General features: G+C 59.5%; 103 protein-coding genes (2 of these 103 running past the window's edge). 71 read left to right on the forward strand and 32 right to left on the reverse strand.

Features of this window, described 5'->3' with window-relative positions; genetic code table 11:
• The 5 genes from HU754_RS06660 to HU754_RS06680 form a co-directional block, all read left to right on the forward strand.
• Positions 1-973 carry the 3' portion of a homoserine dehydrogenase gene (locus HU754_RS06660; RefSeq protein ID WP_186621965.1) on the forward strand. It extends 332 nt beyond the left edge of the window, so the window shows 973 of its 1,305 coding nt (coding positions 333-1,305); the start codon falls outside the window, past its left edge; the stop codon is at positions 971-973.
• 66 nt (positions 974-1,039) lie between these two features.
• A complete protein-coding gene (thrC, locus tag HU754_RS06665; RefSeq protein ID WP_186621967.1) occupies positions 1,040-2,449 on the forward strand; it encodes a threonine synthase in 1,410 nt (469 codons plus the stop codon).
• A gap of 120 nt (positions 2,450-2,569) precedes the next feature.
• On the forward strand, positions 2,570-3,943 hold the full coding sequence (locus tag HU754_RS06670; RefSeq protein ID WP_093436791.1) for a transporter substrate-binding domain-containing protein: 1,374 nt from the start codon (positions 2,570-2,572) through the stop codon (positions 3,941-3,943).
• A 117-nt stretch (positions 3,944-4,060) separates the two neighbouring features.
• On the forward strand, positions 4,061-4,468 hold the full coding sequence (locus HU754_RS06675; RefSeq protein WP_099758086.1) for a response regulator: 408 nt from the start codon (positions 4,061-4,063) through the stop codon (positions 4,466-4,468).
• 164 nt (positions 4,469-4,632) lie between these two features.
• Complete coding sequence (locus HU754_RS06680; protein ID WP_093436783.1) at positions 4,633-4,914, forward strand: DUF3509 domain-containing protein; 282 nt, start codon at positions 4,633-4,635, stop codon at positions 4,912-4,914.
• 176 nt (positions 4,915-5,090) lie between these two features.
• Here the strand turns inward: HU754_RS06680 and HU754_RS06685 are convergent, their stop codons facing one another.
• The gene (locus tag HU754_RS06685) at positions 5,091-6,071 is read right to left on the reverse strand and encodes a TIGR02285 family protein (RefSeq protein ID WP_175559645.1); all 981 of its coding nucleotides are present in this window, start codon (positions 6,069-6,071) and stop codon (positions 5,091-5,093) included.
• Positions 5,998-7,197, reverse strand: a complete 1,200-nt coding sequence (locus tag HU754_RS06690; protein WP_099758087.1) for a CaiB/BaiF CoA transferase family protein — start codon at positions 7,195-7,197, stop codon at positions 5,998-6,000. Before HU754_RS06690 ends, HU754_RS06685 begins: the two co-directional genes overlap by 74 nt.
• Positions 7,198-7,343: 146 nt before the next feature.
• Here HU754_RS06690 and HU754_RS06695 point away from each other — a divergent pair, with 146 nt between their 5' ends.
• The 3 genes from HU754_RS06695 (at position 7,344) to HU754_RS06705 (ending at position 11,026) form a co-directional block, all read left to right on the forward strand.
• Positions 7,344-7,886, forward strand: a complete 543-nt coding sequence (locus tag HU754_RS06695) for a YaeQ family protein (RefSeq protein WP_186621970.1) — start codon at positions 7,344-7,346, stop codon at positions 7,884-7,886.
• 55 nt (positions 7,887-7,941) lie between these two features.
• Complete coding sequence (recJ, locus tag HU754_RS06700; protein WP_186621972.1) at positions 7,942-9,651, forward strand: single-stranded-DNA-specific exonuclease RecJ; 1,710 nt, start codon at positions 7,942-7,944, stop codon at positions 9,649-9,651.
• Positions 9,652-9,919: 268 nt separating this feature from the next.
• Complete coding sequence (locus HU754_RS06705; protein ID WP_093436771.1) at positions 9,920-11,026, forward strand: NADH:flavin oxidoreductase/NADH oxidase; 1,107 nt, start codon at positions 9,920-9,922, stop codon at positions 11,024-11,026.
• A 207-nt stretch (positions 11,027-11,233) separates the two neighbouring features.
• On the opposite strand, the gene HU754_RS06710 is transcribed toward HU754_RS06705, so the two are convergent.
• Positions 11,234-12,862, reverse strand: a complete 1,629-nt coding sequence (locus HU754_RS06710; RefSeq protein ID WP_099758089.1) for a glucan biosynthesis protein D — start codon at positions 12,860-12,862, stop codon at positions 11,234-11,236.
• Between the two features lie 392 nt (positions 12,863-13,254).
• Here HU754_RS06710 and HU754_RS06715 point away from each other — a divergent pair, with 392 nt between their 5' ends.
• Positions 13,255-13,440, forward strand: coding sequence for a hypothetical protein (locus HU754_RS06715; RefSeq protein ID WP_007908956.1), 186 nt, complete (start codon positions 13,255-13,257; stop codon positions 13,438-13,440).
• 50 nt (positions 13,441-13,490) lie between these two features.
• Here HU754_RS06715 and HU754_RS06720 read toward each other — a convergent pair whose 3' ends face one another.
• Complete coding sequence (locus tag HU754_RS06720) at positions 13,491-14,003, reverse strand: BRO-N domain-containing protein (protein ID WP_186621973.1); 513 nt, start codon at positions 14,001-14,003, stop codon at positions 13,491-13,493.
• Between the two features lie 300 nt (positions 14,004-14,303).
• Between HU754_RS06720 and HU754_RS06725 the strand changes: the two genes are divergently transcribed.
• The 4 genes from HU754_RS06725 (at position 14,304) to HU754_RS06740 (ending at position 17,074) form a co-directional block, all read left to right on the forward strand.
• Positions 14,304-15,557 carry an AAA family ATPase gene (locus HU754_RS06725; RefSeq protein ID WP_186622144.1) on the forward strand — a complete coding sequence of 418 codons (1,254 nt, stop codon included), beginning with the start codon at positions 14,304-14,306 and terminating at the stop codon, positions 15,555-15,557.
• Positions 15,554-16,192, forward strand: coding sequence for an RloB family protein (locus HU754_RS06730; RefSeq protein WP_186621975.1), 639 nt, complete (start codon positions 15,554-15,556; stop codon positions 16,190-16,192). Before HU754_RS06725 ends, HU754_RS06730 begins: the two co-directional genes overlap by 4 nt.
• A 124-nt stretch (positions 16,193-16,316) precedes the next feature.
• The gene (locus HU754_RS06735; RefSeq protein ID WP_225919965.1) at positions 16,317-16,511 is read left to right on the forward strand and encodes a phosphoribosyltransferase; all 195 of its coding nucleotides are present in this window, start codon (positions 16,317-16,319) and stop codon (positions 16,509-16,511) included.
• A gap of 5 nt (positions 16,512-16,516) precedes the next feature.
• The gene (locus HU754_RS06740) at positions 16,517-17,074 is read left to right on the forward strand and encodes a hypothetical protein (protein ID WP_186621977.1); all 558 of its coding nucleotides are present in this window, start codon (positions 16,517-16,519) and stop codon (positions 17,072-17,074) included.
• A 58-nt stretch (positions 17,075-17,132) separates the two neighbouring features.
• Here HU754_RS06740 and HU754_RS06745 read toward each other — a convergent pair whose 3' ends face one another.
• The 8 genes from HU754_RS06745 to HU754_RS06780 form a co-directional block, all read right to left on the reverse strand.
• Positions 17,133-18,617, reverse strand: a complete 1,485-nt coding sequence (locus tag HU754_RS06745; protein WP_186621979.1) for an APC family permease — start codon at positions 18,615-18,617, stop codon at positions 17,133-17,135.
• A gap of 223 nt (positions 18,618-18,840) precedes the next feature.
• Entirely contained in the window at positions 18,841-20,265 is a 1,425-nt protein-coding gene (locus HU754_RS06750) for a gamma-aminobutyraldehyde dehydrogenase (protein ID WP_186621981.1), read from the reverse strand.
• Between the two features lie 167 nt (positions 20,266-20,432).
• Positions 20,433-21,257, reverse strand: coding sequence for an ABC transporter permease (locus HU754_RS06755; RefSeq protein ID WP_186621983.1), 825 nt, complete (start codon positions 21,255-21,257; stop codon positions 20,433-20,435).
• Positions 21,247-22,167, reverse strand: a complete 921-nt coding sequence (locus tag HU754_RS06760; RefSeq protein WP_007908947.1) for an ABC transporter permease — start codon at positions 22,165-22,167, stop codon at positions 21,247-21,249. Before HU754_RS06760 ends, HU754_RS06755 begins: the two co-directional genes overlap by 11 nt.
• 16 nt (positions 22,168-22,183) lie before the next feature.
• The gene (locus HU754_RS06765; protein ID WP_186621986.1) at positions 22,184-23,221 is read right to left on the reverse strand and encodes an ABC transporter ATP-binding protein; all 1,038 of its coding nucleotides are present in this window, start codon (positions 23,219-23,221) and stop codon (positions 22,184-22,186) included.
• A 266-nt stretch (positions 23,222-23,487) separates the two neighbouring features.
• Positions 23,488-24,639, reverse strand: coding sequence for a putative ABC transporter substrate-binding protein YdcS (gene ydcS, locus HU754_RS06770; RefSeq protein ID WP_186621988.1), 1,152 nt, complete (start codon positions 24,637-24,639; stop codon positions 23,488-23,490).
• An 83-nt stretch (positions 24,640-24,722) separates the two neighbouring features.
• A complete protein-coding gene (locus HU754_RS06775; protein ID WP_095050362.1) occupies positions 24,723-26,180 on the reverse strand; it encodes a gamma-aminobutyraldehyde dehydrogenase in 1,458 nt (485 codons plus the stop codon).
• A 132-nt stretch (positions 26,181-26,312) separates the two neighbouring features.
• Complete coding sequence (locus tag HU754_RS06780; RefSeq protein WP_093436738.1) at positions 26,313-27,227, reverse strand: LysR family transcriptional regulator; 915 nt, start codon at positions 27,225-27,227, stop codon at positions 26,313-26,315.
• A gap of 177 nt (positions 27,228-27,404) precedes the next feature.
• Here HU754_RS06780 and HU754_RS06785 point away from each other — a divergent pair, with 177 nt between their 5' ends.
• The 15 genes from HU754_RS06785 to HU754_RS06855 all read left to right on the forward strand — a co-directional run bounded on the left by HU754_RS06785 (position 27,405) and on the right by HU754_RS06855 (position 44,322).
• Complete coding sequence (locus HU754_RS06785) at positions 27,405-28,127, forward strand: tellurite resistance TerB family protein (protein ID WP_186621990.1); 723 nt, start codon at positions 27,405-27,407, stop codon at positions 28,125-28,127.
• A gap of 369 nt (positions 28,128-28,496) precedes the next feature.
• Entirely contained in the window at positions 28,497-30,119 is a 1,623-nt protein-coding gene (locus HU754_RS06790; protein ID WP_186621992.1) for a methyl-accepting chemotaxis protein, read from the forward strand.
• Entirely contained in the window at positions 30,119-30,655 is a 537-nt protein-coding gene (locus HU754_RS06795) for a chemotaxis protein CheW (RefSeq protein WP_116254587.1), read from the forward strand. Before HU754_RS06790 ends, HU754_RS06795 begins: the two co-directional genes overlap by 1 nt.
• Complete coding sequence (locus HU754_RS06800; protein ID WP_186621994.1) at positions 30,652-31,923, forward strand: CheR family methyltransferase; 1,272 nt, start codon at positions 30,652-30,654, stop codon at positions 31,921-31,923. Before HU754_RS06795 ends, HU754_RS06800 begins: the two co-directional genes overlap by 4 nt.
• Positions 31,920-32,603: a chemotaxis protein CheW gene (locus HU754_RS06805; protein ID WP_093436721.1), complete on the forward strand. Its 684-nt coding sequence runs from the start codon at positions 31,920-31,922 to the stop codon at positions 32,601-32,603. The genes HU754_RS06800 and HU754_RS06805 overlap by 4 nt, the downstream gene beginning before the upstream one ends.
• Positions 32,600-34,888, forward strand: a complete 2,289-nt coding sequence (locus HU754_RS06810; protein WP_186621996.1) for a hybrid sensor histidine kinase/response regulator — start codon at positions 32,600-32,602, stop codon at positions 34,886-34,888. The genes HU754_RS06805 and HU754_RS06810 overlap by 4 nt, the downstream gene beginning before the upstream one ends.
• Positions 34,885-35,895, forward strand: a complete 1,011-nt coding sequence (locus HU754_RS06815) for a chemotaxis response regulator protein-glutamate methylesterase (protein ID WP_186621998.1) — start codon at positions 34,885-34,887, stop codon at positions 35,893-35,895. The genes HU754_RS06810 and HU754_RS06815 overlap by 4 nt, the downstream gene beginning before the upstream one ends.
• A gap of 48 nt (positions 35,896-35,943) precedes the next feature.
• On the forward strand, positions 35,944-36,945 hold the full coding sequence (locus HU754_RS06820; protein WP_093436712.1) for a response regulator: 1,002 nt from the start codon (positions 35,944-35,946) through the stop codon (positions 36,943-36,945).
• Between the two features lie 442 nt (positions 36,946-37,387).
• A protein-coding gene (gene prfB / locus HU754_RS06825; RefSeq protein WP_099758102.1) for a peptide chain release factor 2 occupies positions 37,388-38,483 on the forward strand; the annotation gives its coding sequence in 2 pieces (ribosomal slippage) (positions 37,388-37,459 and positions 37,461-38,483; 1,095 coding nt in all).
• Between the two features lie 113 nt (positions 38,484-38,596).
• Positions 38,597-40,099, forward strand: a complete 1,503-nt coding sequence (gene lysS, locus HU754_RS06830; RefSeq protein ID WP_007908910.1) for a lysine--tRNA ligase — start codon at positions 38,597-38,599, stop codon at positions 40,097-40,099.
• 104 nt (positions 40,100-40,203) lie between these two features.
• Entirely contained in the window at positions 40,204-40,917 is a 714-nt protein-coding gene (locus tag HU754_RS06835; protein WP_034154855.1) for a TetR/AcrR family transcriptional regulator, read from the forward strand.
• A gap of 155 nt (positions 40,918-41,072) precedes the next feature.
• A complete protein-coding gene (locus tag HU754_RS06840; protein ID WP_186622000.1) occupies positions 41,073-41,627 on the forward strand; it encodes a hypothetical protein in 555 nt (184 codons plus the stop codon).
• Between the two features lie 60 nt (positions 41,628-41,687).
• Positions 41,688-42,938, forward strand: a complete 1,251-nt coding sequence (locus tag HU754_RS06845) for a flavohemoglobin expression-modulating QEGLA motif protein (protein ID WP_186622153.1) — start codon at positions 41,688-41,690, stop codon at positions 42,936-42,938.
• Positions 42,939-43,090: 152 nt separating this feature from the next.
• Positions 43,091-43,996, forward strand: a complete 906-nt coding sequence (locus HU754_RS06850) for an alpha/beta hydrolase (RefSeq protein WP_186622002.1) — start codon at positions 43,091-43,093, stop codon at positions 43,994-43,996.
• Positions 43,993-44,322: a PA3694 family proteiin gene (locus tag HU754_RS06855; protein ID WP_034154859.1), complete on the forward strand. Its 330-nt coding sequence runs from the start codon at positions 43,993-43,995 to the stop codon at positions 44,320-44,322. Before HU754_RS06850 ends, HU754_RS06855 begins: the two co-directional genes overlap by 4 nt.
• Positions 44,323-44,570: 248 nt before the next feature.
• Here the strand turns inward: HU754_RS06855 and lptF are convergent, their stop codons facing one another.
• Together lptF and HU754_RS06865 are read right to left on the reverse strand one after the other, a co-directional pair.
• Complete coding sequence (lptF, locus tag HU754_RS06860) at positions 44,571-45,359, reverse strand: lipotoxin F family OmpA-related lipoprotein LptF (protein WP_007908901.1); 789 nt, start codon at positions 45,357-45,359, stop codon at positions 44,571-44,573.
• A 55-nt stretch (positions 45,360-45,414) separates the two neighbouring features.
• A complete protein-coding gene (locus tag HU754_RS06865) occupies positions 45,415-45,819 on the reverse strand; it encodes a DUF4398 domain-containing protein (protein WP_034154861.1) in 405 nt (134 codons plus the stop codon).
• A gap of 56 nt (positions 45,820-45,875) precedes the next feature.
• On the opposite strand from HU754_RS06865, the gene HU754_RS06870 reads away from it, so the two are divergent.
• The gene (locus tag HU754_RS06870) at positions 45,876-46,184 is read left to right on the forward strand and encodes a hypothetical protein (RefSeq protein ID WP_158561660.1); all 309 of its coding nucleotides are present in this window, start codon (positions 45,876-45,878) and stop codon (positions 46,182-46,184) included.
• Between the two features lie 11 nt (positions 46,185-46,195).
• Here HU754_RS06870 and HU754_RS06875 read toward each other — a convergent pair whose 3' ends face one another.
• On the reverse strand, positions 46,196-46,540 hold the full coding sequence (locus HU754_RS06875; RefSeq protein WP_099758109.1) for a pilin assembly protein: 345 nt from the start codon (positions 46,538-46,540) through the stop codon (positions 46,196-46,198).
• Positions 46,541-46,753: 213 nt separating this feature from the next.
• Here HU754_RS06875 and ppc point away from each other — a divergent pair, with 213 nt between their 5' ends.
• The 7 genes from ppc (at position 46,754) to HU754_RS06910 (ending at position 54,070) form a co-directional block, all read left to right on the forward strand.
• A complete protein-coding gene (gene ppc, locus HU754_RS06880) occupies positions 46,754-49,384 on the forward strand; it encodes a phosphoenolpyruvate carboxylase (RefSeq protein ID WP_186622004.1) in 2,631 nt (876 codons plus the stop codon).
• Positions 49,385-49,683: 299 nt separating this feature from the next.
• Positions 49,684-50,331, forward strand: coding sequence for an adenylate kinase (gene adk / locus HU754_RS06885; protein ID WP_186622006.1), 648 nt, complete (start codon positions 49,684-49,686; stop codon positions 50,329-50,331).
• A gap of 87 nt (positions 50,332-50,418) precedes the next feature.
• Positions 50,419-51,093 carry a tRNA (adenosine(37)-N6)-threonylcarbamoyltransferase complex dimerization subunit type 1 TsaB gene (gene tsaB / locus HU754_RS06890; RefSeq protein ID WP_186622008.1) on the forward strand — a complete coding sequence of 225 codons (675 nt, stop codon included), beginning with the start codon at positions 50,419-50,421 and terminating at the stop codon, positions 51,091-51,093.
• 256 nt (positions 51,094-51,349) lie between these two features.
• Complete coding sequence (locus HU754_RS06895) at positions 51,350-51,661, forward strand: hypothetical protein (protein ID WP_093436677.1); 312 nt, start codon at positions 51,350-51,352, stop codon at positions 51,659-51,661.
• Positions 51,661-52,521 (forward strand): DUF72 domain-containing protein, encoded by an 861-nt coding sequence (locus tag HU754_RS06900; protein WP_093436674.1) that lies wholly within the window; start codon positions 51,661-51,663, stop codon positions 52,519-52,521. Before HU754_RS06895 ends, HU754_RS06900 begins: the two co-directional genes overlap by 1 nt.
• Positions 52,522-52,553: 32 nt before the next feature.
• Positions 52,554-53,375 carry an isocitrate lyase/PEP mutase family protein gene (locus tag HU754_RS06905; RefSeq protein ID WP_186622010.1) on the forward strand — a complete coding sequence of 274 codons (822 nt, stop codon included), beginning with the start codon at positions 52,554-52,556 and terminating at the stop codon, positions 53,373-53,375.
• 2 nt (positions 53,376-53,377) lie between these two features.
• Complete coding sequence (locus tag HU754_RS06910) at positions 53,378-54,070, forward strand: extensin-like domain-containing protein (RefSeq protein ID WP_186622012.1); 693 nt, start codon at positions 53,378-53,380, stop codon at positions 54,068-54,070.
• 3 nt (positions 54,071-54,073) lie between these two features.
• Here the strand turns inward: HU754_RS06910 and HU754_RS06915 are convergent, their stop codons facing one another.
• Positions 54,074-54,694 (reverse strand): energy transducer TonB, encoded by a 621-nt coding sequence (locus HU754_RS06915; protein ID WP_093436665.1) that lies wholly within the window; start codon positions 54,692-54,694, stop codon positions 54,074-54,076.
• A gap of 92 nt (positions 54,695-54,786) precedes the next feature.
• Here HU754_RS06915 and HU754_RS06920 point away from each other — a divergent pair, with 92 nt between their 5' ends.
• Complete coding sequence (locus HU754_RS06920) at positions 54,787-55,569, forward strand: class I SAM-dependent methyltransferase (RefSeq protein WP_189661425.1); 783 nt, start codon at positions 54,787-54,789, stop codon at positions 55,567-55,569.
• A 107-nt stretch (positions 55,570-55,676) separates the two neighbouring features.
• Here the strand turns inward: HU754_RS06920 and HU754_RS06925 are convergent, their stop codons facing one another.
• On the reverse strand, positions 55,677-56,312 hold the full coding sequence (locus HU754_RS06925) for a TetR/AcrR family transcriptional regulator (protein ID WP_034154870.1): 636 nt from the start codon (positions 56,310-56,312) through the stop codon (positions 55,677-55,679).
• Between the two features lie 94 nt (positions 56,313-56,406).
• Here HU754_RS06925 and HU754_RS06930 point away from each other — a divergent pair, with 94 nt between their 5' ends.
• From HU754_RS06930 to HU754_RS06940, 3 genes are all read left to right on the forward strand, one after another.
• A complete protein-coding gene (locus tag HU754_RS06930) occupies positions 56,407-57,507 on the forward strand; it encodes an efflux RND transporter periplasmic adaptor subunit (protein WP_186622014.1) in 1,101 nt (366 codons plus the stop codon).
• A gap of 6 nt (positions 57,508-57,513) precedes the next feature.
• Positions 57,514-60,582 (forward strand): efflux RND transporter permease subunit, encoded by a 3,069-nt coding sequence (locus HU754_RS06935; protein ID WP_186622016.1) that lies wholly within the window; start codon positions 57,514-57,516, stop codon positions 60,580-60,582.
• Positions 60,583-62,129: 1,547 nt separating this feature from the next.
• On the forward strand, positions 62,130-62,387 hold the full coding sequence (locus HU754_RS06940) for a DUF6124 family protein (protein ID WP_116254579.1): 258 nt from the start codon (positions 62,130-62,132) through the stop codon (positions 62,385-62,387).
• Between the two features lie 60 nt (positions 62,388-62,447).
• Here HU754_RS06940 and HU754_RS06945 read toward each other — a convergent pair whose 3' ends face one another.
• From HU754_RS06945 to plsB, 3 genes are all read right to left on the reverse strand, one after another.
• Positions 62,448-63,137, reverse strand: coding sequence for a DUF4197 domain-containing protein (locus HU754_RS06945; protein ID WP_093436645.1), 690 nt, complete (start codon positions 63,135-63,137; stop codon positions 62,448-62,450).
• 27 nt (positions 63,138-63,164) lie between these two features.
• Positions 63,165-63,563: a YbaY family lipoprotein gene (locus HU754_RS06950; RefSeq protein WP_093436640.1), complete on the reverse strand. Its 399-nt coding sequence runs from the start codon at positions 63,561-63,563 to the stop codon at positions 63,165-63,167.
• A gap of 117 nt (positions 63,564-63,680) precedes the next feature.
• Positions 63,681-66,182, reverse strand: a complete 2,502-nt coding sequence (gene plsB, locus HU754_RS06955) for a glycerol-3-phosphate 1-O-acyltransferase PlsB (RefSeq protein WP_093436637.1) — start codon at positions 66,180-66,182, stop codon at positions 63,681-63,683.
• A gap of 237 nt (positions 66,183-66,419) precedes the next feature.
• Here plsB and HU754_RS06960 point away from each other — a divergent pair, with 237 nt between their 5' ends.
• Entirely contained in the window at positions 66,420-66,629 is a 210-nt protein-coding gene (locus tag HU754_RS06960; RefSeq protein WP_007908870.1) for a cold-shock protein, read from the forward strand.
• A gap of 153 nt (positions 66,630-66,782) precedes the next feature.
• Here the strand turns inward: HU754_RS06960 and HU754_RS06965 are convergent, their stop codons facing one another.
• The 4 genes from HU754_RS06965 to HU754_RS06980 form a co-directional block, all read right to left on the reverse strand.
• Complete coding sequence (locus HU754_RS06965; RefSeq protein ID WP_093436628.1) at positions 66,783-67,160, reverse strand: hypothetical protein; 378 nt, start codon at positions 67,158-67,160, stop codon at positions 66,783-66,785.
• A gap of 75 nt (positions 67,161-67,235) precedes the next feature.
• On the reverse strand, positions 67,236-68,045 hold the full coding sequence (locus HU754_RS06970; protein WP_095126481.1) for a putative RNA methyltransferase: 810 nt from the start codon (positions 68,043-68,045) through the stop codon (positions 67,236-67,238).
• Positions 68,045-69,196 carry a succinyl-diaminopimelate desuccinylase gene (dapE, locus tag HU754_RS06975; protein ID WP_095050390.1) on the reverse strand — a complete coding sequence of 384 codons (1,152 nt, stop codon included), beginning with the start codon at positions 69,194-69,196 and terminating at the stop codon, positions 68,045-68,047. Before dapE ends, HU754_RS06970 begins: the two co-directional genes overlap by 1 nt.
• A 236-nt stretch (positions 69,197-69,432) precedes the next feature.
• Positions 69,433-72,024, reverse strand: a complete 2,592-nt coding sequence (locus HU754_RS06980) for a glycosyltransferase (RefSeq protein ID WP_093436619.1) — start codon at positions 72,022-72,024, stop codon at positions 69,433-69,435.
• Between the two features lie 214 nt (positions 72,025-72,238).
• Here HU754_RS06980 and tcdA point away from each other — a divergent pair, with 214 nt between their 5' ends.
• Positions 72,239-73,057, forward strand: coding sequence for a tRNA cyclic N6-threonylcarbamoyladenosine(37) synthase TcdA (gene tcdA, locus HU754_RS06985; protein WP_166496615.1), 819 nt, complete (start codon positions 72,239-72,241; stop codon positions 73,055-73,057).
• 102 nt (positions 73,058-73,159) lie between these two features.
• On the opposite strand, the gene HU754_RS06990 is transcribed toward tcdA, so the two are convergent.
• The 4 genes from HU754_RS06990 to HU754_RS07005 all read right to left on the reverse strand — a co-directional run bounded on the left by HU754_RS06990 (position 73,160) and on the right by HU754_RS07005 (position 76,327).
• On the reverse strand, positions 73,160-73,564 hold the full coding sequence (locus HU754_RS06990; RefSeq protein WP_186622018.1) for a SufE family protein: 405 nt from the start codon (positions 73,562-73,564) through the stop codon (positions 73,160-73,162).
• Entirely contained in the window at positions 73,561-74,766 is a 1,206-nt protein-coding gene (locus HU754_RS06995; protein WP_186622020.1) for an aminotransferase class V-fold PLP-dependent enzyme, read from the reverse strand. The genes HU754_RS06990 and HU754_RS06995 overlap by 4 nt, the downstream gene beginning before the upstream one ends.
• A 131-nt stretch (positions 74,767-74,897) precedes the next feature.
• Complete coding sequence (gene dapD / locus HU754_RS07000; protein ID WP_093436607.1) at positions 74,898-75,932, reverse strand: 2,3,4,5-tetrahydropyridine-2,6-dicarboxylate N-succinyltransferase; 1,035 nt, start codon at positions 75,930-75,932, stop codon at positions 74,898-74,900.
• Between the two features lie 32 nt (positions 75,933-75,964).
• The gene (locus HU754_RS07005) at positions 75,965-76,327 is read right to left on the reverse strand and encodes an ArsC family reductase (RefSeq protein WP_186622022.1); all 363 of its coding nucleotides are present in this window, start codon (positions 76,325-76,327) and stop codon (positions 75,965-75,967) included.
• A 293-nt stretch (positions 76,328-76,620) separates the two neighbouring features.
• Here HU754_RS07005 and HU754_RS07010 point away from each other — a divergent pair, with 293 nt between their 5' ends.
• Positions 76,621-78,252, forward strand: a complete 1,632-nt coding sequence (locus HU754_RS07010) for a Na+/H+ antiporter (RefSeq protein ID WP_116254572.1) — start codon at positions 76,621-76,623, stop codon at positions 78,250-78,252.
• Positions 78,253-78,297: 45 nt separating this feature from the next.
• Here HU754_RS07010 and dapC read toward each other — a convergent pair whose 3' ends face one another.
• Genes dapC through map form a run of 3 tightly spaced genes read right to left on the reverse strand, consistent with a single transcriptional unit; the run spans position 78,298 to position 83,067 of the window.
• Complete coding sequence (dapC, locus tag HU754_RS07015; RefSeq protein ID WP_186622024.1) at positions 78,298-79,497, reverse strand: succinyldiaminopimelate transaminase; 1,200 nt, start codon at positions 79,495-79,497, stop codon at positions 78,298-78,300.
• Between the two features lie 43 nt (positions 79,498-79,540).
• Positions 79,541-82,243 carry a [protein-PII] uridylyltransferase gene (locus HU754_RS07020; RefSeq protein ID WP_186622026.1) on the reverse strand — a complete coding sequence of 901 codons (2,703 nt, stop codon included), beginning with the start codon at positions 82,241-82,243 and terminating at the stop codon, positions 79,541-79,543.
• A 41-nt stretch (positions 82,244-82,284) separates the two neighbouring features.
• Positions 82,285-83,067 (reverse strand): type I methionyl aminopeptidase, encoded by a 783-nt coding sequence (map, locus tag HU754_RS07025; protein WP_007908857.1) that lies wholly within the window; start codon positions 83,065-83,067, stop codon positions 82,285-82,287.
• A gap of 373 nt (positions 83,068-83,440) precedes the next feature.
• Between map and rpsB the strand changes: the two genes are divergently transcribed.
• The 23 genes from rpsB (at position 83,441) to ispD (ending at position 109,564) form a co-directional block, all read left to right on the forward strand.
• On the forward strand, positions 83,441-84,178 hold the full coding sequence (gene rpsB, locus HU754_RS07030) for a 30S ribosomal protein S2 (RefSeq protein WP_003222119.1): 738 nt from the start codon (positions 83,441-83,443) through the stop codon (positions 84,176-84,178).
• A 192-nt stretch (positions 84,179-84,370) separates the two neighbouring features.
• Positions 84,371-85,234 (forward strand): translation elongation factor Ts, encoded by an 864-nt coding sequence (tsf, locus tag HU754_RS07035; RefSeq protein ID WP_093436595.1) that lies wholly within the window; start codon positions 84,371-84,373, stop codon positions 85,232-85,234.
• A gap of 210 nt (positions 85,235-85,444) precedes the next feature.
• Complete coding sequence (gene pyrH, locus HU754_RS07040; protein WP_003222124.1) at positions 85,445-86,188, forward strand: UMP kinase; 744 nt, start codon at positions 85,445-85,447, stop codon at positions 86,186-86,188.
• Positions 86,185-86,742, forward strand: coding sequence for a ribosome recycling factor (frr, locus tag HU754_RS07045; RefSeq protein ID WP_034156333.1), 558 nt, complete (start codon positions 86,185-86,187; stop codon positions 86,740-86,742). Before pyrH ends, frr begins: the two co-directional genes overlap by 4 nt.
• Positions 86,743-86,756: 14 nt before the next feature.
• Positions 86,757-87,512: a polyprenyl diphosphate synthase gene (uppS, locus tag HU754_RS07050; RefSeq protein WP_186622028.1), complete on the forward strand. Its 756-nt coding sequence runs from the start codon at positions 86,757-86,759 to the stop codon at positions 87,510-87,512.
• Positions 87,512-88,318 (forward strand): phosphatidate cytidylyltransferase, encoded by an 807-nt coding sequence (locus HU754_RS07055; protein WP_093436592.1) that lies wholly within the window; start codon positions 87,512-87,514, stop codon positions 88,316-88,318. The genes uppS and HU754_RS07055 overlap by 1 nt, the downstream gene beginning before the upstream one ends.
• Complete coding sequence (ispC, locus tag HU754_RS07060) at positions 88,315-89,505, forward strand: 1-deoxy-D-xylulose-5-phosphate reductoisomerase (RefSeq protein WP_093436589.1); 1,191 nt, start codon at positions 88,315-88,317, stop codon at positions 89,503-89,505. The genes HU754_RS07055 and ispC overlap by 4 nt, the downstream gene beginning before the upstream one ends.
• A gap of 54 nt (positions 89,506-89,559) precedes the next feature.
• Positions 89,560-90,912, forward strand: a complete 1,353-nt coding sequence (gene rseP, locus HU754_RS07065; RefSeq protein WP_186622030.1) for a sigma E protease regulator RseP — start codon at positions 89,560-89,562, stop codon at positions 90,910-90,912.
• Between the two features lie 74 nt (positions 90,913-90,986).
• Positions 90,987-93,362, forward strand: coding sequence for an outer membrane protein assembly factor BamA (gene bamA, locus HU754_RS07070; protein ID WP_093436583.1), 2,376 nt, complete (start codon positions 90,987-90,989; stop codon positions 93,360-93,362).
• Positions 93,363-93,407: 45 nt separating this feature from the next.
• Positions 93,408-93,911: an OmpH/Skp family outer membrane protein gene (locus HU754_RS07075; RefSeq protein WP_007908849.1), complete on the forward strand. Its 504-nt coding sequence runs from the start codon at positions 93,408-93,410 to the stop codon at positions 93,909-93,911.
• 3 nt (positions 93,912-93,914) lie between these two features.
• Entirely contained in the window at positions 93,915-94,970 is a 1,056-nt protein-coding gene (gene lpxD, locus HU754_RS07080; RefSeq protein WP_099758127.1) for a UDP-3-O-(3-hydroxymyristoyl)glucosamine N-acyltransferase, read from the forward strand.
• Positions 94,971-95,076: 106 nt separating this feature from the next.
• Positions 95,077-95,517, forward strand: a complete 441-nt coding sequence (gene fabZ, locus HU754_RS07085; RefSeq protein WP_003222142.1) for a 3-hydroxyacyl-ACP dehydratase FabZ — start codon at positions 95,077-95,079, stop codon at positions 95,515-95,517.
• Positions 95,514-96,290 (forward strand): acyl-ACP--UDP-N-acetylglucosamine O-acyltransferase, encoded by a 777-nt coding sequence (lpxA, locus tag HU754_RS07090; RefSeq protein ID WP_038357910.1) that lies wholly within the window; start codon positions 95,514-95,516, stop codon positions 96,288-96,290. Before fabZ ends, lpxA begins: the two co-directional genes overlap by 4 nt.
• 2 nt (positions 96,291-96,292) lie before the next feature.
• Complete coding sequence (gene lpxB, locus HU754_RS07095; protein ID WP_186622032.1) at positions 96,293-97,423, forward strand: lipid-A-disaccharide synthase; 1,131 nt, start codon at positions 96,293-96,295, stop codon at positions 97,421-97,423.
• A gap of 11 nt (positions 97,424-97,434) precedes the next feature.
• Entirely contained in the window at positions 97,435-98,061 is a 627-nt protein-coding gene (gene rnhB, locus HU754_RS07100; RefSeq protein ID WP_093436573.1) for a ribonuclease HII, read from the forward strand.
• 76 nt (positions 98,062-98,137) lie between these two features.
• Positions 98,138-101,659, forward strand: a complete 3,522-nt coding sequence (gene dnaE, locus HU754_RS07105) for a DNA polymerase III subunit alpha (RefSeq protein ID WP_186622034.1) — start codon at positions 98,138-98,140, stop codon at positions 101,657-101,659.
• 139 nt (positions 101,660-101,798) lie between these two features.
• Positions 101,799-102,746 (forward strand): acetyl-CoA carboxylase carboxyltransferase subunit alpha, encoded by a 948-nt coding sequence (locus tag HU754_RS07110; protein ID WP_038357918.1) that lies wholly within the window; start codon positions 101,799-101,801, stop codon positions 102,744-102,746.
• A 131-nt stretch (positions 102,747-102,877) separates the two neighbouring features.
• Entirely contained in the window at positions 102,878-104,206 is a 1,329-nt protein-coding gene (gene tilS / locus HU754_RS07115; RefSeq protein WP_186622044.1) for a tRNA lysidine(34) synthetase TilS, read from the forward strand.
• A gap of 274 nt (positions 104,207-104,480) precedes the next feature.
• The gene (gene pyrG / locus HU754_RS07120) at positions 104,481-106,112 is read left to right on the forward strand and encodes a CTP synthase (RefSeq protein ID WP_093436570.1); all 1,632 of its coding nucleotides are present in this window, start codon (positions 104,481-104,483) and stop codon (positions 106,110-106,112) included.
• A 5-nt stretch (positions 106,113-106,117) separates the two neighbouring features.
• The gene (kdsA, locus tag HU754_RS07125) at positions 106,118-106,963 is read left to right on the forward strand and encodes a 3-deoxy-8-phosphooctulonate synthase (protein ID WP_016985082.1); all 846 of its coding nucleotides are present in this window, start codon (positions 106,118-106,120) and stop codon (positions 106,961-106,963) included.
• Positions 106,964-107,120: 157 nt separating this feature from the next.
• Entirely contained in the window at positions 107,121-108,410 is a 1,290-nt protein-coding gene (gene eno / locus HU754_RS07130) for a phosphopyruvate hydratase (RefSeq protein WP_093436567.1), read from the forward strand.
• A 171-nt stretch (positions 108,411-108,581) separates the two neighbouring features.
• Positions 108,582-108,860, forward strand: a complete 279-nt coding sequence (gene ftsB / locus HU754_RS07135; RefSeq protein WP_007908838.1) for a cell division protein FtsB — start codon at positions 108,582-108,584, stop codon at positions 108,858-108,860.
• Positions 108,857-109,564 carry a 2-C-methyl-D-erythritol 4-phosphate cytidylyltransferase gene (ispD, locus tag HU754_RS07140; RefSeq protein ID WP_186622046.1) on the forward strand — a complete coding sequence of 236 codons (708 nt, stop codon included), beginning with the start codon at positions 108,857-108,859 and terminating at the stop codon, positions 109,562-109,564. The genes ftsB and ispD overlap by 4 nt, the downstream gene beginning before the upstream one ends.
• 143 nt (positions 109,565-109,707) lie before the next feature.
• Here ispD and HU754_RS07145 read toward each other — a convergent pair whose 3' ends face one another.
• Positions 109,708-110,604, reverse strand: coding sequence for a LysR family transcriptional regulator (locus HU754_RS07145; RefSeq protein ID WP_186622048.1), 897 nt, complete (start codon positions 110,602-110,604; stop codon positions 109,708-109,710).
• A 116-nt stretch (positions 110,605-110,720) separates the two neighbouring features.
• On the opposite strand from HU754_RS07145, the gene HU754_RS07150 reads away from it, so the two are divergent.
• From HU754_RS07150 to surE, 5 genes are all read left to right on the forward strand, one after another.
• Positions 110,721-111,833, forward strand: coding sequence for an S-(hydroxymethyl)glutathione dehydrogenase/class III alcohol dehydrogenase (locus HU754_RS07150; RefSeq protein WP_093436558.1), 1,113 nt, complete (start codon positions 110,721-110,723; stop codon positions 111,831-111,833).
• A 65-nt stretch (positions 111,834-111,898) separates the two neighbouring features.
• Entirely contained in the window at positions 111,899-112,744 is an 846-nt protein-coding gene (fghA, locus tag HU754_RS07155; RefSeq protein WP_186622050.1) for an S-formylglutathione hydrolase, read from the forward strand.
• 43 nt (positions 112,745-112,787) lie between these two features.
• The gene (gene ispF, locus HU754_RS07160; protein WP_034149878.1) at positions 112,788-113,261 is read left to right on the forward strand and encodes a 2-C-methyl-D-erythritol 2,4-cyclodiphosphate synthase; all 474 of its coding nucleotides are present in this window, start codon (positions 112,788-112,790) and stop codon (positions 113,259-113,261) included.
• On the forward strand, positions 113,258-114,316 hold the full coding sequence (gene truD / locus HU754_RS07165) for a tRNA pseudouridine(13) synthase TruD (RefSeq protein WP_186622052.1): 1,059 nt from the start codon (positions 113,258-113,260) through the stop codon (positions 114,314-114,316). Before ispF ends, truD begins: the two co-directional genes overlap by 4 nt.
• Positions 114,304-114,968 carry the 5' portion of a 5'/3'-nucleotidase SurE gene (surE, locus tag HU754_RS07170; RefSeq protein ID WP_007908831.1) on the forward strand. Its footprint extends 85 nt past the window's final position, so the window shows 665 of its 750 coding nt (coding positions 1-665); the start codon lies at positions 114,304-114,306; its stop codon lies off the right edge, out of view. The genes truD and surE overlap by 13 nt, the downstream gene beginning before the upstream one ends.

Genomic DNA, 114,968 nt, shown 5'->3' on the forward strand with positions numbered 1-114,968 from the left:
TGAAATTTTCGCCAAGGCTCGCGAGAAAGGCGTAATCGTCGCATTCGAAGCGGCCGTGGCCGGTGGCATTCCGGTGATCAAGGCGATCCGTGAAGGCTTGTCCGCCAACCGCATCAACTGGGTGGCCGGGATCATCAACGGCACCGGTAACTTCATCCTCACCGAAATGCGCGAGAAGGGCCGTACCTTCGAAGACGTGCTGGCCGAAGCCCAGGCACTGGGTTACGCCGAAGTTGATCCGACCTTCGACGTTGAAGGCATCGACGCCGCGCACAAACTGACGATTCTGGCCTCCATCGCGTTCGGCATTCCGCTGCAATTCGACAAGGCTTACACCGAAGGCATCACCAAGCTGACCACCGCCGACGTCAACTACGCCGAAGCGCTGGGCTACCGCATCAAGCACCTTGGCGTGGCGCGCAGCACTGCCGCCGGCATCGAGTTGCGCGTGCACCCGACGCTGATCCCGGCCGATCGCCTGATCGCTAACGTCAACGGCGTGATGAACGCGGTGATGGTCAACGGTGATGCGGCTGGTTCGACGCTGTTCTACGGCGCTGGCGCCGGCATGGAGCCAACCGCCTCGTCGGTAATTGCCGACCTGATCGACGTGGTTCGCGCCATGACTTCCGACCCGGAAAACCGCGTGCCGCACCTGGCTTTCCAGCCGGATTCGCTGTCGGCCCATCCGATCCTGCCGATCGAAGCCTGCGAAAGCGCCTACTACCTGCGCATCCAGGCCAAGGACCATCCGGGTGTACTGGCTCAGGTGGCGAGCATCCTCTCGGAGCGCGGCATCAACATCGAGTCGATCATGCAGAAGGAAGTTGAAGAGCACGACGGTCTGGTGCCGATGATCCTGCTGACCCACCGCGTGGTCGAGCAACGTATCAACGATGCGATCGCCGCCCTCGAAGCCCTGGCCGGCGTGAATGGTCCGGTTGTCCGGATCCGCGTCGAGCACCTGAACTAAGTCGTTGTCCTGCACTCGTCCCGTGCACGGGGCGGGTGTCGTGAACACTCTCCATTGGAGTCAGTCATGCGTTACATCAGTACCCGCGGCCAGGCACCGGCCCTGAATTTCGAAGACGTCCTGCTGGCCGGTCTCGCCACCGACGGCGGTCTGTACGTTCCGGAAAACCTGCCACGTTTCACTCAGGAAGAAATCGCTTCGTGGGCCGGCCTGCCGTATCACGAGCTGGCCTTCCGGGTGATGCGTCCGTTCGTTACCGGCAGCATTCCGGATGCCGATTTCAAAAAGATCCTTGAAGAAACCTACGGTGTGTTCGCCCACAGCGCCGTGGCACCGCTGCGTCAGCTGAACGGCAACGAATGGGTGCTGGAGTTGTTCCACGGCCCGACTTTGGCGTTCAAGGACTTCGCTCTGCAACTGCTCGGTCGTCTGCTCGACTACGTGCTGGAAAAACGCGGTGAGCGCGTGGTCATCGTCGGCGCCACCTCGGGTGACACCGGCTCGGCGGCCATCGAAGGCTGCAAGCACTGCGAAAACGTCGACATCTTCATTCTGCACCCGCACAACCGTGTGTCCGAAGTGCAGCGTCGCCAGATGACCACGATTTTCGGCGAGAACATCCACAACATCGCCATCGAAGGCAACTTCGATGACTGCCAGGAAATGGTCAAGGCGAGCTTCGCCGACCAGAGCTTCCTCAAAGGCACGCGTCTGGTGGCGGTGAACTCGATCAACTGGGCGCGGATCATGGCCCAGATCGTCTACTACTTCCACGCGGCCCTGCAGTTGGGCGGTCCGGCGCGTTCGGTGTCGTTCTCGGTGCCGACCGGCAACTTTGGCGACATCTTCGCCGGTTACCTGGCGCGCAACATGGGCCTGCCGATCAACCAGTTGATCGTCGCCACCAACCGCAACGACATCCTGCACCGCTTCATGAGCGGCAATCAGTACGTCAAGGAAACCCTGCACGCCACGCTGTCGCCGTCGATGGACATCATGGTCTCGTCGAACTTCGAACGCCTGCTGTTCGACCTGCACGGTCGCAACGGCGCGGCCATCGCCGGTCTGATGGACACGTTCAAGCAGGGTGGTGGTTTCAGCGTCGAGCAAGAACGCTGGACCGAAGCCCGCAAGCTGTTCGACTCGCTGGCCGTGGACGACGCGCAAACCTGCGAAACCATCGCCGAAGTTTACGAGCAGACCGGTGAAGTGCTGGATCCGCATACCGCGATCGGCGTCAAGGCCGCGCGCGAATGCCGTCGTAGCCTCGATATCCCGATGGTGATTCTCGGCACCGCACATCCGGTGAAATTCCCGGATGCGGTAGAGAAAGCCGGTGTAGGAAAAGCGCTCGAGCTACCTGCACATCTTTCTGATTTGTTTGAGCGAAACGAGCGTTGCACCGTTTTGCCAAACGAGCTGAAAGCCGTGCAAGCCTTTGTCAGCCAGCATGGCAACCGCGGCAAGCCGCTTTAAGCCGGTAAAAGCTGTCACATTTTGAAGCCCGTCTCCTGACGGGCTTTTTTGTTTCTGCTGCCACACTGTGCGGGTTTTCACCCACGAAGGACGGGTGAGTCGATCACGAAGGAAGTGGCAATGCTGTTTTATAGAGGTTTGAAACCGGCACTGAGTGGGCTGTTCTTGTTCGGATTACTGGCTTTGATGCGCAGCAGCGAGGCGGCGCAACTGGCGCTGCATGACGATGCCGCGACTTCCAGGGTCCAGCCCATCGAACTGGCTGCGCACGAGCGTCAGTGGATTCGAGACAACCCCGAGGTGAAGGTGACGTCGTTGCAGTACCCGTTGTATCTGTTCCAGGATGAGCACGGGCAGTGGAGCGGCTTGAATAATGATGTACTCAAGCGCGTGACGGCGATGACCGGGTTACGGTTTGTGCATCAGGAGTCGTTTTCCACCGATCACATGCTCGAACGTCTGGAAAGCGGATCGGCGGATATCAGTACGACCCTGGCCATGAGCGAGGAGCGCAAGGCGTTTCTGGATTACAGCCATGCATTTGGTGGGGCGGGCTGGGTGTTTGTCGGCCGCGCTGACGCGCCCCGGCTGGAGGCTTTTGAGCAGTTGAGTCAACGGGTGTTGGTGCTGCCGGCCCGGCATGCGCTGGAAGACATGATCCGGCGTGACTTCCCGTCGATCGAGATTCGCTCGGTCAAGACCTACGCCGAGGCGCGGGCACTGGTCGAGAGCGGTGAAGCTTACGCCACCATCGAGAACGAAATCGGCGCGCAGCTTTATCCTTTGGGGTTGCTCAAGGTAGGCGGTCTGGTCGAAGGCAAATGGGAGGCGGATAACCTGGCCGTGCGCAAAGGCATGCCAGTGCTCTTGAGTATTCTCAACAAGGCCCTTGAGGCTTTTCCTGCGGCGGAATTACGGGCGATCCGCCTGAAATGGCTGGAGGGTGTTGCTCCGGTGCCCGTGCCGTCGGTCTGGCAGCAGATGCTCGAATGGGGTTGCTGGGGCATGGGCGGACTCGGCGTGTTTGGCCTGCTTTTCCTGATATGGAATCGGCGACTGACGGCCGTGATCAAACTGCGTCGCGCGGCCGAAAAGGATCTGGGCGATCAACTGGCGTTTCAGCACGCGTTGATCGACTCCATGCCCGACCCGGTGTTCGTCCGTGATCTGCAAGGGCGGCTGATCATGTGCAATCGCAGCTATGAGGAGGCCTTGTCGATTCGACTGGATCAGGTGCTGGGGAAGTTGCTGATCGAGGTTGACGCGCTGCCGCAGGCTACGGCGCTGATGCTGCACGACGAGTTCCTGGTGCAGTTGCGTACCCGCAAGTCGCGCTTCAGCAAGCGCCGATTGCAATTCAAGAGTGGTCCCCGCGAGGTCTATCAGTGGACAGTGCCGTTCTACAGCGCCGACGGCAAACTGCGTGGACTTTTGGGGGGCTGGACGGACATCACCCTGCGTCGTACAGAGAGCGGGTGTCGATGTCTGCAATGAAGATGGGAAATGTCCTATAAGACGCGACTACTTTTCCGATGGGAGGCTTAGGACGGCTGCCCTAGAGTGACAACAACTGCGGTGAGAGTCCGCGATTGTCGCCTCCAGAGGTCGCTTATGCGCTCGCTTAAAGTCCTGATACTTGAACCCAATCCGTTCCAGCTGATGGCATTGCATCAAATGCTCAATGCCATTGGCATCTATGACGTGCTGACGGCACCGTCGCTGGCCTCTGCGCTGTCGTCGCTGGGCCATCGCGGCGCGGTCGACATCGCCATTTGCGATCCGCAACTCAAGGGTGGCGATGGCCTGGCGCTGATTCATCATCTGGCGACACGGCATGAGGCGCGTGCGTTGATCCTGCTGGGGGCGGTCGCGCCAAGCCTGCTGAACGATCTAGAGCCTTTGCTGTGTGAACACCGCCTGCGGCTACTGGGGCGCCTGCAAACCCCGGTGTCGGCGGTGCTGATGCGCGGTTTGCTCGACAGTTACCTGAGCGCCGCTTCGCCAACTCTCCAGGTTTGACGGGGACGGTTATTTTTCTGTCATCTTCGCCGTGCATGCTCTGACAGACCGGTGACTCCAGGAGCGGAGCGATCGGTATGCAGAACTTTCTTCTCGGGCCGGTGGTCATTTATTGTGAACACGCCCCAGGCACACAGTTTTCGGACTATTGAGTGGAGATCGAGATGGAAAGTATCAGTCTATTGCTCGGTGAGGCTCTGAGCCCGTATCAGGTTTCGTTGTCTCCAAACGGTTCCCATGGCGAATGCCTGGTGACTTTGAAGAACAGTCACGGCGCCATTGTGGTGGAACGCGAATTCAATCAGGCACAACTGACCGACAAGCGCCAGTTGACCGATGTCGTTGACGGCTTGCACCGCGACGTTCTGATTGCGGAGGGAAGGCTGGAACCCTGTGTGATCGCGGCATTGCGCAACGCTGCGCTGGATAAACGTGCGGCGCTGTAAAGATGAAATATTTTTTGTGGGAACCTTCCTGCATCCCTGTCAGTCAGACCCGGTAACAGCAGGATCAAGCATTGTGCTCCGGTGCTTGTCGCTTGCTGCTACGGGTCTTTATGTAGGCCACGTTTAACCCCGAGTCGTCTCCCCACTTCTCGGGGTTTCTTTTGTCTGCGATTTGCTCATGGCGCCGCTTGTTGCTCGAAGAACGATCGGGCCTGTTCGAGGTAGTCGCTTCGCATCGCGGGGTCCAGCCAGTCGGCGTACAACTGGTTCAGTTGATCGTGGGGAAGGGTGCGCAGCAGTTGGTTTATTTCGCTGATTGCCTGACGGCCCTGGTGTGTGTCGGAGCAGCCGATGTAGCCCGACAGGTATTTACCGGTGCCGCGGATCGGATAAAACAGCAACTCGTCTTCGGCGATTTGCGCCAGATGAGCCTGATAACGAATTTCTGGCCAATAGCCCAGCACCACCTGTAATCGTCCCAGGCGCTGCATCAGCAGCAGATTGTTCAGGGCCTCGTTGCCGTAATGAGGCGTCAGGGCGTCCGTGGGGGCCTGGCGCAGCAAGTCATCGACTATTGCACCGTAACTGCGTTCCGCCACGACCCCGATTTTCACTTGGCCATTGGCTAGAAGCGATGCCAGATCGATTTCACCTTCCACGAGAAACGGTGCCAACACTTCGCGATCTTTCTGACGCACCACCAGCCCATTACTGACGGCGCGGAAGGCCGGGATGGAATACGCGATCCATTGCGCGCGCTCCTTGCTCCAGATCAGCGACGGGTCGCAGGTGAAGGAGGCTTCGTGAAGCATCTGGATGCCTCGGGCTCGATTGACTCGCATCAACTTGTGTTCGTATTGCGGCATGCCGGCAATCAGCATCGGCATGAGGTGATCAATGACACCCTGGCCTTTTTTCGGGCCTTCAAAAATGGTCAGTGGCGGCAGGTCGCGCAGTAACCAGGTCAGCGTCGGTTTCGCCTGCGCGCCGTTCGACAACATGAGTAAAAACAACAAGCCGAACAACCGCCACGTCCACCAGTGATGGGCGCGGTTGGTGTGCGATGTCTGCCGGCGTTTCAGCTTAAATGGCTCCGTCTTCGCGCAACTTGGCGATCTGGCGCTCGTCGTAGCCAAGATCGTGAAGTACCTGCGCATTGTGTTCACCCAATTGCGGTCCGACCCATTCCGAACTGCCGGGTGTCTCTGAGAGTTTCGGCACGATGCCCGGCATCTTGAAATCTTTGCCGCCGGGCAGCTTGGCCTGCAGGAACATCTCTCGGGCCAGGTACTGCGGATCGCTGAACATGTCCTCGGCGCTGAAGATCCGGCTGGCCGGTACTTCGGCCTGATTGAGCAGGTCGAGCACGGATTGCAGCGGCAACGAATTGACCCAGCGATCGATCACGCCGTACAACTCGTCGCGACGATTGTCACGCCCGTCGTTGCTGGCCAGCGTAGGGTCATTGGCCAGGTCTTCACGGCCGATGATCAGCATGAAGCGTTTGAAGATCGCGTCACCATTGGCGCCGATCTGCACGTGTTTGCCATCGGCACTGGTGTGGATAGAGGAGGGCGTGATGCCGGGCATGATGTTGCCGGTGCGCTCGCGGATAAAACCGAACACGTCGAACTCCGGCACCATGCTTTCCATCATCGCGAAAATCGCTTCGTACAACGCGACATCGACAACCTGGCCTGTGCCGCCATTGACTTCGCGATGACGCAGCGCCATTAGCGCGCCGATCACGCCCCATAGCGCGGCAATCGAATCGCCGATGGAAATTCCGGTGCGCACCGGTGGGCGGTCCTCGAAACCGGTGATGTAGCGCAAGCCGCCCATGGACTCACCCACCGCACCGAAGCCGGGCTGATCCTTCATCGGACCGGTCTGGCCAAAACCGGACAGGCGCACCATCACCAGTTTCGGGTTCAAGGCGTGCAGGGTTTCCCAACCCAAGCCCAGTTTTTCCAGCACGCCGGGGCGGAAGTTCTCGATGAGGATGTCGGCTTCACTGAGCAGTTTTTTCAGGATCGCCAAGCCGTCAGGGTGTTTGAGGTTCAGCGTCAGCGACTTCTTGTTGCGTGCCTGGACGAACCACCACAGCGACGTGCCTTCATACAGTTTTCGCCACTTGCGCAATGGATCCCCGCCGTCGGGCGATTCGATCTTGATCACTTCGGCACCGAACTCGCCGCAAATGCGCGAGGCAAACGGCCCGGCAATCAATGTACCCAATTCAATGACTTTCACACCGCTGAGCGGTTTGTTGGCGAACGGCATACTGAATCCTGTAGGACAAGGCTAAGCAGATACAGCGTTTTAACATAGCCGGCTGTCAGACGCCGCAGCTTGATCGCCATCAATTCGATGATTGCCTACTGCATCGGTTAGACTTGCCGACTTTCCTCGTATCAAGAAGCCCGTTCATGGCCCAGCCGTCCACTACCTACAAATTTGAACTGAACCTCACCGACCTCGACCGCAGTGTCTACGAGAGCGTCAAGCAGACCATCGCCCGTCACCCTTCGGAAACCGAAGAGCGTATGACCGTGCGACTGCTGGCCTACGCCCTCTGGTACAACGAGCAGTTGTCGTTTGGTCGCGGTCTGTCAGACGTGGATGAACCTGCACTGTGGGAAAAGAGCCTGGACGACCGTGTTCTGCACTGGATCGAAGTTGGCCAGCCTGACGCTGATCGCCTGACCTGGTGCTCGCGTCGCACCGAGCGCACCAGCCTGCTGGCCTATGGCAGCCTGCGCGTCTGGGAAACCAAGGTGATCCCGGCGATCAAGAACCTGAAAAACGTCAACATCGCGGCCGTCCCTCAGGAAGTGCTGGAGACGCTGGCCAAGGACATGCCTCGCGTCATCAAGTGGGACGTGATGATCAGCGAAGGCACGATCTTCGTCACCGACGACCGTGGTCAGCACGAAGTCCAGTTGCACTGGCTGCAAGGTGAGCGCGGCTGAGCCTGCGCCACCACCGCAATAATCCCACGTAATCAAGAGAAGTCTCTGTCACCCCATGCGTATCGAACCTCGTCAACTGCCTGCCACTCTGCCGTTTCTCGGTGATCTGCCACCCTTGCTGACCCGCTTGTACGCGGCGCGGGGCGTGCAGTCCGAGGCGGAGCTGGACAAGAGTCTGGCGCGGTTGATCCCGTTTCAGCAACTCAAGGGCATCGACGCGGCGGTGGACTTGCTGGTGGCGGCGCTGGAGCAACGCCAGCGCATCCTCATCGTCGGCGACTTCGACGCGGACGGGGCGACCGCCAGCACGGTTGGCATGCTTGGTTTGCGTCTGCTCGGTGCGGCGCACGTCGATTATCTGGTGCCGAACCGCTTCGAATATGGCTACGGCCTGACCCCGGAAATCGTCGAGGTCGCACTGACCCGCGAACCGCAATTGCTGATCACCGTCGACAACGGCATCTCCAGCGTCGAAGGCGTGGCCGCTGCCAAAAAGGCAGGCCTCAAAGTACTGATCACCGACCACCACTTGCCTGGCGATGAACTGCCGCTGGCCGATGCGCTGGTCAACCCGAACCAGCCCGGCTGCGAATTCCCGAGCAAGGCACTGGCCGGAGTCGGGGTGATTTTCTATGTGTTGATGGCGTTGCGTGCACGTTTGCGCAGTCTCGGCTGGTACGAGAACAAGCCGCAGCCGAACATCGGCGAACTGCTTGACCTGGTGGCGCTGGGCAGCGTCGCCGACGTGGTGCCGCTGGACGCCAACAACCGGATTCTGGTGCATCAGGGCCTCGAGCGGATTCGCGCCGGGCGCGCACGGCCGGGGATCAAAGCGATCCTTGAAGTGGCCAAGCGAGACGCTGCGCGCATTACCTCCACCGATCTCGGCTTTATCGTCGGCCCGCGCCTGAACGCGGCCGGGCGTCTGGATGATATGAGCCTGGGCATCGAATGCCTGCTCACTGCCGACGCCAACCTGGCCCGGGAAATGGCCGCGCAACTGGACGGCATGAACCAGGATCGCAAATCTATCGAACAAGGCATGCAGCGCGAGGCGCTGGCGCAGCTCAAGGACTTGCCGGTCGAATCGATGCCGTTTGGTCTGTGCCTGTTCGACCCGGAGTGGCACCAGGGTGTAATCGGGATTCTCGCGTCGCGGATGAAAGAGCGCTATTTCCGTCCGACCATTGCTTTCGCCGATGCCGGTGATGGTTTGCTCAAGGGCTCCGGGCGTTCGGTGCAAGGCTTCCACATTCGTGACGCGTTGAGCGTGGTGGCGGCGCAGCATCCGAACCTGATCGCCAAGTATGGTGGCCACGCAATGGCCGCAGGTCTGACCTTGCCGCAGGAGAATTTTCCGCTGTTCGCCGAGGCATTCGACGCTGAAGTGCGTAGGCAACTTCGCGAAGACGACCTGACCGGACGGATGCTGACCGATGGCACGCTGGCGGTCGAAGAATTCCACCTCGAACTGGCCCGCGCCTTGCGCCATGCCGGGCCTTGGGGGCAGCACTTCCCGGAGCCGCTGTTTCATGGCGTGTTTCAGTTGGTCGAACAGCGGGTGGTCGGCGAGCGGCATTTGAAAGTGGTGCTGAAGAGCGAGTGTGGTTCGGTGAAGCTGGATGGCATTGCCTTTGGCGTTGATCGCGATATCTGGCCGAACCCGACGATTCAGTGGGTTGAACTGGCTTATAAGCTCGACGTTAACGAGTTTCGGGGTAATGAGACGGTACAACTGATGATTGCCCATATCGAACCGCGTTGACGCCTTCGCGAGCAGGCTCGCTCCCACAGGTACGGTGTTGTCCTTGTGGGAGCGAGCCTGCTCGCGAAAGCGTCCTTTCACACACTGAATCACTCTGAACCCTCCCTCATCCCCGGTTGTCGACTAGGCTCTAAGCACTGCTTGATTGGCCTTGTGACGTCTTGTCGAATTTTTTGCCCGCGGGGGCGGGTGCTGCATCTTTTTCCTGTCACTCGTCGACTATTCAAACAGAACCCTGGAGCCTGCCCACTGATTTGAGAGGTGCCCCATGAGTCTGCTGCTTGAACCCTTCACTCTGCGCCAACTGACCCTGCCCAACCGCATCGCGGTGTCACCGATGTGCCAATACTCCAGTGTCGACGGCCTCGCTAACGACTGGCATCTGGTACACCTCGGCAGTCGCGCGGTAGGTGGCGCGGGTCTGGTATTTACCGAAGCCACGGCGGTCACGGCCGACGGGCGGATCACCGCCGAAGACCTTGGCCTGTGGAACGACGAACAGATCGAGCCGCTGCAACGCATCACCCGCTTCATCACTGCCCAAGGTGCGGTCGCCGGGATTCAACTGGCCCACGCCGGGCGCAAGGCCAGCACCCATCGGCCGTGGATCGGCAAGCATGGCAGTGTCAAACCCGATGATGGCGGCTGGACTCCGGTCGGTCCGTCGCCGATTGCTTTCGATCCGCAGCACACGCAACCGAAACAGCTGGATGAAGGGCAGATCGCCGATGTTATTCAAGCGTTCGTCGATGCCGCCAAACGTGCGCTGAAGGCGGGTTTCAGCGTGGTCGAGGTACACGCGGCGCATGGTTATCTGCTGCACCAGTTTCTTTCGCCGCTGAGTAATCAGCGGCGCGATCAGTACGGGGGATCGTTCGAGAACCGCATTCGTCTGGTGCTGCAAGTGACCGAAGCGGTGAGGGCGGTCTGGCCGGAGGAGTTACCGGTGTTTGTGCGCGTGTCGGCCACTGACTGGGTAGAGGACGGCTGGAATCCGGATGAAACCGTGGAACTGGCGCGACGGCTGCACACCCTCGGCGCGGATCTTATCGATGTGTCGTCGGGCGGGACGGCGGCCAACGCGGAAATTCCGGTCGGGCCGGGCTATCAGACGCGCTTCGCAGAGCGTGTGCGCAAAGAGTCAGGCATCGCCACCGGCACCGTGGGAATGATTACCGAGCCGGCGCAGGCCGAGCATATTCTGCGCACCTGTCAGGCTGACATCATTTTCCTCGCTCGGGAGCTGCTGCGTGATCCTTACTGGCCGCTGCATGCCGACGATGATCTCGGTGGGCGCAAAGCGGTGTGGCCGGCGCAATATCAACGGGCAACGCATCGTGATCAGCCGATTCATGAGTCTGATTTGCGCGATTGAGTGAGTTGTGAAAAAGCAAAAAGCCCCGGTCAGTGATGGCCGGGGCTTTGTTTCTGTTGGGTGTTTTTGTGCTGACTGGGCGGATGCTATCGCGAGCAGGCTCACTCCTACAGTTGATCTGCGTCGCACACACATCTTGTTAACGACACATAACCCTGTAGGAGTGAGCCTGCTCGCGATGAGGCCCAATCAGACGCCGGAGAACCCTCAAGGGTACTTACGCTTGTCCGGCGCCGGCGGGAAATACTGGTACAACCAGGTCTCGCTCAACGTGCGATCATTGGTGCGAATAAACAACCGCAGCTCCACCGGCTCCACGCTGTCACTGGTCGGGTACCAGTCAAACAGAATCCGATAGCCCTTGATGTCATCCAGCACCAGTACGCTGAAATCCTGCACCTTGCCGTTCGAGCACGTCACCACCGGTTCGATTCCGGTGCCTTGCGGCAGTCGATCCAGACCACCGCCAGTGAAGTCCACGGCAAAACGACGCGCCCACACCGGCGGGTAATGCTCTCCCGGTGCCCAGCCTTCGGTGAATCCGCCCATGCCGGAACGGGTCGCGTGCACCCGTGCCAACGGCGTGCCCACGGGCGGCAATGCGCTCCAGTAAAGCTTGTAGCCGTAGTTCAGCGAATCCCCGGCAGCCACCGGTTTTTTCGGGGTCCAGAACGCGACGATGTTATCGAGAGTCTCGCCGGTGGTAGGGATTTCCAGCAGATCGATAGAGCCTTCGCCCCACGCCGTGGTCGGTTCTACCCACAGGCTCGGGCGCTTGCTGTACCAGTCCACGGTGTCCTGATAGTTGGCGAATTCATGGTCGGTCTGCACCAGACCGAAGCCTTTCGGATCGGTGTCGGCAAACGCATTGAATTGCAGGGTCGCCGGGTTGTTCAGCGGGCGGCAGATCCACTCGCCGTTGCCGCGCCACATCGCCAGACGATCCGAGTCGTGGATCTGCGGGTGGATGGTGTCGCACATGCGGCGCTCGTGGGTGCCACAACTGAACATACTGGTCATCGGCGAGATGCCCAATTGCTCGATCGCCGTGCGCGCATTGATGTGCGCATCGACTTCCATCACCACGCGCTCGGCCTGGCAATCGATGTCGAAGCGATAAGCGCCGGTGGCACTCGGCGAGTCGAGCAGGGCATACACCACAAATCGGGTGGCGTTCTTGTCCGGTGTCTCGAACCAGAACTTGGTGAAGTCAGGGAATTCTTCGCGTTTTTTCGCGTACGTGTCGATCGCCAGGCCGCGCGCCGAGAGGCCATATTGGCCAGTGGCGTCTACCGCACGGAAATAGCTGGCGCCGAGGAACGACAACACATCGTGACGATCCAGCTCCGGCGCTTTGAACAGCTTGAAGCCGGCAAAACCGAGGTCACCCTTGAGCTGCTGGGTGTCGACCGAAGTGTTTTCATAGTTGAACAGCGCCGGGCGGAAATGCACCTCGCGGGCAGTGCGCGTCTTGGCGTCGACGCTGTACATGCGCACCGGCTGACGGAACCCCATGCCGACGTGGAAGAACTGCACGTCCAGCTGACCCTTGTTTTCCTTCCACAGCGAATGCTCGCCGTCGTAGCGGATCGCATTGAAGTTCTGCGGGGTCATGGTCGCCAGGGTTGGCGGCAGCACCTGTTTGGTGTCCTGATAGGCGCTGCCGGCCAGTTGCTTGGCCTGGCGCTTAAGCGCTTCGAAGTCGAAGGCCTGAGCCTCGCCATCGGCGGCGCCGCCATTGGCCGCCCATGCACGGCTGGCCAGCAGGCCAGTGGCCGATAGACCGGTGTAAGCCGCAATGGCCATGGACGCTTTGAGCAAATTCCTGCGGTGCATATATACAACCTGTCGTGTGCAATCCCGCGCCGTTCCTGGCACGTGCTGGATCAGAAATAACGGTTCGGACAAGCCTTCGGCCAAACGCAACGGACTATTAACAGATGCCGGCTAGCTTAAACGGTTCGCTCGCAATGCAAAATTCGTTGATTCACCGCGCCAGTGTGTCAATGAAACAAGACATGTCGGTTAAAAGTCTGACAGGGCGTTCTGATTTACACGGCATATCTGCTTTTTTCGACTAATTACTCTAAAAACCGCTTTTCAGCGCCGATTTAATTTCTATTCTATGGGCATGACCGGTGCTGACCGGTAGGGCACACGGCGCTGCTGTAAGGGGCAGGGCGATGTGGTGGTTTAGCAATTCTTTGAAGTATTGAAGGACATCGTCCATGGCAAAAATACAAGGGATCACCGACATGTTGGGCATCTTTCCTTGCCTGGGCAGCGGCCGCAAAAGGCGCCGGCTCAGCTCTGACGAAGTGAAGCTGGTGGAGCGTTATCGGGAGCTTTCGGAGAATGACCGGATTGCGATGCGGTATCTGGTGGATGCGATGCGGAGTGTTTCGCGGTTTTGAGTGGAAATAAAAAGGGGTGGACTGAAAGGTCCGCCCCTTTTTTATTTGGATCAGCTACACGTTCCCAGAACCGGATACGGCCGCTGGCCGTGCATCAACTCCGGCACATCCCGCCATTTGACCCACGCCTGCTTTTGCCAGTGCAGCAGCGGCACGGTAACGCCTGCCCAATGCACTGAACTCAAGCTCGGGTGGTTTTCCACAGGGCTTGATTGGGTTTCGCGCAGCATCGGGATGACTTCATGGCTCAACCATTGGCGCAGATGCCGGTTTTCCGGGACGAAGTGATGGATGAGCAGGGCGAACAGTCCGGATTCGCTGACCATCGCGCAATCGATGATTTCGCCGTCCCGACGCAGAAGGACATGGCGACGCTGATCGGGATCGAGTTTCAGGGTGAGGCGTTCGTTCAGGGGGTAACCCATCAAGCGACCGAGATCTTGCACGCAGAACCAGGATTCGTGGTCTTGCATGAAGGCGTGGAGGAAGCGGTTGTGGCGGGTGAAGGCGGTGGGGGTGAAGAAAGCGGAGCTTTCAGAAGGAATTTTTACGTGGTTAGGCATTTTTCGACTCCAATATTGAGAATAGAGCCGCCACTCAAATGAGTGCGGTTGCGCCATGTTGATTTTCTTCCGGCTTCGACACCGGGCCGCTGATGTCACAGCCGGAAAGAAGACTATCTGCCGTGTGCTCTACGCACCAAGTCTGTTCTATCGACAATAACTGTAGGAAATGGGGCTTTTTCATGAAGGCTGCATCTGTAGGAAATGCCTGTTTTTGCACTCGCTGCAGTCCGTCTGCATCTGAATCCTGTTTTTTCGTTTATTCATGAAAACCCAAGCAATGAACTGCAGGTTTTCTTCATGTTGATCGAATTCTCGGTATCCAATTACCGCTCATTTCGGGACAGGCAAACCCTGTCCATGGCGGCGAGCCCTCGTCTGAGCAAAACACGCAATACGTTCAAAGCCTCCACGAGCACGGAAAAGCTTCCGGAGCTGTTGAAGGTTGCAGCTATTTACGGTCCGAACGCCTCCGGAAAGTCTTCACTGATCCGCGCAATGGGCATCGTCGGACGCTTGCTAACGACACCACGTGGTTCAAATGACGAAGCGCTGCCTGTTTCACCCTTTCGATTTGATTGCACTCTGAGCGATGCGCCCAGTGTCTTTGAGTACGACTTTATTCAGGGCGGACTGCGCTATCGGTTTGTCCTCGGGCTGACCGCGCAGAGGATTGTTCAGGAACAACTGACTGCTTACCCGAAAGGTAAGGAAACACTGCTTTATGACCGCCGGTTTGATGCTGAAGGTGAGCATTACCTGTTTGGTAAAACCCTTGAGGGCGGCAAGGAAGTGCATTGCGCCTGGCGCCGATTGACCAGTCCGACGATGCTGTTTATTGCACAAGCCGTCACTCATAGCAGCGAAGAGTTGAGTCAACTGCGCACTCCATTCAGTTGGTTTCAAACCGGTCTGCTAGTCATTGAACAAAACAACATGCTTGGCTTATCCACAGCCTCGATTCGCTTTCTGCGAATGGTCAAAAATCATACGAGCAACCTGCGCGATTTTCTCAGTGCGCTGGATATTCCTGTGTCTGCGATACAGCTCGACCCGGATGACGCCTGTGCAGACTTGAGCAACAGAAAACTGACCTTGAAGGAGTTCTTCGCGGCGGCTCAAAGGGACAAACTGACCCTCACGCATTCCAGCATTTCAGGCGATGCGCAGTTCGACTTCTCGGAGGAGTCTTGCGGAACCAAAAACCTGATTGGCTTCTGGTTGCCCTGGTTCATGATGAATCAGGCCGGTGGCAGTGGGATCCTCTGCGTCGACGAACTGAATAGCAGTCTTCATCCCGAAATCGTCGCTGATTTGATCGCAAAGCATCTGGACAGTGGGTTGGATACCCAACTGATTTTCACGACACACGATACCCATCTGATGAATGAAAAGATTCTGCGGCGTGACCAGTTCTGGATTACAGAACGTGATGCTCATGGCGCCACGAGCTTGTTTTCCGTACACGATTTTGAAGGCCGGGAAAGCGAGGATGTCGAGAAGCGTTACTTCGAAGGGCGTTATCGCGGGCTGCCGCTGATAAGGCAGGGGTGAGGGTAGTGAGTTCGTTCAAATCGTTTGATCGCAAGGCTTCCCGCTTCAAACCGCAGCCTAAGGTGCTGGTGTTGTGTGAAGACAGTAAGTCAGGGAAACGTTATCTGGAGGAAGCCGCGTTTTATTTTCGGGCCAAGGCCCAGGTTGAGATCGTTCACTGCGGTGTTACACATCCAAGCGGCATTGTTGAGCGAGCAGTCGTAAGGCAAAAAAGCTTCGATAAGGTGTTCTGTGTTTTGGATCGAGACACCCACATGTGCTTCGAGCGAGCGTTGAATGTGGCGAAGTCTTATCCAAAAATCCAAGTCATCGCATCTTATCCGTGCTTCGAGTTTTGGCTACTACTGCACTTTGGCTACAGTCGAAAACCGTTCAGCACAGCCGGGAAGAACTCTCCGGCTGATTTGGTGACCAAGAGCCTCAGAGCAAAACCCAGCATGGCTGACTATCAGAAAGGCAAAGACGTCAGCTACTTCGCTCAGCTACTCGGAAAGCCATTTCAGCAGGCAAGAGCGCTGGCCCCCAAAGTTCTTGAGGATGTCGCCCTCAGTGGCGAACACAACCCAAGCACTGAAATTCACCTATTGATGGATGAGTTCGAAGCCCTCTCAAAGCACCAGCCGATTGACACATAAGCCCTTTCCGAGCCCCCCAGTAGCTGAGACGAGACGAGACGAGACGAGACGAGACGTTGCTGGCAGGCGCTGGCTGAACCAAGGCCATTCAGTCGCCATCCACTGTAGGAAACAAGATTTTTCCTTGAAGGTCACAAAGTTTGCCGCGATTGGAGACAGTTTCAGCGTCAATGATGAAATCACCACCGATGGAAGCTGGAATGTTTTGGTTGTAGACGATTTGTTTGATAGTGGGGCGTCGATGGACGCGGCATGCGCTGTTCTGCGTAAATATCCGAAAGTAGGGAAAATTTACGTCGCAGCGCTAACTTGGAAGTGAATTCAATGACCACTGTATTTATTGCTGGCTCTATCAACATCAAGAACCTTGATCCGAAGGTTAAAGAGCGCATCAATAATATCGTCGCGTCAGATTTTGAGGTGGTGGTTGGGGATGCAGGTGGCGCCGATACCTCCATTCAGGAGTACCTGCTGAGTCTCGAACGATCCAGAACCACAGTGTTCTGCAGCGGTTCTGCTCCGAGGAACAACCTTGGACAGTGGCCCGCCAGAACAGTCGACTCCAAGCATTCCAAGGGGTCGAGAGCCTTCTTCACCGAGAAAGACGTCGTCATGGCCGAAACTGCTGACTACGGCTTGATGATCTGGGACGCAAAGAGCACCGGCACGCTCAGCAACGTCATTGAATTGTTGTCGAGAAAGAAGAAGTCGCTTGTTTTCGTCAACAAGGAAAAGGAATTCAAAGTAGTCGGAGACGTCAGTCAGCTCGAAGAATTGGTTGCATTCATGTCCGATCACGCCAAGCAAAAAGCCAATGAAAAAATCAAACTGTTCGACCGTATTTCCCTATTGAAGCACGATCAGGCAGAGCTTTCTTTTTGATGATGTTTCACGGCTTGCCTGAACCCCGGCACCTTGTCGGTGCCGGGATCGCAGGCTCTTAGCGACTGACCTTCCACGCATCCCCAGCCGGCGCCTTGCCATGGTCATACGGCTTGCCAATCCACATATAAACCAGCCCCAAGCCAATCACGATCGCAGTACTCAACACCATCGCATAGTTCACATACCACGCTGCATCCGGCGTACGTGGCCAGGCCATGTTGATGATCGCGCCAACGCCATACACCAGCGCGCCAATGTTCACCGGCCAGCCCCACGCGCCGAGGGTGAATTTGCCGCTGGGTTTCCAGCCTTTGCTGCGGGCGTACAGCGCGGCCAGGACGATCATCTGGAACGCGAGGTAGATGCCGATGGCGGCGAAGCTGACGATGGTGGCCACGGCGTCTTGCAGGAAGAAGCCGAGGGCGATGATCAGGGCCGGCAGGACGCCGGACACGAACAGCGCTGCAACCGGTACTTGTGTTGTAGGAGAAATTCTTTTCAGCAGTCGGCTGCCGATGACCATTTCGTCGCGAGCGTAGGAGTACAGCAGACGGCTCGCCGCTGCTTGCAGGCTGATGACGCAGGAGATGAAGGAAATCATCACCACGCCCATCACCACTTTCGAACCGACCGGGCCGAAGGCGTTGTTGAGGATGGTGGTGACCGGGTCTTTGTCGGTGCCGTTGATTACCGCTTGCATGTCCGGCACAGCGAGGATCAGCGCCAGGCAGGCGAACATCGCCGCGATGCCGCCGATGTAGATGGTCATGCGCATGGCCACCGGGATTTTTGCGCTCGGGTTCGGGGTTTCTTCGGCGACGTCGCCGCAGGCCTCGAAGCCGTAGTAGAGGAACATCCCGGCCAGTGAGGCAGTGAGAAACGCCGGCAGGTACGAGCCGTCGACGCTGATGTCGAAGGTGTTGAACAGCACGCTCAGCGGTTGATGGCGTTCGAATACCAGCAAGTAAACACCGACGATCACTGCGCCAACCAGTTCGCAGAGGAAGCCGAACATAGCGATACGCGCCAGCACTTTGGTGCCGCTGAGGTTGACCAGTGTGGCGAACAGGGTCAGCACCAGGGCGATGACGATGTTGGTGTTGTTGCTTGGCTCAAAACCGAGCATGGCGGCCAGGTACGGGCCGGCGCCGACCGCAACGGCTGCGATGGTGACGCAGAGGGCGATGGAGTAGATCCAGCCGACCATCCACGCCCATTTTTTACCGACCAATCGGCGTGCCCAAGGGTAAACCCCGCCGGAAATCGGGAATTGCGAAACCACTTCGCCGAAGATCAGGCACACCAGCAACTGGCCGCAACCGACCAGCAAATAAGCCCAGAACATCGGTGGCCCGCCAGCGGCAAGGCACAGGCCAAAGAGGGTATAAACCCCTACGACCGGTGACAGATAAGTGAAGCCCAAGGCGAAGTTTTCCCACAGACTCATGCTGCGGTTGAAGTTCGAGGTGTAGCCCAGTTTGCGCAGTTGTTCGGCATCGCTGTCGGCGACGGCTGTGGCGAGATCGGGTGAGGAACTCATGTGTGTTTTGCTCCGTGAAATCGGCAGATTTCGGATGGCCGAGGCCGTGGCGGGGCCATGCAGGCGCCGCCCGGTTCGGTAGTTATTGTTTTGGGATCCTGGTGGTGCGTAGTGCCGGTTTCCTTCCTGAAACCGGGGTGACGCCTTCGCGAGCAGGCTCGCTCCCACATTTGGAATACTTACTCCTGTGGGAGCGAGCCTGCTCGCGAAGCTTTTAAAAGGCTTAGTGCTTGAACATCACATGCCGAACCGTGGTGTAGTCCTCCAGCCCATACATCGACATGTCTTTCCCGTAACCAGACAATTTCTGACCGCCATGGGGCATTTCGCTGACAAGCATGAAGTGCGTGTTCACCCACGTGCAGCCGTACTGCAAGCGCGCCGACATGCGATGGGCGCGTCCTACATCCGCCGTCCACACGGAGGAGGCGAGGCCGTAGTCCGAATCGTTGGCCCATTCCAGCGCCTGCGCTTCATCGGTGAACTTGGTCACCGAAACCACCGGCCCAAACACTTCGCGACGGACAATTTCGTCGTCCTGCTGGGCATCTGCCAACACGGTCGGCTCAAAGAAGAAGCCGTTGCCTTCAACAGCCTTGCCACCGGTGATCAAGCGAATGTGCGATTGCGCCACAGCACGTTCGACAAACCCGGCCACACGGTCGCGATGTTGTGCGGTGATCAACGGCCCCAGTTCGGTCGACGGATCATCCTGCAAGCCATACTTGATGCTGCTGACCGCCACGCCGAGCTTCTCGACGAATTTGTCGTAAATGCCTTGCTGCGCGTAGATCCGACAGGCCGCCGTGCAATCCTGCCCGGCGTTGTAGAAACCGAAGGTGCGAATGCCTTCCACCGCCGCATCGATATCGGCGTCATCGAAGATGATTACCGGCGCTTTACCGCCCAGTTCCATGTGCATGCGTTTAACACTGTCGGCGGTGCTGGAAATGATGTTGGCGCCCGTGGCGATCGAACCGGTCAGCGAAACCATGCGCACTTTCGGGTGCGTAACCAATGGGCTGCCAACGGTAGGACCGCGACCAAACACCAGATTGAGTACACCGGCCGGGAAGATTTCCGACGCCAGTTCAGCCAGACGCAACGCGGTCAGAGGAGTTTGCTCTGACGGCTTGAGCACTACGGTATTACCGGCCGCCAGTGCCGGGGCGATTTTCCAGGCGACCATCATCAGCGGGTAGTTCCACGGCGCGATGGAGGCAATCACGCCGACCGGGTCGCGACGGATCATCGAGGTATGGCCGGGCAGGTATTCGCCAGCGGCCGAGCCGCTCATGCAACGGCTGGCGCCGGCGAAGAAACGGAACACGTCGGCAATCGCCGGGATCTCGTCGTTGAGCGCGGCGCTGTAGGGTTTGCCGCAGTTGTCGGATTCGAGTCTGGCCAGTTCTTCGCCGTGGGCTTCGATGGCGTCGGCGAGTTTGAGCAGCAGTAGCGAACGGTCTTTCGGCGCGGTTTGCGACCAGTCGGCGAACGCGTTGTCGGCAGCGCGCACGGCGGCATCGACCTGGGCTTCAGTGGCTTCGTTGATCTCCACCAGGACTTCGCCGCGCGAGGGGTTGAGCACCGGTTGTGCCGGGCCTTCGCCGTTGACCAGTTGGCCGTTGATCAAGAGTTTGGTTTGCATCGTTCTGTCCTCTTCGAATCTATTATTTTTCTGCCGAAACCGGATTAAAAACTGTGGGAGCGAGCCTGCTCGCGAAAGCGGTGTATCAGTCGACATCAATGTTGGATGTGACGGCCTCTTCGCGAGCAGGCTCGCTCCCACAGGGAGTTGTGGTGTCTGTTATGAGTTTATTTACCGCCGCTACCGGCAACGCTTTCGCCACCACGCGTCAGGTAATACGCGCCCAAAATCGGCAACATCGTCACCATCATCACCAGCATCGCGACGACGTTGGTCACCGGTACATCCCGTGGGCGGCTAAGTTGATTGAGCAGCCACAACGGCAAGGTGCGTTCATGCCCGGCGGTAAACGTGGTGACGATGATTTCGTCGAACGACAGCGCAAACGCCAACATGCCGCCGGCCAGCAACGCCGAGCCAAGGTTCGGCAGGATGATGTAGCGAAACGTCTGCCAGCCATCGGCGCCGAGGTCCATCGAGGCCTCGATCAAACTGTGCGAAGTACGGCGCAGGCGGGCGATGACGTTGTTGTAGACGATCACCACGCAGAAGGTCGCGTGGCCGACGATGATGGTGAACATCCCCGGTTCGATCCCCAGCGTCTTGAAGGTGGCCAGCAGCGCGATCCCGGTGATGATCCCCGGTAACGCGATCGGCAGGATCAGCATCAGCGAGATGCCCTGCTTGCCGAAGAAATCCCGGCGATAAAGCGCGGCTGACGCGAGCGTACCGAGCAGCATGGCAATCAACGTGGCGATGGCTGCGATCTGCAATGAAAGCTTGATCGCCTCCAGAACATCCGGCCGCGAAAACGCCACGCTGAACCAGTGCAGCGTGAAGCCCTTCGGCGGAAAGCTGAACGCGGCTTCTTCAGTGTTGAAGGCGTAAAGGAAGATGATCAGGATCGGGAAGTGCAAAAATACCAACCCGCCCCAGGCTGCGATTTTTAAGCCCAGTGAGGCCTGCCCTTGTGATGAAGAGTCAGAGCGCATCGAAAGCCCCCAATCGTTTGACAATGGACAGGTAAACCGCGATCAACACAATCGGCACCAACGTAAACGCCGCCGCCATAGGCATATTGCCAATCGCCCCTTGCTGCGCGTAGACCATGCTGCCGACAAAGTAGCCCGGTGGCCCGACCAGTTGCGGCACGATGAAATCGCCCAAGGTCAGCGAAAACGTGAAGATCGAACCGGCCGCAATGCCCGGAATCGACAGCGGCAAAATCACCTGCATAAAAGTCTGACGCGGCTTCGCACCAAGGTCAGCGGAGGCCTGTAACAGCGACGGTGGCAGACGTTCCAGCGACGCCTGAATCGGCAGAATCATGAACGGCAGCCAGATGTACACAAACACCATGAACCGCCCCAGATGCGAGGTCGACAAGGTGCTGCCACCGACGCCGGGAATCCCCAGAATGAACTGCAACACCGGCTCCAATCCAAGGTGTTGCACAAACCACTGCGCCACGCCTCCCTTGGCCAACAGCAACGTCCACGCATACGCCTTGACGATATAACTGGCCCACATCGGCATCATCACCGCGATGTAGAAAAACGCCTTGGTCTTGCCGGTGGTGTAGCGCGCCATGTAGTAGGCAATCGGGAACGCGACGATGGCGCTGGCGATCGACACAACGATGGCCATGCTTAGCGTGCGCAGGATGATGTCGAAGTTTGACGGCTGAAACAGCGCGGCGAAATTCGCCAGGGTCAGGTCAGGGGTGACCGCCATGGTGAAGTCGTCGAAGGTGTAGAAACCTTGCCACAGCAGCACCAGCAACGAGCCGAGATAAATCGCGCCAAACCACAGCAGCGGCGGCACCAGCAGCATCGACAGATACAGGTTCGGCTTGCGATAGAGCAGGTTGGAAAACCTGCGCAACGGCGGCGATGCAGTCATCGCGAGCGTGCTCATGTCACACCCCGCTCGCCACGGTGTCGTGCAGTGCAATCATCGCTTCCCGCGCCCAACGCGCGCTCAGGCGCTGGCCGGTCTGGTGCTGCGCGCTGCTGTCGACCCACTGAGTGTTGGCGTGGCTGATGCTCAGGGTCTGGCCGTTTTCCAGTTTCAATTCATAGCGCGTGGCGCTGCCCTGATATTGGATGTCGTGGAGTAGCCCGCTGACTTCGATTTCGTGGCTGGCCAATGGGCCTTCGGCAAACCGCACGTGTTCCGGGCGGATCGAAAACGGCTGCGGATGGCCGCTGATCTGGCGCGCCAGATCGCCACGAATCACATTCGAGGTGCCGACGAATTCGGCGACGAAAGTGGTGGTCGGTTTCATGTACAGATTGCGCGGCGTGTCGACCTGCTCGATGCGGCCCTTGTTGAACACGGCGACGCGATCGGACATCGACAGCGCTTCGGTTTGATCGTGGGTGACGAAGATGAAGGTGATGCCGAGCTGGCGTTGCAGCTTTTTCAGTTCGCTTTGCATTTGTTCGCGCAGTTTCAGGTCGAGCGCGCCAAGCGGCTCGTCGAGCAGCAGCACGCGCGGACGATTGACCAAGGCGCGGGCGAGGGCGACACGTTGGCGCTGACCGCCGGACAACTGCACCGGTTTGCGTGCGCCGTAACCGCCGAGGGCGACCATGTCCAAAGCTTCTTCGGCGCGTTTATGCCGTTCGGTTTTGCCGACGCCTTTGACCTTCAAACCGTAGGCGACATTGTCGAGAACGTTCATGTGCGGGAACAGCGCGTAGTCCTGAAACACCGTGTTGACGTCACGTTGATACGGCGGCAAACCGGCCGCCTCAGCGCCATGAATGCGGATCGAACCGGCGCTCGGTTGTTCGAACCCGGCGATCAGCCGCAGGCAGGTGGTTTTGCCCGAGCCGGATGGGCCGAGCATGGAAAAGAACTCGCCGTCCTCGATATCGATGGAAACCCGGTCAACGGCCTTGACCTCGCCGAACTGCCGGGAAACGTTGGTGAACTGGACTGCAAGCGTCATGGTGCGGTGCTCCGGTAAAACGGGCTTTCAAAAAGGTCGTGTGTGCGTCGAAAAGATCGCAGCCTGCGGCAGCTCCAACAGTAGGTGTGCAGGGCGCTGAGATTGCTTTTAGCTCCCTCTCCCTCCGGGAGAGGGCGGGGGGTGAGGGTGGCGGTTTCGGCCATTGCTCTGAGATCAAGAGCAAAGGCAAAAGCTACCCCCTCACCCCAACCCTCTCCCCCAGGGGGGCGAGGGGGAAAGGGAGCAGACCGCGTCGTTATTGAGAGCTAGCGGCCGCCCATGATCGCGATGTAGTCCTGGGTCCAGCGGCTGTACGGCACAAATTTGCCACCCTCGGCCTGCGGGGTTTTCCAGAAGGCGATCTTGTCGAACTGGTCGAAACCGTTGGTCTTGCAACCTTCCGCGCCAAGCAACTCACTTTCTTTGCACGCCGCAGGAACGGCCGGCAACGAACCAAACCACGCCGCCACATCACCCTGGACTTTCGGTTTCAGCGACCAGTCCATCCACTTGTACGCGCAGTTCGGGTGCTTGGCCTCGGCGTGCAACATGGTGGTGTCGGCCCAGCCCGTAGCGCCTTCTTTCGGAATGGTCGAAGCAATCGGCTGTTTCTCGTTCATCAGGCCGTTGACCTGATACGGCCAGGCGCTGGAGGCGACCACGCCTTCGTTTTTGAAGTCGCTCATCTGCACCGTGGTGTCGTGCCAGTAGCGGTGGATCAGCGGCTGCTGTGCGCGCAACAGATCAAGCACGGCTTTGTACTGATCTTCGGTCAGTTGATACGGATCCTTGATACCCAGTTCAGGCTTGGTCGACTTCAGATACAGCGCCGCATCGGCGATGTAGATCGGGCCGTCATACGCCTGCACGCGGCCCTTGTTCGGCTTGCCGTCGGGCAGATCCTGAGCGGTGAACACCACGTTCCAACTGCTCGGCGCGGTCTTGAACACGTTGGTGTTGTACATCAGCACGTTCGGTCCCCACTGGTACGGGGTGCCGTAAGTCTGCTGGTTGACCACGTACCACGGCGCATCTTTGAGGCGTGGGTCGAGGGTGTTCCAGTTCGGGATCAACGCGGTGTTGATCGGTTGCACACGCTTGCCGACGATCAACCGCAGTGAGGCATCGCCTGACGCGGTGACCAGGTCGTAACCGCCCTTGGCCATCAGGCTGACCATTTCGTCCGAGGTAGCGGCGGTTTTCACATTGACCTTGCAGCCGGTTTCTTTCTCGAAACCGGTCACCCAGTCATAGGCCTTGTCGCTCTCACCACGTTCGATGTAACCCGGCCACGCAACGATATCCAGCTGACCTTCGCCAGCACCGACAGCCTTTAACGGCTCGGCCGCTTGCAGGCTGGCGCTGGCCAGCAGGGCCGTGGTGATTGCACTGAGCAGTGCGGTCTTGTGCACGAACATGGTTGAACCCTCTTCTTTAAATTATGGTCGGGGCAGTTGTGAACGCGGTGAAGCATGCCGTTGGCGGCTTGTTATTAGCGTAGTCAGAGATGCTGGCCGTGGCGGGCCATGATGTGCCGCACCACGCTGTAGTCCTGCAGCGAATCACTGGATAAGTCTTTGCCGTAACCGGAGCGTTTCAGCCCACCGTGGGGCATTTCGCTGACCAGCATGAAATGGCTGTTGATCCAGGTGCAGCCGTACTGCAAGCGCGCGGCAACCTGCATGGCCTTGTCGAGATTCTGCGTCCACACCGACGAGGCGAGGCCGTATTCGGAGTCGTTGGCCCAGTCGACGGCTTGCGCGAGCTCGTCGAAACGGGTCACCGTGACCACCGGGCCGAACACTTCGCGCTGGACGATTTCGTCGCTCTGTTTGCAACCGGCGAGCAACGTCGGTTGATAGTAGAAACCGGCACCGGAGTGCACCGCCGCGCCGGTCACGCGCTCGATGTGCGGCTGGCCGAGGGCGCGCTCGACGAAACTGGCGACGCGGTCGCGCTGACGGGTGCTGATCAGCGGGCCGATCTCATTATCGGCATCACGTTTGCCGGCGAAGCGCAGGCTGCTGACGGCGGCGCCGAGTTCGGCGACCAATTTGTCGTGAATCCCGGCCTGCGCGTAGATCCGGCAGGCAGCGGTGCAGTCCTGCCCGGCGTTGTAGTAACCGTAAGTGCGCACGCCGTCGACCACGGCCTGAATGTCAGCGTCGTTGCAGACGATCACCGGGGCTTTGCCGCCGAGTTCGAGGTGCGTGCGTTTCAGGGTTTTCGCGGCGGCCTGGAGGATTTTCTGCCCGGTAACGATATCGCCGGTCAGCGACACCATGCGCACTTTAGCGTGGCCGACCAAATGGCTGCCAACGCCTTCGCCGCCACCGCAGATGATGTTGATGACCCCGCGCGGGAGGATTTCGGCCAGCGCTGGCGCCAGAGCGAGGATCGACAGCGGCGTGTGTTCGGACGGTTTGAACACCAGCGTGTTACCGGCGGCGAGGGCCGGGGCGATTTTCCACGCGGCCATCATGATCGGGTAATTCCACGGCGCAATCGAGGCGACCACGCCAATCGGGTCGCGACGGACCATGCTGGTGTAGCCCGGCAGGTATTCGCCGCTGAGCTGCCCGGTCTGGCAACGCACGGCGCCAGCGAAGAAGCGGAACACATCGACGGTCGCGGTCAAATCGTCCTGACGCGCCAGGTGCAACGGCTTGCCGCAGTTCAGCGATTCGAGGCGGGCGAGGTGGTCGGCGTGTTTTTCCACGGCGTTGGCGATCTCGAGCAACAGGTTCGAACGTTGCTGCGGCGTGGTGCGCGACCACTCGGCAAAGGCGCGGTGGGCGGCGAGGATGGCGGCTTCGACTTGCTCGGTGCTGGCCTCGGCGATGTGCGTGAGGATTTCGCCGGTGGCCGGATTGAGAATCGGCTCGACAAAACCTTCCCCGGCGACCAGTTCGCCATCGATCAACAACGCGGTACACATCGGGGTCTGCGCGCCAGCCATTTTCCGCGATCTCTTTTCTTGTGTGGCCATTGTTGCTCCCTGAAACCCGGGAGCCGGCCGTCTTATAGATGCAGCAAGACTAGTGCGCGGCTCCGAGGTCGACAAATACTAAATACTGAAGGCAGCATTCGATTAAATAGATGGCTTGCGCCCGCCGTGGGGTTGCTCGCGTGCGACAGTCAGGAATGGGTCGACCAATGTGGGACGCGCGGTGCCACGGCGCCAGGCCAGGCCGACGTCCAAGGTCTGATTGAGGTCGGCGATCGGACGCGCTTCGATGATGTCGCCCTCCAGCGACCATGGGCGATAAGTCATGTCCGGCTGGATCGACACGCCCAATCCGGCGGCGACCAGACTTCGCACGGCCTCGGTGGACGCGGTTCTCAGAGTGATTTTCGGTTGCAGCCCGGAACCGCGCCAAAAACGCTGGGCGTTGCGATCCATTTCATCGACGTTAAGTTGAATCAACGGTTCGCGGGCGACGTCGGCGAGGTTGATGCTGTCGTGCTCCAGCAGTGGATGCTGGGCCGGAAGCCACAAACGGTGCGGTGAGTGAGTCAGTACTTCAGTCTGCAAAGCGTGGCGATCTTCGAGGTTGGAGAGGATCAATACGCCGACATCGATCTCGCCACTGACCAGCAAATGCTCGATGTAGGGCCGTTCGTCTTCCATCACGCGGATTTCGACGTTGGGGTAGGCGCGCTGAAAACGGGTGAGCAGATCCGCCAGGTAATAACCGGCGACCAGACTGGTTACGCCGACGATCAACTGCCCGGCAACCTGATCGGTACTCTGTTGCAGGCTGCGTTTGGCGTTGTCCACGGTCGCCAGAATCAGGTGCGCCTGGCGTAGGAATTGATGACCTTGGTGTGTCAGCGTCATGCCCTTGGCGTGGCGGCTGAACAGGCTGACGCCGATTTCCTCCTCCAGTTGCTGGATCGCCAAGGTCAGGGTCGATTGGGATATGAACGCGGTTTGCGCGGCGGCGGAGATCGAGCCGGTCTCGGCCACGGCGATGAAGTGACGAATCTGACGCAGGGTCATCATGACAAGGGCTACCCAGTGGGCGGTTTTTATAGATTGGCCTGAGTGTATATCTATTTTCACGAAGGGCTCCTGCAGGGCGAGCAACATCTGGAAGCACACTCGCAGGTCGGACAGGGGCACTTTCGAACTAGGCTGAGGGCCTTATAGATCCGGATAACCCCTGTTTGGAGGCGGAACATGAACACCCGTGGATTGCTCGATCAACTGCTCAAGTCCGGCCAGGATCTATTGCAGAACAAGGCTGGCGGAACGCAGAACAAACCGGCTGCCGGTGGCTTGGGCGGTTTGCTCGGCGGCGCATCAGGCTCTGGTGGACTCGGCAGTCTGCTGTCAGGTGCAGGTGGCGGTGCATTGGCCGCAGGTGCGATGGGCCTGCTGCTCGGTAACAAGAAAGTGCGCAAGGTAGGCGGCAAAGTTGCGATCTACGGCGGCCTCGCGGCGCTGGGTGTGTTGGCCTACAAGGCTTACGGCAACTACAACGCCCAGAAAGGCACCGCTCCACAAAGCGAACCGCAGACCCTCGATCGCTTGCCACCTGCGCAAGCCGAGCAACACAGTCAGGCCATTCTCAAAGCACTGGTGGCCGCCGCCAAGGCTGACGGCCATATCGATGACCGTGAACGCCAACTGATCGAAGGCGAATTCACCAAACTCGACAACGATCAGGAACTGCAACACTGGCTACACGCCGAGCTCAACAAACCCCTCGACCCGACCGACGTCGCCCGGGCCGCGAGCACGCCGGAGATGGCGGCAGAAATGTACATCGCCAGTGTGATGCTGGTGGATGAGGAAAGCTTTATGGAGAAGAGCTATCTGGATGAACTGGCGCGACAGTTGAAGCTGGAGCCGGGGTTGAAGGTGGAGCTGGAGAAGCAGGTGCGACTGGCCTCTGTGTAGAGACGGCGTGCTTTAACAATCGCAACCCCCTGTGGGAGCGAGCCTGCTCGCGAAAGCACCGGGTCAGACGACATCGATGTTGACCGTTCCGGCCTCTTCGCGAGCAGGCTCGCTCCCACAGGTTATTCCGGCGTGCACGGAGCTTGCTCGCGAAGGCATTTTCCGCCGCACAGCGGCGGCAATGGCCGATCTATCGCCCCTTTTTGCCATTACCCCACTGGTACGGCCACTCGCAATTGTCGGACAGTCCCACCCCAGAGCCTTCCCGCTAACCCCGCCGGACAGGCCCGAGGGTTACAAAGCGTCTTATAAATGAAACACCGCCCTCGGCTATACTCCCCGCATTTCGACTAGGCACGAGGAATCACTGTGAAGAACTGGACGTTGCGCCAACGCATTTTGGCGAGCTTTGCGGTGATTATCGCCATCATGTTGCTGATGGTCGTCGTTTCGTATTCGCGACTGTTGAAGATCGAGGCCAGTGAAAACAGCGTGCGTGATGACGCGATTCCCGGCGTCTATTACAGCTCGATGATCCGTGGCGCGTGGGTCGACAGTTACATGCAGACGCAAGAACTGCTCGGACTCAAGGAAGGTCAGGGGATTTCCAGCGAGGACGCAGCGGACTACAAGGCGTTCGAGGCGCGTTTGCAGGAGCAGATGGGGAACTATCGCAAGACCATGGCAACCGAGGAGGATCGTGTCGAGTTTACCGCGTTCGAGAAGTACCACGACGCCTACCTCCAGATTCAGGATGCCGTGCTGGACCTGCACAAGCGCAACCTGGAAGCGGACGCGGTCAGGATGTTCCACGAAAAGCTCACACCAGCCTGGTACTCCGGGCGCATGAAGCTCAACGACATCATCGGCGAGAACAAGAGAGTCGCCGATCAGGCCATGAACAACATCGACGAGGCGGTGGCCGCGGCCAAGGTCAGCATGTTCGTCTCGCTGCTGGTGGCTGTGCTGGCGGCCGGTGCCTGCGGCTTGCTGTTGATGCGCGCGATCATGGCGCCGATGAACCGCATTGTGCAGATTCTCGAAACCATGCGCACCGGCGACCTCAGTTCGCGGCTCAACCTCGACCGCAAGGACGAGTTCGGCGCCGTCGAAACCGGCTTCAACGACATGATGACCGAACTGACCTCGCTGGTGTCGCAGGCCCAGCGCTCTTCGGTGCAGGTCACCACTTCGGTGACCGAAATCGCTGCCACCTCCAAGCAACAACAAGCCACCGCCACCGAAACCGCCGCGACCACCACCGAAATCGGCGCGACGTCCCGCGAGATTGCCGCTACCTCGCGCGATCTGGTACGCACCATGACCGAAGTGTCCACCGCCGCCGATCAGGCCTCGGTGCTGGCCGGCTCCGGCCAGCAAGGCCTGGCGCGCATGGAAGACACCATGCACTCGGTGATGGGGGCGGCCGATCTGGTCAACGCCAAACTGGCGATCCTCAATGAGAAGGCCGGCAACATCAATCAGGTGGTGGTGACTATCGTCAAGGTTGCCGACCAGACCAACCTGTTGTCGCTCAACGCAGCGATTGAAGCCGAAAAGGCCGGTGAATACGGTCGCGGTTTTGCCGTGGTTGCCACCGAAGTGCGGCGTCTGGCGGATCAGACCGCTGTCGCCACTTACGACATCGAGCAAATGGTCCGTGAGATCCAGTCGGCGGTATCGGCGGGTGTCATGGGCATGGACAAATTCTCCGAAGAAGTGCGCCGTGGCATGTCCGAAGTGCAGCAGGTCGGCGAGCAGTTGTCGCAGATCATCCATCAAGTGCAGGCGCTGGCGCCGCGGGTGTTGATGGTCAACGAAGGCATGCAGGCCCAGGCCACCGGCGCCGAGCAGATCAACCATGCGCTGGTGCAGTTGGGCGACGCCAGCAGCCAGACCGTCGAGTCGTTGCGTCAGGCCAGTTTCGCCATCGACGAACTGAGCCAGGTAGCCGTCGGGCTGCGCAGCGGCGTTTCGCGATTCAAAGTCTGATGAGCGAAATCCTCGCCAAACGCAGCGCCGCGCAGGTGGCGAAGCCGGCGTTATTCCTGCTGTTTCGCATCGGCAGCGAGCGCTACGCCTTGCGCGCCACTGAAGTGGCGGAAGTGCTGCCGCGCCTGCCGCTCAAGCCAATTGCCCGGGCGCCGCAGTGGGTCGCCGGGGTGTTTGCCTATCGCGGTGCGGTGGTGCCGGTGATCGACCTCAGTGCGCTGACCTTCGGCCATCCCGCCGAGGCGCGCACCAGCACCCGTCTGGTATTGGTCAATTATCGGCCGGATGAAGCGCAACCCGCGCAATGGCTCGGGCTGATTCTCGAACAGGCCACCGACACCTTGCGTTGCCATCCGCAAGAGTTTCAGCCTTACGGCCTCGACAACCGCGCGGCGCCGTACCTCGGCCCGGTGCGTGAAGATGCCCAGGGATTGGTGCAATGGGTACGGGTCAATGACTTGCTCGATGACGCCGTGCGTACTTTGCTGTTCCCCGATCCGCCGCTGAGTCCGGCGCAGCTTGAGGCGCAGTCATGAGCAGTGATCAGCGCTTTTTCGACTTTCTCAAGGAGCGCATCGGCCTCGATGTGACCTCGGTTGGCCCGGCGATCATCGAGCGCGCTGTGCGCCAGCGCACGACACTCTCGCAAGCGGCGCATGCCGATGAGTATTGGCAATTGCTGCAAGGCTCGCGAGACGAGCAACAGGCGCTGATCGAAGCGGTGATCGTCCCCGAGACGTGGTTTTTCCGTTATCCAGAGTCCTTTGCCACGCTGGGCAAACTGGCGCGCAATCGCCTCGCTGAACTGAACAACATGCGCGCACTGCGCATCCTCAGCCTGCCGTGTTCCACCGGCGAAGAGCCTTATTCGATTGCCATGGCCTTGATCGATGCCGGGCTCAAACCGCATCAGTTCAAGGTCGATGGCATGGACGTGAGCCCGCTGTCGGTGGAGAAGGCGCGGCGTGCGCTATACGGCAAGAATTCGTTTCGCGGCCAGGATCTGGACTTTCGCGAACGGCACTTCACGCCTGAGCAGGACGGCCATCGGGTCAATGACTATGTGCGTGAGCAAGTGCGTTTGCAGGTCGGCAATGTGCTCGATCCGACGCTGCTGACCAGCGAGCCAGCGTTCGATTTCGTGTTCTGCCGCAACCTGCTGATCTATTTCGACCAGCCGACGCAGAAGCAGGTGTTCGAGGTGCTCAAGCGCCTGACCCATTTCGATGGCGTGCTGTTTATCGGCCCGGCCGAGGGCAGTTTGCTTGGGCGCTTGGGCATGCGTTCGATCGGTATCCCGCAATCCTTCGCGTTCAGCCGCCACAACGATCCGCACCCCGAGCCGTTGCCAACGCCCAAGCCCATCGTGGTGCCGGTCAGCCAACCGCCTCGCAGCACGCAGCCAGCACCCGTGCGCACTCGACCGTTTGCCGCCGTAACGCCACTGCCGACCGCCAGCAAAAGTGCCAACCCGGATGCGGCGACCCTGCTGGCCAATATCGCCGCGCTGGCCAACGAAGGCAAAAGCGCTGAAGCCCGGGCGGCCTGCGAACAGTATCTGCGCAGCCATGAACCGGTGGCTCAGGTGTTTTACTGGCTCGGTCTGCTCAGCGACGTCGCCGGCCTGACCCTCGAAGCTCAGGGCTTCTACCGCAAGGCGTTGTACCTCGAACCGCAACACCCTGAAGCGTTGATGCACCTGGCCGCGTTGTTGCAGGCTCAGGGCGATACAGCGGGTGCCAGACGATTGCAGGAGCGTGCTGCCCGCAGCGGCCGCACCGCCGACAGTGAGCGTAAACGATGATCCCGTCCGACACCTTGAACGTCACCCACGAAGACGCCCGGGCCATCGACGATTGCTGGAACCGCATCGGCATTCATGGCGACAAGTCCTGTCCGCTGCTCGAAGACCACATTCATTGCCGCAATTGTTCGGTGTATTCCGCCGCCGCCACGCGCCTGCTCGACCGTTATGCGTTGCAACAGGACGAACGCGACCCGGTGGCGATCGCTGTCGAAAGCGATGTGAAAACCCGCTCGCTACTGATGTTCCGGCTCGGTGAAGAATGGCTGGGGCTGGCGACGCGCAGTCTCGTCGAAGTCGCGCCACTGCAGGCGATTCATTCATTGCCGCACCAGCGCTCACGGGCATTGCTCGGTGTGGCCAATGTGCGTGGTGCGCTGGTGGCCTGCCTGTCGCTGGTTGAATTGCTCGATCTGGATGGCAACGCCGCGCCAGCCACCGGCGCGCGCATCATGCCGCGCATGCTGATCATCGCCGCCCGTGGCGGGCCGGTGGTGGTGCCGGTGGATGAGGTCGACGGTATTCATGCCATCGACGAGCGCATTCTTGATGCTGCCTCGCAATCCGGCGCGCAAGCCAGTGCCAAATACACCCGTGGTGTTCTGCAGTATCGCGGTCGCAGCCTGCGTTGGCTGGATGAAGAACAGCTGCTGTCCGCCGTGACCCGGAGCCTCACATGACCCCCGAGCAAATGCGCGACGCCTCGCTGCTTGAGCTGTTCAGCCTCGAAGCCGAAGCCCAGACCCAAGTGCTCAGCGCCGGATTGCTGGCCCTGGAGCGCAACCCGACCCAGGCCGATCAACTGGAATCGTGCATGCGCGCGGCGCATTCGCTCAAAGGCGCGGCGCGAATTGTTGGCATCGACAGCGGCGTCAGCGTCGCCCATGTCATGGAAGATTGCCTGGTCAGCGCCCAGGAGGGGCGCTTGTTGCTGCGGCCCGAACACATCGATGCGCTGTTGCAGGGCACCGATTTGCTGATGCGCATCGCCACACCGACCAATGCGCCGCAGCCGAGCGATATTGAAACTTATGTGGCGTTGATGGCGGGTTTGCTCGATCCGTCGACGCCGCCGACAGCGTTCGTTGCGCCGCCGATGGCCGAGTTGCAACTTCAAGCGCCGCCCGTATTTGAACTGACGCCAGCGCCGATCATCGAAGCCCCAGTCGAAACCTCTGAGCCGGCGCCACGCAAAAGCAAACGCACCACCGAAGGTGGCGAACGGGTGCTGCGGGTCACCGCTGAACGCCTGAACAGTTTGCTCGATCTGTCGAGCAAGTCGCTGGTGGAAACCCAGCGCCTCAAACCGCATCTGGCGACCATGCAGCGCCTCAAACGCATGCAGAACAACGGCTTGCGTGCGCTGGAAAATCTCAACGTGCACCTCAAGGAACACGCGCTGAGCCTTGAAGCGCTGGAAGCCTTGGAGGACGCGCGCCGTTTGCTCGCCGAATCCCAGCAATTGCTGAGCGAGAAAAACGCCGAACTCGACGAGTTCGCCTGGCAGGCCAGCCAGCGCGCACAAGTGCTCTACGACACGGCGTTGGCCTGCCGCATGCGACCCTTTGCGGACGTGCTGACCGGTCAGGTGCGCATGGTCCGCGATCTGGGCCGCAGCCTCGGCAAGCAGGTACGGCTGGAGATCGAAGGCGAGAAAACCCAGGTCGATCGCGATGTGCTGGAAAAACTCGAAGCACCGCTGACGCATTTGCTGCGCAATGCGGTCGATCACGGCATCGAAACCCCGGAACAACGGCTGCTCAAGGGCAAACCGGAAGAAGGCTTGATCCGCCTGCGCGCCTCGCATCAGGCCGGTCTGCTAGTGCTGGAGTTGAGCGATGACGGCAATGGCGTCGACCTGGAGAAGGTCCGCAGCAGTATTGTCGAGCGGCAGTTATCTCCAGCCGAAACCGCTGCGCAACTGAGCGAAGAAGAACTGCTGACGTTCCTGTTCCTGCCCGGTTTCAGCTTGCGCGACACGGTCACCGAAGTGTCTGGACGGGGTGTTGGCCTCGATGCCGTTCAGCACATGGTTCGCCAGTTGCGCGGGGCCGTGGTGCTGGAGCAAACGGCGGGAGAGGGCAGTCGCTTTCATCTGGAAGTACCGCTGACCTTGTCGGTGGTGCGCAGTCTGGTGGTGGAAGTTGGCGAAGAGGCCTACGCCTTCCCGCTGGCGCACATCGAACGCATGTGCGATCTGGCGCCGGAGGACATCGTGCAGGTCGAAGGCCGTCAGCATTTCTGGCACGAAGGCCAGCACGTCGGGCTGGTTGCGGCCAGCCAGTTGCTCAACCGCCCGGCCAGCCAGAACAGTGGCGAATCCCTTAAAGTTGTGGTGATCCGTGAGCGCGATGCGGTTTACGGGGTTGCCGTGGAGCGCTTTATTGGCGAACGCACGCTGGTGGTCTTGCCGCTCGATGAGCGTCTGGGCAAAGTGCAGGACATCTCCGCCGGCGCCTTGCTTGATGACGGCTCGGTGGTGCTGATCGTCGACGTCGAAGACATGCTGCGCTCGGTGGACAAACTGCTCAATACCGGGCGCCTTGAGCGCATCGCGCGTCACGGCAATCAAGCTGCCGAGGCGGCGCGCAAGCGGGTGCTGGTGGTCGACGACTCGCTGACCGTGCGCGAGCTGCAACGCAAACTGCTGCTCAATCGCGGCTACGATGTCGCCGTGGCGGTGGACGGCATGGACGGCTGGAACGCGTTGCGTTCGGAGGACTTCGATTTGCTGATCACCGACATCGACATGCCGCGCATGGACGGCATCGAGCTGGTCACGCTGCTGCGCCGCGACAACCGTCTGCAATCGCTGCCGGTGATGGTTGTGTCATACAAGGATCGGGAAGAGGACCGCCGCCGTGGCCTCGATGCCGGCGCCGACTATTATTTAGCCAAAGCCAGTTTTCATGACGACGCCCTGCTCGACGCAGTGGTCGAGCTTATTGGAGGAGCGCGGGCATGAAGATCGCCATCGTCAACGACATGCCCATGGCGGTGGAGGCCCTGCGCCGGGCGCTGGCCTTCGAGCCGGCGCATCAGGTGGTCTGGGTCGCCCGCAACGGCGCCGAGGCAGTGCAGCGGTGCGCTGAAAATACTCCGGATCTGATCCTGATGGATCTGATCATGCCGGTGATGGACGGTGTCGAAGCCACGCGCCGGATCATGGCCGAAACCCCGTGCGCGATCGTCATTGTGACGGTCGATCGCCAGCAGAACGTGCACCGGGTCTTCGAAGCCATGGGCCTCGGCGCGCTGGACGTGGTCGATACCCCGGCGCTCGGCGCCGGCAATGCCCAGGAAGCGGCGGCGCCGTTGCTGCGCAAGATCCTCAATATCGGCTGGCTGATCGGCGAGAAACCCACGCGCTCGCGGCCGACGCCGACGGCCCAGCGCAGTTCTGCGTCGTGTCAGCGACTGGTGGCGATCGGCTCATCTGCAGGCGGGCCGGCGGCGCTGGAGGTGCTGCTCAAAGGCTTGCCCAAGGATTTCTCGGCGGCGATTGTGCTAGTGCAGCATGTCGATCAGGTCTTTGCTGCCGGCATGGCCGAATGGCTGGCCAGCGCCAGTGGCCTCGATGTGCGTCTGGCCCGTGAAGGCGAACCGCCGCAGGCCGGCGCCGTGTTGCTGGCCGGCACCAACCACCATATTCGCTTGTTGAAAAACGGCACGCTGGCCTACACCGCCGAGCCGGTCAACGAGATCTACCGCCCCTCGATCGATGTGTTTTTCGAAAGTGTCGCCAGTTATTGGAATGGCGACGCGATCGGGGTTTTATTGACCGGGATGGGACGCGACGGCGCGCAAGGGCTTAAGCTCATGCGCCAGCAGGGTTACCTGACCATCGCGCAGGATCAGCAAAGCAGTGCGGTGTACGGCATGCCCAAAGCCGCCGCGGCGATTGATGCCGCGGTTGAAATCCGTGCGCTGGAAAAGATAGCGCCACGATTGCTGGAGGTTTTTCCCAAATGAACAGGTTTATCCGCAATCCTGGCCCCCGCAGTACTCAGGTGACCGCCCATGAATGACTTACAGATCGACGACATTAAAACCGACGAAAACGCCGCCATGGTGTTGTTGGTGGACGATCAGGCGATGATCGGCGAAGCGGTGCGCCGTGGGCTGTCGAATCAAGAAAACATCGACTTCCACTTCTGCTCCGACCCGCAGCAGGCCATTGCCCAGGCGGTGCGGATCAAACCGACGGTGATTCTCCAGGACCTGGTGATGCCCGGCCTCGATGGCCTGAGCCTGGTGCGCGAATACCGCAATCACCCGGCGACCAAGGACATTCCGATCATCGTCCTGTCGACCAAGGAAGACCCGCTGATCAAGAGCGCGGCGTTCTCCGCCGGCGCCAACGATTATCTGGTGAAACTGCCGGACACCATCGAACTGGTGGCGCGCATCCGCTATCACTCGCGCTCGTACATGACCTTGCTGCAGCGGGATGCCGCGTATCGCGCGCTGCGGGTCAGCCAGCAGCAATTGCTCGACACCAATCTGGTGCTGCAACGGCTGATGAACTCCGACGGCCTGACCGGGCTGTCCAACCGCCGCCACTTCGACGAGTACCTGGAACTGGAGTGGCGCCGCTCGCTGCGGGAACAGAGTCAGTTGTCGTTGTTGATGATCGATGTCGATTACTTCAAGTCCTACAACGACAGCTTTGGCCATGTTGAAGGCGACGAAGCGCTGCGCAAGGTCGCCACGGCGATCCGCGAGGCCAGCGCCCGACCTTCGGATCTGCCGGCGCGTTATGGCGGTGAGGAGTTTGTGCTGGTGCTGCCGAACACCTCGCCGGGCGGCGCGCGGCTGGTCGCGGAGAAACTGCGCCAGACCGTGGCATCCTTGAAAATCCCGCACAACACCCCGGCGGAAGGGGCGAGCCTGACCATCAGTATTGGTCTGGCGACCATGGTGCCGCAGGCGGGTAGTGATTGTCGGTTGCTGATTTCGGCGGCGGATCGTGGCCTTTACCTGGCGAAGAACAATGGGCGTAATCAGGTCGGGATCGAGTAAACGCTGACCCTCACCCCAGCCCTCTCCCAATGGGAGAGGGGGCCGACCGGGGTGTCTGGCGCTGAACATCGACCTGATCGACCGAGTCGATTATGGATCTGTAAGCTTGGCGATTATGGATTCAGCAAAGCCCTTTCACGTCGGCGTATCTCCCGAACACCCCCCAATCAGTCCCCTCTCCCTCCGGGAGAGGGCTAGGGTGAGGGCAGGCCCATACGCCAATTTCCGCCTGAAAGCCTTGGCGATCGTGGATTCGGCAAAGCCCTTTCACGTCGGCGTACCTCCCGAATATCCCCCGATCAGTCCCCTCTACCTCTGGGAGAGGGTTAGGGTGAGGGCAAAGGCTTTAATGATCCCCGCACCCGCCAGACGGGCTGCCGTCACAGCCTGATTACGTTATACTCGCCGGCTTTCAAAAGTTCGCCAACGAGTGCTGCCCGTCATGGAAATCAACCCGATCCTGAACACCATCAAGGACCTGTCCGAGCGCTCCGAAACTATTCGGGGGTATCTTTGACTACGATCAAAAGCATGAGCGTCTGACCGAAGTCAATCGCGAGCTTGAAGATCCGAGCGTCTGGAACAAACCTGAATACGCCCAGGAACTGGGCCGCGAGCGCGCTGCGCTGGCGCAGATCGTCGATACCCTCGATGAACTGAACGGCGGTCTGGCCGATTGCCGCGACCTGCTGGACATGGCCGTCGAAGAAAACGACGAAGGCGCAGTGGGCGATGTCGTCGCCGAGCTGGCCCGTCTCGAGGAAAATCTGGCCAAGCTGGAATTCCGCCGCATGTTCAGCCATGAAATGGACCCGAACAACGCCTACCTGGACATCCAAGCCGGTTCCGGCGGCACCGAAGCCCAGGACTGGGCCAACATCCTCCTGCGCATGTACCTGCGCTGGGCGGATAAACGCGGTTTCGACGCGACCATCATGGAACTGTCGGCCGGTGAAGTCGCCGGTATCAAAGGTGCGACCGTGCACATCAAGGGCGAATACGCCTTTGGCTGGCTGCGTACCGAAATCGGCGTACACCGTCTGGTGCGCAAGAGCCCGTTCGACTCCGGCAACCGTCGTCACACCTCGTTCTCCGCGGTTTTCGTCTCGCCAGAGATCGATGACAAGGTCGAAATCGAAATCAACCCGGCAGACCTGCGGATCGACACCTATCGTTCCTCCGGTGCCGGTGGTCAGCACGTAAACACCACCGACTCGGCCGTACGTATCACTCACGTACCGACCAACACCGTGGTCAGTTGCCAGAACGAACGTTCCCAGCACGCCAACAAAGACACCGCCATGAAAATGCTGCGGGCCAAGTTGTACGAGCAGGAAATGCAGAAACGCAACGCCGCGTCGCAAGCGCTGGAAGACACCAAGTCGGACATCGGCTGGGGTCACCAGATTCGCTCGTACGTGCTCGATGCGTCGCGGATCAAGGATCTGCGCACCAACATCGAACGCAGCGACTGCGACAAGGTACTCGACGGCGATATCGACGAATACCTGGAAGCCAGCCTGAAATCCGGGCTGTAAAAGACGCATTACAGGATCGGCTGATTCAAGCCGATCCCTGTAGGAGCCAGCCTGCTGGCGATCCCCGGGCCGCAAGGCCCGGGGGCAACGAACCTGATGGAATATCTAAAGACATGAGCGACCAACAACTCGACCCGCAAGCCCTGCAACAGGAAGAAAACTCCCTGATCGCGCTGCGCAAGGAAAAGCTGGCTGCCGAGCGCGCCAAGGGCAACGCCTTCCCGAACGACTTCCGCCGCGAAAACTACTGCGAAGATCTGCAGAAGAAATACGCGGACAAGACCAAGGAAGAGCTGGCAGAGGCTGCAATCCCGGTCAAGGTTGCCGGTCGCATCATGCTCAACCGTGGCTCGTTCATGGTGATCCAGGACATGACCGGTCGCATCCAGGTCTACGTCAACCGTAAAACCCTGTCGGAAGACACCCTGGCCGCGGTGAAAACCTGGGACATGGGCGACATCATTGCCGCCGAAGGCACCCTCGCGCGTTCCGGCAAGGGCGACCTGTACGTTGAAATGACCAGCGTGCGTCTGCTGACCAAGTCGCTGCGTCCGCTGCCGGACAAGCACCACGGCCTGACCGACACCGAACAGCGCTACCGTCAGCGCTACGTTGACCTGATCGTCAACGAAGACGTGCGCCAGACCTTCCGCGTGCGTTCGCAAGTGATCGCGCACATCCGCAGCTTCCTGATGAAGCGCGACTTCCTCGAAGTCGAAACGCCGATGCTGCAGACCATTCCGGGCGGCGCTGCGGCCAAGCCGTTCGAAACCCACCACAACGCGCTGGACATGGAAATGTTCCTGCGTATCGCGCCAGAGCTGTATCTGAAGCGTCTGGTGGTCGGTGGTTTTGAAAAGGTCTTCGAGATCAACCGCAACTTCCGTAACGAAGGCGTTTCGACCCGTCACAACCCTGAATTCACCATGTTGGAGTTCTATCAGGCGTACGCCGATTACGAAGACAACATGGACCTGACCGAAGAACTGTTCCGTGAACTGGCGCAGCTGGTACTGGGCAGCACCGACGTGCCGTACGGCGACAAGGTGTTCCACTTCGGCGAGCCGTTCGTGCGCCTGTCGGTGTTCGACTCGATCCTCAAGTACAACCCTGAGCTGACCGCCGATGATCTGAACGACATCGACAAGGCGCGCGCCATCGCCAAGAAGGCCGGCGCCAAGGTGCTGGGCTTCGAAGGTCTGGGCAAACTGCAGGTGATGATTTTCGAAGAGCTGGTCGAGCACAAACTGGAACAGCCGCACTTCATCACTCAGTACCCGTTCGAAGTCTCGCCGCTGGCTCGTCGCAACGATGACAACCCGAACGTCACCGACCGTTTCGAGCTGTTCATCGGTGGCCGTGAAATCGCCAACGCCTACTCCGAGTTGAACGACGCGGAAGACCAGGCCGAGCGCTTCATGGCGCAGGTGGCCGACAAGGACGCCGGCGACGACGAAGCCATGCACTACGACGCCGACTTCGTGCGTGCGCTGGAGTACGGCATGCCGCCAACGGCCGGTGAAGGTATCGGTATCGACCGTCTGGTGATGTTGCTGACCAACTCGCCGTCGATTCGCGATGTGATCCTGTTCCCGCACATGCGACCGCAAGCGTAAACGTTTCAGTTAAAAAGCCGCCTAAAACAGGCGGCTTTTTATTGCCTGTCTGGTACAAATGTATCAATTGGTTACTTTTGAATTGCAGAGGAAGTTCTGTCGTGATGGGTGCAATAGCTCAAGAAGGTGCAGCGGGTATCGCCACTGCGGTCGCTGAAAGCGTTCAGTACCAGGGTCGCAAGGCCAGCCGACAGGGCAGTGAGCAGCGTCGCCAGGACATTCTCGACGCCGCGATGCGCATTGTCGTGCGTGACGGCGTGCGTGCCGTGCGCCACCGGGCGGTGGCGGCCGAGGCCGGAGTGCCGCTGTCGGCGACCACCTATTACTTCAAGGATATCGACGACCTGCTCACCGATACCTTCGCTCAATACGTTGAACGCAGCGCGGCGTACATGGCCAAGCTGTGGGTCAACAACGAAGGTTTGCTGCGCGAAATGGTCGTCAGTGGGGACGGCAGCCCGGAGTCGCGCTCGCAACTGGCTGATGACATCGCGCGGTTGATGGCTGACTACGTGCATCGTCAGTTGGTTAACCGTCGTGAACATTTGATGGCTGAACAGGCGTTCCGCCAGGAAGCATTGCTTAATCCGCGTCTGGCGATTCTGGTGCGTTCGCATCAGCAGATTCTGTTGCAGGGCACTTGCCAGTTGTTCCAGGTGCTGGGCTCGCGTGAACCGCAACAGGATGCCAAGGTGTTGACGGCGATTATCGGTCGGATGGAATATCAGGGCCTGCTCAACGACGCCGAGCCTTTGGCCGAAGAGGACATGCTCGGCATTCTGACGCGCTATATGCATCTGGTGCTCGCGTCGGTGTAATCCGCTGTTGCTTCACCCTGTGGGAGCGAGCCTGCTCGCGAATGCGGTCTGACATTCAACATCTCTGTTGCCTGACACACCGCTTTCGCGAGCAGGCTCGCTCCCACAGGGTAATGTGGCGATGTTCAGGGCCTTGTGTTCATAGGGAGTATTGAATGAAAGCCTGGCGTGGCGTGCTGATCGCCTTGTCGTTCCTGCTACTCAGTGGCTGTCTGGTGACTTTCAAGGAGCCGCTGACCGCCAGCAACCCGGCGCCCAAGGGCCTGCTCGGCAAGTGGTCGAGCACCAACGCCTGGGGCGAGCCGATGAACCTTGAGCTGACGCGCCTGGGCAACGACCGCTATCAGGCTGTCACGTACTTCAAGGCCAAACCCCGCGAACGCGAAGCCTATCCCTTCACTGTGTCGCGCCATGGCAACCGTTGGTATCTGTCGGCGAAAGTCCCGGCGCAGTACGGTGGCCACTTCACCATCGCCGGCTTTGAACTCACCGACAAACATGAACTGGTGGTCTACAACCTCGATCTCGAGCAGATCAACCAGGCGATCAAACAAAAAGCCCTCGACGGTCAGGCCTTCCAGACCGACGATGGCGACGGCGTGCAGGTCGACAGTAACCTCGATAAGGTCTTTGCTTACCTCGACGATCCGGCCAATTCCGACGTCTTCGTTGAAGCCGTGCGCTACCAGCGCCAGGCCCGCGCCCAATAATTCATTACGTCAGGTTTTCTACAGGAGTTTCGGGTGGACGATTACCAGCAGACGATACGCATGTTGTCCGATCGCATTGTGCTGGCGCAGACGCCGATCCGTGTGCTCGACGCCGTCAAGTGGGACGAGAACATTCGCAAGGGGTTCCTCAAGGCCAAAGGCAAGGAAATGCCGGCGGTGGATCGCGACTATTACCTCAATCGGCCGCTGAGTTTTGATTCGAGCAAGGTCAAACTGGAGTTCCAGAACATCGAGCGCGACATCACCCGCCAGCTCGGTCAGTTCAACCCGGTTGGGCAGATCATGCGGCGCATGTGCAAGGAATACCGCATGGTGGTGCGCATGCTCGAAGCGCGCGGTACCGAGGATTTTGGCCTGATATCGCAAGAACTGTATGGCGCTGCGTCTGATGCGTTCCACGCCGGTGACCCGACCCTGGCCGACCTCGGCCTGATGATGTCCGATTATCTGAATAACATCGATGGCCGTGGCGATTTGAAGGATGAACCGAAAATCCTCACCGCCAAAGACGCTGTGCACTTGCTGCAGACCCGTTTGAACAAGGTGTTCGGCGAGGCCGAAGAAACCATCCGCGTGTTCGAGTCCGACGGTATCGTTGCTGACGCGGCAGCCGGTGCGGACTACATCAAGATCCGCACCGATGCGATGTTCAACGACCGCGACGTGCGCGCGCTGGAAGTCCACGAAGGCCTGGTCCACGTCGGCACCACGCTCAACGGTTTGAACCAGCCGATCTGCACCTTCCTGTCCAAAGGCCCACCGTCGTCGACGGTGACCCAGGAAGGCCTGGCGATCCTGATGGAAATCATCACCTTCGCCTCCTACCCGAGCCGCCTGCGCAAACTGACCAACCGCACCCGCGCCATTCATATGGTCGAGGAGGGCGCGGACTTCCTGCAGGTTTTCGAATTCTTCCGTGAGCAGGGCTTCGAGACGGCGGAAAGTTACGGCAACGCCAGTCGCGTTTTCCGTGGATCGACACCGACCGGTCTGCCATTTACCAAAGACTTGTCCTACCTCAAGGGCTTTATCATGGTTTACAACTACATTCAGTTGGCCGTGCGTAAGGGCAAGCTTGAGCAGATTCCGTTGTTGTTCTGCGGCAAGACCACGCTGGAAGACATGCGTACCTTGCGTCAGTTGGTGGATGAAGGGTTGGTGGTACCGCCGAAATACCTGCCGGATCAGTTCCGCGATTTGAATGCGTTGTCGGCGTGGATGTGCTTCTCCAACTTCCTCAATCATTTGAGCCTGGACCGGATCGAAGCGGATTACTCCAATATCCTCTAGCCCACACAATAAACCCCTGTAGGAGTGAGCCTGCTCGCGATAGCGGTGTGTCAACCAACACAAATAGCGACTGACACACCGCTTTCGCGAGCAGGCTCGCTCCCACAGTTTTGATTTGTGTCTGACTCCCTATTTTCGCGAGGTTTCACCGGATGAGAATCCTCGGCATCTTCTGCCTGCTCCTGACCCTCGGCGGTTGCAGTTCGCTGTTGTTCTACCCTGAACCGGGCCAGATCTTCACCCCGGAAAAAGCCAAGCTCGAATACCGCACCGTCACCCTGGTCACGGCGGATGGCTTGAAGCTCAACGCATGGTGGCTGCCGGCCAAACCCGGCGTAGAGGTCAAAGGCACCGTCCTGCACCTGCACGGCAATGGCGGCAATCTGCCTATGCATTTGGGCGGGAGCTGGTGGCTGCCAAAAAACGGCTATCAAGTGCTGCTGGTCGACTATCGCGGTTATGGCTTGTCCGAAGGCAAACCGAGCCTGCCGGCGATCTATCAGGATATCGACGCCGCGTTCGCATGGCTGGACAAGGCGCCGGAAGTCAAAGGCAAGCCGCTGATCCTGCTCGGCCAAAGCCTCGGCGGTTCGATGGCGGTGCATTGGCTGGTGCAGCATCCCGAGCGGCAAGAACAGCTGAAAGCGCTGGTGCTCGACGGCGTGCCCGCGAGCTATCGCAGCGTCGGCCAGTATGCGCTTAGCACCTCGTGGCTGAGCTGGCCATTCCAGGTGCCGCTGTCATGGCTGGTGCCGGACAGCGACAGCGCGATCAACTCGATGCCGCAACTCAACGGCGTGCCGAAACTGATCTTCCACAGCATCGACGATCCACTGGTGCCGCTGTCCAACGGCATCCGTCTGTATCAAGCGGCGCCACCGCCGCGCGTACTGCAACTGACCCGTGGCGGCCATGTGCAGACCTTTGGCGACCCGGTGTGGCGCCAGGTCATGCTGCGCTACCTCGACGATCCCGAGCATTTCAACGGCCTGCGCCGCCTCGGCGAAATCCCCAATTATCCGCAACCCCCGAATTCTGAAGACGAGAGTCCGCAATGACTGAAGAACGTAACGCCATCCCGCTGATCATCACCGGTATCTGCAGCATCCTCGGCACCGTCGGAGCGCTGTGGTACTACGGCTACCTGCACTTCGCCAAACCCGAGGATGCGTTGCTGCTCAATGAATTCACCATGCTCAAGACAGTTCCGGGTGAAGACTACAAGGTCTCGCTGGACCCGGCGCCGCAAGTGGCGCAGTGCATTGATGGGGTGCTGGTGTTGTTCGATACCGAGCAGAAAGGTCTGACCGGTGTGCTGATCAACGCACAGAAAAAAGCCGTGCGTTGCATGGGCGAAGAAACCCCGCAGAAGCTCGAGCAGTGATTCTGCAGGACCAGCCCTCACCCTAACCCTCCCGAAACGTCGGACCGCCCAGAGGGAGAGGGGACTGACCGAGTTGTCTTTCGCTATCCACCGACCTGATCCATCGCGTCGAGTACAAATTCTGAAAGCGCCATAAATCGGCTCCCTCTCCCTCGGGAGAGGGCTGGGGTGAGGGGCCACCATTTCAGCCCGCACGAAAAAGCCCCGCCTGATCACTCAGGCGGGGCTTTCGCGTTACAGCAGTGCGCTTAGTTCGAGCTGACCGCCGAACGTGGCATCACTGGCTGGTTGTCGTTGGAAATGGTCACTTCCACACGACGGTTCATCGCACGGCCGGAAGCGCTGCCGTTCTCGGCAACCGGGTATTCCTTGCCGTAGCCTTGGGTGACGATGCGCGCTGGATCAACGCCCATTTTCACCAGTGCGGTGCGCACGGAGTTGGCGCGACGCTCGGACAGCGACTGGTTGTGGCTCGCGGTCCCGGTGCTGTCGGTGTAACCCTCGACGATCACTTTGCGATCCGGGTTTTCCTGAAGGAACTGCGCCAGTTTGTTGATGTTGACCAGACCGCTGGACTTCAGGTCAGCACGGTCGGTGGCGAACAGCACGTCACCGAAAGTCACCAGCGTACCGCGATCGGTCTGCTTGGCGTTCAGGCTGTCCTGCAGCTGTTTGATCTGCTGATCGCGAGCATCCAGACGCGCCTGGGCACGTTGGGCGGCGGCGTTCTTCAGGTTGTTTTCCGCAGTGCGCAGGGCGATGGTCTGCTTGGCCACTTCCACGCGCTGGTTGGTCAGGTAGGCCAGTTGGTCAACCTTGGCAGCGTCTTGCTTGTCCAGATAAGCCTTGTCGGCCTTGTCCAGGTAGTCGCTGGCGTCTTTGGTTTCCAGTGCCGCGACTTTGCTCGCCTGTGGGTTGGCTTGCAGGCCGGCGTAGTTGGTGCGCGCGTTTTCCAGATTCGGGTTAGGCGGAGTCGAGCAGGCAGCCAAGGCAACGCTTGCGGCGAGGAGAGCGGGGATCATCAGTTGCTTACGCATAATTTGTCGTCCTTTCTATCGGTAAGAGATTCAGCTTTGCGGTCGGGATGCGCGCTTACTGCACGGTGCGCTGACTTTCCTGACGCAGTTCCTGAACACCTTTCTGGGAATCCTTCACAGCCTGTTCGGCTTTAGCGGCCTGAGCCTTGCGTTCGGCGACGCGAGCGTCCCACTCGGCTTGCTCGGACAGGGTGCGAGCTTCGTCATACTTCTTGTCGTGCATGGCGATTTCGGCTTGTTTCAGCTTGTCCTGCGCTTGCTTCATCTCAACCGCAGCGAACTCGGTACCGCCAGCGCTGACGGCGCTGTTCACCGCCGACTGGGTCACGGCGTATTGCTCGGTCGGTGGGTTACCGGCGCAACCGGCCAGTACGAAGCTGGTGCCGATGGCCAGAGCCGCCAGTTTCAGACCGCGCAGGTGGGTAAACGAGGTTTGGTTTTTCATGGTCTTCAACTCCATTAGGCATCTCCTGAAAACAACTGAATCCATCCTGGTCGAGGAGCCGAAAGCGTCGTGTGAAAGGCGTTTTTGAAACGCTCGTTCCAGGCGTGGTTACAGGTTCCGACCGGAGGCGTTTTTCAAAAGTTCAGAAAAGATGGCCTATCGCCAAAATAATTTTTGACCGAATGGACAAGGCTCTAGAGCGGGAACTTTGGCGGGATGAAGCGGTACGCGCGGAGTTTTCGGATCCCGAAAACACACTGATTTTGAACTGGAATACGATCTTTGTAGGAGTGAGCCTGCTCGCGATAGCGGTATATCAGACAACAAAAATGTCGACTGAAAATCCGCCATCGCGAGCAGGCTCGCTCCCACAGTTTTGATCTGTGTGGTGTCAGTGTTTTTGCTTGCCTGCTGCGGCCGAGAGGTCATGCAAATGCCGGCGCGAAAGGGCCAGAAAACGCGGCGTAGGCCCGACGTCTTCATACAGCGGATCACCTTCCTCATCGGTCGCCACCACCGTCGAACCCTTCACATACGGCAGGCTCGCTTCAAACTCTTCAAGCGCCGCGCCGATCAGTTCGCCAAGCAATTCTTCGACATGACGTTTGGGGTACATCTCGGTAATCGCTGCCAGACGCGCCGCAGCTTCAACGTCCAGATGAATCGCGTAGCCAGTGTCGGTCATACGACCTTTGGCGTTTTCTTCCCAATGCTGGGCGAGTTCACGAATTTTCATGATGACCTCATTTCGCACCTGCTCATGGCAGGTCTGGGTGAGTGTCCGCCGGGGCCGGCGGCAAGCCGTTGTGCGGCTTACTGTTGAGACTAGCTTTCGCCCACAAGGTTTAACGTCCCTTCGTCGGCTGCTTGTAAGAAGCGTCGTAGAGCGGCACTCTCTAGGTCATGCACTCGTTTCTAAGCCGTCCGGATTACTGCTGGGGAATTGCTGATGACCGATATTGATGCACGCTTGCGCGAAGACGTTCACCTGCTCGGAGAGCTGCTGGGCAATACCATTCGAGATCAGTACGGCGAGGCTTTCCTCGACAAGATCGAGCAGATTCGTAAGGGCGCCAAGGCCGATCGGCGTGGTTCGATGGACGCCGAACTGAGCGCCAGCCTCAATCAATTGAGCGAAGACGAATTGCTCCCCGTGGCGCGCGCGTTCAACCAGTTTCTCAACCTGGCGAACATCGCCGAGCAGTATCAGTTGATTCATCGTCGCGAGGAATCGCAGCCGGCGCCGTTCGAATCCCGCGTGCTGCCGGAATTGCTCGCGCGTTTGCGCAGTGAAGGCCACAGCGCCGAATCGCTGGCGCGGCAACTGGCGCGGCTGGAAATCGAACTTGTGTTGACCGCGCACCCGACCGAAGTGGCGCGGCGCACGCTGATCCAGAAGTACGACGCGATCGCCGGGCAACTCGCCGCGCAGGACCATCGCGACCTGACCAGCGCCGAACGCGAACAGATTCAAAACACCCTGCAACGGCTGATTGCAGAAGCCTGGCACACCGAAGAAATCCGCCGCACGCGCCCCACGCCAGTCGATGAAGCCAAATGGGGTTTCGCGGTGATCGAACACTCACTGTGGCAGGCGATTCCCAACCATATGCGCAAGGCCGACAAGGCGTTGTATGAAGCGACCGGTCTGCGTCTGCCACTGGAAGCGGCGCCGATTCGCTTCGCGTCGTGGATGGGCGGCGACCGTGACGGCAACCCCAACGTCACCGCTGCGGTGACCCGCGAAGTGTTGCTGCTGGCGCGCTGGATGGCCGCCGATCTGTACCTGCGTGATGTCGATCACCTCGCGGCTGAACTGTCGATGCAACAGGCCAGCGACGCCCTCAAAACCAAGGCCGGCGACAGCGCCGAACCGTATCGTGCGGTGCTCAAACAACTGCGCGAACGCCTGCGCGCCACGCGCAATTGGGCACACGCTGCGCTGACTGCACCGACGCCAGCGCCGGCAGACGTGCTGCACAACAACCGCGATCTGCTCGATCCGCTGGAGCTGTGCTTCAACTCGCTGCACGAGTGCGGCATGGGCGTGATCGCTGATGGTCCGTTGCTCGACTGCCTGCGTCGGGCGGTTACATTCGGCCTGTTCCTTGTGCGTCTGGATGTGCGCCAGGACTCGTCGCGCCACAGCTCGGCGATGACTGAAATCACCGATTACCTCGGCCTCGGTCGCTACGAAGATTGGGACGAAGAGCAGCGCATCAGCTTCCTGACCCGCGAACTGAGCAATCGTCGGCCACTGCTGCCAGCGCATTTCAAACCGTCGGCCGACACCGCCGAAGTGCTCAACACCTGTAAGGAAATTGCCGCGGCGCCGGGCGCTTCGCTCGGCTCCTACGTGATCTCCATGGCCGGCGCCGCGTCCGATGTGCTTGCCGTGCAACTGCTGCTCAAAGAGTCCGGCGTGTTGCGTCCGATGCGTGTGGTGCCGCTGTTCGAAACCCTTGCCGACCTCGACAACGCCGGGCCGGTGATGGAGCGGCTGTTGCTGCTGCCGGGTTACCGTGCACGGCTGCAAGGCCCGCAGGAAGTGATGATCGGTTATTCCGACTCGGCCAAGGACGCTGGCACCACGGCGGCGGCCTGGGCGCAATATCGTGCGCAGGAACGCTTGGTGGAAATCTGCCGCGAGCAACAAGTCGAACTGCTGCTGTTCCACGGTCGCGGCGGCACCGTGGGCCGGGGCGGTGGTCCGGCGCATGCGGCGATTCTGTCGCAACCGCCGGGCTCGGTGGCCGGGCGTTTCCGCACCACCGAGCAGGGGGAAATGATTCGATTCAAATTCGGCCTGCCGGACATCGCCGAGCAAAACCTCAATCTGTATCTGGCGGCGGTGCTTGAAGCAACGTTGCTGCCTCCACCGCCGCCGACACCAGAGTGGCGTCACTTGATGGACGAATTGGCGGCCGATGGCGTCAGCGCTTATCGCCAGGTCGTGCGGGAAAACCCGCAATTCGTCGAGTACTTCCGTCAGTCCACGCCAGAGCAGGAGTTGGGTCGCTTGCCACTGGGCAGTCGTCCGGCCAAACGCCGCGCCGGCGGTATCGAAAGTCTGCGGGCGATTCCGTGGATCTTCGGCTGGACACAAACGCGGCTGATGCTGCCGGCGTGGCTGGGGTGGGAGTCGGCGTTGAGCAAGGCGCTGGAGCGTGGCGAAGGCGAGTTGCTCGGGCAGATGCGCGAGCAGTGGCCGTTCTTCCGTACGCGCATCGACATGCTGGAAATGGTCCTGGCCAAGGCTGATGCGGATATTGCGCTGTCCTACGATCAGCGTCTGGTCGAGCCGGATCTGCTGCCGTTGGGCGCGCAGTTACGCGACCTATTGTCGCAGGCGTGCGCGGTGGTGCTCGGCCTGACTGGCCAGTCGCAGCTGCTGGCACATAGCCCTGACACCCTTGAATTCATCCGTCTGCGCAACACCTACCTCGACCCGCTGCATCTATTGCAGGCCGAACTGCTGGCCCGTTCGCGACAGCAGGATGTCGAGCAGGGCAGCCCGGTGGAACAGGCGTTGCTGGTGTCTGTGGCGGGGATTGCCGCCGGTTTGCGAAATACCGGCTAAGGTTTTTGTCGGGGGCGCGGTAGCCGGACGAAGACTTGGCTGTCGCGTTGCCTGACCGACGAAAGTGCCGCCAGGCGACAGTTAATGATGGGGTTGCGACTTGGGTTACCGCGTCGCGAGGTCGCGGGGGACGTCGGTTTCTCCGACTTTTGGCGTCTTGTGTGGGCGCAGCCTGCTGTGTATCTTGATCAGCCTTTGGCCGTTTATGCGGCCACGACCCGTATTTTCAGGATTCGTCCCAAGAGGCGAATCCTTTGTTTTGTAAAAGCTTTTTATAAAAAAATTGAGGAGCACATCTAATGCGCGTCATTCTGCTGGGAGCTCCCGGGGCCGGTAAAGGTACTCAGGCTAAGTTCATCACCGAAAAATTCGGCATTCCACAAATTTCCACCGGCGACATGCTGCGTGCAGCGGTCAAGGCCGGTACTCCACTGGGCGTTCAAGCCAAGAGCATCATGGATGCCGGCGGCCTGGTGTCGGATGATCTGATCATCGCACTGGTTCAGGACCGCATCGCTCAGCCAGACTGCGCCAAGGGTTTCCTGTTCGACGGCTTCCCGCGCACCATTCCGCAGGCTGAAGCTCTGGTTTCTGCCGGTGTCGAACTGGATCACGTACTGGAAATCGACGTCAAAGACGAAGACATCGTCCAGCGCATCGCCGGTCGTCGTGTTCACGAGGCCAGCGGCCGCGTGTACCACATCGTCTACAACCCGCCGAAAATTGCCGGTAAAGACGACATCACCGGCGACGAGCTGGTGCAGCGCAAAGACGACACCGAAGAAACCGTGCGTCATCGCCTGTCGGTCTACCACGCCCAGACAGAGCCTCTGGTGAAGTTTTACCAGGAGCTGTCCGCCGCTCAAGGCAAACCGAAGTACAGCCACGTTGAAGGTGTTGGCTCGGTTGAAGCGATCACCGGCAAAGTGCTTGAAGCACTGAGCTAAAAAAACGCTTCATCTTCTACGGCCCGCTTGCGGGCCGTAGTTGTTTATACTGACGCCCTTTTTCCCACACCTGTTTTGGAAACATCGATGAGCACCTTGCTGGCCCTGGACACCGCGACTGAAGCTTGCTCCGTTGCCTTGCTGCATGACGGCAAGGTCACGAGCCATTACGAGGTGATCCCGCGCCTGCACGCGCAGAAGCTGCTGCCGATGATCCAGCAACTGCTGGCCGACGCTGGCACCACGCTGCAGGCGGTCGATGCGATTGCCTTCGGTCGTGGGCCGGGCGCATTTACGGGTGTGCGGATTGCCATCGGCGTGGTGCAAGGTCTGGCGTTTGCACTTGATCGGCCGGTGTTGCCGGTGTCCAACCTTGCAGTATTGGCCCAGCGTGCGCTGCGCGAACATGGCGTGAGCCAGGTCGCGGCGGCCATCGATGCGCGGATGGATGAAGTGTATTGGGGCTGCTACCGCGAGACGGCGGGGGAGATGCGTCTGGTCGGCGCCGAGGCGGTGTTGCCGCCGGAAGTCGCGGCGCTGCCGGCCGATGCCAGTGGCGATTGGTTCGGTGCTGGCACCGGTTGGGGTTATGCCGAGCGCATCGCGGTCAATCTGACCGGTTCCGATGCCGCCATGCTGCCCCACGCCGAAGACTTGCTGACCCTGGCGCGCTTCGCCTGGGAGCGCGGCGAGTCGATCCCGGCTGACGATGCGCAACCGATTTACCTGCGCGATAAAGTCGCCACCCCGAAAGCCCGCTAACTCGCCACGAACCCTGTGGGAGCGAGCTTGCTCGCGAAGGCGTCGGGTCAGCCAATATCAATGTTGAATGTGCTGAACTCCTCGCGAGCAAGCTCGCTCCCACAGGGAGTTAAGTCGCCCGCGAATCCGCCAATCGTCAGTTTCTAATCCCTCGCTTTAAACCTTTTGCGCTTTATGTGTTCTAGTTATCACTCGGCAGTTTGCTAAGTCGGTCAAGTGCCGCTAAATTGCCATCATCGATACCGAGCATGAAATTATGCGTATAGACGGCCTTTCCTCTCAGTCCTACCCCATCAAGCGCAAGCCTCGCAAAGGCCATGTGACTGTGGATGAGTCCGTCGATGACATCGACGGTGAGCTGGAATTTCCGACTGAAGAGCAACTGGCTGCCCGTGCCGCCGCCAAAGCCGCCGCGCAACGCCTGAGCAATCTGCCCGCCCGCCAACAAGACATGATTTACCACCGCGCCATGAGCAAAAGCGTAGCGATGGCCCTCGCCAGCTACCTGAGCACCGCCGGTTTTGTCGATTGGGATGCAGACGTGCTGGGCCTCGATCTGTATATCTGATGGGTCTGCCTTACTACCTCGGTTGTCCGTCCTGGAGCGAAAACGCCTGGCGCGAGTATCTGTACCCGGTAGACGCCAAAACCTCCGATTTCCTCGGTCTCTATTCCCAAGTGTTCAACGCCGTTGAAGGCAACACGACTTTCTACGCCAGCCCGTCGCCCGCCACGGTGCAGCGTTGGGCCGAGGTCATGCCCGAGCACTTTCGCTTCACCGCCAAATTCCCCGGCGACATCAGCCACAGCGGTGACCTGCGCGAGCAACTGACCGCCGCCGAAACATTTCTGCAATTACTCAAACCTCTCGGTGAGCGCGTCTCGCCGATGTGGTTGCAACTGTCGAAAAGCTTCACGCCGCAGCGGCTGCCGGAACTGGCGGCGTTCATCGATGCGCTGGATTGCCCGTTGGCGGTGGAAGTGCGCCATGAACAGTTCTTCGCCAAGGGCGAGAGCGAACGTCTGCTCAATCGCCTGCTGCTGGATCGTGGCGTTGAGCGCATCTGCCTCGACCCGCGTGCGCTGTTCAGTTGCCTGTCGACTGAATCTTCGGTAATCCACGCGCAATCGAAAAAGCCACGCGTGCCGACGCGCCCGGCGGCGTTCACCCAGTTCCCGCAAGTGCGTTTTATCGGCCATCCGGAACTGGAAGCCAACGACCCGTTCCTAGTGCCGTGGGTGGCGAAAATCGCCGAGTGGATCGAAGAGGGCCGCACGCCGTACATCTTCTTGCACACCGCCGATAACCTGCTGGCGGCGAAACTGGCGCAACGTTTTCACGCACAACTGATGCAACGTTTGCCTGGCCTGCCAGCGCTGCCTGCGCTATACAGAGAACCCGCCGCGGAGCAACTTGGCCTGCTCTGAAGCGGATTTTTTTCCAGCCCGGGAGCCTGCCGATGGATGCTCAAGCCCGTAAAGCCCACGCCTTCAAAGCCCTGCATGAACAATCGGGGATTTTCGTGATTCCCAATCCATGGGATGCGGGGTCGGCAAAAATGCTCGCCAGTCTCGGCTATCAGGCCTTGGCGACCACCAGTGCCGGTTATGCGTTTTCCCAAGGCAAGGCCGATGGCGCGTTGAGCCTTGATGAGACCTTGGCCAATGTCCGCGCGATTGTCGCTGCCACCGATTTGCCGGTAGCGGTGGATCTGGAAAACGGTTTCGCTGATGACCCGGCTGAGTGCGCCAAGAGTCTGCTGCGTGCTGCCGAGGCCGGCGCTGTTGGTGGTTCGATTGAAGACGCCACGGGCCGCGCGGATGCGCCAATCTATTGCTTCGAACACGCTGTGGCGCGCATCGAAGCCGCTGTCGCTGCGGTGCGCACGCTACCCTTTCCCTTCATCCTCACCGCGCGGGCGGAAAACTACCTGCACGGTAATCCCGATCTCAACGACACCATTCGCCGCCTGCAGGCGTTCGCCGAGGCAGGGGCCGACGTGTTGTATGCGCCAGGTTTGCGCAACGCCGAAGAAGTGCTGGCAGTGGTGCGTGCGGTGGCGCCGAAACCGGTCAATGTGCTGATGTCCGGCGGTTTGAAACTGACCGTGCAGGAGCTGCAAGAAATGGGCGTGCGGCGCATCAGTACTGGTTCGGCACTGGCGTTGGCGGCGTTCGGCGAATTCTTCCGTGCCGCTGAAGAAATCCAGCAATCCGGCACTTTCGGGTTTACCTCGCAGTCGATGCCGTACGCCAAAGCCAATCAATTCTTCAAAGGCTGAGCATGGGGCGGTGGATCGCGCTAACTGTGTTGCTGATCACTGGCGGCGCGTTGATCAGTGTGTGGCGCGGTTGGCTGGACGTGCCGCCGTCATGGAATCCATGGGCGCCACTGGATGTAAAAGCCGCGCCCAACTGGCTGACCGGCTACAAGCTGATGCGTTTGCGCAGTGATCCTGAACTCTGTGCCCAGGCGTTGAACAGCTCTGATCTGCGGGTCACGCGGCAAGCCGACAGTCCCGACGCCAAGTGCCCGCTGATCGGTGCCTTGCGCGTTCAGGGCGGTGAGGTGGCGTTGAGCAGCAGTTTCCTCGCCAGTTGTCCGCTGGCGGTGGCCTACGCGATGTTTGAACAGCACACGCTGCGACCTGCTGCACAATCCGTTTACGGGCAAAAGGTCGCGCGGATTGATCACCTCGGCAGCTTCGCCTGTCGCAATGTCTACAACCGCGAAAGCGGCGCGCTCAGTCGCCACGCCAGTGCCGATGCGCTGGATATTGCCGGTTTTCGTCTGGCCGATGGTCGCAGCATCAGCGTGCTCAAGGACTGGCCGAAGCAAAATCAGGACGCACAATTTCTGCGTCAGGTGCGCGATGGCGCCTGCGAGGCGTTCAGTGTGGTTTTGGGTCCGGATTACAACACCGCCCACCGCAATCACTTTCATGTCGATGTCGGACGCTGGAGCGTGTGTCGCTGAGGCTTAGGCGGCGAGGCGCAGGTTCTGCAGAACGATCGGGCGCGCCCAACCGTTATCAAAGTCCAGTGCTTTCTGTTGCTCGACGATTTCTTCCGGCGGGAACGGCGGGTAAGGCTTCTGCAGCAGATCCAGATCGAACTCGGCAATCGGCAGGTACAGCGGCTTCTTCTGTGGGGCCGGGCCAGGCTCTGGAACGGGCTGACCATTGTTGATCACCACCGGGCGAACCCAACTGCTGTCGAAATCCTGCTGCGCCTGCTGAGCTTGCAGTTCTTCTGGCGGGAATGGCGGGAACGGCTTGTCCAGCAGTTCCATTTCGAATTCGGCGATTGGCAGGAACAGCGGCTCTGGCGGACGCACTTCGGTTTCCACCACATCGCACTCGCGCTGGCTGACGATGTGCGCGTGCAGCTCGCTGCCGATGGTCGGTTCTTCCGGGCTGCTCAGGTCAACCGGCGGAAATGTACCGCAGGCAGGCACCACTTCACTCGTCTGTTCGGCCATCGCTTGGGCAAAGAAATCCTGCCACAGGTGACTGACGCCGCTCAGTGCTTGAGTGTTATGACGGCTAAAGTCGCCATGGGGCGAGATGTAGCCAATCGATGTGGGAAGAATGCCTGACATTTTTTTCGGTTGACGCTCAGCTCTGGCAAAATGCGCGTTGAATGAATTATCGGCGGTTTTTGCCGATCCTTGAATTTTTGAGCGTGTTTTCCATGATCGAGCAACCCGCGGCCTGCCGCATCCATGTCCAGGCCCTCGGCCCGACGTTTGAAGCGCAAGCCGAGCAGTGGGCCGAACGCCTTGGTCTGCCGCGTGACGTGGCGGACGGCGAGTTTGCCTTGCAGGTCGGCGAGCAGGGTTTGCAGCTGCAACAGCTCGGCCCGGACGCACCCGGGCCGGTGCGGGTCGACTTTGTTGAGGGCGGCGCTGCGCATCGTCGGCTATACGGCGGCGGCAGCGGGCAGATGATCGCCAAGGCTGTAGGCATCGCTCAGGGCGTGCGCCCGCGGGTGCTGGATGCCACGGCGGGATTGGGCAAGGATGCGTTCGTGCTGGCGAGCCTCGGTTGCGAGATGAGCCTGATCGAACGCCAGCCGCTGATCGGCGCCTTGCTGGAGGATGGTCTGGCGCGCGCGGCGGAAGATTTCGACGTGGCGCCGATTGTGGCGCGGATGAAATTGCTCAAGGGCAACTCCATCGAGGTCATGCAGAACTGGGAGGGTGAGGCGCCGCAGGTGATCTACCTCGACCCGATGTTTCCGCACCGTGAGAAGACCGCGCTGGTGAAAAAGGAGATGCGTCTGTTCCGGCCGTTGGTGGGCGATGATCCGGACGCGCCGGCGTTGCTCGAAGCCGCGTTGGCACTGGCCACGCACCGGGTGGTGGTCAAGCGACCGCGCAAGGCGCCGTGCATTGCGGGGCCGAAGCCGAGTCATGCGCTGGATGGCAAATCGAGCCGCTATGACATTTATCCGAAGAAAGCGCTAAAACCTTAAAACCGAGTCGCCTCATTCGCGAGCAGGCTCGCTCCCACCTTGGAATGCATTTCAAATGTGGGAGCGAGCCTGCTCGCGAAAGCGCCAGCCCAGACACCGCAAAGCTGTCAGGGCCGATAGGCGCGCATAAACAACCCCACCACTTCCTGCACATGGCTCTCCGAAGCCTCTTCGCTCAACGGCTCCCCACAGCCATACAACAAACGAAAATTCCCCGCGCCCTTGATCAGGCAGAAGAAATGCTCAGCAGCATTGCGCGGCAGATCGATGCTCAGCGCGCCGGTCTCGTGGATGCGCGTCAACAGCCGTTCCATGCCCTGCACCATGCGTTGCGGACCCGCCTCGAAGAAGATCAGCGACAGCTTCGGATCCTGACTGCCGAGCGCCATGATCAAACGGTGCAGATTCACCGATTCATCGCTGTTGATCAGGTGATGAAAGCCTCGCGCAATGTTCAGCAACACATTTTCGACGGCGATGCCTTCGGGCAATTCGAAGAACAGCGGCGGTAATTGCTCCTCGCATTTGGCCACCACGGCAGCGGAGAACAGCGTCTCCTTGTCGTTGAAATGGCTGTAGACCGTCAACTTCGACACGCCGGCCTCGCTGGCGACCGCGTCCATGCTGGTGTTGGCGTAGCCATGACTCAGAAACAGAATTTTCGCCGCGTCGAGGATCGCTTGGCGCTTGGCCAGATCCTTGGGGCGGCCCGGGCCGTTTGGAGCTGAAAGATTGTTCGACATTCTTCGCTTTTAATACTGGACTGGTGAGTTTGCTATTAATAACATACCCGCCAGTATAATTATTCCAAGCACCATTAGCGAAAGGTCCGTCACCATGTTCCGCCATGCGTTGTCCCTCGCGTTGCCAGTGAGTCTGGCGTTCCTTTTGTCAGCATGCGGTCAGGAAGAGGCGACGCAAGTCGCCGTGCGACCAGCCATGGTGGTGCAGCCAGAGCCTTCGGCACAGGCGATGGAAAGTTATCCGGGCGAGGTGCGCGCCCGTTACGAACCGGATCTGGCATTCCGCATTGGCGGCAAAGTCAGCCGACGACTGGTCGATGAAGGTCAGCGCGTGAAGGCTGATCAGGCACTCGCCGAACTCGATCCGCAGGACGTGCGCCTGCAACTGGAAGCCACTCGCGCCCAGGTGGCTGCCGCCGAAGCCAATCTCAATCTGGTCCGCGCCGAACGTGATCGCTACAAGACCCTGATGGATCGGCAGATGGTCAGCCGCTCGGCCTACGACAATGCCGAAAACCTTTACCGCTCCGGTGAAGCCCGCCTTAAACAGATCAAAGCCGAGTTCAACGTGTCGACCAATCAGGCCAGTTACGCGGTGCTGCGTGCGCCGCAGGATGGCGTGGTGGCTAAACGCTCGGTGGAAGTCGGCCAAGTGGTTGCCGCCGGACAGACTGTTTTCACTCTTGCCACTGATGGCGAGCGCGAAGTACTGATCAGCCTGCCGGAGCAGAGCTTCGGGCGCTTCAAGGTTGGCCAGCCTGTGACCGTCGAACTGTGGACGCAACAGAACCAGCGCTTCGCCGGGCAAATCCGCGAACTGTCGCCCGCCGCCGATCCACGCTCGCGCACTTTCGCTGCGCGCATTTCTTTCGTGAGCGGCAAAGTCCCGTCCGAACTGGGCCAGAGCGCCCGGGTGTTTGTGCAATCGGCCGATAGCGTTTCCCTCTCGGTGCCGCTCTCGGCACTCACCGCCGAAAACGGTGCGACCTACGTCTGGGTCGTCAGCGCCAACAACACCTTGAAGAAAACCCCGGTGCGCATCGGCCCGTTCGGCGAGAAAACCGTGCCGGTACTCGAAGGACTGAACGCCAGTGACTGGGTGGTGGCTGCTGGCGTGCATGTGTTGCTCGAAGGGCAGCAGGTGCGTCCGGTGGATCGCTCCAATCGCGTGGTCAATCTGGCGAACAAGGAGTAAGCCCCGATGCGCTTCAACCTTTCCGAATGGGCGCTGCGTAATCGCCAGATCGTACTGTTCCTGATGCTTTTGCTGGCGATCGTCGGTGCGTTGTCCTACACCAAGCTCGGCCAGAGTGAAGACCCGCCGTTCACCTTCAAGGCCATGGTGATTCAAACCCGCTGGCCGGGGGCGACCGCGCAGGAAGTCTCGCGGCAGGTCACCGAACGCATCGAAAAGAAACTGATGGAAACCGGTGAGTACGAACGCATCGTGTCGTTCTCGCGCCCCGGCGAATCGCAGGTCACGTTCATTGCCCGCGATTCGATGCATTCCAAGGAAATCCCCGACCTCTGGTATCAGGTTCGCAAGAAGGTCAGTGATATTCGCCAGACCTTGCCGCCGGATATTCAGGGGCCGTTTTTCAACGATGAGTTCGGCACCACGTTCGGCAATATCTATGCGCTGACCGGGGACGGTTTCGATTACGCGGTGCTCAAGGATTACGCCGACCGCATCCAGATCCAGCTGCAACGGGTCAAGGATGTCGGCAAGGTCGACTTGCTCGGTTTGCAGGACGAGAAAATCTGGGTCGAACTGTCCAACGTCAAACTGGCGACTCTCGGCTTGCCGCTGGCGGCAGTGCAACAGGCGCTGCAAGAACAGAACGCGGTGTCGACCGCCGGGTTCTTTGAAACCGGTAGCGAGCGTTTGCAGCTACGGGTCTCGGGGAATTTTCAGACGGTCGAGGAGATAAAGAACTTCCCGATCCGCGTCGGCGATCGTACGTTCCGCATCTCCGATGTCGCCGATGTGCGTCGCGGTTTCAACGATCCACCGGCGCCGCGCATGCGTTTCATGGGCGAAGATGCGATTGGTCTCGCGGTGGCGATGAAGGATGGCGGCGACATTCTGGTGCTCGGTAAAGCGCTGGAAGGCGAGTTCTCGCGCATCCAGAAAAACCTTCCGGCCGGCATGCAATTGCGCAAGGTTTCTGACCAGCCGGCGGCGGTGAAAACCGGGGTCGGCGAGTTCGTCCAGGTGTTGGTCGAGGCACTGGCGATTGTTTTGCTGGTGAGCTTCTTCTCCCTCGGCGTGCGCACCGGCATGGTCGTGGCACTGACCATTCCATTGGTGCTGGCGATGACCTTCGCCTGCATGTATTACCTCGGCATCGGCCTGCACAAAATCTCCCTTGGTGCGTTGGTGCTGGCGCTGGGCTTGCTGGTGGATGACGCGATCATCGCCGTGGAAATGATGGCGATCAAAATGGAGCAGGGCTTTGATCGCATCCGCGCGGCGAGTTATGCCTGGACCAGCACCGCGTTCCCTATGCTCACCGGTACGTTGATCACCGCCGCCGGGTTTCTGCCGATTGCCACGGCGCAATCCGGCACTGGCGAATACACACGTTCGATCTTCCAGGTGGTGACCATCGCCTTGCTCGCGTCCTGGGTGGCGGCGGTGATGTTCGTGCCGTATCTGGGGGAAAAACTCCTGCCGGATCTGGCGAAAATTCATGCGGCCAAACATGGTACCGCCGATGGTCAGGCTGATCCGTACGGCACGCCGTTTTATCAGCGCGTTCGGCGCTTGGTGGAGTGGTGCGTGGCTCACCGCAAGACCGTGATCGTGCTGACGGTGGGGCTGTTTATCGCCTCGGTGATGTTGTTCCGTTTCGTCCCGCAGCAGTTTTTCCCGGCTTCCAATCGACTGGAGTTGATGGTCGATCTGAAGCTGGCAGAAGGCGCGTCGCTGGCCAATACCACCGGTGAGGTGAAACGTCTGGAGGCGATGCTCAAGGATCACGCCGGTATTGATAATTATGTGGCGTATGTCGGCACCGGATCGCCGCGTTTTTATCTGCCTTTGGATCAACAGTTGCCGGCGGCCAGTTTTGCGCAGTTTGTGGTGTTGGCGAAAACCATCGAGGAGCGTGAAGCGCTGCGCAGCTGGTTGATCGAGACGCTTAACGAGCAATTCCCGGCCCTGCGTTCGCGGGTTACGCGTCTGGAGAACGGTCCTCCGGTTGGCTACCCGGTGCAGTTCCGCGTCACCGGTGAACATATCGAAGAAGTCCGGGCGTTGGCGCGCAAGGTCGCGGCCAAGGTTCGCGAGAATCCGCATGTGGTCAATGTGCATCTGGATTGGGAAGAACCGAGCAAGGTCGTGTACCTGAACATCGATCAGGATCGCGCGCGAGCATTGGGTGTAAGCACGGCCAATCTGGCGAAATTCCTGCAGAGTTCGTTGACCGGGTCGAGTGTCAGTCAGTATCGCGAAGACAACGAATTGATCGAGATTCTGCTGCGCGGCACGGTGCATGAACGCACTGAATTGTCCTTGTTGCCGAGTCTGGCGGTGCCGACGGATAACGGCCGCAGTGTGGCGTTGTCGCAGATCGCCACGCTGGAATATGGCTTTGAGGAAGGGATTATCTGGCATCGCAATCGTCTGCCGAACGTGACCGTGCGTGCGGATATTTATGGCAAGGAGCAGCCGGCGACATTGGTGAAGCAGATCATGCCGACGCTGGATTCGATTCGCGCCGAGTTGCCCGATGGTTATCTGTTGGATGTCGGCGGTACGGTGGAGGATTCCGAGCGTGGGCAGAAGTCGGTGAATGCCGGGGTGCCGATGTTCATCGTGGTGGTGCTGACCTTGCTGATGGTGCAGTTGCGCAGTTTTTCGCGCACGGTGATGGTGTTTTTGACGGCGCCGCTGGGGTTGATCGGGGTGACGCTGTTTTTGATGGTGTTCCGTCAGCCGTTCGGGTTTGTGGCGATGCTGGGGACGATTGCGTTGTCCGGGATGATCATGCGTAATTCGGTGATTCTGGTGGATCAGATCGAGCAGGATATTGCCTCGGGGCTTAAGCCTTGGCAGGCGATTATCGAGGCTACGGTTCGACGCTTCAGGCCGATTGTGTTGACGGCGCTGGCGGCGGTTTTGGCGATGATTCCGTTGTCACGTAGTGTGTTTTTTGGGCCGATGGCGGTGGCGATCATGGGTGGGTTGATTGTTGCGACTGCGCTGACGCTGTTGTTTTTACCGGCGTTGTATGCGGCTTGGTTCCGGGTGCGTAAGGACGCTTGATTCTTTTGTGACGTGGCGGCCTTCGGGCCGACCATGTTCTTGGGGTTTTGGGTGTATATCCGTTTCTGCGGGTGCTGCCGCTGGCGGTTTCGCTCTTACAGCGAGTCCCTTTGGCAAACGCCCCAAAGGAACCAAAGGTCTTTGCCCTGACGTTCGGCCCGCTCGCTGGGGCTCGGGGTTCCTTCGCTCCGGGATCGATCCGGGCGCATCGCCTACGGTTTGCTTCGCTGCACCTCCTCTCGATGTGTTCGACTTCGTCGAACGGTCGCTGCGCTCCCACCCCCGGATCAATCCCTCCACTCAGCCTGCCGACGGGCCTTAAGATCAAGATCAAAAGCTGCAGCCGAGCTAACGCTCATCCTGTTGAGTGGTGAGGAGCAGAAGCGATCTGCTCTCGCTTTTCTGTGGGAGCGAGCCCGCTCGCGATGGCGGCCTGATAGCCGACCTGTTTTTTGCAGATGTACGCAATCCAACTGTGGGAGCGAGCCTGCTCGCGAAGGCGGCCTGATAGCCGACCTGTTTTTTGCAGATGTACGCAATCCAACTGTGGGAGCGAGCTTGCTCGCGAAGGTGGCCTGACAGCCGACCTGTTTTTTGCAGATGTACGCAATCCAACTGTGGGAGCGAGCCTGCTCGCGAAGGCGGCCTGACAGCCGACCTGTTTTTTGCAGATGTACGCAATCCAACTGTGGGAGCGAGCTTGCTCGCGAAGGCGGCCTGACAGCCGACCAGGTTTTTGCAGATGTACGCAATCCAACTGTGGGAGCGAGCTTGCTCGCGAAGGCGGCCTGATAGCCGACCTGTTTTTTGCAGATGTACGCACGCAATTCAACTGTAGGAGTGAGCCTGCTCGCGAAGGCGGCCTGACAGCCGACCAGGTTTTTGCAGATGTACGCAATCCAACTGTGGGAGCGAGCCTGCTCGCGAAGGCGGCCTGACAGCCGACCAGGTTTTTGCAGGTGTACGCAATCCAACTGTGGGAGCGAGCTTGCTCGCGAAGGCGGCCTGACAGCCGACCTGTTTTTTGCAGATGTACTCAATTCAATTGTGGGAGCGAGCTTGCTCGCGAAGGTGTTCTGAGATCCAACTATCCTCTGCCTGAATGCACCCAGTTCAAATTGTGGACTGGCTTGCCAGATGACGCCCCGCCAGCCGACTACTCTCTCTGCATGGACTCCTTCCAACCTGTGGGAGCCAGCCTGCGGGCGATGATGATCGGACAGGCAAAGTTGTTTAACCGTGTTGCGAAAACACAGAACCTTCCCACAAGGTTTTCAGGTTGTCCGTCGGAAGCGCGATCTCTAGGCTAGGTCTGTCGCTGCAAAAATCAGCGACCGGGTTTCGCAGCCCGGTTAAACTTCAGACGCACAGCGTCCACCATCCGAAAGCGGGCGCTTTTTTATGCCTGTGTCATGGCGGTTGTGCGCGGGATACCTTCGGGTATGCCGGGTGCCTGAAGTCCCGGTCTGCGAACCTGCGTACAGCTGCCACCTAACTTTCGTTTCGCAGCGAACGGTGGCGGCTCCAATACTTCAGGAGATTTCGCCATGTTCAAACCCACACCCAATCCCCCCAAACCCGTCAGCCATCCCAGCACAATTTTTACCGTCCTTCCCGAAGTCGATTCCGAAACATTACTCGCTCACGCCTGTGAAACCCTGGCCTCAGCCAACATCATGGCCAGCGAACTGGCTTTCACCCTGAATGGCCCGACGTGTAGTCAACTTCTGGGTATTCAGCAGATGATTTCCCTCGCAGAGCTGTCGGTGAATCGCGTCCTCGATCAAGTCGATCCGCAAAACTGACGCCCACAAAAAAGCCCGCTGAACCGGTGAAGGTCAGCGGGCTTTTTGTCGTTCAGAACATTAGAGCGTCCCGAACACCTTCTTCGCCAAACTGGTCGCCGCAGCAGCCGGGTTCTGGCGGATGGTTTCTTCCTGTTTGCCGATCATCTCGAACAAGCCATTCAGCGCTTGCTCGGTCACGTAGTTTTCAACGTTGGCGCTCTTCGCATCGACAACGCCGAACGCAGCAGCCTGACCAGCGAACGAGTTGTACTTCTGTGCTACGCCAACCTTGTCGGTCGCCTGTTTGACGATCGGCAGGAACTTGGCGCGGATCTGTTCGCGGCTGGATTTGTCGAGGTATTGCGTGGCCGAATCCTTGCCGCCGCTGAGGATGCCTTTGGCGTCTGCCACGCTCATTTTCTTCACGGCGTCGACGAGGATGGGCTGGGCTTGAGTTACAGCGCTTTCCGCCGCTTTGTTCATCGCGGTTTCCAGTTCTTCAACCTGAGCACCCATGCCGAACGCTTTCATTTTGCTCGCGGCCTTGCCGAGTTTGCCCGGCAGTTCGATCTTCACGTCGGGGTTGTTGCTGAAACCGCCGGGGGTGCCCAGTTGCTTGACGGCGATTTGCGCGCCTTGGGTCAGGGCATCCTTGAGGCCGCCGGTGGCGTCTGTTTGCGACAGGTCACTGAGCGACAGGGCCAGCGCGCTGGCGGAGATCATCAGGCCTGCGCACAGGCCGGCGAAGCGAAGGGTAGGGCGGAGCATGGCGGCTTCCTTGTTGAAGAAAGTGAATTAACGAACGGCGTCGACGCGGATTTTCAGCGGCTGCGGGTCGTTGCCGTCGAGTTGCACGGCGTGGTTTTCGGTGGTGATGAACATCAACTCACCGTTGACTTCAATGCGCGCGCTGACCGAGTAACGGTGGCCCGGTTTGATCTGGGCTGGATCGTAGCTCAAGTGGAAGGGCAGCGGCACCTGGCCTTTGACCGGACCTTTCTGCTCGTCCAATACCACGGCTGGCGCATCGGCCAGCGAAACGTCTTGCAGGCTGACGCTGAGGGTCGCGCTCGGAGGCAGGGCGATGCGCTGCAGGTAGAACACTTCACCGTCGAGGCCGACCTTGCCGGCAGGTGTGGTCGACTGGCAGGCGCTGAGCAGTGTTGCGGCGGCGAGCAGGGTGAGTTTTTTCATCGGACGTTCTCCTTTTCAATGTGGGAGCGAGCCTGCTCGCGAAAGCGGTATTTCAGTCACTCAGATGTCGACTGACACTCCGTCTTCGCTAGCAGGCTCGCTCCCACCAGGTTTGCATCAGGTCTCGGGTTGAGTGATGACCTGATCGGCAGCATCTTCACTGCGATGCAGCGCAACCTGGCGGATCGACAGTCGAATTTCCGCCGGCAACACGCGTTTGGCCGCACCTTCGGCAAGCTCGCCAAGCAGTTCGTGATAACTCAGTTTGCCGGCCTCGTCGCGGCGCAGCACGTCGAGGTCGAGCATTGTCTGGATGAAGTGACGGAACAGGCTCTTGTCGAAGAACTCCGGGGCATTCAAGCCATGGAGGATCGACAGGCGCTGGGCCATGACCGTGCAGAGGTCTTCCAGCTCTTCGGCGCTGATGCTGTTCTGGCCGCTGTTGAGCAGCAAGGACACGGTCATGTAGAAGCGCTGCAAGGTCTGCGCGATGCTCTTCGACAGCAGCGTCAGCAGCACGAAATGCCGCGAACTTGGCGCCGGACGCAGATAGACGTCTTTCTCGAAACGCAACAGGCCTTGTTCGACGAACGCTTCCAGCCACTGATCGACCACACCGTCCAGTTCGTCCAGCGTCCAGCGAATGAACAGCTCAGATTGCAGGTACGGATACAGCGCGCGGGTGTAGCGCAGGATCTGTTCGCGGCTCATGCGCGAAGCGCTCTGGAAGAAGCTCGCCAGCAGTGCAGGCAACGCGAAGATGTGCAGCACGTTGTTGCGGTAGTAGGTCATCAGGACGGCATTCTGCTCATCCAGATAGAGAATCTTGCCCAGCGCATCGTTCTGCTCGGCGAGCAGGTCCATGTCTTTCACATGCTCGATCAGCGCACGGCCATCGCCTTCCGGCAGCGTGGTGTGCGGTGAGTACGGGACTTTGCGCAGCAGCGCCAGATACAGATCCAGCACTCGCGCCATGGCGCGATCGTCCAGCGCCAGACGCGTAGTCGACAGCAGCGCCAGCGCCACCAGGTTGACCGGGTTGATCGCAGCGGCTTCGTTCAAATGCTGCGCAACTTTTTCGCCGAGGCGATTGGTGGTCTCGTTGAGCCACGCCGGTTTGTACTGCGGGCCGAGTTCCTGCTGGCGCCAGTCCGGTTGCTCGGCGTCGAGGAATTCTGCGAGTTTGATCGGCTCACCGAAGTTGACGGCGACCTGACCGAAACGCTGCTTGAGCGCGCCGATGACTTTGAAAATGTCGAAGATCGATTCTTTCTTCTTGCTCGCGCCACGCAATTCGCCGAGGTAGGTGCGACCTTCGAGAACGCGCTCGTAACCGATGTACACCGGCACAAACACGATCGGCATCCGCGACGAACGCAGGAAACTGCGCATGGTGATCGCGAGCATGCCGGTTTTTGGTTGCAGCATGCGCCCGGTGCGCGAGCGGCCGCCCTCGACGAAGTATTCGACCGGGAAGCCTTTGGTGAACAGCGTGTGCAGATATTCGTTGAACACCGAGGTGTACAGCGGATTGCCCTTGAACGTGCGGCGCATGAAGAACGCTCCGCCACGGCGCAGCAGGCTGCCGATCACCGGCATGTTCAGGTTGATCCCAGCGGCAATGTGCGGCGGGGTCAGGCCGTTGCGGAACAGCAGATACGAGAGCAGCAGGTAGTCGATGTGGCTGCGATGGCACGGCACGTAGATCACTTCGTGACCCTGGGCGACCTTTTGCACGCCTTCGATGTGGTTGACCTTGATGCCGTCGTAGATCTTGTTCCAGAACCAGCTCAGCACCACTTCGAGGAAGCGGATCGCGGTGTAGGTATAGTCCGAGGCAATCTCGTTGCCGTAGCGCAAAGCCTGAGCCTTGGCCTTCTCCGGCGAGATGTTTTCGCGCTCGGCTTCGTCGAGGATCGCTTGCTTGACCAGCGGCTGGTTGAGCAGGCCTTTGACCAGGTTGCGACGGTGGGAAATGTCCGGGCCGATGACCGCCGCTTTCAGATTACGGAAGTGTACGCGCAGGATCCGCTGGGCCATGCGCACGGTGCGTTCGTGGCCCTTGTTGTGTTCGATCAGCTCGCGCAGGTGAATCGGTGCGGAGAACTGCACACGGGTTTTGCGCCCGAGGACGATGATGCTCAGCAGCCGACGCAAGCGCCCGGTGACCGCCCAGCTGTCGGCGAACAACAATTTCCAAGGACTGTTTTCGCTGTCCGGCGACTGGCCCCAGAACACGCTGACCGGAATGATCTGCGCGTCTTCGGCGGCGTTCTGCGTCAGGGCACTGACCAGTCGTGTCAGGGTCGGCGGTGCGCCGCGCTTGTCCTGGCGACCGAGCCAGTCCGGATCCGGCGTCAGGTAGAAAAACGCCGCCGGTTCGATCAGCGAACCCACCGACACCGGCAGCACCGGACGTGGCAGGCCGGCTTTGGTGCACTCGGTGTCGACCACGGCGAGATCGGTCAGCGAAGGGTTTTGCAGGACGTAGAACACCGGACGACTGCGGTCGAGGTTGAGGGTGAGCGACGACTGGTTGATCGTTTCCGAGCGAACCCAGAGGTACAACAGTCGGCGCAAGGTGCCAAACACTAGACGGCGGAACGGGGAACGGGTCATACGGCTTCTGCGTGAGTGGATAAACCGAGCGGTTGCTCGGGAGGGCGACAGTTTGCCGTATTGGGCGAAAATCGGCAAAAAAGCGGCGAACTAATCTCCTGTTGAGACTTTCCGCACCTGTCATATACTCGGCGGTCTGTCGCCGGGGGCCTTTTATGGACGTCGGACGCAGGCTGATGTTCCGCAAAGGCTTTCCTGCGAAAAGCCTGTCCAATAATAAAAAAGGAGTATGAACAGATGGCAACACGTGAAACCGGCAACGTGAAGTGGTTCAACGACGCCAAGGGCTACGGCTTTATCCAGCGCGAAGACGGGGTGGACGTGTTCGTGCACTACCGCGCGATTCGCGGCGAAGGGCATCGGTCGCTGACTGAAGGCCAGCAGGTTGAATACGCAGTGATTACTGGCGAGAAGGGTTTGCAGGCTGAGGATGTGGTAGGCCTGTAATACAACTCTTCAGAACGCCAAAAACCACTGTGGGAGCGAGCCTGCTCGCGAATGCGGTGTATCAGTCAACATTCATATCGACTGACACTACGCATTCGCGAGCAGGCTCGCTCCCACATGGGATCTCCCACATGGGATCTGCGTTGCCTGTTGTTACGCGGTTTTCCAGGTGATTTCTTCTTCACCGTCTGCGCTGATGCGCATCCAGCGATCCGCCGTCTCTTCACCTTCTTCTTCAACCCACGTCCCCGGCGCGCAACGCACTTCCACGTTTAGCGCAGCAAATGCGGCGCGTGCGCAGGCGATGTCGTCGTCCCACGGCGTCTGGTCGCTTTCCAGGTACAGGCTGTTCCACTTGCCCACGGCTTTCGGCAGCCAGGTCACCGGCACGTTGCCGGCCGTGCATTTGTAAGTCTGGCCTTTCTGTACCCAGTCACTGCACGGGCCCAACGCTTCGCCCAGCCAGGCCGAAATGGCCTTGTGGTCGACGTCGGCGTCTTTCAGGTAAATCTCGATGTCCGGTTGGCGCATGGATGTCCTCACTGCGGGTCTGAAAAATCCATTCGCGGATTTAGCCGGCCCCGGGCACTCGCCCGAGACCAAAAGTTATTGAAGAACGAAATAATCGTAGCGCATCGACACGGTGGTCACGAACGGCTCGGCCTGTTCGATCACCGCCGCACGACGCTCGGCACTGGCGCGCCAGCCGTGAGGTGTCATCGCCAACAGGTTGGCGCGATCCTCAGGCTTGTCCAGCGTCAGCTTGAATTCCAGGGTTTCGCTGTGCGCCAGCGTCATGCCTTCCGGCACCAGGGCCAGATGCTTGTCGTCGGTGTATTCGCGCACTTCGTCATAAAGACGTTCGCGCAACTCCATCAGGTGGCCGCTGGTCGGGCCGACTTTCATCAGACCGCCGCCGACACTGAGCAGACGCTTGGCCTCTTCCCAGTCCAGAGGACTGAAAACGCTGGCGAGGAACTGGCAACTGCCCGACGCCAACGGCACGCGGGCCATGCTGGCGATCAACCAGGTGATCGCCGGATTACGTTTGCAGGCGCGTTTGACCGCTTCGCGGGAAATATCCAGTGCGTAGCCGTCAGCGTTCGGCAAGGCCTCGGCGATCTGCGCGGTGTAGTAACCCTCGCCACAACCGATATCGACCCAGCGATCCGGCGCATAACTCGCCGCCAGCTCAGCCAGACGCTTGGCCACCGGCGCGTAATGCCCGGCGTTCAAGAAATCACGGCGCGCTTCGACCATGGCCTGGTTGTCGCCAGGATCACGGCTGTTCTTGTGCTGCACCGGCAACAGGTTCAGATAACCCTGGCGCGCACGGTCGAAGCGATGGCCGGCGGGGCAGACCACGCCGTTGTCCACCGCATTCAGCGGTTCACTGCAGATGGGGCATGCGAGCATCAGGCGAGCAACTTGATCAGGGTCTGGTAGTAGATCTCGGTCAGCACATCGAGATCGGCGGCCAGAACGCGTTCGTTGACCTGGTGAATGGTCGCGTTGACCGGGCCCAGTTCAACCACTTGCGTGCCCATGGTCGCGATGAAACGGCCGTCGGACGTTCCGCCGCTGGTGGACGCTTTAGTCTCACGACCGGTGATGTCCTTGATGCTCGCCGACACCGCGTCGAGCAGCGCGCCTGGTTCGGTGAGGAACGGCAGGCCGGACAGTGCCCAATCGATGTGCCAGTCCAGATCGTGCTTGTCGAGAATATCGGCCACGCGTTTCTGCAGGCCTTCAACGGTCGATTCGGTGGAGAACCGGAAGTTGAACACCGCCACCAGATCACCCGGAATCACGTTGGTCGCGCCAGTGCCGGAATTGACGTTGGAGATCTGGAAACTGGTCGGCGGGAAGAAATCGTTGCCGTGATCCCAATGCTCGGCGGCCAGTTCGGCCAGCGCTGGAGCGGCGAGGTGGATCGGGTTCTTCGCCAGATGCGGGTAGGCCACGTGACCCTGAATGCCTTTGACGGTGAGCTTGGCACCGAGCGAGCCGCGACGGCCGTTCTTCACCACGTCGCCAACCAAAGTGGTGCTCGATGGTTCGCCTACGATGCACCAGTCCAGACGCTCGTTACGCGCAGCAAGACGCTCGACCACAGCCTTGGTGCCGTGGTGCGCCGGGCCTTCTTCGTCGCTGGTGATCAGGAACGCGACCTTGCCTTTGTGGTTCGGGTAGTCGGCGACGAAACGCTCAGCGGCGACGGTCATCGACGCCAGGCTGCCTTTCATGTCCGCTGCGCCACGGCCGCAGAGCATGCCGTGTTCATCGATCAGCGCGTTGAACGGGTCGATCTGCCACGCCGTGACCGGGCCGGTCGGCACCACGTCGGTGTGGCCGGCGAAGCACAGCACCGGGCCGTCGTTGTTGCCGTGGGTGGCCCAGAAGTTATCCACATCTTCGATGCGCATCGGCTCGAGGCTGAACCCGGCATCGCCCAGGCGCTGCATCATCTGCTTCTGGCAATCGGCGTCGACCGGCGTCACGGACGGACGGCGGATCAGGTCGATGGCGAGTTGGAGGGTCGGCGAAAGGTCGGCGTGGGCCGTCATGGAAAACTCCGGGATCATGAATTTGAGCGCGGACTAACTGTAGGAGTGAGCCTGCTCGCGATAGCGGTGTGTCAGTCAACGTAACTATTGATTGTTACACCGCTATCGCGAGCAGGCTCACTCCTACAGGAATTGGGTTCGGCCAATGAGCCGAACGCCGCCAAGCCTCGCAAAATGGCGGTTATCTTAAAGCAAAACGGCGACCATTGGCCGCCGTTTAGTGCTTCGATGAGGATTTAGACGACCGGCGCCGGTTCCGCTGCAGCCGCCGGTTTCGGCAGCGACGACAGGAACGCCATGATCAGCGCCGCCAGATACGGCAGCGACTGCACCAGCAACATCACCACCCAGAAACGCATGTCGTTGCTCGGCATGCCGTTGACCAGGAAGATCCCCAGCGCCGCGCCCCACAACAGCAGCATGATGAACAGCTCTTCGCGCGCTTCGGAAATCGCCACCCAGAAACCATGGTTGTCGGCGTTTTTCGGCGTGCGGAAGAACGGAATGCTGCTGGTGAAGAAACCGTACAGCACCGCTTTGGCGATGGTGTGCGACAACGCCAGCCCGGCCAGTGCCGCGCAGAAGGCATCTTTCAGGTTCACGCCGACGGCGCGACGGTAGAGGAAGATGATCTTGCCGACCTTGAACACGAACAGCGCCAGTGGCGGGATCGCGAAGATCAGCAGCGGCGGATCGACCCGTTGCGGCACGATGATCATCGCCGCCGACCACAACAGCGCGCCGACGGTGAAGAAGATGTTCATGCCGTCCGCGACCCACGGCAACCAGCCCGCAAGGAAGTGGTAACGCTGGCCACGGGTCAGCTCGGTGTCTTTGCCGCGCAACAGGCTGCCGGTGTGGCGTTTGATGATCTGGATTGCGCCGTAAGCCCAGCGGAAACGCTGCTTTTTGAAGTCGATAAACGTATCCGGCATCAGGCCCTTGCCGTAGCTGTCGTGGTAATACGCCGCCGACAGGCCTTTCTCGAACACGCGCAGACCGAGTTCGGCGTCTTCACAGATGCACCAGTCGGCCCAGCCCAATTCTTCCAGCACCGAGCGGCGGGTCATGGTCATGGTGCCGTGCTGGATGATTGCGTCACGGTCGTTACGAGTGACCATGCCGATATGGAAGAAGCCTTTGTATTCGGCGTAGCAGAGCTTCTTGAAGGTGCTTTCGTTCTGATCGCGATAATCCTGCGGCGACTGCACCACGGCGATTTTCGGGTCAGCGAAGTGCGGCACCATGTGCTTGAGCCAGTTCGGGTGCACGCAGTAATCGGAGTCGATTACCGCGATCACTTCAGCGTCTTTGGCGGTGTGCGGAATCAGGTAGTTCAGCGCGCCACCCTTGAAACCGGCCAGCGGCGAGACGTGGAAGAACTTGAAGCGCGGGCCGAGGGTTTCGCAGTAATCGCGCACCGGCTCCCACACCGCCGGATCCTTGGTGTTGTTGTCGATGATCAGGACTTCGTAGTCCGGATAATCCAGCGCGGCGAGGGCGTCGAGGGTCTGTTTGACCATGTCCGGCGGCTCGTTATAGCACGGCACATGGATCGAGACTTTCGGGCGATAGCTGGAGTCGCCCTCGACCGGCAGGAACTCACGCCGCCGCTTGTGAATCCACACCGCTTCGGCCAGTTCATGCGCTTCGGTGAGCAAAACGATAAACACCCCGAGTGCACCCAGCGCCAAGAGGAAGCCGACGGTCAAACTGAACCACGTGCTGTATTGCAGGCTGTAGTCGTAACCGATCCACACCAGCACCGAACCACAGAGGAAGGCGATAAAGGTCAGGAAGATCCGCCCACGCTGACGCAATGCTGAGCCGTCGATCATCAGCAAGGTCAGCGACAACAGCGCCAGCACCACCGAACCGATCGCCAGCACGCGCCACTGCGGGATCGCGACCACCGGGCCTTCGAAGTTGAATTTCTGCTGACGCGCAGCGTTGAACACGCCCCAGTACGCGCCGACCGAGCCTTCGTCGCTGGCCTTCCACGGCTGGTCAAACGCCTCGATCACGAAGTAGTTGAAGCCTTGGCGGTTGAGCTTGTTGACCAGTGTGCGCAGGTAGATCGCCTGATCCGCCGGCGACGCATCGGCACCGCCACGCATGCGACCGTTGCTCGGCCAGCCGACCTCGGAGAGCAGCAGCGGTTTTTTCGGGAAGAGCTTTTTCAGATCGCGAGCGCGATCAAAAACGAACTGGCCGGCCTTGTCGACCGGAATGAACTCCCAGTACGGCAAAACGTGCGCAGCGATCAGGTCAACGTGTTTGGCCAGTTCCGGGTGTTCTTCCCAGACGTGCCATTGCTCGGAGGTGGTCACCGGCACTTTCACCGCTGCGCGCACGCGATCGAGCAGCACGCTCAGCTCTTGGGCGGTGATTTCCTTGCGGAAGATCGCTTCGTTACCGACCACCACGCGAACCACGCTGCGCGAGGTGTTGGCCAGTTCGATGGCACGGGTGATTTCCCGTTCGTTGCGCTCTTGATCCGGGCTGATCCAGATCCCCAGCGTCACGCGCAGGCCGAATTCTTCAGCCAGTTTCGGGATGTCTTGCAGCGAACCGTCGACCGAGTAGATGCGGATGTTATCCGTCAGCTTGCTCATGATCTCCAGGTCGCGGCGCATTTCGTCGTCAGTCGGGTACTGATCTTTTTGCGGATATTGTCCCTGCTGGAACGGCGAATAGGAGAAACCGGAGATCTGCTCCGGCCAGTTCGGCGCGGAAACCGGGCGATTGATCAGCGCCCAGAAACCGGTGAACAGGGCGGCGATTGCCAGAACCACCACCAGGTTGAGTCCAAATTTACGCGATGACATAGCTATTTCGGGTTCCAAAGGCTGTGGAACGGAGGATCGGTCGGCTATACGCCCGAGGGGCGCGCATCCTACACCGGCAGTTCGCAAGTCGTACATCAGACAGGGAAATGCCCGACATTGGGCAGCCGACTTTGACTTAAGTTCTTACACTTGTAGTTCGAAGCTTAAAACTTGTCGCTGTGTAGCCCTATAATGCGCGCCGGTTTTTGGGGTAATGGTCATGAGTACAGAAGATCCGCGGTTTGCAGGCATCGCCCGTTTGTATGGCATCGAAGGCATGGAGCGCTTGCGCGCGGCCCATGTGGCGATCGTCGGCGTCGGTGGCGTCGGTTCCTGGGCGGCGGAAGCCATGGCCCGTTGTGGCGTCGGCGAGATTTCGCTGTTCGACCTTGATGACGTTTGCGTCAGCAACGCCAACCGCCAGTTGCACGCGCTGGACAGCACCGTCGGCAAGCCCAAGGTCGAAGTGATGGCCGAGCGTCTGCGCGGGATCAACCCGGATTGCACGGTGCACGCCGTGGCGGATTTCGTCACCCGCGACACCATGGCTGAATACATCACGCCGAACATCGACTGCGTGATCGACTGCATCGACGCGGTCAACGCCAAGGCTGCGCTGATTGCCTGGTGCAAGCGCCGCAAGATCCAGATCATCACTACCGGCGGTGCGGGCGGGCAGATCGATCCGACGCTGATTCAGGTGTGCGATCTCAACCGCACGTTCAACGACCCGTTGGCCTCGAAAGTGCGTTCGACGTTGCGTCGTGATTATGGTTTTTCGCGCACCGTGACCCGCCATTACAGCGTGCCGTGTGTGTTCTCCACGGAACAACTGCGTTATCCGAAGCCGGATGGCAGCATTTGCTTGCAGAAGAGTTTTGTCGGTGACGGTGTGAAGCTCGACTGCGCCGGCGGATTTGGTGCGGTGATGATGGTCACGGCAACGTTCGGCATGGTTGCGGCGACCAAGGCTGTGGACAAGATTGTCGCGGGTGTGCGGCGCCCGGCAGACAGAGTCAAGCCTCAGGTTTGATGGTGGGGCTTATGGCCTTATCGCGAGCAGGCTCACTCCTACAGGGGAACGCATTCCAATTGTAGGAGTGAGCCTGCTCGCGATGGCTGCGAAGCAGCCGCTTTAAAGCGCCAACTCATTCATCCGCTTGAGCACGGCGTTGAGGCCATTACTGCGCGATGGCGATAGTTGTCGCGAAAGCCCTAGCTGATTGAACCAGTCCGGTAAATCAACCTGCTGCAATTCAGTGGCCGACAAACCATTTACCCGCAACAACAGCAACGCCACCAACCCACGAATCATCCGCGCATCGCTACTGGCGCTGAATTGCCAGTGACCGTCGTGCAGTTCACCAACCAGCCAGACCTGACTCTCACAGCCATGCACCCGGTTAGCCTCGCACTTTTCGGCTTCACTTAGTGGCGGCAAACGATCACCAAACTGCATCAACAACCGCGCCCGTTGTTCCCAGCCCGCTGCATTCTGAAAAGTCTGCAGCGCCTCGGCGGCCTCAACCGGCAAACTCATCGCAACAACTCCAGCGCCTGATCCAGCGCTTCAAAGAAGCGTTCCAGATCCTCGGAATCGTTGTACAGCGCCAGCGACACCCGAATCGCCCCAGCCAGTTCGAAGCTTTTCAGCAGCGGCATCGCGCAGTGATGCCCGGCGCGCACGGCAATACCTTGCTCAGTCAAAAGATGCGCGAGATCGGCGTTATGCACACCCTCGACAACAAAACTCGCCAGCGCCAATTGCGGCTTGCCGAGCAAACGAATGCCGTTACGGGCGGCAAGGCCACGCAGCAGATAGTCATGCAGCGCAGCCTCGTGGGCGGACACCGCGTCCTGATCCAGACCGGCCAGATAATCCAGCGTCGCGCCAAGGCCGATCACACTGGCAATCGGCGGCGTGCCCGCCTCGAAGCCCAGCGGCGCCGGGCGGAAACGCGCGTCGTGATAGTTGGCTTCCAGCACCATTTCGCCGCCGAACTGCCAGGGCTTCAGCTGTTCAAGCGCAGCGTTGCGTCCGAACAGCACGCCGAGGCCATCGGGGCCATACAGCTTGTGGCTGGAAAACACGTAGAAGTCGCAACCCAGCGCCTGCACATCATGCCGACCATGCACCACGCCTTGCGCGCCATCGACCACGGTCAGCGCGTTCTGCGCCTTGGCCATGCCCAGCAACGCCGGCAATGGCTGCCACGAACCGAGCACGTTGGACAACTGACTGACCGCCAGCAAGCGCGTGCGTGGGCCGATCAGGTGCATAGCGGCAGCAAGGTCGATCAGACCGTCGGCATCCAGCGGCAGGATCACCAGTTTGAGACTTCGCCGTTGGGCCAGTTGCTGCCACGGCAACAGGTTGGCGTGATGCTCCAGGGCGCTGATGACAATTTCATCGCCCGGTTGAAAAAGAGGTTCCAGGCCATACGCCAGGAGGTTCAGCGCACTGGTGGCGCCGTGAGTAAAGATGATTTGCCCACTGTCACCGGCATTCAGCCACTGGGCCACCTTCAGCCGACTGTCCTCGAACGCCTGCGTGGCATGAGCGCCGGGCAGGTGTTGCGCACGATGCACATTGGCTGCGCCGTTGGCGTAGTAATGCGTCAGTGCGTCGAGCAGGGCTTGGGGTTTTTGCGTGGTGGCGGCGTTGTCCAGATAGGTCTGGTCTTGCCGTTGCAGCGCGGCGATGGCCGGGAAATCGGCACGCCAAGGGGAGGGAATCATCATTTGTTCAGCCCTGTGAACTTGGGCGGGATGTACACAAGACACTGTGGGAGCGAGCCTGCTCGCGAAGGCGTTCTTGAATACGCCAAAAGCTTCGCGAGCAGGCTCGCTCCCACAGGTTATCAATGTGCTGCTTAGTTGTGAGCGTGCAGCGCTTCGTTCAGTTCGATCGCCGATTTGTGGGTTTTGCACTCCACAGCACCGGTTTCCGAATTGCGACGGAACAGCAGGTCGGTCTGACCGGCCAGCTCACGCGCTTTCACAACTTTAACCAGATTGTTGTGCTCGTCCAGCAGGGCAACCTTGGTACCGGCCGTCACGTACAGGCCCGACTCAACGGTGTTGCGGTCGCCCAACGGGATACCGATACCGGCGTTGGCGCCGATCAGGCAGCCTTCGCCGACCTTGATCACGATGTTGCCGCCGCCCGACAGGGTGCCCATGGTCGAGCAACCGCCGCCCAGGTCCGAGCCCTTGCCGACGAATACGCCAGCGGAAACGCGGCCTTCGATCATGCCCGGGCCTTCGGTGCCGGCGTTGAAGTTGATGAAGCCTTCGTGCATCACGGTGGTGCCTTCGCCCACGTAAGCACCCAGACGCAGACGCGCGGCGTCAGCGATGCGCACGCCAGCCGGTACCACGTAGTCGGTCATTTTCGGGAACTTGTCCACCGAGAACACTTCCAGCAGCTCGCCACGCAGACGGGCTTCCAGTTGCATTTCCGCCAGTTCGCTCAGGTCGATGGCGCCTTGGCTGGTCCACGCTACGTTCGGCAGCAGCGGGAAGATCCCGGCCAGGCTCACGCCGTGCGGCTTGACCAGACGGTGCGACAGCAGATGCAGCTTGAGGTAAGCCTCAGGTGTCGAGGTCAGTTGCGCGTCTTCGGCCAGCAGGGTGGCGACCAGCGGCTTGTGGCTCTCGGCCAGACGGGTCAGCAGCTTGCCTTGTACGGCGTCGATGCCTTTCACGGCTTCAGCCAGTTGCGCAGCCTGCGCGGTGGTGAAGGTGATGGCCTGATTGCCTGCGGTGTAACCGAGGATCGGCGCAACGGCAGCGACCAGTTCGGCCGACGGATTGAGCAGTGGCTGGGCGTAGAACACTTCCAGCCAGGCGCCTTGACGGTTCTGAGTGCCGACACCAAAGGCGATGCTGAACAGGGAGTTGGACATGTGAATACCTCTAGCAATAAGTGACGGGCTGCTTATTTGAGTGCGGCCGCGTAGATGTCTGGCTTGAAGCCAATCAGGGTTCGGTCACCGAGATCGAGCACCGGGCGCTTGATCATCGAGGGTTGGGCGAGCATCAGTTCGATGGCTTTCGACTGGTCGAGATCGGCTTTGCGTTCGTCGTCGAGTTTGCGAAAGGTCGTGCCTGCGCGGTTCAACACCGTTTGCCAGCCGTGTTCGTCACACCATTGGGTCAGGTGTTCACGGTCGATGCTGGCGGTTTTGTAATCGTGAAAGTCGTAGCTGACAGCGTGTTCATCGAGCCAGGTGCGCGCCTTCTTCATGGTGTCGCAGGCTTTGATGCCGAAAAGGTGCAACGTTTTACTTGAAACGGTCAAGGAATCGCCCCCTTTACAGGTGCTGGAGAAAAATGGTGTCGGATTATGCCATGACCGAACCGGTTCGCGGCGCCTCAGGTCGATTTGGTAATGCAAAACCCTGTGGGAGCGAGCTTGCTCGCGAAGAGGCCCTGTCAGTCAATATCTCTGTTCGATGAACGACCGCATTCGCGAGCAGGCTCGCTCCCACAATGGGCGTTGTTCCAGGCTGCGACATAGGTGCAACGGTCAGACGCATCCTAAGCGGCTAATATGGCAGTTCAACGCTGTCGATTGTCTGAGATTTCCGCTATATGCAAACTGCTTACACCGTCCTGATCCTGCTGATGCTGGTTAGCGTTTCGCGTCTGGTCGGGCGGGTCATTCCGCTGCCTCTGCCACTGGTGCAGATTGCCGCCGGCGCCTTGCTCGCCTGGCCGACCTTGGGTCTGCATGTGGCGCTCGATCCCGAATTGTTCCTGTTTCTGTTCCTGCCACCCTTGTTGTTTTCCGATGGCTGGCGCATGCCCAAGCGTGAGTTCTGGCAACTGCGCGGGCCGATTCTGACACTGGCCGTCGGGCTGGTACTGTTTACCGTGGTCGGCGCCGGCTACTTCATTCATTGGCTGTTGCCGTCAATTCCGCTGCCGGTGGCCTTCGCCCTGGCGGCAGTGTTGTCGCCGACGGACGCTGTGGCGGTGTCGGCCATTTCACAAAACCGCTTGCCGACCCCGTTGATGCATATATTGCAGGGCGAGGCGCTGATGAACGATGCCTCCGGTCTGGTGACGTTCAAGTTCGCCCTGGTGGCGGCCATCACAGGCGTGTTCTCGCTGACCAATGCCAGCCTGACTTTCGTCCTGGTGGCGCTCGGCGGGTTGGCGGTCGGTGTGGCCTTGAGCTGGCTGGTCGGGCGCTTGCGGGCGTGGATGATTGCCCGTGGCTGGGATGATCCGGCGACGCACGTGGTGTTCATGTTGTTGCTGCCGTTCGCGGCTTATGTGTTGGCCGAGCGTCTTGGCGTCTCGGGCATTCTCTCGGCCGTGGCGGCGGGGATGATGCAGAGCTGGCTTGATCTGTTGCCTCGGCAGACCAGCACCCGCTTGCTCAATCGCAGTGTCTGGTCGCTGCTGGAGTTCGCTTTCAACGGTTTGATTTTCCTCCTGCTCGGCCTGCAATTGCCGGACATCATCAAAGCCGTGGTCAGTCACGAGCCGACGTTGTGGCCGACGTTGTTCTATCGCTGCCTCGATGTTGTGGCGATTTTTCTTGCGCTGGTGTTGTTGCGGTTTGTCTGGGTGCAGAGCATCTGGCGTCTATCGGTGCTGTTGCGACGCTTGCGCGGCAAGGGCGAGCTGACGCAAGTCCCGACCGCGCGCTCCTGCTGGCTGCTGACTGTCGGCGGTGTGCGCGGTGCAGTAACGCTGGCCGGCGTGATGTCGGTGCCGATGTTGATGGGGACGGACGCGTTTCCCGAGCGTGATCTGCTGATTTTCATCGCCGCCGGAGTGATTCTGCTGTCGCTGGTTTCGGCGTGTATCGCGCTGCCTCTGCTGTTGCGCGGCATCGAAAAAAGCCCGGACGACAAGCGGCGCCAGGAAGTGCGCGATGCCTGGCGCAAAACCGCGGAAGCGGCGATTCATGCTCTAGAGACAGAGGAAACCACTCCGCAGGACGCTGCTCAGGCCGCTTTGTCTGCCGAGTTGAAGGCGCGGATCATGTCCGAATATCGCCATCAACTGGATGTCTTCAACGATTCCGCCGAAGCGCAGGCCCTCGCGTTTCAGATGGATTTACTCGAGCGGCGCATGCGCCTGAAAGCGCTCAGGGCACAGCGTCTGGAACTCTATAGCCTCAGTCGTCATCACCAGATAGGTGATGACGTCCTCAGAGAAGTGTTGGCCGATCTGGATTTGAGTGAGGCCAATCTGGGGAAGGTCAAATAATCGATCAAGAGTCCGCACCAGATGGCTGGTGCGGACTCTTGATGATTACTGCTGGCGAGTGATGAAGGCGCGAATCCGTTCGGCGGCTTCGACGCATTCGGCCAGGGGTGCAACCAGTGCCATGCGCACACGGCCTGCGCCCGGGTTGACGCCATCGACATCACGGGACAGGTACGAGCCCGGCACCACGGTCACATGTTCCTGCTCAAACAAATCGCGGCAGAACGCCGCGTCATCACCTTGCACGTTCGGCCACAGATAGAAGCTGCCATCCGGACGCTGCACGTCCATCACCGGGCTGAGGATCTCCAGCACCGCATCGAATTTCTCGCGGTACAGCGCACGGTTGGCGCGCACATGCACTTCGTCATTCCACGCCGCCACGCTGGCCAGTTGCGTTTGTACCGGCATCGCGCAGCCGTGGTAGGTGCGATACAGCAGGAAGCCCTTGAGGATGTCGGCATCGCCGGCAACAAAGCCAGAGCGCAGGCCCGGCAGGTTGGAACGCTTGGACAGGCTGTGGAACACCACGCAACGCTTGAAGTCCTTGCGACCCAGTTCGACACAAGCCGTCAGCAGGCCCGGCGGAGGGGTTTGTTCGTCGAAGTACAACTCGCTGTAGCACTCGTCGGCGGCGATCACGAAATCGTATTCATCGGCCAGGGCGATCAGTTTTTTCAGGGTGTCGACTGGGATCAGCGCGCCGGTCGGGTTGCCCGGCGAGCAGAGGAACAGGATCTGGCAACGTTTCCAGATGTCCGGCGAAACGGCATCGAAATCCGGGTTGAAGCCGTTCTCGTCCAGGCACGGCAAGTAATGCGGCTTGGCCCCGGCGAGGAACGCGGCGCCTTCGTAGATCTGGTAGAACGGGTTCGGGCTGACCACCAACGCATCATCGCCACGGTTGACCACGGTCTGGGTGAACGCAAACAACGCTTCACGGGTGCCATTGACCGGCAACACGTTGCGCGCCGGATCGATCCAGCCATTCGGCACGCCGAAACGACGCTCGCACCAGCCGGCGATGGCTTCGCGCAGGGCGGGGATACCGAGGGTGGTCGGGTAGACGGCCATCTGATCCAGACTGTTGGCCAGCGCTTCGGCGACAAAGCTTGGCGAGCGATGTTTCGGCTCGCCGATCGACAGGGCGATCGGGCGTTTGTCCGGGTTCGGGGTCACGGTGCCGAGCAGGGCGCGGAGCTTTTCGAACGGGTACGGCTGGAGCTGGTTCAGAGCGTTGTTCATTGGGGCTGGGTCTCGTGCAAAGCCATTTGAATCCGGGGCGCCATCAAATACTGAGGCGCGACAGTTTGATATCGGGTTCCTGATTGACGCTCAGTTGCTCAACGATCGCATCCTGCAAACGGCTGCACAGCAACGGGTCGGACAACGGCTGGTTGTGGGCGTCGGTGATGAAGAAGACGTCCTCCACGCGCTCGCCGAGGGTCGCAATCTTGGCGTTCTGCAGCGACAGGTCGAACTCGAGGAAAATCCCGCCGATCCGTGCCAGCAGGCCCGGGCGATCAGGGGCGGTCAATTCCAGCACGGTCACCGGACGCTGCGCATCGTTGTGGATGGTGACCTGCGGCGCAAAGGCGAAATGCTTGAGCTGGCGCGGTACGCGGCGCTGGATGATCGTCGGGTAATCGTCCGGGTTGCGCAGGGCTTCGGTCAGGCCTTCGCGGATCTGCTTGACCCGTGCCGGGTTGTCGCCGATGGATTCGCCTTCGTTGTCGAGCACGATGTAGGTGTCGAGGGTGAACTGGCTGCTCGAGGTGATGACCCGGGCGTCGTGAATGTTCAGGTTCAACTGATCCATCGCCGCCACGGTCACGGCGAAAAAGTCGTGCTGGTCCGGTGCATAAATGAAGATCTGCGTGCCACCCTCGAACTCGCGCTGGGTGGTTTCCTTGATCAGTACCAGCGGCCCGCCATCGACCGGTTGCTGCAGAATCGCATCGCTGTGCCAGGCCACGTCGCCGGCGGTGTGGCGCAGGAAATAGTCATCGCCCAATTGCGCCCACAGTTGCTCGACATCGTCCGGGTCGGTGCCACCACGCACCAGAATATCCAGCGCGGCGCTTTGGGTCTGGCGGATCTGCTCTTCGCGGTCCACCGGGTTTTCCAGGCCACGGCGCAAGGCGCGCTTGGTCTCGGTGTAGAGCTGGCGCAACAGGCTGGCGCGCCACGAGTTCCACAGTGTCGGGTTTGTCGCGTTGATGTCGGCCACGGTCAGCACGTAGAGATAGTCGAGGCGGGTTTCATCGCCAACGGCCAGGGCAAAGTCGTGGATCACCTGCGGGTCGGACAAGTCCTTACGCTGCGCGGTGGTCGACATCACCAGATGGTTTTGCACCAGCCAGACAATCAGACGGCTATCCCACACCGGCAACTGATGACGCTGGCAGAACGCCTCGGCATCGACTGCGCCGATCTCCGAGTGATCGCCATGCCGGCCTTTACCGATGTCGTGGTACAGGCCCGCCATGTAGATCAGTTCGGGCTTGGGCAGTTTGGCCATGAGTTTGGCGGCCAGCGGAAATTTCTCCGAGACCTGGGTGTACTGCAATTTGCGCAGGTGCTTGATCAGGTTCAGCGTGTGCGCATCGACCGTATAGATGTGGAACAGGTCGTGCTGCATCTGCCCGACGATAAAACCGAATTCGGGCAGATAACGCCCGAGAATGCCGTAACGGTTCATCCGGCGCAGGTTGCGGTGGATGCCGATCTTGCACTTGAACAGCTCGATGAACAGGCTGGTGTTACGGATATCGTTGCGGAAGTTGTCGTCGATCAGGTGACGGTTTTCCCGCAGCAGACGAATGGTATCGGCGCGCACACCTTTGATTTCCGGCTGCTGGGCCATCAGCACGAAGATCTCGAGCATGGCGAATGGCGTGCGGCGGAACACGTTGTCGTTGCGTGCCTCGATATAACCGTCGTGCAACTGGAAGCGTGAGTTGATCGGCTGCGGCGCAGCTTCGTCTTCCGGCGCGAGAATGACTTCTTCGAAGTGCTGGATGATCAGGTCGCTGAGCTGGGCAATGCTCATCACCACGCGGAAATATTGCTGCATGAAGTTTTCGACGGCCTGTTTGGCGTCGTCGCCTTCAAAGCCGAGCAGCCCGGCGATGGTGCGCTGATGATCGAACAGCAAGCGGTCTTCCGAGCGGCCCGCCAGCATGTGCAGGGCGTAGCGCACTTTCCAGAGGAATTCCTGAGAGGAGGCGAGCAGGGCGTTTTCGCTTTCGACCAGGAAGCCTTCGCCGGCGAGGGCGCGCAGGTTCAGGGTGCCGTACTGACGCCGGGCCACCCACAGAATCGTCTGGATATCCCGCAGTCCGCCGGGCGAGCCTTTGACGTTGGGTTCCAGGTTGTATTCGGTGTCGTTGTATTTGTGGTGACGGGCTTTTTGCTCGGCGCGTTTGGCCAGGAAGAACTCTTTGGCCGGCCACATGTGCGCGGTGCTGGTGACATCGAGCATGCGCTGACGCAGACGCTCGGGACCGCAGATGGTGCGGCTTTCCATCAGGTTGGTGACGATGGTCAGGTCAGCACGGGCCTCTTCGGCGCATTCATCGACCGAGCGTACGCTCTGACCGACTTCCAGGCCGATGTCCCACAGCAGCGTCAGAAAACGCTCGATGGAGTCGCGGAAAACTTCGTGGTCGGCGCTGTCCAGCAGGATCAGCAAGTCGATGTCGGAATACGGGTGCAGCTCACCGCGACCGTAGCCTCCGACCGCGACCAGCGCGATGTCGGCGTCTTCGCTCCAGTTGAATTGCTCCCAAGCCTTTTGCAGGATGTTGTCGACGAACCAGGCGCGGTCTTCGATCAGGCGGCGGATGTCGCGGCCATTGCGAAAACGCGTGTCGAGCACCTCGCGAGCCTGGCGGATCGCCTTCTTGAACGCCGCGATAGGACTCGCTTTCAGGGCCAGTTCAGCCTGGAACTGGCCGCGGTCGAAGAGTTCGGGATCCACCTGCGGCATCGATTGGCTTTCCTTCTATAAGGCTGGGAGCGTTGTGTGGATCAGGCCGAGACGCGCGGGATGGTGTCATCGGCGCGCAGGGTGAAGATCTCGTAGCCGGTGTCGGTGACCAGCAGGGTGTGTTCCCACTGTGCCGAGAGCTTGCGGTCCTTGGTGATCGCGGTCCAGCCGTCGCCGAGTACTTTGGTGTCGGCCTTGCCCTGGTTGATCATCGGTTCGATGGTGAAGGTCATGCCGGCCTTCAGTTCCATGCCGGTGCCCGCGCGGCCGTAGTGGAGGATCTGCGGCTCTTCGTGGAAGACCTTGCCGATGCCATGACCGCAGAACTCGCGAACCACGGAGAAGCCGTTCTTCTCGGCGTGCTTCTGGATCACTTCGCCGATGTCGCCGAGGCGGCAGCCGGGTTTGACGATCTCGATCGCCTTGTACATGCATTCCTGGGTGATCTGCGACAGACGCTCGGCCCAGACCGGCACTTCGCCGACGTGGAACATGCGGCTGGTGTCGCCGTGGTAACCGTCCTTGATCACGGTAACGTCGATGTTCAGGGTGTCACCGTTTTTCAGCGGCTTGTCGTTCGGGATGCCATGGCAGACCACGTGGTTGATCGAGGTGCAGATCGACTTCGGGTAGCCCTTGTAGTTGAGCGGGGCAGGGATGGCTTGCTGCACGTTGACGATGTAGTCGTGGCAGATCTGGTTCAGCTCATCGGTGGTGACGCCCGGCTTGACATGTTCGGCAATCATTTCCAGCACATCGGCGGCCAGTTTGCCGGCGACGCGCATGCCAGCGATGTCCTCGGGAGTTTTGAGGTTGACGGTCATACGGGCTCTCTCTGCGCTCGGCGGCGCTTGCTGATACGAATAGGGTGGCGAGTGTTCGATTGGCGACCCTGAAAAACGCGATTCTAACAGACGCACGGCGCAATTCAGCGCCCGCGTGCATCGCTTCTCTCTATACAATGGTGCGTTCGGGGCCGATTCCAAGGGGGCTGCGCCCATGTCCTTGGTGCGAATACAGATTCCGGGTTCCGTTTCTGCGCACCCTGTGGTATAAAATGCGCCGCTTTCCGGGGATACCCCGAAAAGCTTAAATCCACACACGTGTCGACACGATGACCTGGGTGCTTTTGGCTTTATGCCACTGGTTGGTCATTGGGATACGTGGAGGCCAAACCCGACTTATTAAGGAACTATCATGTCCCAAGTCAACATGCGCGATATGCTGAAGGCCGGTGTGCACTTCGGTCACCAAACCCGTTACTGGAATCCGAAAATGGGTAAGTACATTTTCGGCGCGCGTAACAAGATTCACATCATCAACCTTGAAAAAACCCTGCCAATGTTCAACGAAGCTCTTACTTTCGTAGAGCGTCTGGCCCAGGGCAAAAACAAGATTCTGTTCGTCGGCACCAAGCGTTCCGCTGGCAAGATCGTTGCTGAAGAAGCAGCACGTTGCGGTTCGCCGTACGTCGATCACCGCTGGTTGGGCGGCATGCTGACCAACTTCAAAACCATTCGTGCTTCCATCAAGCGTCTGCGTGACCTTGAAGTTCAAGCCGAAGACGGTACTTTCGCCAAGCTGACCAAGAAAGAAGCGCTGATGCGCTCCCGTGACCTGGAAAAGCTGGATCGTTCGCTGGGCGGCATCAAGGACATGGGCGGTCTGCCAGACGCACTGTTCGTGATCGACGTTGACCACGAGCGCATCGCGATCACCGAAGCCAACAAGCTGGGCATCCCGGTAATCGGCGTTGTCGACACCAACAGCAGCCCGGAAGGCGTTGACTACATCATCCCAGGCAACGATGACGCAATCCGCGCTATCCAGCTGTACATGGGTTCGATGGCTGACGCGGTGATCCGTGGTCGCAACAATGTTGCTGGCGGCACTGTAGAATTCGCAGCTGAAGAAACTCAGGCTGCAGCTGAGTAATTAACGCCCTGGCGTTGACTCAGTAAGCAAAAAGGGGGCTTGGCCCCCTTTTTGCCACCTCGAAAACCATTTGTCGGCGGCGCAGCTACAGCTCCTGTAACGTGCAGCAGCTACAAGGTGGGGCTCGGGACGAATTGAACGCCCGTTCGATCGGGTGGAATGGTTGAAAACCTATCCAAGAGGAATTTGAAAATGGCAGCAATTACTGCAGCGTTGGTTAAAGAACTGCGCGAGCGTACCGGCGAAGGCATGATGGACTGCAAGAAAGCCCTGGAAAAGGCTGACGGCGACATCGAAAAAGCCATTGATGACATGCGTGCTTCGGGCGCGATCAAGGCTGCGAAAAAGGCTGGCAACGTTGCCGCTGAAGGCGCAATCGCAATCAAGGACGACGGTAAAGCTGCCGTTATCCTGGAAGTGAACTCGCAGACCGACTTCCTGGCCCTGCAAGACGACTTCAAAAACTTCGTTGCTGCCAGCGTTGAAAAAGCCTTCGCTGACAAGCTGACCGACGCTGCTCCGCTGATCGCTTCGCAAGAAGCTGCTCGTGAAGCACTGGTTGCCAAAGTAGGCGAGAACGTCAACATCCGTCGTCTGACCCGTATCGAAGGCGACGTTGTAGGTTCGTACCTGCACGGCAACAAGATCGGTGTTGTTGTGGCTCTGAAAGGCGGTGACGTCGAGCTGGCCAAAGACATCGCGATGCACGTTGCTGCCAGCAACCCTGAGTTCCTGCTGCCTTCGCAAGTTTCGGCTGAAGCGATCGAGCGTGAAAAAGCTGTGTTCCTGCAGCTGAACGAAGAGAAGATCAAAGGCAAGCCAGAAAACATTGTTGAGAACATGGTCAAAGGCCGTATCAGCAAGTTCCTGGCAGAAGCAAGCCTGGTTGAGCAGGCGTTCGTCAAGAACCCTGAAATCAAGGTTGGCGAGCTGGCCAAGAAAGGCGGCGCAGAAATCGTTTCCTTCACTTACTACAAAGTAGGCGAAGGCATCGAGAAGCCGGTCGACAACTTCGCTGAAGAAGTTGCTGCCCAGCTGGCTGCCGCCAAGCAATAAGACGGTTTTTCAACTGTCGCCCGAAAGAGGCTGCCCGCTTACGCGCGCAGCCTCTTTTCAGATGGGGTTGCCAATTTTTAATTGGTTTCCACTTGGAACTGACTTACAAAGCCATGTTCCGATGGCGCTGAAGCAGCGCCAAGCTAGAGTGAACGCCAGCTGTAAACAGCTCGCAAAGAATTTTTAAATACGCCGCAGGAGAGATTCGCAATGGCTCAGCAGGGCAGTGGTTATCAGGCTCGCTATAAACGCATTCTACTCAAGCTTAGCGGCGAGGCCCTGATGGGCTCGGAAGAGTTCGGGATCGATCCAAAAGTGCTGGATCGGATGGCGCTGGAAGTCGGCCAACTGGTCGGCATCGGCGTACAGGTCGGTCTGGTGATCGGTGGTGGCAACCTGTTCCGTGGCGAAGCGTTGAGCAAAGCCGGTATGGATCGGGTGACAGGTGACCACATGGGCATGCTGGCCACTGTGATGAACGCCCTGGCCATGCGCGATGCGCTGGAACGTGCCAATATCTCGGCCATCGTGATGTCGGCCATTTCCATGGTGGGCGTGACCGATCACTATGATCGCCGCAAAGCCATGCGTCACCTGAACTCCAAAGACGTCGTGATCTTCGCAGCCGGTACCGGTAATCCGTTCTTCACCACGGATTCCGCCGCCTGCCTGCGCGCAATCGAAATCGATGCCGACGTCGTGCTGAAAGCGACCAAGGTTGATGGCGTCTATACCGCAGACCCGTTCAAAGACCCGCATGCCGAGAAGTTCGATCATCTGACTTATGATGAAGTGCTGGATCGCAAGCTGGGCGTGATGGATCTGACCGCTATTTGCCTGTGCCGCGACCACAAGATGCCGCTGCGCGTATTCAACATGAACAAGCCCGGTGCCCTGCTGAACATCGTCCATGGCGGCGCTGAAGGCACCCTGATCGAGGAAGGTCAACAATGATCAACGAAATCAAAAAAGACGCTCAAGAGCGCATGCAGAAATCCCTGGACTCTCTGACCCACGCCTTTGGTCAGATTCGTACCGGCAAGGCTCACCCAAGCATTCTGGGTAGCGTGATGGTGCCGTACTACGGCGCAGACACCTCCATCACTCAAGTGGCGAACATCACCGTTAAGGACTCGCGTACCCTGCAAGTCGTTGCGTTCGAGCGCAACATGCTCGCCGCAGTCGACAAGGCAATCCAGAGCGCTGGCCTGAACCTCAACCCGACCAACCTGGGCGAGTTGTTGCTGATCTCCATGCCGGCCCTGACTGAAGAAACCCGCAAGGGCTTCACCAAGCAGGCGCGCAGTGCCGCCGAAGACGCGCGAGTTGCCGTGCGCAACATTCGTCGTGATGCCTTGGGTGAGCTGAAGAAGCTGGTCAAAGACAAAGAAATCAGCGAAGACGAAGAGCGTCGTGCTGCTGCCGATATTCAGAAAATCACCGACAAGGCTGAAGCTGATATCGACGCGGCTACCAAGCAAAAAGAAGCGGATCTGATGGCCGTATAAGGTTCGAGCTTTTAATGGACAAGACCAAGCAGACTGCGCCGTCCGCGGTGCCGCGCCATGTCGCGATCATCATGGATGGCAATAATCGCTGGGCGAAAAAACGCTTTATGCCGGGTGTCGCCGGACATAAAGCGGGCGTGGATGCTGTGCGGGCCGTCATCGAGGTGTGCGCCGAGGCCAAGGTCGAGGTGCTCACCCTGTTCGCGTTTTCCAGTGAAAACTGGCAGCGCCCGGCCGATGAAGTCAGTGCCTTGATGGATCTGTTCTTCAAGGCGTTGCGTCGTGAGGCCAAGCGTCTCAACGACAACAACATCAGCCTGCGCATCATCGGCGATCGTTCACGCTTTCATCCGGAGCTTCAGGCAGCAATGCGTGAAGCTGAAGCGATGACGGCCGGTGCCGACCGTTTCATCCTGCAGATCGCCGCCAATTACGGCGGTCAGTGGGATATTGCACAGGCTGCCCAGCGTCTGGCGCGTGAAGTCCAGGCCGGGCACCTGCGCCCGGAAGACATCACCCCGGATCTGTTGCAAACCTGTCTGGCGACCGGCGATCTGCCATTGCCGGACCTTTGCATCCGTACCGGTGGCGAACACCGCATAAGCAACTTCCTGCTGTGGCAACTGGCGTACGCCGAGTTGTACTTCTCCGACCTGTTCTGGCCGGACTTCAAACACGATGCCATGCGTAATGCGCTGGCCGATTTCGCTTCGCGCCAGCGTCGCTTCGGTAAAACGAGCGAACAGGTCGAAGCTGGAGCCCGGGTTTAATGCTTAAACAACGAATCATCACTGCGCTGATCCTGCTGCCGATCGCCTTGTGCGGTTTTTTCCTGCTCGAAGGTTCGGGTTTTGCCCTGTTCATCGGTCTGGTCGTGAGTCTGGGCGCCTGGGAATGGGCGCGTCTGGCGGGCTTTACCGCTCAATCGTTCCGCGTCGGGTATGCCGCGGTCGTCGCATTGATGTTGTTCGTCATGTATGTGCTGCCGGGCCTGGCACCTTGGGTGCTGGGGGCTTCGGTGCTCTGGTGGGCGGTGGCGACTTATCTGGTGCTGACATATCCGCGTTCCAGCGAGCATTGGTCCACGGCTGCCACCAAACTGGTCATTGGCTTGCTGATTCTGTTGCCGGCCTGGCAAGGTCTGGTGCAGATCAAGCAGTACCCGCTGGGTAACTGGCTGATCATGGCGGTGATGGTCTTGGTCTGGGGTGCCGATATTGGTGCTTACTTCTCCGGGCGCAAATTCGGCAAGCGCAAGCTCGCCCCGCAAGTCAGTCCGGGTAAAAGCTGGGAAGGCGTGTACGGTGGTCTGGTGCTGAGTCTGCTGATTACCGCCATTGTCGCGTTTGTCCGCGACTGGACCGTCGCCGAGTTGCTTAAAGGCTTGATTGGCGCTGCGCTGATCGTCTTCATCTCCGTGGTTGGCGATCTGACCGAAAGCATGTTCAAGCGTCAGTCCGGTATCAAGGACAGCAGTAATCTGCTGCCCGGTCATGGCGGCGTGCTTGATCGTATCGACAGTCTGACCGCGGCCATTCCGGTATTCGCCGTGCTGCTGTGGATGGCTGCACCGTGAGTCGCCCACAACAGATTACCGTTTTGGGTGCGACGGGCTCGATCGGCCTGAGCACGCTCGATGTAATTGCCCGTCATCCTGAGCGTTATCAGGTTTTCGCGTTGAGTGGTTTCACGCGTTTGAGCGAGCTTTTCGCCTTGTGCGTGCGCCACGTGCCGCAATTCGCTGTGGTGCCCGAGGCAGCTGCCGCGCGCAGTTTGCAGGACGATTTGCGTGCCGCCGGTTTGCCAACCCGCGTATTGGTAGGGGAAGAGGGCCTGTGTCAGGTCGCTGCTGCTCCGGAAGTCGATGCGGTGATGGCAGCAATCGTGGGTGCAGCAGGGCTGCGTCCGACCTTGGCGGCCGTTGAAGCAGGCAAGAAGATTCTTCTGGCCAATAAAGAGGCGCTGGTGATGTCCGGCGCCTTGTTCATGCAAGCGGTGCGCAAGAGCGGTTCAGTGCTGCTGCCGATCGACAGCGAACACAACGCGATTTTCCAGTGCATGCCACCGGATTTTGCTCGTGGATTGAGCTCGGTCGGTGTCCGTCGGATTTTACTCACAGCCTCTGGTGGTCCGTTCCGACAGACGCCCATGAGTGAATTGGCGCATGTTTCACCTGATCAGGCGTGTGCGCACCCTAACTGGTCCATGGGGCGCAAGATTTCGGTCGATTCGGCCAGCATGATGAATAAAGGTCTTGAGCTGATCGAGGCTTGTTGGTTGTTTGATGCAAAGCCTTCGCAGGTCGAGGTGGTGATCCACCCGCAGAGCGTGATTCACTCGCTGGTCGATTATGTCGACGGTTCGGTACTGGCGCAGTTGGGCAATCCCGATATGCGTACACCGATTGCCAATGCCCTGGCCTGGCCGGAGCGCATTGATTCCGGTGTAGCACCGCTGGATCTGTTCGCCGTCGCGCGTCTGGATTTCGAAGCGCCGGATGAAGAACGCTTCCCTTGCCTGCGCCTGGCTCGGCAAGCTGCCGAGGCTGGCGACAGTGCTCCGGCGATGCTCAATGCGGCCAATGAAGTGGCGGTGGCGGCGTTTCTCGACGGACGGGTCCGTTACCTGGAAATCGCGAGTATCATCGAGGAAGTCTTGAGCCTCGAGCCGGTTGTTGCATTGGCAGATCTCGAGGCCGTGTTTACGGCTGATGCCAAGGCGCGAGTCCTGGCTGAGCAATGGTTGAAGCGTCACGCTCGATAAAATTTGCAACACAATGGCTACACGCGGCACTGAACAGGATTGCGGAGAAAGTAGATGAGCGCGCTCTATATGATTGCCGGCACCCTGATCGCCTTGGGTGTGCTGGTCACCTTTCACGAATTCGGCCATTTCTGGGTCGCGCGCCGCTGCGGCGTCAAGGTTCTGCGCTTTTCCGTAGGCTTCGGCATGCCGTTGCTGCGCTGGCATGACAAGCAAGGCACCGAATTTGTAATCGCGGCGATACCCTTGGGTGGCTACGTCAAGATGCTCGATGAGCGCGAAGGCGAAGTGCCAGTCGATCAGCTTGACCAGTCGTTCAACCGCAAATCCGTGCGTCAGCGTATCGCCATTGTTGCCGCCGGCCCCATTGCCAACTTCCTGTTGGCGTTGGTGTTCTTTTGGGTATTGGCCATGCTCGGCAGCGAGCAGATTCGCCCGGTCATTGGTGCAGTTGAATCCGGCAGTATCGCCGCCAGTGCCGGTTTGAACGCTGGTCAGGAAATTGTTGCTGTCGATGGGGAGCCGACTACCGGTTGGGCTGCCGTCAATCTGCAGTTGGTCCGACGTCTTGGTGAAAGCGGTTCCCTGCAGTTGCTGGTGCGCGAACAGGGCACGACTGTCGATTCGCCGCGTGAGCTGAAGCTGGATAACTGGCTCAAAGGCGCAGATGAGCCGGATCCGATCCGCTCCCTGGGGATTCGCCCGTGGCGCCCGGCCTTGCCGCCGGTACTCGCCGAACTTGATCCGAAAGGTCCGGCCCAGGCGGCCGGCTTGAAGACTGGCGATCGTCTGTTGGCGCTCGACGGTCAGGCGTTGAATGACTGGCAGCAAGTGGTTGATACGGTACGTACGCGTCCTGATACCAAAATCATGCTGCGTATCGAGCGCGACAATGCTCAAATCGACGTCCCTGTGACCCTGGCAGCGCGCGGTGAAAGCAAATCGCCCAGCGGATATCTGGGGGCGGGCGTAAAAGCTGTCGACTGGCCACCGGAGATGATCCGCGAGGTCAGTTACGGGCCGTTGGCTGCAATTGGCGAGGGTGCCCGTCGCACTTGGACCATGAGCATTCTGACGCTCGATTCACTGAAGAAAATGCTGTTCGGCGAGCTCTCGGTAAAAAACTTGAGTGGACCGATAACCATTGCTAAAGTGGCGGGCGCTTCTGCCCAGTCGGGCGTCGCTGATTTCCTGAATTTCCTTGCTTATCTGAGTATTAGCCTGGGCGTTCTGAATTTGCTGCCCATTCCTGTACTGGATGGGGGGCATTTGTTGTTTTATCTGATCGAGTGGGCGCGTGGTCGTCCCTTGTCGGATCGGGTGCAAGGTTGGGGGATACAGATCGGTATCAGTTTGGTGGTCGGGGTGATGTTGCTTGCTCTGGTCAACGATCTGGGTCGTCTGTAACGCTTCGCTGAATTGCGAATCTGCCGCATTTTGCGGCAGTTTGTTTATTGCCAGTTGGAATAAGAAAGGACTTCATGAAACGTCTGCTGCTAACTGCGGTTCTCACCGTATTGATGATCGCCGAAGTTCACGCCGAGTCCTTCACTATCTCTGATATTCGCGTCAATGGCCTCCAGCGGGTCTCCGCGGGTAGCGTCTTTGGTGCCTTGCCGTTGAACGTCGGTGAGCAGGCGGATGATCGTCGCCTGGTGGAATCCACTCGTGCGTTGTTCAAAACCGGTTTCTTTCAAGATATCCAGCTGGGCCGCGAAGGCAACGTTCTGGTAATCACGGTCGTTGAACGCCCGTCGGTCGCCAGTATCGAGATCGAAGGCAACAAGGCGATCTCCACTGAAGACTTGATGAAAGGTCTCAAACAGTCCGGTCTGGCCGAAGGCGAGATCTTCCAGCGTGCCACCCTTGAGGGTGTGCGTAACGAACTGCAACGTCAGTACGTCGCGCAAGGTCGCTACTCGGCTACCGTTGATACCGAAGTGGTATCGCAGCCGCGTAACCGCGTGGGCCTGAAGGTGAAGATCAATGAAGGCACCGTTGCGGCCATTCAGCACATCAACGTGGTAGGCAACACGGTTTTCCCCGAGGAAGACCTGACCGACCTGTTCGAGTTGAAAACCACCAACTGGCTGTCGTTCTTCAAGAACGATGACAAGTACGCCCGTGAAAAACTTTCCGGTGACCTGGAGCGTCTGCGTTCCTACTACCTGGACCGTGGCTATATCAACATGGATATCGCTTCGACCCAGGTGTCCATCACCCCGGACAAGAAGCACGTCTACATCACTGTCAACGTCACTGAGGGCGAGAAGTACACCGTTCGTGACGTCAAGCTCAGTGGTGATCTGAAAGTCCCTGAAGATCAGGTCAAGTCCCTGCTGTTGGTGCAGAAGGGGCAGGTGTTCTCGCGCAAGCTGATGACTACCACATCCGAGCTGATCACCCGTCGTCTGGGTAACGAGGGTTACACCTTCGCCAACGTCAACGGCGTACCTCAGCCGCACGATGATGATCACACTGTAGACATCCTGTTCGCTGTTGATCCGGGCAAGCGTGCCTACGTCAACCGCATCAATTTCCGTGGCAACACCAAGTCCGAAGACGAAGTGCTGCGTCGTGAAATGCGTCAGATGGAAGGCGGCTGGGCTTCGACTTACCTGATCGACCAGTCCAAGACCCGTCTTGAGCGTCTGGGCTTCTTTAAAGAAGTCAACGTTGAAACCCCGGCTGTTCCGGGTGTCGACGATCAGGTTGACGTGAACTACGCCGTTGAAGAACAGGCTTCCGGTTCGATTACCGCCAGCGTCGGTTTCGCCCAGAGTGCCGGTCTCATCCTTGGTGGTTCGATCACCCAGAACAACTTCCTCGGTACCGGTAACCGCGTCAGCGTTGGCCTGACCCGAAGCGAATACCAGAGCCGCTACAACTTCGGTTACGTTGACCCGTACTGGACCGCCGATGGCGTCAGCCTGGGTTACAACGCGTTCTATCGCACCACTGACTACAAAGACCTCGACGTCGACGTAGCAAGCTATGCGGTAGACAGCCTGGGTGCCGGCGTGAACGTTGGTTACCCGATCAGCGAAACTTCGCGTCTGACCTTCGGCCTGTCCGCTCAACAAGACACGATCAAGACCGGTACCTATACCGTTGACGAAATTTTCGACTTCGTTAACAAGGAAGGCGACAAGTACCTGAACTTCAAGGCGTCGGCCGGCTGGTCCGAATCGACCCTGAACAAAGGCGTGTTGCCGACCCGTGGCCGTTCCCAGAGCCTGACTCTGGAATCCACCATTCCTGGCAGTGACCTGTCGTTCTACAAACTTGATTACCGCGGTCAGCTGTTCCAGCCGATCAGCGAGAACTACACCCTGCGTCTGCACACCGAATTGGGTTATGGCGACGGTTACGGTTCGACCGACGGCTTGCCGTTCTATGAAAACTACTATGCTGGTGGTTTCAACTCGGTTCGTGGCTTCAAGGACAGCACCCTCGGCCCGCGCAGTACGCCGAGCCGTGGTACCAACCCGGGCACGCTGGCTGACCCGGACCAGGATCCACTGCCGTTCGGTGGTAACGTCCTGATCCAGGGTGGTGTCGAGGTTCTGTTCCCGCTGCCATTCGTAAAAGATCAGCGCTCTCTGCGTACTTCGGTATTCTGGGATGTGGGTAACGTATTTGACTCGCAGTGCAAGGACACTACCAATGCGAACGGCTCGACGTCGAACACCAAATGCAACGACATCAGCCTGAGCAACATGGCCAGTTCCGTGGGTGTGGGTGTGACCTGGGTCACCGCACTGGGTCCTCTGAGCTTCGCGCTGGCCATGCCGGTCAAGAAGCCGGATGACGCTGATACTCAAGTGTTCCAATTCTCCCTCGGCCAGACGTTCTAAGCGTCTGACCCAAGATAACGACAATGGATTTTGTAGGAGTGCATCGTGCGTAAGTTGACTCAATTGGTTCTCCTGGCCTCCTTGATGGTGGCAGGCCCGGCATTTGCCGACATGAAAATTGCCGTTCTGAACTATCAGATGGCCTTGCTGGAATCCGACGCGGCGAAGAAATACGCCGTTGATGCCGAGAAGAAGTTCGGTCCGCAACTGACCAAGCTGAAGACGCTGGAAAGCAGCGCCAAGGGCATTCAGGACCGTCTGATGGCCGGTGGCGACAAAATGCAGCAAGGTGAGCGCGAGCGTCTGGAGCTGGAATTCAAGCAAAAGGCCCGTGACTTCCAGTTCCAGTCCAAGGAACTGAACGAAGCCAAAGCCGTTGCCGACCGCGAAATGCTCAAGCAACTGAAGCCGAAACTGGATAGCGCAGTGGAAGAAGTCATCAAGAAAGGTGGTTTTGACCTGGTGTTCGAGCGTGGCGCAGTGATCGATGTCAAGCCTCAGTACGACATCACGCGCCAGGTAATCGAGCGCATGAATCAGCTGAAGTAACCCATGACCGTGACTATCAAGCTCGGCCAGTTGGCCGAGTTCCTCGGCGCCACCCTGCGTGGCGACCCTGAGAAGCAAATTACTGGGCTAGCCACTTTGCAAGAGGCTGGCCCAGCTCAGTTGAGCTTTCTGGCAAATCCTCAATATCGCAAATACCTGACGGGCTCGCAGGCGGCAGCACTGTTGCTCAAAGAGGCCGATGCCGAAGGTTTTGCCGGTAATGCGTTGGTGGTGCCTGATCCTTACCTGGCGTACGCGCGCATCTCCCACCTGTTCGATCCCAAGCCAAAAGCCTCTGCGGGTATCCATCCGTCAGCGGTGATTGCGCCGGACGCGGTGGTTGATCCAAGCGCCAGCATCGGCCCCTTTGTGGTGATCGAAGCCGGTGCGCGAATTGGCGCGCAGGTGACACTGGGCGCACATTGCGTTGTTGGTGCCCGCAGCGAAATCGGTGAAGGCGGCTGGCTCGCCCCACGCGTGACGCTGTATCACGATGTGCGTATCGGCAAGCGTGTGGTGATCCAGTCCGGTGCCGTGCTTGGTGGTGAAGGCTTCGGCTTCGCCAACGAAAAAGGTATCTGGCAGAAGATCGCCCAGATCGGTGGCGTGACCATCGGCGACGATGTCGAGATTGGCGTGAATACCGCCATCGATCGCGGCGCGCTGGCCGATACCGTCATTGGCAATGGCGTGAAGCTCGACAACCAGATCCAGATCGCCCACAACGTTCAGGTCGGTGATCACACTGCCATGGCGGCCTGCGTCGGGATCTCCGGCAGCACCAAAATCGGCAAGCATTGCATGCTGGCAGGCGGTGTTGGCCTGGTGGGCCATATTGATATTTGCGACAACGTTTTCCTGACCGGGATGACTATGGTGACTCACTCGATTACCGAGCCGGGTGCCTATTCTTCCGGCACAGCCATGCAACCGGCGGCCGAATGGCGCAAAAGCGCGGCCCGCATCCGTCAGCTCGATGACATCGCGCGACGTTTAAAACAGCTGGAAAAGCGCGTAGGGGAAGTGACCCCTGACGGCAATGCTTCATCAGATGGCTGATACCATTTCCATATCAAGTGTGCACAGCCTCTAGACTGCCTCCTTGATTTGCTAGAGGAGTGCGCGTCAGTCGCGCTCCCAATCTTTACATAGGCTTCCCCCCGAAATGATGGACATCAACGAGATTCGCGAATACCTGCCTCACCGTTACCCGTTCCTGCTGGTGGATCGGGTGGTGGAACTGGACACTGAAGGCAAGCGCATTCGCGCCTACAAGAATGTCAGCATCAATGAGCCGTTCTTCAATGGTCACTTCCCGGCGCACCCGATCATGCCGGGCGTGCTGATCATCGAAGCGATGGCTCAGGCTGCCGGGATCCTCGGTTTCAAAATGCTTGATGTGAAGCCTGCCGACGGCACGCTGTATTACTTCGTCGGTTCCGACAAGCTGCGCTTCCGCCAGCCTGTGTTGCCGGGCGATCAACTGATCCTCGAAGCCAAGTTCATCAGCTGCAAGCGTCAGATCTGGAAGTTCGAATGCCAGGCTTCGGTCGATGGCAAGCCGGTTTGCTCGGCTGAAATCATCTGTGCGGAACGCAAGCTATGAGTTTGATTGACCCTCGCGCAATCATCGATCCGTCGGCCGTTCTGGCTGATGGCGTCGAGGTCGGCCCGTGGTCGATCATCGGCGCAGGTGTGGAAATCGGCGAGGGTACCGTGATCGGGCCGCATGTAATCCTCAAAGGCCCGACCCGCATCGGCAAGCACAATCGCATCTACCAGTTTTCCTCGGTAGGCGAAGACACGCCTGATCTGAAGTACAAGGGTGAAGAAACCCGCTTGGTGATCGGTGACCACAACGTCATCCGTGAAGGCGTGACCATTCACCGTGGCACCGTGCAAGACCGTTCGGAAACCACGCTGGGTGATCACAACCTGATCATGGCTTATGCCCACATCGGGCATGACAGCGTTATCGGCAACCACTGCATTCTGGTCAACAACACCGCGTTGGCCGGGCATGTGCACGTGGATGACTGGGCGATCCTCTCCGGGTTCACTCTGGTGCACCAGTATTGCCACATCGGCGCTCACAGCTTTTCCGGTATGGGCACTGCGATCGGCAAGGACGTTCCTGCGTTCGTCACCGTGTTCGGCAACCCTGCCGAAGCGCGCAGCATGAACTTCGAAGGCATGCGCCGTCGCGGTTTCAGCGAAGACGCGATTCATACCCTGCGTCGCGCTTACAAAACCGTCTATCGCCAAGGTCTGACGGTTGAGCAGGCGCTGGCCGAACTGGCTGAACCTGCTGCGCAATACCCGGAAGTTGCGATATTCCGCGACTCCATCCAGTCGTCGACTCGCGGCATCACGCGCTGATCATGGCCAATCTGCGTATTGCGCTGGTGGCGGGTGAAGCTTCCGGTGACATTCTCGGTGCCGGCCTCATGCGCGCGCTCAAGGCTCAGCATCCGGCGGTCGATTTCATCGGCGTCGGTGGCCCGTTGATGCAGGCTGAAGGCCTGACTTCCTACTTTCCCATGGAGCGCTTGTCGGTCATGGGCCTGGTGGAAGTCCTCGGTCGTTTGCGCGAATTGCTCAAGCGCCGCAAAGACCTGATCGCGACGCTGATCGCCGAGAAGCCGGATGTGTTCATCGGCATCGACGCGCCGGACTTCAACCTCAATATCGAACTCAAGCTGCGTCAGGCCGGGATCAAGACCGTGCATTACGTCAGCCCGTCGGTGTGGGCGTGGCGGCAGAAGCGTGTGCTGAAGATTCGCGAAGGCTGCGACCTGATGCTGACGCTGCTGCCGTTCGAAGCAAAATTTTACGAAGAAAAGGGCGTGCCGGTGCGGTTCGTCGGCCACACGCTGGCCGATACCATTCCGCTGGAAGCTGATCGCGCTGCGGCGCGTGCCGAGCTGGGCCTGCCCGACGGCCCGCTGGTGGCGTTGATGCCCGGCAGTCGCGGCGGCGAAGTCTCCCGTCTGGGCGCGCTGTTCCTCGACACCGCCGAACGTCTGCGTGCGATGCGCCCGGGTTTGCGCTTTGTCATCCCGTGCGCCAACCCTGAACGCCGCGCGCAACTTGAAGAGCTGCTCGCCGGGCGTGATCTGCCGGTGACCTTGCTCGACGGCAAATCCCATCTGGCCCTGGCAGCGTGCAATGCCGTGTTGATTGCCTCCGGCACTGCGACCCTCGAAGCGCTGTTGTACAAGCGGCCGATGGTGGTGGCGTACCGCTTGGCGCCGTTGACGTTCTGGATCCTCAAACGCATGGTCAAGAGCCCGTACGTGTCCTTGCCGAACCTGCTGGCCCAGCGCCTGCTGGTCCCGGAATTGTTGCAGGATGATGCGACAGTCGACGCGCTGGCACAGACCCTGTCGCCACTGATCGAAGGTGGCGAAGAACAGACACGTGGTTTCGACGAGATCCATCGCAGGTTGCGGCTGGATGCCTCCAATCAGGCGGCGGACGCCGTCCTTAACCTGATCGGTCAAACGCGATGAGCAAGACAAGCATGCAGATGGGCCTGGATTTCACTCTGGTCGCCGAAGTAGAAGAATTGGTTGCCGGCGTTGATGAAGTCGGTCGTGGCCCGTTGTGCGGTGCGGTGGTGACGGCGGCGGTGATCCTCGATCCGAACCGGCCGATCCTCGGTCTCAACGACTCGAAGAAACTCACTGAAGCCAAGCGCGAAAAGCTTTACGACGAAATCATCGAAAAGTCCTTGAGCTGGTGTATTGCGCGCGCCGAAGTGGAAGAAATCGACGAGCTGAACATCTTGCACGCGACCATGCTGGCCATGCAGCGCGCGGTGGCCGGCCTGCACATTCAGCCGAAACTGGCGATGATCGACGGCAACCGCTGCCCGCAACTGCCGATGCGTGCCGAAGCGGTGGTGCAGGGCGACGGCAAGGTGCCGGCGATTGCTGCTGCGTCGATTCTGGCCAAGGTCAGCCGCGACCGCGAAATGGCTGCATTCGAATTGATCTATCCGGGTTACGGCATCGGCGGCCATAAAGGCTACCCGACGCCCGTTCATCTGGAAGCCTTGTCGCGTCTTGGCCCGACGCCGATTCACCGGCGCTCGTTCGCCCCGGTGCGTCTGGCTTACGAAGCGCTGGAAGGTCTGACGCAGGTTTAGTCGCAAGGCTGATGTTTTGTTCGAGGCCCGGTACAATCCGGGCCTTGTTGTCTCTATGTAACTGGACAGGATCACTATGCCGGCTTCATTCGTTCATCTACGCCTGCACACTGAATACTCCCTGGTCGACGGGCTGGTGCGGATCAAGCCGCTGGTCAAGGCACTGACGGCCATGAACATGCCGGCGGTCGCAGTCACCGACCAGAACAACATGTGTTCCCTGGTCAAATTCTATAAAAACACCATGGGCGCGGGCATCAAGCCGATCTGCGGTGCCGACCTGTGGCTGTCGAACAAGGACCCGGACGCACCGCTGAGCCGGCTCAGCCTGTTGGTGATGAACGCCAAGGGCTATCGCAACCTCACCGAGTTGATCTCGCGCGGCTTCATCGAAGGCCAGCGCAACGGAATGATCATCGTCGAGCGCGAGTGGGTTGCTGAAGCCAACGAAGGCCTGATCATGCTGTCCGCCGCCAAAGAAGGCGAGATCGGCATGGCCATGATCGGCGGCAACCCGGCTGAAGCTGAAGCCTTGGCGCGCGAATGGATGGCGGTATTCCCGGATCGTTTCTATCTGGAAATCCAGCGCACCAATCGCCCTAACGATGAAGAACAGCTGCACGGTGCCGTCGCACTCGCCGACAAGCTCGGCGCGCCGCTGGTGGCGACCAACGATGTGCGTTTCATCAAGCAGGAAGACTTCGCCGCCCACGAAACCCGCGTGTGCATCGGTGAGGGCCGTGCCCTCGACGATCCACGGCGCTCGAAGAATTACAGCGATCAGCAATACCTGAAAAGCGCCGAGGAAATGATCGAGCTGTTCAGCGATATTCCCGACGCCATCGAAAACACCGTCGAAATCGCCAAGCGCTGCAATATCGAAGTGAAGCTGGGCACTCACTTTTTGCCCAACTTCCCGATTCCCGATGGCATGACCATCGACGAGTATTTCCGCAAAGTCTCCTTCGACGGTCTGGAAGAACGCTTGTCGGTGCTGCTGCCCAAGGACACCACCGAAGACTACGAAGCCAAGCGTCAGGTCTACGTCGACCGGCTGAATTTCGAGCTGGATATCATTATCCAGATGGGTTTCCCCGGTTACTTCCTCATCGTTATGGACTTTATCCAGTGGGCCAAGAACAACGGCGTGCCGGTAGGTCCGGGCCGTGGGTCGGGTGCCGGTTCGTTGGTGGCTTATGTACAGAAGATCACCGACCTCGATCCGCTGGAATACGACCTGCTGTTCGAACGATTCCTTAACCCGGAACGGGTCTCGATGCCCGACTTCGACGTCGACTTCTGCATGGACGGTCGTGACCGCGTGATCGACTACGTGGCCGAAAAATACGGTCGTAACGCGGTAAGCCAGATCATCACTTTCGGTTCCATGGCGGCCAAGGCTGTGGTGCGCGACGTAGCGCGGGTGCAGGGCAAGTCCTACGGCCTGGCGGATCGTCTGTCGAAGATGATTCCGTTCGAAGTCGGCATGACCCTGGAAAAAGCCTACGAGCAGGAAGAAATCCTCCGTGACTTCATCAAGGTTGATGAAGAAGCTGCGGAAATCTGGGAAATGGCGCGCAAGCTCGAAGGCGTTGTGCGTAACGTTGGTAAACACGCCGGTGGTGTGGTTATTGCGCCGACCAAACTGACTGACTTCTCGCCAATCTACTGCGATGAGGCCGGTGACGGTCTGGTGACCCAGTTCGACAAAGACGACGTTGAAGCGGCTGGTCTGGTGAAGTTCGACTTCCTCGGTCTGCGGACCCTGACGATCATCGACTGGGCGCTGAAAACCATTAACCGCGACCGTGCCAAGGTCAACGAGCCGCCACTGGATATCGCGTTTATCCCGCTGGACGACAAACCGACGTACTCGTTGTTGCAGAAAGCTGAAACCACCGCGGTGTTCCAGCTTGAATCGCGCGGCATGAAAGAGCTGATCAAAAAGCTCAAGCCCGACTGCCTGGAAGACCTGATCGCACTGGTGGCCCTGTTCCGTCCGGGCCCGCTGCAGTCCGGCATGGTGGACGACTTCATCAACCGTAAGCACGGCCGCGCCGAACTGGCGTATCCGCACTCGGATTACCAGTACGAAGGTTTGAAGCCGGTTCTGGCACCGACTTACGGCATCATCCTGTATCAGGAACAGGTGATGCAGATTGCTCAGGTCATGGCCGGTTACACCCTTGGCGGTGCGGACATGCTCCGTCGGGCGATGGGTAAGAAAAAACCCGAGGAAATGGCCAAGCAGCGCGGCGGTTTCATTGAAGGTTGCGCGACCAACAACATCGACGCCGACCTTGCCGGTAACATTTTCGACCTGGTAGAAAAGTTCGCCGGTTACGGCTTCAACAAATCCCACTCCGCCGCCTACGGCCTGGTCTCGTACCAGACAGCCTGGCTGAAAGCCCACTACCCGGCGCCGTTCATGGCTGCGGTACTGTCGGCGGATATGCACAACACCGACAAGGTCGTGACCTTGATCGAGGAAGTGCGCACGATGAAACTGCGCCTCGACGCGCCGGACGTGAACACTTCGGAGTTCAAGTTCACGGTGAACGACGACGGCCGCATCGTCTACGGCCTCGGCGCGATCAAAGGTGTTGGTGAAGGCCCGGTTGAGGCGATCACCGAGGCGCGTCAGGCAGGTCCGTTCAAGGATCTGTTCGACTTCTGCGCGCGGGTCGACCTCAAGCGCATCAACAAACGTACCCTCGACGGCTTGATCCGCAGCGGTGCGCTAGATCGTCTGGGGCCGTACTTCCATGACGAACAGAAGGCTTATCAGGCCAACATCGACCGCAACCGCGCCGTGCTGCTGGCAGCGATGGAAGAGGCGATCAAGGCGGCCGAGCAGACTGCGCGTACCCACGACTCTGGTCACGCCGACCTGTTTGGCGGGCTGTTTGTTGAAGAAGATGCCGACGTTTATGCGTCCCATCGCAAGGCCAAGGAGCTAACCCTCAAGGAACGCCTCAAAGGTGAGAAAGACACCTTGGGCCTGTACCTGACCGGTCACCCGATTGACGAATACGAAGGCGAGATCCGCCGTTTCGCTCGTCAACGCATCATCGACCTGAAGCCGGCGCGCGATACGCAAACCGTGGCGGGGATGATCATTGCCCTGCGCGTAATGAAGAACAAGAAGGGCGACAAGATGGGCTTCATCACCCTCGACGACCGTTCGGGGCGGATTGAGGCGTCGCTGTTTGCCGATGCGTTCCACTCTGCGCAGTCGTTGTTGCAGACCGACGCGATGGTGGTGGTCGAAGGCGAAGTCAGCAACGATGACTTCTCCGGTGGCCTGCGCCTGCGCGTCAAGCGGGTGATGAGCATGGAAGACGCGCGCACCAATCTGGCCGAAAGCCTGCGCCTGAAGCTGCAAACCCAGGATCTGAAAGGCGATCAGCTACGCTGGTTGGGGGATTTGCTCAAGCGTCATCGCGGCGCGTGCCCGATCACCATGGAGTACACCAGTCCGGATGCGAAGACCTTGCTGCAGTTCGGCGAGACCTGGCGGATTGATCCGGCGGATGCGTTGATTCAAGCCCTGCGTGACCAGTTCGGGCGAGACAACGTCTTCCTCCAATACCGTTGACCGGCAAGTGCCATCATGGCGCTTGCCCGCAACCTGAATTTTTAATCTCGACCTCAGCGCGCCTCTCCCTTAAGGTAGGGCGCGAATAGACAACCGGCCGGCCCAAGCTCATTTGGGACACGACCCAAGACGGACGCCTATGAACCCGAATTTTCTAGATTTCGAACAGCCGATCGCCGACCTGCAAGCCAAGATCGAAGAGTTGCGCTTGGTCGGTAATGACAATTCGCTGAATATCGGCGATGAGATCTCCCGCCTGCAGGACAAGAGCAAAACGCTGACCGAAGACATCTTCGGCAAGCTGACCAGCTGGCAGATCGCACGCCTGGCGCGTCACCCGAAACGCCCGTACACCCTCGACTACATCGAGCACATCTTCACCGAGTTCGACGAACTGCACGGTGACCGTCACTTCTCTGACGACGCGGCCATCGTTGGCGGTATCGCCCGTCTGGAAGACCAGCCGGTGATGATCATCGGTCACCAGAAGGGTCGTGAAGTGCGCGAGAAGGTGCGCCGTAACTTCGGCATGCCGCGTCCGGAAGGCTACCGCAAGGCTTGCCGTCTGATGGAGATGGCCGAGCGTTTCAAAATGCCGATCCTGACCTTCATCGACACCCCGGGTGCCTATCCTGGCATCGACGCTGAAGAGCGTAACCAGAGCGAAGCGATCGCCTGGAACCTGCGCGTGATGTCGCGCCTGAAGACCCCGATCATCGCCACCGTTATCGGTGAGGGTGGTTCCGGTGGTGCACTGGCCATTGGCGTCTGCGACCAGCTAAACATGCTGCAGTACTCGACCTACGCGGTAATCTCGCCGGAAGGTTGCGCTTCGATTCTGTGGAAAACCGCCGAAAAAGCGCCGGATGCTGCTGAAGCAATGGGCATCACCGCCGAGCGTCTGAAAGGCCTGGGCATTGTCGACAAGGTGATTGGCGAGCCTCTGGGCGGCGCGCACCGTGATCCGGCGGCTGCGGCTGCATCGATCCGTGCCGAGCTGAGCTCGCAACTGGCGATGCTGAAGAAGTTCGATAACGAAGCGTTGCTGAAGCGCCGTTATGATCGACTGATGAGCTACGGTCTCTAAGTCGAACGCAATACCCATGTGGGAGCGAGCCTGCTCGCGAAAGCGGTATAACAGTCGACAAATCTGTTGAATGTTAAACCGTCTTCGCGAGCAGGCTCGCTCCCACATTTGGTTTAGGCAAGGGTAAAGAAATGGGTCAGTCCATGATTGATTTGCCTTCACGGCTTTTGCACAACCTTGAGCCTTGGCGCAATGCCGCTCATTGGCGCGTCGCGTTTTCCGGTGGTCTCGATTCCACCGTCCTGCTGCACCTGCTTGCCGATCTGGCAAAAACCGAATCCATCCCCGCGCTAAGCGCTATCCATATCCATCACGGCCTTCAGGCCGCAGCTGATGCGTGGCCGCAGCATTGCCAGTCCGTGTGTGATGCGCTGGGAGTGCCGTTGCTCATCGAGCAGGTGACGGTGCAACCAGGCGCGAGTCTGGAGCGGGCGGCGCGGGATGCGCGTTACGCCGTGTTCAGTGCGCTGACCCAAGCTAATGAGGCGTTAATCACTGGTCAACACCGTGATGATCAGGCGGAAACACTGCTGTTCCGGCTGCTGCGTGGAGCGGGAGTGCGCGGATTGTCGGGAATGCCGCAGCAAAGGCCAGTGGGGCAGGGCATGTTGATTCGCCCGTTGCTGGATGTCACTCGAGCCGAGCTGGAACGTTACGCACAGGCTCACTCGTTAAGCTGGATCGAAGATCCGTCAAATCAGGATCGACAGTTCTCGCGCAATTACCTGCGCCATCAGGTTATGCCGGTGCTGAGCGAGCGCTGGCCGCAAGCGCAGGCGAACATGACCCGCAGCGCCGCGCATCTGCGTGAAGCTCAGGGGCTGCTCGATGAGTTGGCGCAGATCGATTTGGCGCAAGCCGCGACTGCTCATGATTATGAATGGCTGGTTTTACCGTCGCTGGAACTGGCGCCGCTCGCCGCACTGTCTGCTGCCCGGCAACGAAACGCGATCAGCCATTGGCTCGAACGCTTCACGCAACTGCCAGATACCGACCACTGGTCGGGTTGGAAAAATCTGTGCGATGCCGCTCACGATGCTTCACCGATATGGCGTCTGGCCGATGGCGAGCTTCATCGCAGTGCCGGTCGTCTGTGGTGGCTCAGCGGTCACTGGCTACGCACGCCGATGATCGGCGTCGAGTGGCAGAGCCCGGCGTCAGCGCTACGCTTGGCCGATAACGGACATGTCACGTTCAGCGGGCAGACTCCCGTCGGGCCTTTGCGCATTGCCTATCGTCAGGGCGGTGAAGTCATGCAGCTGGCGGATCGCGGCCACCGTGACCTCAAGCGCCTGCTCAATGAGCGCGCGGTCCCGGGCTTCATGCGTGGCAGATTGCCGCTGCTGTTTCGCGGCGATGAATTGCTCGCGGTGGCGAACCTGCCGGGACTTGATGGTCATGCACAGGACGGCTGGAAATTGCATTGGCTGCCAACAGACGAAGATCAAGGTTTGAGCTGAAAGGAGCATTCCGGTAGACTACGCTCCCTTCTTGATACAACTTCTGTGGATTCGCCTGAATTGCAGGAGTTGCCGATTACCAAGCAGTCTTTGCTGGGCGATTCCAAAAAATGTGTAGCGAGCAACGTACCGGTGTTTCACCTGCCGGTCTGTCCCAACGCGGCGGTTTTTTTGAAAGGTGCACTGTGATTAATGCAGGTGATCGGGGGCTTCGGCCTTCCTTCGCTTTCCCCGGCGGCTCGTACCGCTTTAACGCAGACTTCTAGGGTTTTTCATGACGCGCTACATATTCGTCACGGGCGGTGTTGTTTCTTCATTGGGGAAAGGCATTGCATCGGCTTCATTGGCAGCCATCCTGGAGGCGCGGGGACTTAAGGTCACCATGCTGAAGCTGGATCCGTACATCAACGTCGATCCGGGCACCATGAGCCCGTTCCAGCACGGTGAAGTGTTCGTCACCCACGACGGCGCCGAGACCGACCTGGACCTGGGGCACTACGAGCGGTTCATCCGCACGACCATGACCCAGAACAACAACTTCACCACCGGCCGTGTCTACGAGCACGTGCTGCGCAAAGAGCGCCGTGGTGACTACCTGGGTGCAACCATCCAGGTGATTCCGCACATCACCGACGAAATCAAGCGCCGCATCATCAAGGGTGCCGGTGACGCTGACGTGGCGATGGTTGAAATCGGTGGCACCGTCGGTGACATCGAGTCGCAACCGTTCCTCGAAGCCATCCGTCAACTGCGTTTCGAAGTCGGCGCCAAGCGCGCGATGCTGATGCACCTGACACTGGTGCCGTACATCGCCACCGCTGGCGAGACCAAAACCAAGCCAACCCAGCACTCGGTCAAAGAACTGCGTTCGATCGGCCTGCAGCCAGACGTGCTGGTGTGCCGTTCCGATCACCCGATCGACATCTCGTCGCGTCGCAAGATCGCTCAGTTCACCAACGTTGAAGAACGTGCGGTGATCGCGCTGGAAGACGCCGACACCATCTACAAGATTCCGGGCATCCTGCATTCGCAGGGTCTGGACGATTTCGTCGTTGAGCGTTTCGGTCTGCAATGCGGCAGCGCTGATCTGTCCGAGTGGGACGCAGTGGTTGACGCCAAGCTGAACCCGGAACACGAAGTGACCATCGCCATGGTCGGCAAGTACATGGAACTGCTGGACGCTTACAAGTCGCTGATCGAAGCGATGAGTCACGCCGGCATCAGCAACCGCACCAAGGTCAACCTGCGTTACATCGATTCCGAAGACATCGAAAACCAGGGCACTGCGCTGCTCGAAGGTGTCGACGCGATCCTCGTACCGGGCGGCTTCGGTCTGCGTGGCGTGGAAGGCAAGATCACTGCCGTTCAGTACGCTCGCGAAAACAAGGTTCCGTACCTGGGTATCTGCCTGGGCATGCAAGTGGCGGTCATCGAGTTCGCCCGTAACGTGATGGGCTGGAAAGACGCCAACTCCACCGAGTTCGATCGCGCCAGCGGTCATCCGGTGGTCGGTCTGATCACCGAGTGGGAAGACGCGACCGGTGCCGTTGAAGTGCGTACCGAATCGTCCGACCTGGGCGGCACCATGCGCCTTGGCGCTCAGGACTGCCTGCTTGAAGCCGGTTCCAAGGTCCACGACTGCTACGGCAAGGACGTGATCGTCGAGCGTCACCGTCACCGTTACGAAGTGAACAACAACCTGCTGCCACAGCTGATCGAAGCTGGCCTGAAAATCTCCGGTCGCTCCGCTGATGCGGCGCTGGTTGAAGTGGTTGAAGCGGCCGATCACCCATGGTTCGTCGCTTGCCAGTTCCACCCTGAGTTCACTTCCACACCACGTGATGGCCATCCGCTGTTCAGCGGTTTTGTCAAAGCAGCGTTGGCTCAACACCAGAAGAAGGCGTAACCCCGATGGCACAGAAGATCATCCGCGTCGGCGACATCGAAATTGCCAACGACAAACCCATGGTGCTGTTTGGCGGCATGAACGTGCTGGAAAGCCGTGACATGGCCATGCAGGTTTGCGAAGAGTACGTAAAGGTCACCGAAAAACTCGGTATCCCTTACGTGTTCAAGGCCAGTTTCGACAAGGCTAACCGTTCTTCTGTGACCTCTTATCGTGGTCCTGGCCTGGAAGAGGGCATGCGCATCTTCCAGGACATCAAACAAGCCTTTGGCGTGCCGATCATCACCGACGTCCACGAGCCTGATCAGGCTGCGGTCGTCGCAGAGGTCTGCGACATCATTCAACTGCCGGCCTTCCTGTCGCGCCAGACCGATCTGGTCGTCGCGATGGCCAAGACCAATGCAGTGATCAACATCAAGAAAGCCCAGTTCCTCGCGCCTCAGGAAATGAAACACATCCTGAACAAGTGCGTGGAAGCGGGTAACGATCAATTGATCCTCTGCGAGCGTGGTTCGAGCTTCGGCTACAACAACCTCGTGGTCGACATGCTCGGCTTCGGCATCATGAAGCAGTTCGAGTACCCGGTATTCTTCGACGTGACCCATGCGCTGCAAATGCCGGGTGGTCGTGCCGACTCCGCCGGCGGTCGCCGTGCCCAGGTTCTGGATCTGGCCAAGGCGGGCATGAGCCAGTCGTTGGCAGGTCTGTTCCTCGAAGCGCATCCGGATCCGGACAACGCCAAATGCGATGGCCCTTGCGCCTTGCGTCTGGACAAACTGGAGCCATTTCTGGCCCAGCTCAAGGCTTTGGACGAACTGGTGAAGAGTTTTCCGACGGTAGAAACCGCCTAAACCTCAATTCTCCGGTAAAGTACCGCACGATTTGTCGCTCATGCCCTCGGGTGTGAGCGTTATCGTCTGCAAGCCTGCCCGCTGCACACCCCTTGCCGACGGTAAAAAGATTTCCTCTAGCTGCGTCGTTTTCGTCAACTTTGGAGTGTTTACAACAATGGCAAAAATCGTCGACATCAAAGGTCGTGAAGTTCTCGACTCCCGTGGCAATCCCACCGTGGAAGCGGACGTGCTTCTCGACAACGGCATCATCGGCAGCGCTTGCGCGCCGTCCGGTGCATCCACTGGCTCGCGTGAAGCACTCGAGCTGCGTGATGGCGACAAGAGCCGTTACCTGGGCAAGGGCGTGCTCAAAGCGGTAGCCAATATCAACGGTCCGATCCGCGATCTGCTGCTGGGCACCGACCCAAGCGACCAGAAAGCCCTGGATCACGCGATGATCAAGCTCGACGGTACCGAAAACAAGGCAACCCTGGGCGCCAACGCCATCCTCGCCGTGTCCCTGGCTGCGGCCAAGGCTGCTGCGCAGGACCAGGACCTGCCGCTGTACGCACACATCGCTAACCTCAACGGTACTCCGGGTGTCTACTCGATGCCGGTGCCGATGATGAACATCATCAACGGTGGCGAGCACGCTGATAACAACGTCGACATCCAGGAATTCATGGTACAGCCGGTTGGCGCCAAGTCTTTCTCGGAAGGTCTGCGCATGGGCACCGAGATTTTCCATCACCTCAAAGCTGTGCTGAAGGCCCGTGGCCTGAGCACTGCCGTTGGCGACGAAGGCGGCTTCGCACCGAACCTGGCGTCCAACGAAGACGCGCTGAAAGTGATCTCGGAAGCTGTGGCCAACGCCGGTTACAAGCTGGGCACCGACGTGACCCTGGCGCTGGACTGCGCGGCCAGCGAATTCTACGAAGACGGCAAGTACAACCTGTCCGGCGAAGGCCAGGTGTTCACCGCTGAAGGTTTCGCCGATTACCTCAAAGGCCTGACCGAACGTTATCCGATCATCTCGATCGAAGACGGTCTGGACGAGTCCGACTGGGCTGGCTGGAAGATCCTCACCGACAAGATCGGCGAGAAGACTCAACTGGTGGGCGACGACCTGTTCGTAACCAACACCAAGATCCTGAAAGAAGGCATCGATAAAAAGATCGCCAACTCGATCCTGATCAAGTTCAACCAGATCGGCACCCTGACCGAAACCCTGGAAGCCATCCAGATGGCCAAGGCTGCCGGTTACACTGCAGTGATCTCGCACCGTTCGGGCGAAACCGAAGATTCGACCATTGCCGACCTGGCTGTGGGCACCTCGGCTGGCCAGATCAAGACCGGTTCGCTGTGCCGTTCCGACCGCGTTTCCAAGTACAACCAACTGCTGCGTATCGAAGAGCAGTTGAATGGCAAGGCCAAGTACAACGGTCGCAGCGAGTTTCGCGGCTAAGTACAAATCGATGGAAGGACACCGGATTGTGTCGAAAAAGTCGTGACAGCGATGGATTTGCCACTAATCTGATGCCTTAACAGCACAAGCCTGGGTCTTCCAGGCTTCGTGCTATCAGATGCTTCAAAGTTTTGGCGTGGCTGTCTTTTTTCACTGGATACCTGATATTCGATGCGCAGTCCTTACTGGTTGTTTCTCGTTTTGCTCTTGCTACTGGCCGGTCTGCAGTACCGCCTGTGGGTGGGCAATGGCAGTCTGGCGCAGGTCGCCGAGCTGAATCAGCAGATTGCTGATCAACACGCCGAGAACGAAGGTTTGCTGGAGCGCAACCGGGTGATGGACGCTGAAGTCAGCGAGTTGAAAAAGGGCATGGAGACCGTTGAAGAGCGGGCTCGTCACGAACTGGGCATGGTCAAGGACGGCGAAACCCTTTACCAGTTGGCCCAATGATCAATTCCCTGCCGGCCTTCTGGGCCGTGATTCCTGCTGCGGGCATCGGTGCCCGAATGGCTGCGGACCGTCCCAAGCAATACCTGCAACTGGGCGGAAGCACAATTCTCGAACACAGCCTCGGCTGTTTCCTCGATCACCCAAGCCTCAAGGGCCTGGTGGTCAGTCTTGCTGTTGATGATCCTTATTGGCCGAACCTGGCGTGCGCTGGCGACTCGCGTATTCAGCGCGTCGAGGGCGGCGCCGAGCGTTCCGGTTCGGTGCTCAATGCCTTGCTGCATTTGCATGCGCAGGGTGCCGATGATGAGGATTGGGTGCTGGTGCACGATGCGGCACGACCGAATCTGAGTCGCGAAGATCTCGACAAGTTACTGGATGAACTGGCGGACGATCCGGTGGGCGGCTTGCTCGCGGTGCCGGCGCGCGACACATTGAAGCGGGTCGACAAGCATGGTCGGGTGGTTGAGACCGTCGATCGCAGCGTGATCTGGCAGGCGTATACGCCGCAGATGTTTCGCCTCGGTGCGTTGCATCGGGCGTTGGCGGACAGCCTTGTCGCTGATGCTGTGATTACTGACGAAGCTTCTGCGATGGAGTGGGCTGGCCTGGCGCCGCGACTGATTGAAGGGCGGGCGGATAACCTCAAGGTGACCCGGCCGGAAGATCTGGAGTGGTTGCGCCAGCGTTGGGCGAATCGCCGCTGAGTGCAGTGGCGCTTTTCAGATTGCCTTCGCGAGCAGGCTCGCTCCCACCTTTGAATTACGCCGAACACAAATTGTGTATCCACTGAAGATCCCCTGTGGGAGCGAGCCTGCTCGCGAAGGCGGCAGCAAAGACAACACAACACTCAGCTCCGATATTCGGGCCGCTCAGCCAATCCTTCCTTGAGAAACTCCACCAACTTGCGCACCTTCGGCGACAAATGCCGTTGCTGCGGATACAGCGCCCACACCGCCGTATTCGGCGGCTGATGCGCCTCCAGCAGCGAAATCAACGCACCGCTGTGCAAATGCTCCAGCACGTAATAATCCGGCAACTGACACAATCCCACCCCCTGTAACGCCGCATCCAGCACCGCTTGCCCGCTGTTGCAGCGCCAGTTGCCCTGCACGCGCTGGGAAAACTCCCGCCCGTTTTGCTCAAGCTGCCAGATGTCCGAGCTGCCAATCAGGCAATTGTGCCGACTCAATTCCGACAGGCTATGTGGGCGACCGTACCGCTCGACGTAGGACGGTGACGCGCACAGATACATTCGGCGTGGCGCCAGGCGTGTCGCGACCAACCGCGAGTCCTGCAAACGACCCAGGCGAATCGCCAGATCCAGACCTTCATGCACCAGATCAAGCTGGTGATTGCTCAATTCGATATCGATGCGCAGCTGTGGATAAAGGCCCATAAATCGCGTCACCAGCGGCACGATAAAACGTTCGCCGTACGCGACGGCGCAGGTCATGCGCAGCATGCCTTTCGGTTCGCTGGTAAGATCGCCGACGGCACGCAAGGCTTCTTCGCGGCCATCCTGCAAGCGTTGGCAATGTTGCAGGAAGGTCTGCCCAGCCTCGGTCAGCGTCACCCGGCGTGTGCTGCGATAGAGCAGGCGCGTCTGAAGTCTTTCTTCCAGCCGTACGATTTGTCGACTGATGTGCGAGGACGAAACCCCAAGGCGTTCGGCGGCGGCGGTGAACTGGCTGCATTCGGCAACGGCAACAAACTCGTCAATGCCTTCCCAGCGGCTTTCGGACATCGGGATTATCCCTGTATGGCAATAATGTTTTGCTTTTGTCCGGATTATTCATCAGTTGGCGTTGAACTACACTGGTCGTCTGGTTTTTTATTCAATGGATTCACTGGAGAGTCAGCATGATCAAGTCGCGCGCCGCCGTTGCCTTCGAGGCCAAGAAGCCGCTGGAAATCGTAGAAGTCGATGTCGCCATGCCCAAGGCCGGTGAAGTGTTGTTGCGCGTGGTGGCTTCCGGGGTTTGCCACACGGATGCCTACACCCTGTCCGGTGCAGACCCGGAAGGCATCTTCCCGTCGATCCTCGGCCACGAAGGCGGCGCCATCGTCGAAGCGATCGGCGAAGGCGTGACCTCGGTTGCGGTGGGCGATCACGTCATTCCGCTGTACACCCCGGAATGCGGCCAGTGCAAATTCTGCAAGTCGGGCAAGACCAACCTGTGTCAGGCGATTCGCGCGACTCAGGGCAAGGGTTTGATGCCGGACGGCACTTCGCGTTTTTCCTACAAGGGCGAAACCATTTTCCACTACATGGGTACTTCGACATTCTCGGAATACACCGTGTTACCGGAAATCTCCGTGGCCAGGATCTCTAAAGATGCGCCGCTGGAAAAGGTTTGCCTGCTGGGCTGCGGCGTCACCACCGGTATCGGTGCGGTGCTCAACACTGCCAAGGTCAAACCCGGTGACACCGTGGCCATCTTCGGTCTGGGCGGCATTGGTTTGTCCGCAGTCATTGGCGCGGTGAAAGCCAAGGCTGCGCGAATCATCGCCATCGACATCAACCCGGCCAAGTTCGAGATCGCCAAACAACTCGGCGCTACCGACTGCGTAAACCCGAAAGATTTCGATCGTCCGATTCAGGAAGTGATTGTCGACATGACCGATGGCGGCGTCGACTTCTCCTTCGAATGCATCGGCAACGTGCAACTGATGCGCGCCGCCCTTGAGTGCTGCCACAAAGGTTGGGGCGAGTCGGTGATCATCGGTGTGGCCGGTGCCGGCCAGGAAATCGCAACCCGTCCATTCCAGCTTGTGACTGGTCGCGTCTGGCGCGGTTCGGCATTCGGCGGCGTGCGCGGTCGTACCGAGTTGCCAAGCTATGTCGACATGGCCCAGAGCGGCGAGATTCCGCTGGATACTTTCATCACCCACACCATGGGCCTGGAAGACATCAACAAGGCCTTCGACCTGATGCACGAAGGCAAGAGCATCCGTACCGTCATTCATTTCTGATCAATCGTGGCGACATGGGCGCAAGTCTTGAAGGCTTGCGCTCATGACCGCGTAGGAGTCTTTACATGAGTCTGGAAAACATCTCCTGTCAGAAGAGTTTCGGCGGTTGGCACAAGCGTTATCGCCATCGCTCAGACGTGCTCGGTTGCGACATGGTGTTCGCCGTGTACCTGCCACCGCAGGCGGAGCAGGGCGGTAAGTTGCCGGTGCTGTACTGGTTGTCGGGCCTGACCTGCACCGACGAGAATTTCATGCAAAAAGCCGGCGCGATGCGCATGGCTGCCGAACTGGGCCTGATCATCGTTGCGCCGGACACCAGCCCCCGTGGGCCGGATGTGCCGGGTGATCCTGATGGCGCGTGGGATTTCGGCCTCGGTGCCGGTTTCTATCTGAATGCCACGCAGGAACCTTGGTCGCGCCACTATCGGATGCATGACTATGTCGTGCATGAGTTGCCTGCACTGGTCGAAGCGCATTTCCCCGCCTCGGACAAACGCAGCATCAGCGGTCACTCCATGGGCGGTCACGGTGCGCTGGTCTGCGCGCTGCGTAACCCGGGACGCTATCAATCGGTGTCGGCGCTCTCGCCAATCAACAACCCGATGGATTGCCCGTGGGGTCAGAAAGCCTTTTCGCGCTACCTGGGCGAAGACCGTTCCAAATGGAAAGAGTGGGATGCCTGCGCACTGATTGCCGAGGCGGATGAAAAACTGCCGCTGCTGGTCGATCAAGGGGATCGCGATGACTTCCTCGCCACCCAGCTCAAACCCGAAGCTCTGCAACAAGCGGCAAAACAAGCGGGTCATCCGCTGACATTGCGCCTGCAACCGGGCTACGACCACAGCTATTTCTTCATCTCAAGCTTTATAGACGACCACTTGCAGCATCACGCACGCGCCCTGCGCGGTTAATGCAGGTAGAATCACGCCCTGACAAAAATCGGGGCGTTTTTTTATGCGTATTGGCCACGGCTATGATGTGCACCGTTTCGCTGAAGGCGATTTCATTACTCTGGGCGGCGTGCGCATCGCACACAGCTTCGGGCTGCTCGCTCATTCCGACGGTGACGTCCTGCTGCACGCCTTGAGCGATGCCTTGCTCGGCGCCGCTGCGCTGGGTGATATCGGCAAGCATTTCCCGGACACCGACCCGCAATTCAAGGGCGCCGACAGCCGTGCGCTGCTGCGTCATGTGGTCGCGCTGATCCATGCCAAAGGCTGGAAAGTCGGCAATGTCGACAACACTATCGTTGCCCAGGCACCGAAAATGGCCCCGCATATCGAATCGATGCGCGCGCTGATCGCGGCGGATCTTCAAGTTGAGTTGGATCAAGTGAACGTGAAAGCTACCACCACCGAAAAGCTCGGCTTTGTCGGTCGCGAAGAAGGCATCGCCGTGCACTCCGTTGCCTTGTTGCTGCGCGCATGAACGAACTGCAATTGCTCGGCCCGCGGGCCTATGGTGAACCCGTCGGCACTGCGGTACTGAAAGCCATCGCTGAAGACTTTCAGGTCGATGAAGTCCTCGATATTCCGTTCAGCGGCGATGGCGAACATCTGTGGATCTGGGTCGAAAAACGCGGTCTGAACACTGAAGAAGCTGCGCGGCGTATCGCCAAGGCTGCCGGCGTGCCGTTGCGCACCGTCAGCTATGCTGGCCTCAAGGATCGTCAGGCGCTGACTCGCCAGTGGTTCAGCGTGCAATTGCCGGGCAAGGCCGATCCGGATCTGTCGGCGGCGGAAAACGACACGCTGAAGATTCTCAAGACCACTCGCCACAAACGCAAACTGCAACGCGGTGCGCATTCGGCCAACGGTTTCACTTTGCGTTTGACTCAGTTCGATGGCGATAAAGCGGCGATTGACCAGCGTCTGCAACTGATAGCCCAACAAGGCATCCCCAATTATTTCGGCGCCCAGCGTTTCGGCCACGACGGCGGCAACGTCGTTGATGCGCGTTCGTGGGCGGCGCGCAAGGCCTTGCCGGAACAACGCAATGTGCGTTCGCGCCTGCTCTCGACGGCGCGCAGTTTTCTCTTCAACAAGGTGCTCGCCGCACGAGTGGCCGATGGCACCTGGCAAAAAGCCCTGGTCGGCGACCTGCTCGCGTTCACCGACAGCCGCAGTTTTTTCCCGGCCGGTGAAGCCGAGTGCAGCGACCCGCGTCTGGCGATTCTTGACCTGCATCCGACCGGCCCGCAGTGGGGCGAGGGTGACTCGCCGACCGCAGGCGCTGTCCATGATCTGGAGCAGGGGATTGCTGCCGGTGAAGCAGAGCTGCGCGATTGGTTGATCAACGCCGGTATGAGCCACGAACGTCGCATCCTGCGGCTGCCCATTGGCGGGTTGACGTGGCATTATCCCCAGCCTGACATTCTGCAACTGGAATTCGTCCTCCCGGCCGGATGCTTCGCCACCGTATTGGTGCGCGAACTCGTTGATCTGGTGCCGGTGGGGCAGACGGACAGCCCATGCGTATTCTGATTTCTAACGACGATGGGGTAACCGCACCCGGTCTCGCCGCGCTTTATGCTGCGCTGGCGGATTACACCGAGTGCGTGGTTATCGCCCCGGAGCAGGACAAAAGCGGCGCCAGCAGTTCGCTGACGCTCGACCGTCCGCTGCACCCGCAATACCTGGCCAACGGCTTTATCAGCCTCAACGGCACTCCGACCGACTGCGTGCACCTGGGCCTCAACGGCTTGCTGGAGCGCGAGGCGGACATGGTGGTTTCCGGGATCAACCTCGGCGCCAATCTTGGCGATGACGTGCTGTATTCCGGGACAGTGGCGGCCGCCCTTGAGGGACGTTTTCTCGAGCGTCCGTCGTTCGCTTTTTCGCTGGTCTCGCGGCAGGTGGATAATCTGCCGACAGCGGCCTACTTTGCGCGCAAACTGGTCGAGGCCCATGCCGGGCTTGATCTGCCACCGCGCACGGTGCTCAACGTGAACATTCCCAATCTGCCGATCGACCATATTCGCGGTATTCAGTTGACCCGCCTCGGCCATCGCGCCCGTGCGGCGGCGCCGATGAAAGTGGTCGATCCGCGTGGCAAGGCCGGTTACTGGATTGCTGCAGCCGGCGACGCCGAAGACGGCGGCCCGGGCACGGACTTCCATGCGGTGATGCAGGGCTA

The sequence above is a fragment of the Pseudomonas zeae genome, assembly GCF_014268485.2.
In the GTDB taxonomy this organism is placed as follows: domain Bacteria; phylum Pseudomonadota; class Gammaproteobacteria; order Pseudomonadales; family Pseudomonadaceae; genus Aquipseudomonas; species Aquipseudomonas neuropathica.

What these genes read in the sequence shown, in the direction of transcription:
- HU754_RS06695 (WP_186621970.1), top strand. Translation starts at nt 7,344, where the DNA reads ATGGCCCAGCCGTCCACTACCTACAAATTTGAACTGAACCTCACCGAC.
- HU754_RS06810 (WP_186621996.1), top strand. Translation starts at nt 32,600, where the DNA reads ATGACCCCCGAGCAAATGCGCGACGCCTCGCTGCTTGAGCTGTTCAGC.
- frr (WP_034156333.1), top strand. Translation starts at nt 86,185, where the DNA reads ATGATCAACGAAATCAAAAAAGACGCTCAAGAGCGCATGCAGAAATCC.
- lptF (WP_007908901.1), bottom strand. Translation starts at nt 45,359, where the DNA reads ATGCGTAAGCAACTGATGATCCCCGCTCTCCTCGCCGCAAGCGTTGCC.
- lpxA (WP_038357910.1), top strand. Translation starts at nt 95,514, where the DNA reads ATGAGTTTGATTGACCCTCGCGCAATCATCGATCCGTCGGCCGTTCTG.
- ydcS (WP_186621988.1), bottom strand. Translation starts at nt 24,639, where the DNA reads ATGTTCGTGCACAAGACCGCACTGCTCAGTGCAATCACCACGGCCCTG.
- tsf (WP_093436595.1), top strand. Translation starts at nt 84,371, where the DNA reads ATGGCAGCAATTACTGCAGCGTTGGTTAAAGAACTGCGCGAGCGTACC.
- HU754_RS07145 (WP_186622048.1), bottom strand. Translation starts at nt 110,604, where the DNA reads ATGTCCGAAAGCCGCTGGGAAGGCATTGACGAGTTTGTTGCCGTTGCC.
- HU754_RS06750 (WP_186621981.1), bottom strand. Translation starts at nt 20,265, where the DNA reads ATGCAAACCAAACTCTTGATCAACGGCCAACTGGTCAACGGCGAAGGC.
- HU754_RS06670 (WP_093436791.1), top strand. Translation starts at nt 2,570, where the DNA reads ATGCTGTTTTATAGAGGTTTGAAACCGGCACTGAGTGGGCTGTTCTTG.
- HU754_RS06855 (WP_034154859.1), top strand. Translation starts at nt 43,993, where the DNA reads ATGACTGAAGAACGTAACGCCATCCCGCTGATCATCACCGGTATCTGC.
- HU754_RS06875 (WP_099758109.1), bottom strand. Translation starts at nt 46,540, where the DNA reads ATGAAAATTCGTGAACTCGCCCAGCATTGGGAAGAAAACGCCAAAGGT.
- HU754_RS06910 (WP_186622012.1), top strand. Translation starts at nt 53,378, where the DNA reads ATGGGGCGGTGGATCGCGCTAACTGTGTTGCTGATCACTGGCGGCGCG.
- fabZ (WP_003222142.1), top strand. Translation starts at nt 95,077, where the DNA reads ATGATGGACATCAACGAGATTCGCGAATACCTGCCTCACCGTTACCCG.
- HU754_RS06935 (WP_186622016.1), top strand. Translation starts at nt 57,514, where the DNA reads ATGCGCTTCAACCTTTCCGAATGGGCGCTGCGTAATCGCCAGATCGTA.
- ftsB (WP_007908838.1), top strand. Translation starts at nt 108,582, where the DNA reads ATGCGCAGTCCTTACTGGTTGTTTCTCGTTTTGCTCTTGCTACTGGCC.
- HU754_RS06940 (WP_116254579.1), top strand. Translation starts at nt 62,130, where the DNA reads ATGTTCAAACCCACACCCAATCCCCCCAAACCCGTCAGCCATCCCAGC.
- HU754_RS06725 (WP_186622144.1), top strand. Translation starts at nt 14,304, where the DNA reads ATGTTGATCGAATTCTCGGTATCCAATTACCGCTCATTTCGGGACAGG.
- HU754_RS06710 (WP_099758089.1), bottom strand. Translation starts at nt 12,862, where the DNA reads ATGCACCGCAGGAATTTGCTCAAAGCGTCCATGGCCATTGCGGCTTAC.
- HU754_RS06720 (WP_186621973.1), bottom strand. Translation starts at nt 14,003, where the DNA reads ATGCCTAACCACGTAAAAATTCCTTCTGAAAGCTCCGCTTTCTTCACC.
- HU754_RS06765 (WP_186621986.1), bottom strand. Translation starts at nt 23,221, where the DNA reads ATGACGCTTGCAGTCCAGTTCACCAACGTTTCCCGGCAGTTCGGCGAG.
- HU754_RS06965 (WP_093436628.1), bottom strand. Translation starts at nt 67,160, where the DNA reads ATGCGCCAACCGGACATCGAGATTTACCTGAAAGACGCCGACGTCGAC.
- HU754_RS07150 (WP_093436558.1), top strand. Translation starts at nt 110,721, where the DNA reads ATGATCAAGTCGCGCGCCGCCGTTGCCTTCGAGGCCAAGAAGCCGCTG.
- HU754_RS06705 (WP_093436771.1), top strand. Translation starts at nt 9,920, where the DNA reads ATGAGTCTGCTGCTTGAACCCTTCACTCTGCGCCAACTGACCCTGCCC.
- map (WP_007908857.1), bottom strand. Translation starts at nt 83,067, where the DNA reads ATGACCGTCAACCTCAAAACTCCCGAGGACATCGCTGGCATGCGCGTC.
- HU754_RS06960 (WP_007908870.1), top strand. Translation starts at nt 66,420, where the DNA reads ATGGCAACACGTGAAACCGGCAACGTGAAGTGGTTCAACGACGCCAAG.
- ppc (WP_186622004.1), top strand. Translation starts at nt 46,754, where the DNA reads ATGACCGATATTGATGCACGCTTGCGCGAAGACGTTCACCTGCTCGGA.
- HU754_RS06850 (WP_186622002.1), top strand. Translation starts at nt 43,091, where the DNA reads ATGAGAATCCTCGGCATCTTCTGCCTGCTCCTGACCCTCGGCGGTTGC.
- HU754_RS06740 (WP_186621977.1), top strand. Translation starts at nt 16,517, where the DNA reads ATGACCACTGTATTTATTGCTGGCTCTATCAACATCAAGAACCTTGAT.
- HU754_RS06995 (WP_186622020.1), bottom strand. Translation starts at nt 74,766, where the DNA reads ATGATGATTCCCTCCCCTTGGCGTGCCGATTTCCCGGCCATCGCCGCG.
- pyrH (WP_003222124.1), top strand. Translation starts at nt 85,445, where the DNA reads ATGGCTCAGCAGGGCAGTGGTTATCAGGCTCGCTATAAACGCATTCTA.
- HU754_RS06835 (WP_034154855.1), top strand. Translation starts at nt 40,204, where the DNA reads ATGGGTGCAATAGCTCAAGAAGGTGCAGCGGGTATCGCCACTGCGGTC.
- HU754_RS06775 (WP_095050362.1), bottom strand. Translation starts at nt 26,180, where the DNA reads ATGGCTGGCGCGCAGACCCCGATGTGTACCGCGTTGTTGATCGATGGC.
- HU754_RS06990 (WP_186622018.1), bottom strand. Translation starts at nt 73,564, where the DNA reads ATGAGTTTGCCGGTTGAGGCCGCCGAGGCGCTGCAGACTTTTCAGAAT.
- eno (WP_093436567.1), top strand. Translation starts at nt 107,121, where the DNA reads ATGGCAAAAATCGTCGACATCAAAGGTCGTGAAGTTCTCGACTCCCGT.
- HU754_RS06950 (WP_093436640.1), bottom strand. Translation starts at nt 63,563, where the DNA reads ATGAAAAAACTCACCCTGCTCGCCGCCGCAACACTGCTCAGCGCCTGC.
- HU754_RS06895 (WP_093436677.1), top strand. Translation starts at nt 51,350, where the DNA reads ATGCGTATAGACGGCCTTTCCTCTCAGTCCTACCCCATCAAGCGCAAG.
- recJ (WP_186621972.1), top strand. Translation starts at nt 7,942, where the DNA reads ATGCGTATCGAACCTCGTCAACTGCCTGCCACTCTGCCGTTTCTCGGT.
- rnhB (WP_093436573.1), top strand. Translation starts at nt 97,435, where the DNA reads ATGCAGATGGGCCTGGATTTCACTCTGGTCGCCGAAGTAGAAGAATTG.
- HU754_RS06900 (WP_093436674.1), top strand. Translation starts at nt 51,661, where the DNA reads ATGGGTCTGCCTTACTACCTCGGTTGTCCGTCCTGGAGCGAAAACGCC.
- HU754_RS06980 (WP_093436619.1), bottom strand. Translation starts at nt 72,024, where the DNA reads ATGTCATCGCGTAAATTTGGACTCAACCTGGTGGTGGTTCTGGCAATC.
- HU754_RS06945 (WP_093436645.1), bottom strand. Translation starts at nt 63,137, where the DNA reads ATGCTCCGCCCTACCCTTCGCTTCGCCGGCCTGTGCGCAGGCCTGATG.
- plsB (WP_093436637.1), bottom strand. Translation starts at nt 66,182, where the DNA reads ATGACCCGTTCCCCGTTCCGCCGTCTAGTGTTTGGCACCTTGCGCCGA.
- pyrG (WP_093436570.1), top strand. Translation starts at nt 104,481, where the DNA reads ATGACGCGCTACATATTCGTCACGGGCGGTGTTGTTTCTTCATTGGGG.
- HU754_RS06680 (WP_093436783.1), top strand. Translation starts at nt 4,633, where the DNA reads ATGGAAAGTATCAGTCTATTGCTCGGTGAGGCTCTGAGCCCGTATCAG.
- HU754_RS06745 (WP_186621979.1), bottom strand. Translation starts at nt 18,617, where the DNA reads ATGAGTTCCTCACCCGATCTCGCCACAGCCGTCGCCGACAGCGATGCC.
- HU754_RS07010 (WP_116254572.1), top strand. Translation starts at nt 76,621, where the DNA reads ATGCAAACTGCTTACACCGTCCTGATCCTGCTGATGCTGGTTAGCGTT.
- rpsB (WP_003222119.1), top strand. Translation starts at nt 83,441, where the DNA reads ATGTCCCAAGTCAACATGCGCGATATGCTGAAGGCCGGTGTGCACTTC.
- HU754_RS06815 (WP_186621998.1), top strand. Translation starts at nt 34,885, where the DNA reads ATGAAGATCGCCATCGTCAACGACATGCCCATGGCGGTGGAGGCCCTG.
- HU754_RS06785 (WP_186621990.1), top strand. Translation starts at nt 27,405, where the DNA reads ATGAACACCCGTGGATTGCTCGATCAACTGCTCAAGTCCGGCCAGGAT.
- HU754_RS06805 (WP_093436721.1), top strand. Translation starts at nt 31,920, where the DNA reads ATGATCCCGTCCGACACCTTGAACGTCACCCACGAAGACGCCCGGGCC.
- uppS (WP_186622028.1), top strand. Translation starts at nt 86,757, where the DNA reads ATGGACAAGACCAAGCAGACTGCGCCGTCCGCGGTGCCGCGCCATGTC.
- HU754_RS06915 (WP_093436665.1), bottom strand. Translation starts at nt 54,694, where the DNA reads ATGTCAGGCATTCTTCCCACATCGATTGGCTACATCTCGCCCCATGGC.
- bamA (WP_093436583.1), top strand. Translation starts at nt 90,987, where the DNA reads ATGAAACGTCTGCTGCTAACTGCGGTTCTCACCGTATTGATGATCGCC.
- HU754_RS06905 (WP_186622010.1), top strand. Translation starts at nt 52,554, where the DNA reads ATGGATGCTCAAGCCCGTAAAGCCCACGCCTTCAAAGCCCTGCATGAA.
- thrC (WP_186621967.1), top strand. Translation starts at nt 1,040, where the DNA reads ATGCGTTACATCAGTACCCGCGGCCAGGCACCGGCCCTGAATTTCGAA.
- HU754_RS06970 (WP_095126481.1), bottom strand. Translation starts at nt 68,045, where the DNA reads ATGCTCGCATGCCCCATCTGCAGTGAACCGCTGAATGCGGTGGACAAC.
- HU754_RS06840 (WP_186622000.1), top strand. Translation starts at nt 41,073, where the DNA reads ATGAAAGCCTGGCGTGGCGTGCTGATCGCCTTGTCGTTCCTGCTACTC.
- HU754_RS06930 (WP_186622014.1), top strand. Translation starts at nt 56,407, where the DNA reads ATGTTCCGCCATGCGTTGTCCCTCGCGTTGCCAGTGAGTCTGGCGTTC.
- HU754_RS06755 (WP_186621983.1), bottom strand. Translation starts at nt 21,257, where the DNA reads ATGCGCTCTGACTCTTCATCACAAGGGCAGGCCTCACTGGGCTTAAAA.
- lpxD (WP_099758127.1), top strand. Translation starts at nt 93,915, where the DNA reads ATGACCGTGACTATCAAGCTCGGCCAGTTGGCCGAGTTCCTCGGCGCC.
- HU754_RS06685 (WP_175559645.1), bottom strand. Translation starts at nt 6,071, where the DNA reads ATGCGCAGGTACTTCACGATCTTGGCTACGACGAGCGCCAGATCGCCA.
- HU754_RS07110 (WP_038357918.1), top strand. Translation starts at nt 101,799, where the DNA reads ATGAACCCGAATTTTCTAGATTTCGAACAGCCGATCGCCGACCTGCAA.
- dapE (WP_095050390.1), bottom strand. Translation starts at nt 69,196, where the DNA reads ATGACGGCCCACGCCGACCTTTCGCCGACCCTCCAACTCGCCATCGAC.
- tcdA (WP_166496615.1), top strand. Translation starts at nt 72,239, where the DNA reads ATGGTCATGAGTACAGAAGATCCGCGGTTTGCAGGCATCGCCCGTTTG.
- HU754_RS06820 (WP_093436712.1), top strand. Translation starts at nt 35,944, where the DNA reads ATGAATGACTTACAGATCGACGACATTAAAACCGACGAAAACGCCGCC.
- tilS (WP_186622044.1), top strand. Translation starts at nt 102,878, where the DNA reads ATGGGTCAGTCCATGATTGATTTGCCTTCACGGCTTTTGCACAACCTT.
- dapC (WP_186622024.1), bottom strand. Translation starts at nt 79,497, where the DNA reads ATGAACAACGCTCTGAACCAGCTCCAGCCGTACCCGTTCGAAAAGCTC.
- ispD (WP_186622046.1), top strand. Translation starts at nt 108,857, where the DNA reads ATGATCAATTCCCTGCCGGCCTTCTGGGCCGTGATTCCTGCTGCGGGC.
- kdsA (WP_016985082.1), top strand. Translation starts at nt 106,118, where the DNA reads ATGGCACAGAAGATCATCCGCGTCGGCGACATCGAAATTGCCAACGAC.
- HU754_RS06690 (WP_099758087.1), bottom strand. Translation starts at nt 7,197, where the DNA reads ATGCCGTTCGCCAACAAACCGCTCAGCGGTGTGAAAGTCATTGAATTG.
- HU754_RS06800 (WP_186621994.1), top strand. Translation starts at nt 30,652, where the DNA reads ATGAGCAGTGATCAGCGCTTTTTCGACTTTCTCAAGGAGCGCATCGGC.
- tsaB (WP_186622008.1), top strand. Translation starts at nt 50,419, where the DNA reads ATGAGCACCTTGCTGGCCCTGGACACCGCGACTGAAGCTTGCTCCGTT.
- HU754_RS06865 (WP_034154861.1), bottom strand. Translation starts at nt 45,819, where the DNA reads ATGGAGTTGAAGACCATGAAAAACCAAACCTCGTTTACCCACCTGCGC.
- lysS (WP_007908910.1), top strand. Translation starts at nt 38,597, where the DNA reads ATGAGCGACCAACAACTCGACCCGCAAGCCCTGCAACAGGAAGAAAAC.
- ispF (WP_034149878.1), top strand. Translation starts at nt 112,788, where the DNA reads ATGCGTATTGGCCACGGCTATGATGTGCACCGTTTCGCTGAAGGCGAT.
- dnaE (WP_186622034.1), top strand. Translation starts at nt 98,138, where the DNA reads ATGCCGGCTTCATTCGTTCATCTACGCCTGCACACTGAATACTCCCTG.
- adk (WP_186622006.1), top strand. Translation starts at nt 49,684, where the DNA reads ATGCGCGTCATTCTGCTGGGAGCTCCCGGGGCCGGTAAAGGTACTCAG.
- dapD (WP_093436607.1), bottom strand. Translation starts at nt 75,932, where the DNA reads ATGTCCAACTCCCTGTTCAGCATCGCCTTTGGTGTCGGCACTCAGAAC.
- HU754_RS06760 (WP_007908947.1), bottom strand. Translation starts at nt 22,167, where the DNA reads ATGACTGCATCGCCGCCGTTGCGCAGGTTTTCCAACCTGCTCTATCGC.
- HU754_RS06780 (WP_093436738.1), bottom strand. Translation starts at nt 27,227, where the DNA reads ATGATGACCCTGCGTCAGATTCGTCACTTCATCGCCGTGGCCGAGACC.
- HU754_RS06795 (WP_116254587.1), top strand. Translation starts at nt 30,119, where the DNA reads ATGAGCGAAATCCTCGCCAAACGCAGCGCCGCGCAGGTGGCGAAGCCG.
- HU754_RS07055 (WP_093436592.1), top strand. Translation starts at nt 87,512, where the DNA reads ATGCTTAAACAACGAATCATCACTGCGCTGATCCTGCTGCCGATCGCC.
- truD (WP_186622052.1), top strand. Translation starts at nt 113,258, where the DNA reads ATGAACGAACTGCAATTGCTCGGCCCGCGGGCCTATGGTGAACCCGTC.
- HU754_RS06715 (WP_007908956.1), top strand. Translation starts at nt 13,255, where the DNA reads ATGGCAAAAATACAAGGGATCACCGACATGTTGGGCATCTTTCCTTGC.
- HU754_RS07020 (WP_186622026.1), bottom strand. Translation starts at nt 82,243, where the DNA reads ATGCCGCAGGTGGATCCCGAACTCTTCGACCGCGGCCAGTTCCAGGCT.
- fghA (WP_186622050.1), top strand. Translation starts at nt 111,899, where the DNA reads ATGAGTCTGGAAAACATCTCCTGTCAGAAGAGTTTCGGCGGTTGGCAC.
- HU754_RS06675 (WP_099758086.1), top strand. Translation starts at nt 4,061, where the DNA reads ATGCGCTCGCTTAAAGTCCTGATACTTGAACCCAATCCGTTCCAGCTG.
- lpxB (WP_186622032.1), top strand. Translation starts at nt 96,293, where the DNA reads ATGGCCAATCTGCGTATTGCGCTGGTGGCGGGTGAAGCTTCCGGTGAC.
- HU754_RS06845 (WP_186622153.1), top strand. Translation starts at nt 41,688, where the DNA reads ATGTTGTCCGATCGCATTGTGCTGGCGCAGACGCCGATCCGTGTGCTC.
- rseP (WP_186622030.1), top strand. Translation starts at nt 89,560, where the DNA reads ATGAGCGCGCTCTATATGATTGCCGGCACCCTGATCGCCTTGGGTGTG.
- HU754_RS06925 (WP_034154870.1), bottom strand. Translation starts at nt 56,312, where the DNA reads ATGTCGAACAATCTTTCAGCTCCAAACGGCCCGGGCCGCCCCAAGGAT.
- HU754_RS06920 (WP_189661425.1), top strand. Translation starts at nt 54,787, where the DNA reads ATGATCGAGCAACCCGCGGCCTGCCGCATCCATGTCCAGGCCCTCGGC.